This window comes from Mycobacterium sp. NGS63, assembly GCF_059812295.1.
In genome coordinates this window covers 1-107328 of record NZ_JCALCJ010000013.1, presented here as the reverse complement: position 1 = coordinate 107328, position 107328 = coordinate 1, and the positions used below count along the sequence as shown (strand labels likewise).

121 protein-coding genes and 2 pseudogenes (1 of these 123 only partly in view) are annotated in these 107328 nt (G+C 68.9%); 60 read left to right on the top strand and 63 right to left on the bottom strand.

Annotation, left to right across the window (positions count from 1 at the left end):
* On the top strand, positions 1 to 344 hold the 3' portion of the coding sequence (locus AC5Y4Z_RS25620) for an NAD-dependent epimerase/dehydratase family protein (RefSeq protein ID WP_499967831.1). The gene continues 640 nt to the left of window position 1, outside the view; 344 of the gene's 984 nt are visible here — the last part of the coding sequence; its start codon lies beyond the left edge, outside the window; its stop codon occupies positions 342 to 344.
* Here AC5Y4Z_RS25620 and AC5Y4Z_RS25615 read toward each other — a convergent pair.
* Genes AC5Y4Z_RS25615 through AC5Y4Z_RS25605 form a run of 3 tightly spaced genes read right to left on the bottom strand, consistent with a single transcriptional unit; the run spans position 333 to position 2793 of the window.
* Complete coding sequence (locus AC5Y4Z_RS25615; RefSeq protein WP_499967830.1) at positions 333 to 1415, bottom strand: NAD-dependent epimerase/dehydratase family protein; 1083 nt, start codon at positions 1413 to 1415, stop codon at positions 333 to 335. The genes AC5Y4Z_RS25620 and AC5Y4Z_RS25615 overlap by 12 nt on opposite strands.
* 3 nt (positions 1416 to 1418) lie before the next feature.
* The gene (locus AC5Y4Z_RS25610) at positions 1419 to 1934 is read right to left on the bottom strand and encodes a nuclear transport factor 2 family protein (protein WP_499967829.1); all 516 of its coding nucleotides are present in this window, start codon (positions 1932 to 1934) and stop codon (positions 1419 to 1421) included.
* A 49-nt stretch (positions 1935 to 1983) separates the two neighbouring features.
* Positions 1984 to 2793 (bottom strand): acyl-CoA thioesterase, encoded by an 810-nt coding sequence (locus AC5Y4Z_RS25605; RefSeq protein WP_499967828.1) that lies wholly within the window; start codon positions 2791 to 2793, stop codon positions 1984 to 1986.
* A gap of 185 nt (positions 2794 to 2978) precedes the next feature.
* On the opposite strand from AC5Y4Z_RS25605, the gene AC5Y4Z_RS25600 reads away from it, so the two are divergent.
* Entirely contained in the window at positions 2979 to 4226 is a 1248-nt protein-coding gene (locus AC5Y4Z_RS25600; RefSeq protein ID WP_499967827.1) for an acyl-CoA dehydrogenase family protein, read from the top strand.
* Positions 4223 to 5089, top strand: a complete 867-nt coding sequence (locus tag AC5Y4Z_RS25595; protein ID WP_499967826.1) for a hypothetical protein — start codon at positions 4223 to 4225, stop codon at positions 5087 to 5089. Before AC5Y4Z_RS25600 ends, AC5Y4Z_RS25595 begins: the two co-directional genes overlap by 4 nt.
* A gap of 56 nt (positions 5090 to 5145) precedes the next feature.
* On the opposite strand, the gene AC5Y4Z_RS25590 is transcribed toward AC5Y4Z_RS25595, so the two are convergent.
* Positions 5146 to 6009 carry a TIGR03619 family F420-dependent LLM class oxidoreductase gene (locus AC5Y4Z_RS25590; RefSeq protein WP_499967825.1) on the bottom strand — a complete coding sequence of 288 codons (864 nt, stop codon included), beginning with the start codon at positions 6007 to 6009 and terminating at the stop codon, positions 5146 to 5148.
* Complete coding sequence (locus AC5Y4Z_RS25585; protein ID WP_499967824.1) at positions 6006 to 7529, bottom strand: FAD-dependent oxidoreductase; 1524 nt, start codon at positions 7527 to 7529, stop codon at positions 6006 to 6008. Before AC5Y4Z_RS25585 ends, AC5Y4Z_RS25590 begins: the two co-directional genes overlap by 4 nt.
* 131 nt (positions 7530 to 7660) lie before the next feature.
* On the opposite strand from AC5Y4Z_RS25585, the gene AC5Y4Z_RS25580 reads away from it, so the two are divergent.
* Both AC5Y4Z_RS25580 and AC5Y4Z_RS25575 read left to right on the top strand, forming a co-directional pair.
* Positions 7661 to 8335, top strand: a complete 675-nt coding sequence (locus AC5Y4Z_RS25580; protein ID WP_499967823.1) for a TetR/AcrR family transcriptional regulator — start codon at positions 7661 to 7663, stop codon at positions 8333 to 8335.
* A 105-nt stretch (positions 8336 to 8440) separates the two neighbouring features.
* Positions 8441 to 9223, top strand: a complete 783-nt coding sequence (locus AC5Y4Z_RS25575) for an SDR family oxidoreductase (RefSeq protein WP_499967822.1) — start codon at positions 8441 to 8443, stop codon at positions 9221 to 9223.
* Between the two features lie 3 nt (positions 9224 to 9226).
* Here the strand turns inward: AC5Y4Z_RS25575 and AC5Y4Z_RS25570 are convergent, their stop codons facing one another.
* From AC5Y4Z_RS25570 to AC5Y4Z_RS25555, 4 genes are all read right to left on the bottom strand, one after another.
* Positions 9227 to 12142: an MMPL/RND family transporter gene (locus AC5Y4Z_RS25570; protein WP_499967821.1), complete on the bottom strand. Its 2916-nt coding sequence runs from the start codon at positions 12140 to 12142 to the stop codon at positions 9227 to 9229.
* Entirely contained in the window at positions 12139 to 12573 is a 435-nt protein-coding gene (locus AC5Y4Z_RS25565; RefSeq protein ID WP_499967820.1) for an MmpS family transport accessory protein, read from the bottom strand. Before AC5Y4Z_RS25565 ends, AC5Y4Z_RS25570 begins: the two co-directional genes overlap by 4 nt.
* A gap of 225 nt (positions 12574 to 12798) precedes the next feature.
* Entirely contained in the window at positions 12799 to 13422 is a 624-nt protein-coding gene (locus tag AC5Y4Z_RS25560; protein WP_499967819.1) for a TetR/AcrR family transcriptional regulator, read from the bottom strand.
* 58 nt (positions 13423 to 13480) lie between these two features.
* Positions 13481 to 14407 (bottom strand): alpha/beta hydrolase, encoded by a 927-nt coding sequence (locus AC5Y4Z_RS25555; RefSeq protein ID WP_499967818.1) that lies wholly within the window; start codon positions 14405 to 14407, stop codon positions 13481 to 13483.
* A 133-nt stretch (positions 14408 to 14540) separates the two neighbouring features.
* Between AC5Y4Z_RS25555 and AC5Y4Z_RS25550 the strand changes: the two genes are divergently transcribed.
* The 4 genes from AC5Y4Z_RS25550 (at position 14541) to AC5Y4Z_RS25535 (ending at position 18255) form a co-directional block, all read left to right on the top strand.
* On the top strand, positions 14541 to 15254 hold the full coding sequence (locus AC5Y4Z_RS25550; protein ID WP_499967817.1) for a 2OG-Fe(II) oxygenase: 714 nt from the start codon (positions 14541 to 14543) through the stop codon (positions 15252 to 15254).
* Positions 15255 to 15277: 23 nt separating this feature from the next.
* The gene (locus tag AC5Y4Z_RS25545) at positions 15278 to 15961 is read left to right on the top strand and encodes a nitroreductase family protein (RefSeq protein WP_499967816.1); all 684 of its coding nucleotides are present in this window, start codon (positions 15278 to 15280) and stop codon (positions 15959 to 15961) included.
* A 38-nt stretch (positions 15962 to 15999) separates the two neighbouring features.
* On the top strand, positions 16000 to 16578 hold the full coding sequence (locus AC5Y4Z_RS25540; protein ID WP_499967815.1) for a carboxymuconolactone decarboxylase family protein: 579 nt from the start codon (positions 16000 to 16002) through the stop codon (positions 16576 to 16578).
* A gap of 486 nt (positions 16579 to 17064) precedes the next feature.
* Entirely contained in the window at positions 17065 to 18255 is a 1191-nt protein-coding gene (locus AC5Y4Z_RS25535) for a PE family protein (RefSeq protein WP_499967814.1), read from the top strand.
* Positions 18256 to 18320: 65 nt separating this feature from the next.
* On the opposite strand, the gene AC5Y4Z_RS25530 is transcribed toward AC5Y4Z_RS25535, so the two are convergent.
* The gene (locus AC5Y4Z_RS25530; RefSeq protein WP_499967813.1) at positions 18321 to 19253 is read right to left on the bottom strand and encodes an alpha/beta fold hydrolase; all 933 of its coding nucleotides are present in this window, start codon (positions 19251 to 19253) and stop codon (positions 18321 to 18323) included.
* Between the two features lie 384 nt (positions 19254 to 19637).
* On the opposite strand from AC5Y4Z_RS25530, the pseudogene AC5Y4Z_RS25525 reads away from it, so the two are divergent.
* The 4 genes and pseudogenes from AC5Y4Z_RS25525 to AC5Y4Z_RS25510 all read left to right on the top strand — a co-directional run.
* Positions 19638 to 19777, top strand: a pseudogene (locus AC5Y4Z_RS25525) (ribbon-helix-helix protein, CopG family); the annotation flags it as partial.
* Between the two features lie 142 nt (positions 19778 to 19919).
* Positions 19920 to 20828, top strand: coding sequence for an alpha/beta fold hydrolase (locus AC5Y4Z_RS25520; protein WP_499967812.1), 909 nt, complete (start codon positions 19920 to 19922; stop codon positions 20826 to 20828).
* 654 nt (positions 20829 to 21482) lie between these two features.
* Complete coding sequence (locus AC5Y4Z_RS25515) at positions 21483 to 21731, top strand: ribbon-helix-helix protein, CopG family (RefSeq protein ID WP_499967811.1); 249 nt, start codon at positions 21483 to 21485, stop codon at positions 21729 to 21731.
* Complete coding sequence (locus AC5Y4Z_RS25510) at positions 21725 to 22069, top strand: type II toxin-antitoxin system PemK/MazF family toxin (protein ID WP_499967810.1); 345 nt, start codon at positions 21725 to 21727, stop codon at positions 22067 to 22069. Before AC5Y4Z_RS25515 ends, AC5Y4Z_RS25510 begins: the two co-directional genes overlap by 7 nt.
* Positions 22070 to 22822: 753 nt before the next feature.
* Here the strand turns inward: AC5Y4Z_RS25510 and AC5Y4Z_RS25505 are convergent.
* The 4 genes from AC5Y4Z_RS25505 to AC5Y4Z_RS25490 form a co-directional block, all read right to left on the bottom strand.
* A complete protein-coding gene (locus tag AC5Y4Z_RS25505; protein WP_499967809.1) occupies positions 22823 to 23158 on the bottom strand; it encodes a type II toxin-antitoxin system PemK/MazF family toxin in 336 nt (111 codons plus the stop codon).
* Entirely contained in the window at positions 23155 to 23388 is a 234-nt protein-coding gene (locus AC5Y4Z_RS25500) for a hypothetical protein (protein ID WP_499967808.1), read from the bottom strand. Before AC5Y4Z_RS25500 ends, AC5Y4Z_RS25505 begins: the two co-directional genes overlap by 4 nt.
* 159 nt (positions 23389 to 23547) lie before the next feature.
* A complete protein-coding gene (locus AC5Y4Z_RS25495) occupies positions 23548 to 23859 on the bottom strand; it encodes a type II toxin-antitoxin system PemK/MazF family toxin (RefSeq protein WP_499967807.1) in 312 nt (103 codons plus the stop codon).
* A complete protein-coding gene (locus AC5Y4Z_RS25490; RefSeq protein WP_499967806.1) occupies positions 23849 to 24082 on the bottom strand; it encodes a hypothetical protein in 234 nt (77 codons plus the stop codon). The genes AC5Y4Z_RS25495 and AC5Y4Z_RS25490 overlap by 11 nt, the downstream gene beginning before the upstream one ends.
* A 146-nt stretch (positions 24083 to 24228) precedes the next feature.
* Here AC5Y4Z_RS25490 and AC5Y4Z_RS25485 point away from each other — a divergent pair, with 146 nt between their 5' ends.
* Together AC5Y4Z_RS25485 and AC5Y4Z_RS25480 are read left to right on the top strand one after the other, a co-directional pair.
* A complete protein-coding gene (locus tag AC5Y4Z_RS25485; protein WP_499967844.1) occupies positions 24229 to 24963 on the top strand; it encodes a FadR/GntR family transcriptional regulator in 735 nt (244 codons plus the stop codon).
* Positions 24960 to 25616, top strand: a complete 657-nt coding sequence (locus AC5Y4Z_RS25480) for a sterol desaturase family protein (protein ID WP_499967805.1) — start codon at positions 24960 to 24962, stop codon at positions 25614 to 25616. The genes AC5Y4Z_RS25485 and AC5Y4Z_RS25480 overlap by 4 nt, the downstream gene beginning before the upstream one ends.
* 29 nt (positions 25617 to 25645) lie before the next feature.
* Here AC5Y4Z_RS25480 and AC5Y4Z_RS25475 read toward each other — a convergent pair whose 3' ends face one another.
* Positions 25646 to 26248 (bottom strand): LGFP repeat-containing protein, encoded by a 603-nt coding sequence (locus AC5Y4Z_RS25475; protein ID WP_499967804.1) that lies wholly within the window; start codon positions 26246 to 26248, stop codon positions 25646 to 25648.
* A 219-nt stretch (positions 26249 to 26467) separates the two neighbouring features.
* On the opposite strand from AC5Y4Z_RS25475, the gene AC5Y4Z_RS25470 reads away from it, so the two are divergent.
* Complete coding sequence (locus tag AC5Y4Z_RS25470; RefSeq protein ID WP_499967803.1) at positions 26468 to 26926, top strand: DUF1942 domain-containing protein; 459 nt, start codon at positions 26468 to 26470, stop codon at positions 26924 to 26926.
* A 94-nt stretch (positions 26927 to 27020) separates the two neighbouring features.
* On the opposite strand, the gene AC5Y4Z_RS25465 is transcribed toward AC5Y4Z_RS25470, so the two are convergent.
* Both AC5Y4Z_RS25465 and AC5Y4Z_RS25460 read right to left on the bottom strand, forming a co-directional pair.
* Entirely contained in the window at positions 27021 to 27470 is a 450-nt protein-coding gene (locus tag AC5Y4Z_RS25465) for a VOC family protein (protein ID WP_499967802.1), read from the bottom strand.
* Positions 27471 to 27499: 29 nt separating this feature from the next.
* Entirely contained in the window at positions 27500 to 27928 is a 429-nt protein-coding gene (locus AC5Y4Z_RS25460) for a cellulose-binding domain-containing protein (protein ID WP_499967801.1), read from the bottom strand.
* 155 nt (positions 27929 to 28083) lie between these two features.
* Between AC5Y4Z_RS25460 and AC5Y4Z_RS25455 the strand changes: the two genes are divergently transcribed.
* Positions 28084 to 28626, top strand: coding sequence for an FKBP-type peptidyl-prolyl cis-trans isomerase (locus AC5Y4Z_RS25455; RefSeq protein WP_499967800.1), 543 nt, complete (start codon positions 28084 to 28086; stop codon positions 28624 to 28626).
* On the opposite strand, the gene AC5Y4Z_RS25450 is transcribed toward AC5Y4Z_RS25455, so the two are convergent.
* Both AC5Y4Z_RS25450 and AC5Y4Z_RS25445 read right to left on the bottom strand, forming a co-directional pair.
* Positions 28610 to 29245, bottom strand: coding sequence for an ATPase (locus tag AC5Y4Z_RS25450; RefSeq protein ID WP_499967799.1), 636 nt, complete (start codon positions 29243 to 29245; stop codon positions 28610 to 28612). The genes AC5Y4Z_RS25455 and AC5Y4Z_RS25450 overlap by 17 nt on opposite strands.
* A 19-nt stretch (positions 29246 to 29264) precedes the next feature.
* The gene (locus AC5Y4Z_RS25445; RefSeq protein WP_499967798.1) at positions 29265 to 29618 is read right to left on the bottom strand and encodes a type II toxin-antitoxin system Phd/YefM family antitoxin; all 354 of its coding nucleotides are present in this window, start codon (positions 29616 to 29618) and stop codon (positions 29265 to 29267) included.
* Here AC5Y4Z_RS25445 and AC5Y4Z_RS25440 point away from each other — a divergent pair.
* From AC5Y4Z_RS25440 to ureG, 10 genes and pseudogenes are all read left to right on the top strand, one after another.
* Positions 29517 to 29885, top strand: coding sequence for a type II toxin-antitoxin system PemK/MazF family toxin (locus AC5Y4Z_RS25440; RefSeq protein WP_499967843.1), 369 nt, complete (start codon positions 29517 to 29519; stop codon positions 29883 to 29885). The genes AC5Y4Z_RS25445 and AC5Y4Z_RS25440 overlap by 102 nt on opposite strands.
* A gap of 48 nt (positions 29886 to 29933) precedes the next feature.
* Positions 29934 to 30185, top strand: a pseudogene (locus tag AC5Y4Z_RS25435) (type II toxin-antitoxin system antitoxin MazE5); the annotation flags it as partial.
* Positions 30182 to 30511 (top strand): type II toxin-antitoxin system PemK/MazF family toxin, encoded by a 330-nt coding sequence (locus AC5Y4Z_RS25430; protein ID WP_499967797.1) that lies wholly within the window; start codon positions 30182 to 30184, stop codon positions 30509 to 30511. The pseudogene AC5Y4Z_RS25435 and the gene AC5Y4Z_RS25430, both read left to right, overlap by 4 nt.
* Positions 30512 to 30549: 38 nt before the next feature.
* Positions 30550 to 31038 carry a hypothetical protein gene (locus AC5Y4Z_RS25425; RefSeq protein ID WP_499967796.1) on the top strand — a complete coding sequence of 163 codons (489 nt, stop codon included), beginning with the start codon at positions 30550 to 30552 and terminating at the stop codon, positions 31036 to 31038.
* A gap of 108 nt (positions 31039 to 31146) precedes the next feature.
* Positions 31147 to 31449, top strand: a complete 303-nt coding sequence (locus AC5Y4Z_RS25420; RefSeq protein WP_499967795.1) for an urease subunit gamma — start codon at positions 31147 to 31149, stop codon at positions 31447 to 31449.
* Positions 31450 to 31482: 33 nt separating this feature from the next.
* Positions 31483 to 32076: an urease subunit beta gene (ureB, locus tag AC5Y4Z_RS25415; RefSeq protein ID WP_499967794.1), complete on the top strand. Its 594-nt coding sequence runs from the start codon at positions 31483 to 31485 to the stop codon at positions 32074 to 32076.
* Positions 32069 to 33778, top strand: a complete 1710-nt coding sequence (locus AC5Y4Z_RS25410) for an urease subunit alpha (RefSeq protein ID WP_499967793.1) — start codon at positions 32069 to 32071, stop codon at positions 33776 to 33778. The genes ureB and AC5Y4Z_RS25410 overlap by 8 nt, the downstream gene beginning before the upstream one ends.
* A 1-nt stretch (position 33779) precedes the next feature.
* Positions 33780 to 34454: an urease accessory protein UreF gene (locus AC5Y4Z_RS25405; protein ID WP_499967792.1), complete on the top strand. Its 675-nt coding sequence runs from the start codon at positions 33780 to 33782 to the stop codon at positions 34452 to 34454.
* A complete protein-coding gene (locus AC5Y4Z_RS25400) occupies positions 34444 to 35313 on the top strand; it encodes an urease accessory protein UreD (RefSeq protein ID WP_499967791.1) in 870 nt (289 codons plus the stop codon). Before AC5Y4Z_RS25405 ends, AC5Y4Z_RS25400 begins: the two co-directional genes overlap by 11 nt.
* Positions 35306 to 35986: an urease accessory protein UreG gene (ureG, locus tag AC5Y4Z_RS25395; protein ID WP_499967790.1), complete on the top strand. Its 681-nt coding sequence runs from the start codon at positions 35306 to 35308 to the stop codon at positions 35984 to 35986. The genes AC5Y4Z_RS25400 and ureG overlap by 8 nt, the downstream gene beginning before the upstream one ends.
* On the opposite strand, the gene AC5Y4Z_RS25390 is transcribed toward ureG, so the two are convergent.
* Positions 35983 to 38571, bottom strand: a complete 2589-nt coding sequence (locus AC5Y4Z_RS25390; RefSeq protein WP_499967789.1) for an ATP-binding protein — start codon at positions 38569 to 38571, stop codon at positions 35983 to 35985. The genes ureG and AC5Y4Z_RS25390 overlap by 4 nt on opposite strands.
* A gap of 239 nt (positions 38572 to 38810) precedes the next feature.
* On the opposite strand from AC5Y4Z_RS25390, the gene AC5Y4Z_RS25385 reads away from it, so the two are divergent.
* Positions 38811 to 39410 carry a class I SAM-dependent methyltransferase gene (locus tag AC5Y4Z_RS25385; RefSeq protein WP_499967788.1) on the top strand — a complete coding sequence of 200 codons (600 nt, stop codon included), beginning with the start codon at positions 38811 to 38813 and terminating at the stop codon, positions 39408 to 39410.
* Positions 39411 to 39426: 16 nt separating this feature from the next.
* On the opposite strand, the gene AC5Y4Z_RS25380 is transcribed toward AC5Y4Z_RS25385, so the two are convergent.
* Together AC5Y4Z_RS25380 and AC5Y4Z_RS25375 are read right to left on the bottom strand one after the other, a co-directional pair.
* Positions 39427 to 39744, bottom strand: coding sequence for a hypothetical protein (locus tag AC5Y4Z_RS25380; RefSeq protein ID WP_499967787.1), 318 nt, complete (start codon positions 39742 to 39744; stop codon positions 39427 to 39429).
* A gap of 156 nt (positions 39745 to 39900) precedes the next feature.
* Positions 39901 to 40083 (bottom strand): type II toxin-antitoxin system Phd/YefM family antitoxin, encoded by a 183-nt coding sequence (locus AC5Y4Z_RS25375; protein WP_499967786.1) that lies wholly within the window; start codon positions 40081 to 40083, stop codon positions 39901 to 39903.
* A 94-nt stretch (positions 40084 to 40177) separates the two neighbouring features.
* Here AC5Y4Z_RS25375 and AC5Y4Z_RS25370 point away from each other — a divergent pair, with 94 nt between their 5' ends.
* Together AC5Y4Z_RS25370 and AC5Y4Z_RS25365 are read left to right on the top strand one after the other, a co-directional pair.
* A complete protein-coding gene (locus tag AC5Y4Z_RS25370; protein WP_499967785.1) occupies positions 40178 to 40876 on the top strand; it encodes a DUF899 domain-containing protein in 699 nt (232 codons plus the stop codon).
* Complete coding sequence (locus AC5Y4Z_RS25365; RefSeq protein ID WP_499967784.1) at positions 40873 to 41343, top strand: SRPBCC family protein; 471 nt, start codon at positions 40873 to 40875, stop codon at positions 41341 to 41343. The genes AC5Y4Z_RS25370 and AC5Y4Z_RS25365 overlap by 4 nt, the downstream gene beginning before the upstream one ends.
* A gap of 100 nt (positions 41344 to 41443) precedes the next feature.
* Here the strand turns inward: AC5Y4Z_RS25365 and AC5Y4Z_RS25360 are convergent, their stop codons facing one another.
* The 3 genes from AC5Y4Z_RS25360 to AC5Y4Z_RS25350 all read right to left on the bottom strand — a co-directional run bounded on the left by AC5Y4Z_RS25360 (position 41444) and on the right by AC5Y4Z_RS25350 (position 44761).
* A complete protein-coding gene (locus AC5Y4Z_RS25360; RefSeq protein ID WP_499967783.1) occupies positions 41444 to 42730 on the bottom strand; it encodes an FAD-dependent oxidoreductase in 1287 nt (428 codons plus the stop codon).
* Positions 42731 to 42831: 101 nt separating this feature from the next.
* On the bottom strand, positions 42832 to 43272 hold the full coding sequence (locus AC5Y4Z_RS25355; protein ID WP_499967782.1) for a limonene-1,2-epoxide hydrolase family protein: 441 nt from the start codon (positions 43270 to 43272) through the stop codon (positions 42832 to 42834).
* Positions 43273 to 43525: 253 nt separating this feature from the next.
* Positions 43526 to 44761, bottom strand: coding sequence for an osmoprotectant NAGGN system M42 family peptidase (locus AC5Y4Z_RS25350; protein ID WP_499967842.1), 1236 nt, complete (start codon positions 44759 to 44761; stop codon positions 43526 to 43528).
* Between the two features lie 127 nt (positions 44762 to 44888).
* Between AC5Y4Z_RS25350 and AC5Y4Z_RS25345 the strand changes: the two genes are divergently transcribed.
* Complete coding sequence (locus AC5Y4Z_RS25345) at positions 44889 to 45476, top strand: cyclic nucleotide-binding domain-containing protein (RefSeq protein ID WP_499967781.1); 588 nt, start codon at positions 44889 to 44891, stop codon at positions 45474 to 45476.
* Here AC5Y4Z_RS25345 and AC5Y4Z_RS25340 read toward each other — a convergent pair.
* Positions 45473 to 46348 carry an HpcH/HpaI aldolase/citrate lyase family protein gene (locus AC5Y4Z_RS25340; protein ID WP_499967780.1) on the bottom strand — a complete coding sequence of 292 codons (876 nt, stop codon included), beginning with the start codon at positions 46346 to 46348 and terminating at the stop codon, positions 45473 to 45475. The genes AC5Y4Z_RS25345 and AC5Y4Z_RS25340 overlap by 4 nt on opposite strands.
* A gap of 137 nt (positions 46349 to 46485) precedes the next feature.
* Here AC5Y4Z_RS25340 and AC5Y4Z_RS25335 point away from each other — a divergent pair, with 137 nt between their 5' ends.
* Positions 46486 to 47697: an esterase/lipase family protein gene (locus tag AC5Y4Z_RS25335; protein ID WP_499967779.1), complete on the top strand. Its 1212-nt coding sequence runs from the start codon at positions 46486 to 46488 to the stop codon at positions 47695 to 47697.
* Here AC5Y4Z_RS25335 and zwf read toward each other — a convergent pair.
* Positions 47694 to 49193: a glucose-6-phosphate dehydrogenase gene (gene zwf, locus AC5Y4Z_RS25330; protein WP_499967777.1), complete on the bottom strand. Its 1500-nt coding sequence runs from the start codon at positions 49191 to 49193 to the stop codon at positions 47694 to 47696. The two genes, AC5Y4Z_RS25335 and zwf, sit on opposite strands and share 4 nt — an antisense overlap.
* Before the next feature lie 63 nt (positions 49194 to 49256).
* Between zwf and AC5Y4Z_RS25325 the strand changes: the two genes are divergently transcribed.
* On the top strand, positions 49257 to 49427 hold the full coding sequence (locus tag AC5Y4Z_RS25325) for a hypothetical protein (RefSeq protein WP_499967775.1): 171 nt from the start codon (positions 49257 to 49259) through the stop codon (positions 49425 to 49427).
* On the opposite strand, the gene AC5Y4Z_RS25320 is transcribed toward AC5Y4Z_RS25325, so the two are convergent.
* On the bottom strand, positions 49424 to 50890 hold the full coding sequence (locus AC5Y4Z_RS25320) for an FAD-dependent monooxygenase (RefSeq protein ID WP_499967773.1): 1467 nt from the start codon (positions 50888 to 50890) through the stop codon (positions 49424 to 49426). The two genes, AC5Y4Z_RS25325 and AC5Y4Z_RS25320, sit on opposite strands and share 4 nt — an antisense overlap.
* A gap of 283 nt (positions 50891 to 51173) precedes the next feature.
* On the opposite strand from AC5Y4Z_RS25320, the gene AC5Y4Z_RS25315 reads away from it, so the two are divergent.
* On the top strand, positions 51174 to 52139 hold the full coding sequence (locus AC5Y4Z_RS25315) for a GGDEF domain-containing protein (protein ID WP_499967841.1): 966 nt from the start codon (positions 51174 to 51176) through the stop codon (positions 52137 to 52139).
* A 2-nt stretch (positions 52140 to 52141) separates the two neighbouring features.
* On the opposite strand, the gene AC5Y4Z_RS25310 is transcribed toward AC5Y4Z_RS25315, so the two are convergent.
* The 7 genes from AC5Y4Z_RS25310 to AC5Y4Z_RS25280 form a co-directional block, all read right to left on the bottom strand.
* A complete protein-coding gene (locus AC5Y4Z_RS25310; protein WP_499967840.1) occupies positions 52142 to 52963 on the bottom strand; it encodes a lytic transglycosylase domain-containing protein in 822 nt (273 codons plus the stop codon).
* 85 nt (positions 52964 to 53048) lie between these two features.
* Complete coding sequence (locus AC5Y4Z_RS25305) at positions 53049 to 54629, bottom strand: PecA family PE domain-processing aspartic protease (RefSeq protein ID WP_499967771.1); 1581 nt, start codon at positions 54627 to 54629, stop codon at positions 53049 to 53051.
* A gap of 132 nt (positions 54630 to 54761) precedes the next feature.
* Complete coding sequence (locus AC5Y4Z_RS25300) at positions 54762 to 55901, bottom strand: PPE family protein (RefSeq protein WP_499967769.1); 1140 nt, start codon at positions 55899 to 55901, stop codon at positions 54762 to 54764.
* 26 nt (positions 55902 to 55927) lie between these two features.
* Entirely contained in the window at positions 55928 to 56713 is a 786-nt protein-coding gene (locus AC5Y4Z_RS25295) for a PPE family protein, SVP subgroup (protein ID WP_499967767.1), read from the bottom strand.
* Positions 56714 to 56910: 197 nt separating this feature from the next.
* On the bottom strand, positions 56911 to 57549 hold the full coding sequence (locus AC5Y4Z_RS25290) for a hypothetical protein (RefSeq protein WP_499967839.1): 639 nt from the start codon (positions 57547 to 57549) through the stop codon (positions 56911 to 56913).
* A 46-nt stretch (positions 57550 to 57595) separates the two neighbouring features.
* A complete protein-coding gene (locus AC5Y4Z_RS25285; protein ID WP_499967764.1) occupies positions 57596 to 57769 on the bottom strand; it encodes a PPE domain-containing protein in 174 nt (57 codons plus the stop codon).
* Between the two features lie 94 nt (positions 57770 to 57863).
* Positions 57864 to 59441: a PecA family PE domain-processing aspartic protease gene (locus AC5Y4Z_RS25280; RefSeq protein WP_499967762.1), complete on the bottom strand. Its 1578-nt coding sequence runs from the start codon at positions 59439 to 59441 to the stop codon at positions 57864 to 57866.
* Positions 59442 to 59572: 131 nt separating this feature from the next.
* Between AC5Y4Z_RS25280 and AC5Y4Z_RS25275 the strand changes: the two genes are divergently transcribed.
* From AC5Y4Z_RS25275 to AC5Y4Z_RS25255, 5 genes are all read left to right on the top strand, one after another.
* Positions 59573 to 60232 (top strand): cutinase family protein, encoded by a 660-nt coding sequence (locus AC5Y4Z_RS25275; protein WP_499967760.1) that lies wholly within the window; start codon positions 59573 to 59575, stop codon positions 60230 to 60232.
* A 6-nt stretch (positions 60233 to 60238) separates the two neighbouring features.
* Complete coding sequence (locus AC5Y4Z_RS25270) at positions 60239 to 60889, top strand: DUF1345 domain-containing protein (protein ID WP_499967758.1); 651 nt, start codon at positions 60239 to 60241, stop codon at positions 60887 to 60889.
* 21 nt (positions 60890 to 60910) lie between these two features.
* Positions 60911 to 61459 (top strand): thioredoxin family protein, encoded by a 549-nt coding sequence (locus AC5Y4Z_RS25265; protein ID WP_499967755.1) that lies wholly within the window; start codon positions 60911 to 60913, stop codon positions 61457 to 61459.
* Between the two features lie 67 nt (positions 61460 to 61526).
* A complete protein-coding gene (locus AC5Y4Z_RS25260) occupies positions 61527 to 61997 on the top strand; it encodes an SRPBCC family protein (RefSeq protein WP_499967753.1) in 471 nt (156 codons plus the stop codon).
* 16 nt (positions 61998 to 62013) lie between these two features.
* Positions 62014 to 63201, top strand: a complete 1188-nt coding sequence (locus tag AC5Y4Z_RS25255) for a zinc-dependent alcohol dehydrogenase (RefSeq protein ID WP_499967751.1) — start codon at positions 62014 to 62016, stop codon at positions 63199 to 63201.
* Here AC5Y4Z_RS25255 and AC5Y4Z_RS25250 read toward each other — a convergent pair.
* The 4 genes from AC5Y4Z_RS25250 to AC5Y4Z_RS25235 form a co-directional block, all read right to left on the bottom strand.
* The gene (locus AC5Y4Z_RS25250; protein ID WP_499967749.1) at positions 63198 to 64010 is read right to left on the bottom strand and encodes an MOSC domain-containing protein; all 813 of its coding nucleotides are present in this window, start codon (positions 64008 to 64010) and stop codon (positions 63198 to 63200) included. The two genes, AC5Y4Z_RS25255 and AC5Y4Z_RS25250, sit on opposite strands and share 4 nt — an antisense overlap.
* 43 nt (positions 64011 to 64053) lie before the next feature.
* Positions 64054 to 64377, bottom strand: a complete 324-nt coding sequence (locus AC5Y4Z_RS25245) for a DUF732 domain-containing protein (protein ID WP_499967747.1) — start codon at positions 64375 to 64377, stop codon at positions 64054 to 64056.
* Between the two features lie 118 nt (positions 64378 to 64495).
* Positions 64496 to 65101, bottom strand: coding sequence for a C39 family peptidase (locus AC5Y4Z_RS25240; RefSeq protein WP_499967745.1), 606 nt, complete (start codon positions 65099 to 65101; stop codon positions 64496 to 64498).
* Positions 65102 to 65258: 157 nt separating this feature from the next.
* Positions 65259 to 66611: a PPE family protein, SVP subgroup gene (locus AC5Y4Z_RS25235; protein ID WP_499967743.1), complete on the bottom strand. Its 1353-nt coding sequence runs from the start codon at positions 66609 to 66611 to the stop codon at positions 65259 to 65261.
* A gap of 237 nt (positions 66612 to 66848) precedes the next feature.
* Between AC5Y4Z_RS25235 and AC5Y4Z_RS25230 the strand changes: the two genes are divergently transcribed.
* Positions 66849 to 67856: a class I SAM-dependent methyltransferase gene (locus tag AC5Y4Z_RS25230; RefSeq protein WP_499967838.1), complete on the top strand. Its 1008-nt coding sequence runs from the start codon at positions 66849 to 66851 to the stop codon at positions 67854 to 67856.
* A gap of 78 nt (positions 67857 to 67934) precedes the next feature.
* Here AC5Y4Z_RS25230 and AC5Y4Z_RS25225 read toward each other — a convergent pair whose 3' ends face one another.
* On the bottom strand, positions 67935 to 69440 hold the full coding sequence (locus AC5Y4Z_RS25225) for an FAD-dependent oxidoreductase (RefSeq protein ID WP_499967741.1): 1506 nt from the start codon (positions 69438 to 69440) through the stop codon (positions 67935 to 67937).
* Positions 69441 to 69489: 49 nt separating this feature from the next.
* Complete coding sequence (locus AC5Y4Z_RS25220) at positions 69490 to 70200, bottom strand: hypothetical protein (RefSeq protein ID WP_499967740.1); 711 nt, start codon at positions 70198 to 70200, stop codon at positions 69490 to 69492.
* A 47-nt stretch (positions 70201 to 70247) separates the two neighbouring features.
* On the opposite strand from AC5Y4Z_RS25220, the gene AC5Y4Z_RS25215 reads away from it, so the two are divergent.
* The 3 genes from AC5Y4Z_RS25215 to katG are packed head-to-tail and all read left to right on the top strand — an operon-like array spanning position 70248 to position 74259.
* Positions 70248 to 71474 (top strand): L,D-transpeptidase, encoded by a 1227-nt coding sequence (locus AC5Y4Z_RS25215; RefSeq protein WP_499967737.1) that lies wholly within the window; start codon positions 70248 to 70250, stop codon positions 71472 to 71474.
* 54 nt (positions 71475 to 71528) lie between these two features.
* Positions 71529 to 71969 carry a Fur family transcriptional regulator gene (locus AC5Y4Z_RS25210; protein ID WP_499967736.1) on the top strand — a complete coding sequence of 147 codons (441 nt, stop codon included), beginning with the start codon at positions 71529 to 71531 and terminating at the stop codon, positions 71967 to 71969.
* Between the two features lie 49 nt (positions 71970 to 72018).
* Positions 72019 to 74259, top strand: coding sequence for a catalase/peroxidase HPI (katG, locus tag AC5Y4Z_RS25205; protein WP_499967734.1), 2241 nt, complete (start codon positions 72019 to 72021; stop codon positions 74257 to 74259).
* Positions 74260 to 74399: 140 nt separating this feature from the next.
* Here the strand turns inward: katG and AC5Y4Z_RS25200 are convergent, their stop codons facing one another.
* From AC5Y4Z_RS25200 to AC5Y4Z_RS25190, 3 genes are read right to left on the bottom strand one after another with little or no spacing between them, the layout of a single operon-like run.
* Positions 74400 to 75158 carry a DUF1906 domain-containing protein gene (locus AC5Y4Z_RS25200; protein WP_499967732.1) on the bottom strand — a complete coding sequence of 253 codons (759 nt, stop codon included), beginning with the start codon at positions 75156 to 75158 and terminating at the stop codon, positions 74400 to 74402.
* 39 nt (positions 75159 to 75197) lie between these two features.
* Positions 75198 to 76322, bottom strand: a complete 1125-nt coding sequence (locus AC5Y4Z_RS25195) for an ABC transporter substrate-binding protein (RefSeq protein WP_499967731.1) — start codon at positions 76320 to 76322, stop codon at positions 75198 to 75200.
* 5 nt (positions 76323 to 76327) lie between these two features.
* Positions 76328 to 77320, bottom strand: coding sequence for a hypothetical protein (locus AC5Y4Z_RS25190; RefSeq protein ID WP_499967729.1), 993 nt, complete (start codon positions 77318 to 77320; stop codon positions 76328 to 76330).
* Positions 77321 to 77428: 108 nt separating this feature from the next.
* Here AC5Y4Z_RS25190 and AC5Y4Z_RS25185 point away from each other — a divergent pair, with 108 nt between their 5' ends.
* The 4 genes from AC5Y4Z_RS25185 to mmpH all read left to right on the top strand — a co-directional run bounded on the left by AC5Y4Z_RS25185 (position 77429) and on the right by mmpH (position 81257).
* Positions 77429 to 78049, top strand: a complete 621-nt coding sequence (locus AC5Y4Z_RS25185; protein ID WP_499967727.1) for a TetR/AcrR family transcriptional regulator — start codon at positions 77429 to 77431, stop codon at positions 78047 to 78049.
* Positions 78050 to 78218: 169 nt separating this feature from the next.
* Positions 78219 to 79448, top strand: coding sequence for an MMP alpha-(1->4)-mannosyltransferase (gene manT / locus AC5Y4Z_RS25180; protein ID WP_499967725.1), 1230 nt, complete (start codon positions 78219 to 78221; stop codon positions 79446 to 79448).
* Positions 79442 to 80200 carry a class I SAM-dependent methyltransferase gene (locus tag AC5Y4Z_RS25175; RefSeq protein WP_499967723.1) on the top strand — a complete coding sequence of 253 codons (759 nt, stop codon included), beginning with the start codon at positions 79442 to 79444 and terminating at the stop codon, positions 80198 to 80200. The genes manT and AC5Y4Z_RS25175 overlap by 7 nt, the downstream gene beginning before the upstream one ends.
* On the top strand, positions 80187 to 81257 hold the full coding sequence (gene mmpH / locus AC5Y4Z_RS25170; protein ID WP_499967721.1) for an MMP endo-(1,4)-3-O-methyl-alpha-D-mannosidase: 1071 nt from the start codon (positions 80187 to 80189) through the stop codon (positions 81255 to 81257). The genes AC5Y4Z_RS25175 and mmpH overlap by 14 nt, the downstream gene beginning before the upstream one ends.
* On the opposite strand, the gene AC5Y4Z_RS25165 is transcribed toward mmpH, so the two are convergent.
* A complete protein-coding gene (locus tag AC5Y4Z_RS25165; RefSeq protein ID WP_499967720.1) occupies positions 81244 to 81891 on the bottom strand; it encodes a class I SAM-dependent methyltransferase in 648 nt (215 codons plus the stop codon). The two genes, mmpH and AC5Y4Z_RS25165, sit on opposite strands and share 14 nt — an antisense overlap.
* A 75-nt stretch (positions 81892 to 81966) precedes the next feature.
* On the opposite strand from AC5Y4Z_RS25165, the gene AC5Y4Z_RS25160 reads away from it, so the two are divergent.
* Positions 81967 to 82626 (top strand): cutinase family protein, encoded by a 660-nt coding sequence (locus tag AC5Y4Z_RS25160; protein WP_499967718.1) that lies wholly within the window; start codon positions 81967 to 81969, stop codon positions 82624 to 82626.
* 68 nt (positions 82627 to 82694) lie between these two features.
* Here AC5Y4Z_RS25160 and AC5Y4Z_RS25155 read toward each other — a convergent pair whose 3' ends face one another.
* Positions 82695 to 82883: a hypothetical protein gene (locus AC5Y4Z_RS25155; protein WP_499967716.1), complete on the bottom strand. Its 189-nt coding sequence runs from the start codon at positions 82881 to 82883 to the stop codon at positions 82695 to 82697.
* 223 nt (positions 82884 to 83106) lie between these two features.
* On the opposite strand from AC5Y4Z_RS25155, the gene AC5Y4Z_RS25150 reads away from it, so the two are divergent.
* On the top strand, positions 83107 to 83925 hold the full coding sequence (locus AC5Y4Z_RS25150) for a glycoside hydrolase family 16 protein (protein WP_499967714.1): 819 nt from the start codon (positions 83107 to 83109) through the stop codon (positions 83923 to 83925).
* On the opposite strand, the gene AC5Y4Z_RS25145 is transcribed toward AC5Y4Z_RS25150, so the two are convergent.
* Together AC5Y4Z_RS25145 and AC5Y4Z_RS25140 are read right to left on the bottom strand one after the other, a co-directional pair.
* Positions 83926 to 84771, bottom strand: coding sequence for a class I SAM-dependent methyltransferase (locus AC5Y4Z_RS25145; protein ID WP_499967713.1), 846 nt, complete (start codon positions 84769 to 84771; stop codon positions 83926 to 83928). It lies immediately after the preceding gene.
* A gap of 18 nt (positions 84772 to 84789) precedes the next feature.
* The gene (locus tag AC5Y4Z_RS25140) at positions 84790 to 85467 is read right to left on the bottom strand and encodes a hypothetical protein (RefSeq protein WP_499967710.1); all 678 of its coding nucleotides are present in this window, start codon (positions 85465 to 85467) and stop codon (positions 84790 to 84792) included.
* Between the two features lie 48 nt (positions 85468 to 85515).
* Here AC5Y4Z_RS25140 and AC5Y4Z_RS25135 point away from each other — a divergent pair, with 48 nt between their 5' ends.
* Positions 85516 to 86535, top strand: a complete 1020-nt coding sequence (locus AC5Y4Z_RS25135) for an NADP-dependent oxidoreductase (RefSeq protein WP_499967709.1) — start codon at positions 85516 to 85518, stop codon at positions 86533 to 86535.
* A gap of 3 nt (positions 86536 to 86538) precedes the next feature.
* Positions 86539 to 87969, top strand: coding sequence for an amino acid permease (locus tag AC5Y4Z_RS25130; RefSeq protein ID WP_499967837.1), 1431 nt, complete (start codon positions 86539 to 86541; stop codon positions 87967 to 87969).
* Here AC5Y4Z_RS25130 and AC5Y4Z_RS25125 read toward each other — a convergent pair.
* Complete coding sequence (locus AC5Y4Z_RS25125; RefSeq protein WP_499967707.1) at positions 87939 to 88295, bottom strand: limonene-1,2-epoxide hydrolase family protein; 357 nt, start codon at positions 88293 to 88295, stop codon at positions 87939 to 87941. The two genes, AC5Y4Z_RS25130 and AC5Y4Z_RS25125, sit on opposite strands and share 31 nt — an antisense overlap.
* Before the next feature lie 121 nt (positions 88296 to 88416).
* Here AC5Y4Z_RS25125 and AC5Y4Z_RS25120 point away from each other — a divergent pair, with 121 nt between their 5' ends.
* Positions 88417 to 88671, top strand: coding sequence for a hypothetical protein (locus AC5Y4Z_RS25120; protein ID WP_499967704.1), 255 nt, complete (start codon positions 88417 to 88419; stop codon positions 88669 to 88671).
* A 132-nt stretch (positions 88672 to 88803) separates the two neighbouring features.
* Here AC5Y4Z_RS25120 and AC5Y4Z_RS25115 read toward each other — a convergent pair whose 3' ends face one another.
* Together AC5Y4Z_RS25115 and AC5Y4Z_RS25110 are read right to left on the bottom strand one after the other, a co-directional pair.
* A complete protein-coding gene (locus AC5Y4Z_RS25115) occupies positions 88804 to 89703 on the bottom strand; it encodes an NAD-dependent epimerase/dehydratase family protein (RefSeq protein WP_499967703.1) in 900 nt (299 codons plus the stop codon).
* A 17-nt stretch (positions 89704 to 89720) separates the two neighbouring features.
* Complete coding sequence (locus tag AC5Y4Z_RS25110) at positions 89721 to 90905, bottom strand: acyl-CoA dehydrogenase family protein (RefSeq protein ID WP_499967702.1); 1185 nt, start codon at positions 90903 to 90905, stop codon at positions 89721 to 89723.
* Positions 90906 to 90954: 49 nt separating this feature from the next.
* On the opposite strand from AC5Y4Z_RS25110, the gene AC5Y4Z_RS25105 reads away from it, so the two are divergent.
* Together AC5Y4Z_RS25105 and AC5Y4Z_RS25100 are read left to right on the top strand one after the other, a co-directional pair.
* Positions 90955 to 91332: an NYN domain-containing protein gene (locus AC5Y4Z_RS25105; protein ID WP_499967700.1), complete on the top strand. Its 378-nt coding sequence runs from the start codon at positions 90955 to 90957 to the stop codon at positions 91330 to 91332.
* Positions 91332 to 92261: an NAD(P)H-dependent flavin oxidoreductase gene (locus tag AC5Y4Z_RS25100; RefSeq protein ID WP_499967698.1), complete on the top strand. Its 930-nt coding sequence runs from the start codon at positions 91332 to 91334 to the stop codon at positions 92259 to 92261. Before AC5Y4Z_RS25105 ends, AC5Y4Z_RS25100 begins: the two co-directional genes overlap by 1 nt.
* Before the next feature lie 6 nt (positions 92262 to 92267).
* Here the strand turns inward: AC5Y4Z_RS25100 and tpx are convergent, their stop codons facing one another.
* On the bottom strand, positions 92268 to 92762 hold the full coding sequence (tpx, locus tag AC5Y4Z_RS25095) for a thiol peroxidase (RefSeq protein ID WP_499967696.1): 495 nt from the start codon (positions 92760 to 92762) through the stop codon (positions 92268 to 92270).
* A 110-nt stretch (positions 92763 to 92872) separates the two neighbouring features.
* On the opposite strand from tpx, the gene AC5Y4Z_RS25090 reads away from it, so the two are divergent.
* A complete protein-coding gene (locus tag AC5Y4Z_RS25090) occupies positions 92873 to 93823 on the top strand; it encodes a GlxA family transcriptional regulator (protein ID WP_499967695.1) in 951 nt (316 codons plus the stop codon).
* 19 nt (positions 93824 to 93842) lie between these two features.
* Complete coding sequence (locus AC5Y4Z_RS25085) at positions 93843 to 94589, top strand: DJ-1/PfpI family protein (protein WP_499967693.1); 747 nt, start codon at positions 93843 to 93845, stop codon at positions 94587 to 94589.
* 73 nt (positions 94590 to 94662) lie between these two features.
* On the opposite strand, the gene AC5Y4Z_RS25080 is transcribed toward AC5Y4Z_RS25085, so the two are convergent.
* Positions 94663 to 95139 carry a nuclear transport factor 2 family protein gene (locus AC5Y4Z_RS25080; protein ID WP_499967691.1) on the bottom strand — a complete coding sequence of 159 codons (477 nt, stop codon included), beginning with the start codon at positions 95137 to 95139 and terminating at the stop codon, positions 94663 to 94665.
* 50 nt (positions 95140 to 95189) lie between these two features.
* Between AC5Y4Z_RS25080 and AC5Y4Z_RS25075 the strand changes: the two genes are divergently transcribed.
* Entirely contained in the window at positions 95190 to 95618 is a 429-nt protein-coding gene (locus AC5Y4Z_RS25075) for a DUF805 domain-containing protein (protein ID WP_499967689.1), read from the top strand.
* 36 nt (positions 95619 to 95654) lie between these two features.
* Positions 95655 to 96422 (top strand): SDR family oxidoreductase, encoded by a 768-nt coding sequence (locus AC5Y4Z_RS25070; protein WP_499967687.1) that lies wholly within the window; start codon positions 95655 to 95657, stop codon positions 96420 to 96422.
* Here the strand turns inward: AC5Y4Z_RS25070 and AC5Y4Z_RS25065 are convergent.
* From AC5Y4Z_RS25065 to AC5Y4Z_RS25035, 7 genes are read right to left on the bottom strand one after another with little or no spacing between them, the layout of a single operon-like run.
* Positions 96394 to 97125, bottom strand: a complete 732-nt coding sequence (locus AC5Y4Z_RS25065; protein WP_499967686.1) for a YqjF family protein — start codon at positions 97123 to 97125, stop codon at positions 96394 to 96396. The two genes, AC5Y4Z_RS25070 and AC5Y4Z_RS25065, sit on opposite strands and share 29 nt — an antisense overlap.
* Positions 97126 to 97129: 4 nt before the next feature.
* On the bottom strand, positions 97130 to 97786 hold the full coding sequence (locus AC5Y4Z_RS25060) for a hypothetical protein (RefSeq protein ID WP_499967684.1): 657 nt from the start codon (positions 97784 to 97786) through the stop codon (positions 97130 to 97132).
* A gap of 21 nt (positions 97787 to 97807) precedes the next feature.
* Complete coding sequence (locus AC5Y4Z_RS25055; RefSeq protein WP_499967682.1) at positions 97808 to 99646, bottom strand: fatty acyl-AMP ligase; 1839 nt, start codon at positions 99644 to 99646, stop codon at positions 97808 to 97810.
* Between the two features lie 37 nt (positions 99647 to 99683).
* On the bottom strand, positions 99684 to 100226 hold the full coding sequence (locus AC5Y4Z_RS25050; RefSeq protein ID WP_499967681.1) for a TIGR03086 family metal-binding protein: 543 nt from the start codon (positions 100224 to 100226) through the stop codon (positions 99684 to 99686).
* Positions 100219 to 101202 (bottom strand): RNA polymerase subunit sigma-70, encoded by a 984-nt coding sequence (locus tag AC5Y4Z_RS25045; protein ID WP_499967680.1) that lies wholly within the window; start codon positions 101200 to 101202, stop codon positions 100219 to 100221. The genes AC5Y4Z_RS25050 and AC5Y4Z_RS25045 overlap by 8 nt, the downstream gene beginning before the upstream one ends.
* Positions 101203 to 101214: 12 nt before the next feature.
* Positions 101215 to 101976, bottom strand: coding sequence for a DUF899 domain-containing protein (locus tag AC5Y4Z_RS25040; protein WP_499967679.1), 762 nt, complete (start codon positions 101974 to 101976; stop codon positions 101215 to 101217).
* A gap of 36 nt (positions 101977 to 102012) precedes the next feature.
* Complete coding sequence (locus tag AC5Y4Z_RS25035) at positions 102013 to 102759, bottom strand: SDR family NAD(P)-dependent oxidoreductase (RefSeq protein ID WP_499967677.1); 747 nt, start codon at positions 102757 to 102759, stop codon at positions 102013 to 102015.
* Positions 102760 to 102872: 113 nt separating this feature from the next.
* Here AC5Y4Z_RS25035 and AC5Y4Z_RS25030 point away from each other — a divergent pair, with 113 nt between their 5' ends.
* Positions 102873 to 103331, top strand: a complete 459-nt coding sequence (locus tag AC5Y4Z_RS25030) for an SRPBCC family protein (RefSeq protein WP_499967676.1) — start codon at positions 102873 to 102875, stop codon at positions 103329 to 103331.
* Positions 103332 to 103405: 74 nt separating this feature from the next.
* Here the strand turns inward: AC5Y4Z_RS25030 and AC5Y4Z_RS25025 are convergent, their stop codons facing one another.
* The 3 genes from AC5Y4Z_RS25025 to AC5Y4Z_RS25015 all read right to left on the bottom strand — a co-directional run bounded on the left by AC5Y4Z_RS25025 (position 103406) and on the right by AC5Y4Z_RS25015 (position 105449).
* Complete coding sequence (locus AC5Y4Z_RS25025) at positions 103406 to 103672, bottom strand: hypothetical protein (protein WP_499967674.1); 267 nt, start codon at positions 103670 to 103672, stop codon at positions 103406 to 103408.
* Between the two features lie 63 nt (positions 103673 to 103735).
* Positions 103736 to 104899, bottom strand: a complete 1164-nt coding sequence (locus AC5Y4Z_RS25020) for an LLM class flavin-dependent oxidoreductase (RefSeq protein WP_499967673.1) — start codon at positions 104897 to 104899, stop codon at positions 103736 to 103738.
* A gap of 154 nt (positions 104900 to 105053) precedes the next feature.
* Positions 105054 to 105449 (bottom strand): hypothetical protein, encoded by a 396-nt coding sequence (locus AC5Y4Z_RS25015; RefSeq protein ID WP_499967672.1) that lies wholly within the window; start codon positions 105447 to 105449, stop codon positions 105054 to 105056.
* A gap of 397 nt (positions 105450 to 105846) precedes the next feature.
* Between AC5Y4Z_RS25015 and AC5Y4Z_RS25010 the strand changes: the two genes are divergently transcribed.
* Positions 105847 to 107328: PPE domain-containing protein (locus AC5Y4Z_RS25010; RefSeq protein ID WP_499967670.1), on the top strand; the 1482-nt coding region annotated here is incomplete at its 3' end.

The following is a 107328-nucleotide window of genomic DNA, read 5'->3' as shown; positions in this document are numbered from 1 at the left end:
CAATGCTTTTGGCGGCCGAACACGGACGCAACGGCGAACGCTACATCATCTCCGACAAGTACCTGAGCATCCGGGAGCTGCACCGCATCGCGGCGTCCGCCGTGGGCCGGCGGCCACCGCGCATACCCGTCCCGATGCCGGTGCTGCGCGCCGGCGCGCGTGTCAACGACCTGGCGGCGCGGCTGCTGCGCCGCGACCTTCCGTTTGCCTACGTCGGGATGCGCATGGCGGAGCTGATGTCGCCGCTCGACCACTCCAAGGCCGAACGCGAACTCGGCTGGAAACCCGAACCCGTCGAAGACTCGATCCGCAAGGCCGCGATCTTCTTTGCTTCACGAGGCTAGCGCGCCCGGGCCGTACTTCTTCTCGATCAGCGCCCACGGATCGGCGTACGGGCCGCGCCCCTCGGCCCTGCGCTGCAGCTTGAGCACCGCGCGCAGCAGCGGCCGCAAGATCGGGCCGAGCGCGCGCAACACGACGCGCAGGCGACGCTGAGAGGCGGCGACCCAGGCCACCGTCTCGGGCCAGTTGTGCTCCTGAAAGTCAAGCAGCGCTTGGGCTTCGGTGGTGTCGAACCAGCCTGTGAAACTCCAGCCGCGGTCGTCGTCGGGGTCGCCGGGCAGGCTGGCCGAGGGGCCGAGGCGGCCCAGCCCCAGGGCGGCCATCACGTCGTCCTCCAGGTCGCGCTGCAACTTGACGTACGACTCGTTGCCGCCGATGAGCAACACCTTGCCGGCGATCGCGGCCCCGCGGTCGACGCCGTTGGCGAACGCCAGCGCCACGTCGCGCGCGTCGACGGCGTGGATGCGGTTGTCGCGCGGCATCGACTGCACCAGCACCAGGTAGTCGCCATCGAAATTCGTCTGCCCATCCGGGGAGATCACGCCACCCAACCGGAACAGCGCGTGCCGCAGTCCGCTGGCGCGGACGGCCGCCTCGGCCAGCACCTTGTCCTCGCCGTACTGGTCGATCGGCTGCACCGGCGTGTCCGGGGTGATGAGCTCGGGATGCCGGTAGGGGTTGACCGACCCGTAGACCGCGGCGCTGGATGCCATCAGGAACAGCGGGGGATCGTCCAGCGTCGCGGCGGCCGCCAGCAGGTTCTCGGTGCCGCCCACGTTGACCCGCCGCGCCAGCCCGGGATTGCGATACGACGGCGGAGAAACGATGGCCGCCAGGTGAACGATCGCCTCGGGACGGTGGGCAGCGACCAGGTCGCGCACCGCCGCGGCGTCCGTCAGGTCGGCGTAGGCCACCACCAATTTGCCTGGGCCCTCGGACAATTCGACGGCGGCGGCCGCGGTCTTGTCGGTCCGTAGGTCCGTGGCGACGACGGTGTGGTCCCGGTCGAGCAGGATCTGCGTGCAGCGCCTGCCGACCTGTCCGAACGCGCCGGTCACCAAGACGGTGCCCACGCCTCAGCTCCCCAGCATCCGGTTGGCGAGCTTGGCGGCCACCCGCCGGATGCGCGGCGAAATGTAGACCGAGAACACCGGGGTGACGATGTCCTCGCGCAGCCGAGTCAGCTTGGAGCTCTTGATAAGCCATTGCCCGTCGACGTTCTGGTAGGTCTCGTGGTAGTGGCCGTAGCCGACGAGGGTCACGCCGGGCCCGAAGCGCACGACGTCTTGCAGCGCCCACACCCCGCGCGCCGTCGTCGGCGACGTCAGCTCGATCTCGGGCGCGTGCACCTGGTGCGCCGTCGCCTGCGCGGGCCGTCCGATGCCCTTGCGGGTGAACGCCACGAAGTCGTCGGCGCCGACGATCAGCTTGCCGCCGGCCTCGGAGGTGTCGCTGACGAAGTCGTCGGTGAAGATGGCCCGCCACGCCGCCCAGTCCTTGCTGTCGAGGTATCGGCAGTAGCGGGCCTTGAGCTGCTTGATGGCCTCGATCGCCAGCAGCGTGGCGTTGTCGTGTGCGGTCTGCTCGGTCATGGGGCCCCGATTCCGGCAGCGTGACAGTTCACGCCGAAACTGTAACCCTTCAGGCTTTGAAGTAGACGATCTGGTGCGAGGTGGCCAGCAGGGCGCCGTCGCGGCTCCACAGCCGCGCGCTCTGGTCGAAGTAGCCGCCGGAGAAGCGGTGGGCGTGGGCGGTCGCCAGGACGAAGTCGGCGCCCACCCGGTCGAGCTCCTGCCGGCCGGCGAGGAAATAGGTGGTCAGCGAGATCGTGCCGGCGGGCAGCACGGCGCCGCGGCGCAGGAAAACCCGCGGGTAGAAGACGTCACACAGGGCGGCCAGCGCCGGATAGTCGAGGGGCCGTCGCGCCCTGTCGCGCACCCACAACGTGGTCGTCGACGACGGGCTCGGTTGTCCGTCCACGACGGGGATCGGGCCGTCGACGAACCGCATGTCGTACAACCGTGCCCAGGTGACGACGTCGCCCATGGCGCCGGGTGCGATCGGCTCGGGCGGTGGTGCCTGCGGCGGGCGCGCCTCGGTGTCGGCCCAGCTGTCCCGCACGGTCGCGAACACCGCCGTCGCGGTGGCCTTGACCTGTCCGTCCTGGTCGAGCTCGACGCTCCAGTGCTGGTTGGTGCGGTTGGTGCGCACGGCCCGAAGGGACAGGTCGAAGGCGCCGTCGGCGACGGGCGCGGCGTAGTTGAGCGTCAGCGCCAGCGGCTCGCCGGCGCGGTCGGGATGGGTCTCGATGGCGCGCACGATGGCGGCCGCGGTGATGCCGCCGAACGGGCCCACCATGTTGGCCCACTCCGGGTGCGTCGCGCCGCGCCGGACGTCCGCGCCGACCTCGTCGAGGTGCACGGCGTCGTCGAAGGGGTGATTACCGGTCATGCGAATCCCCGGCAGACTACTGGGCCGAGCGGCCCATGTCGCGCGGACCCCCGGGGCGCCCCTCGCGACCCTGACCGGCCTGTATAGTCACGAAGCGGTGCTGTACAGTCGCCCAGCACAAGCGCAACTCTCGAACAGCACGGGAGGCCATCGGCGATGACCCGCAGGCGAATTCGATGCCGCCAATGAGCGGCGAGACCGTGGCGGAGTTCCGCAGCCGGGCCCGGGCCTGGCTGGCCGAGAACCTGCCCCGCCTGGACTCCGACGACGCGATGGTCCTCGAGCGCGACGAACTGACGTCCTGGCACCGCGCCCGCGAGCTGCAGAAAAGGTTGTACGACGGGGGATTCGCCGGGATCTGCTTTCCCCGCGAGTACGGCGGGCTCGGGCTGGGCTACGAATACAAGAAGGCGTTCGACGCCGAGGCCCTGGCTTACGAGACGCCGCTGCTGCTCAACGTCCCGTCGTTCGCCATTTGCTGCGCGACGATCCTCGACATGGGCAGCGAGGAGCAGAAACGCACCCACATCGCGGCGGCGCTGCGCGGCGACGAAGTGCTTGTGCAGCTGCTGTCCGAACCCAGCGGCGGGTCGGACCTCGCGGGCGTCATCACCCGCGCCGACCGCCGGGACGGGCGATGGATCCTCAACGGCGCCAAGACCTGGAGCACCTGGGCGTTCGCCGCCGACTACGGCCTGTGCCTGGCCCGAACCGACTGGGACGCACCCAAACACGAAGGCCTGACGATGTTTCTGGTGCCGCTGCACCACCCCGGGGTGACGATCAGCCGCATCCAGCAGGTCAACGGCTCGGTTGAGTTCTGCGAGGAGTTCTTCGACGACGTCGATTTGGGCGACGACGCCGTCGTGGGGGAGCCGGGCAAGGGCTGGGAGGTCGCGTCGCGCCAGCTCTACCACGAGCGCCGCACCATGGGCGACGGCTCGGAATACACGAGCGGGCCCGGAATCGCTGAGGCCGAAGATGTTTCGGTCGACCTGATGGCGTTGGTCGAGCGCACCGGGCAGGGCGGTAACGAACGCGTCCGGGAGATGGTCGGCCGCGCCCTGGTCCACCGGGCGGTGCACGGGCAGCTCAGCGAGCACGTCTTCCACGCCGTCCTCGCCGGAACCCTGCCGCCAGCCGCGGGGTCGATCATCAGGCTCGACATGGCCGAGGTGCATAACGTCGAAAACGACACCGCCCACGCCATTGCGGGTACGGCGGCCGTCGTCGAGGACGAGGCGGAACTGCTCAACATCGGCACGCGGTACCTGGGCCGCCAGATCGCCAGCATCGGCGGCGGCACCACCGAGATGGCGCGCAACGTGATCGGCGAGCGGGTGCTGAACTTTCCGCGTGAGTACGCCGCCGACCGCGGCGTGCCGTTCAACCAGGTGCGCCGGGGCAAACCCCCAGGAGGAGACCAGAAGTGAGCGATCAACTCCGCGACATTCGCGAGCTGGCCGACGACACCGACGCCTACCGCGAGGAGTTGTACCGGCGCTGGACGGGCCTGCTGAGCTACCGCTACATCGGGCGCAACCATGCGTCGATGAACCTCGGCGAGACCGACGACACGGTCACCATCCGCCGCGACATGCGCAACGAGGCGGGCGGGTTGATGGTGGCGCCGCTGGCCATCTCGTCGCCCGAGGGCTGCCAGACGGACATGGTCGCGGTCCCCAACCCGGTCATCGCGTCGGTCCAGATCGTCGACCCCGGCTACGACGTCACCAGGATCGAGATCGTCGGCTCGGGCATCGTGCACCAGGGCCGGACGATGGGCTACGGGCGGTGCAAGATCGTGGACGCCGACAATCCCGACCGGGTGATCGCCTTCAACGAGGGCCAGGGGGCGGTCATCGGCGTGCCGCCGGAAGGCCTTGGCAGGATGGACGTTTCGGGTACCGAGCTGGTGATCGAGGACTCGCCCGACCTGCCGCCGCTGTGGCAGGCCTTCGGCGCCCGCAAGCGCGACGATGGCCACTGGACGCTGCCCGAGCTCAGCACCGAGCTCGCGTCACCGGATGCCGCGTTGCACATCGGGCCCCAACACGTCGTCCTCGAGACCGCGGCGATCGACCTGGCCGCCGACCTCGCCGGCACCAGAAAGGTGCAGGTCGTCAGCTGGCACGTCATGTTCATGTCGCGCGGCAAGGTGGGCCCGTTCCGCGTGGAGGGCACTGCGCACCCGGGCGCGCCCGGACGCGTCGGCGTGCGGATGCTGCTGCATGACGAGGGCAACGCGGACAAGGCGGTCACCTCCGCCGCTGCGATCTTCGACATCGTCGACTGACCATCCACCGTCTCCGCGAGGTCAATCTCTGCTTCATCAACCCCTGTTTTAGCCAATTAGCGGTTGTCGAGCCCTATGTCGGTGCGGAACCGTTCCATGCCGCGGATCTTCTCGGCGGTGCTCGCGTCCGGGCCCGAGTAGAACATCCATGGCATGGTCAGGATGTGGGTGATGCCGCCCACTTCGGCCTGCGCGTAGTGGTCCGGGGTGAATGCATCGTTGAGCGGGGCCAGGACAGTGAAGTCGTCCATGGTCTTTCCGGCCTCGGCGCGAAGTTCACGCAGGCGCGCGGCAATGCTGAGCGCCTCGGCGGTTGTCATCAGGTCGCCGATCCATCCGTCGTAGGCGGCGGCGCGGCGCAGCGCGCGTTCACTGAGGCCGCCGATCAGGACGGGGATGTGTGGCGCCGGCGGGCTCATCTCCAGTTTCGGTGCCTGGTAGAACTCGCCATCGAACTCGGTCCAGCCGGGTTCCCAGAGGCGGCGCATGAGCTCGATCATCTCCTCGGAGCGTTTCCCGCGGAATGCGAATTGCGCCCCGACTAGGTCGAATTCGTCGCGGCACCAGCCGACGCCGAGGCCCAGCTCGACTCGGCCCTGGGACAGGTACGCGGCGGTGCCGATGCATTTGGCTGCCGAGTAGGGATCGCGCAGCGCGGCTACGTAGACGGTTGTGACGAACCGCAGTCGGGCGGTGAGCTGGGCGAGGCTGCCGATGAGCACCCACGGATCGGCCCAGTCGGTAAACGGGTCCCAGCGCCGCTCACCGCTGTCGGTGTAGGGATACGGGGTCGTCAGTTCGGCGAAGTTCACGACGTGATCGGGGATCCCGAGGCCGTCGTACCCGAGTTCGTCGGCGGCTCGGGCGATCTCCAGGATCTCGCGGGTGTCGAGGAATCCGGTGCTGATGTAGAACTTCATCGAGTAACCGTCGCTGCGTTGCGTCCGGCGATGCGTCCGAAGGCCAGAGCGTCGCCCAGTCCCATGCCGCCCGAGCAGCACCACGAATACGTGGAGCTCACGTCGCCGGCGCAATACAGCCCCGGGATCGGCTCTCCGGAAGGGTCTAGGGCACGGGCGAACTCATCCTTGCGGATGCCGCCCATGGTGGTGATGAGCAATTGCGCCCACTCGTATCCGTAAAAGGGGGGACGCGCGATGGAGAACATGGTGGCTGCTGGGCGCCCGAAAGTCGGATCATCACAGCCGCTTTCGGCCAAGACGTTGTAGTGCTCGATTTCGCGCTCCAGACCGTCGGCGTCGACGCCAAGTTTTTCGGCCAGTTCGCGAATCGAGTCGGCACGGACGATCCAGCCGCGCTCGACTTCAGCGCTGTTGTCCAAACTCCACTCGTAGCCTTCGATCTGGCGTATCCAGTCCACCGCAAAGAACTGCCGGGGGAGGACGAGCGGTCCGGCCAACCGGCCATCCTCGTCGAAGACGGTCCACATCGGCACGCCGGGATGGAAATCGAAAATACCTCGCTGAACGGACTTTCCGTGCCGGTTAGGTACGGATTCGTCGACGAAGCGTCGGCCGTCAGCGCCTACGTTGATGAACCGCGATCCGCGGGGCAGCGCATCCTGCCCAGTGCGATATGGCGGCATCGCGATACCGGGCATCCCCATGTAGTTGTAGGGATGCGCGAGGTCGGCACCTACGCGTTGGGCCATCCTTATGCCGTCGCCGGTGCAGGCGGGGTTGCCCCACGGCGTCGCGTTCGGCAGACGCAGATAGTTGCGGGCCATCTCCCGGTTCGCCGCAAATCCGCCGGTCGCCAGCACCACGCCCCGGCGGGCGCCGATCACGTGTTCCCCGTCGTCGTCCGAAACCACCACTCCGATGATCCCGCGGCCAGGCTCGTCAACCAGGCGCGAAACCTGAGTGTCGTAGCGGACCTCGATGCCGCTGTCATCCAAGCAGGCCTTCAGCAGCAGCCACAGGCGGGAGAACCCCATGGAGCCGCCGATGACGTGGTAGTCCGACCCGCAGTCGTGGCCCTCCACCTCGTCGTACTCGTCCTCGGGCGGGTTCTTGACGCCCTGAAGCCGCAGCGTGTCACCCCATGAAATTTGCGCGAAATCCGTGCCATCGCCCTCATACGGATCACCGGCATCGCGCGGCACTCGGCCACGCAGATGCTCGGCGAGCCCGCGCAGCCATCCGGTGTTCAGCGAGGTTTCCTGCGCCCACGCCGCTGCGACACCATCGGGAACGCCGTATTCCCAGGACATGGCGTGCAGGTGGCGCTTCGCCAGCTCGACATCGTTCGGGCTGAACCAGACCTGTCCGGAGACCCGAGAGTTGCCGCCGGCATATTGCGGCGGGGTCTTTTCGAGCACCACCACGTGTGCGCCGGCGGCATGGGCGCTCAGGGCAGCGGCGATGCCGGCGCCGCCCATGCCGACGACCACCACGTCGGTCGTCTGCTGTTGCGTCATCGTCCGCCCTTCAACACGCACGCCCCACCGCTTCTCAATAGCGTTGTCGACGAGAACTTCTCACGGCATTGCCGGGAATTATCATAGAGGGTTCTCAAAACCACGCAAGTGGTCCGTTTACTATTAGCCGCATGCCCACGACTTCACCGACCTCGGCCGAGGGGCGCCGGCCTAACCAACGCGGCGAGGCGACCCGCACGCGTGTGCTGGACGTCGCCCTCGAGCTGCTGTCCAGTGGCCGGCCGGAGGCGGTCAGCGTGAACCTGGTGGCGCGAGAGGCCGGTGTGACGTGGGGGACCGTGCAATATCAGTTCGGCGATGCGGACGGCTTGTGGGCGGCCACGCTTGGCCACATCGTCGCCACCGCCGGGCCGGTCGTTTGGGCAAAGCCCAGCGTCACCAACTCGATTGCCCAACGTGTCCAAGAGCTCATCGAACTGGCTTGGGCTGCATTGGATTCGGCCTACTTCGTCGCGCGAACCACCCTACAATCAAACCTCGCCCGAACTCGCGCCGAACTCAAGCGCGAGTTTCCCCAAACCGCAAAGGCATTGGACGCCGTCGACGAAACCTGGGTCCGACAGTTCGCGGTATTCCTCGAAGACCTGCCCGTCGCGCCCGCTGATCTCCGCAGGGTGTGCGCCTTCCTGCCCGCCGCATTGCGCGGCATGCACGGCGAGCAGACATTCGGTGCGCGCCTCGATGTGGACGATGCTCTGACGGGATTGCGGGAAGCGGTCGCCGCGTACTTGACGGCGCCAAGTCATACCGCGCAAAGTGCCAAGAGCGCCGCCCGGCGGCGCTGAATGCGTTCCACCACGACATCGGGACCCTGCATTCTGTTGGCTATGGCCATACACAGCCTCTAGTACGTATGGTGCATAGACGATTCACACGACAGGAGATACACAGTGGCAGAACGGTTGGCGGGAAAGGTCGCGCTCGTCAGCGGCGGCGCGCGGGGGATGGGCGCCTCGCACGTGAGGACGCTGGTGGCCGAGGGGGCCAAGGTGGTGTTCGGCGACATCCTCGACGACGAGGGCAAGGCGGTCGCGGCCGAACTCGGTGATGCCGTGCGCTACCTGCATCTGGACGTCACCAAGCCGGAGGACTGGCAAGCCGCGGTGGAGACCGCCGTCAGCCAGTTCGGCGGCGTCGACGTGCTGGTGAACAACGCCGGTATCCTCAACATCGGCACCGTCGAGGACTACGAACTGTCCGAGTGGCACAGGATTTTCGACATCAACGTGACCGGCGTGTTCCTCGGCATCCGCGCGGTGGTGAAGCCCATGAAGGAGGCGGGCCGCGGGTCGATCATCAACATCTCCTCCATCGAGGGGATGGCCGGCACCATCGCCTCCCACGGTTACACCGCAAGCAAGTTCGCCGTCCGCGGCCTGACGAAATCGGTGGCGCTGGAACTGGGGCCGAGCGGGATCCGGGTGAACTCGATCCACCCCGGGCTCATCAAGACGCCGATGACCGAGTGGGTTCCCGACGACATCTTCCAGACGGCGCTGGGCCGCCCCGCCGACCCGCGGGAGGTGTCCAACCTCGTCGTGTACCTGGCCAGCGATGAGTCGAGCTATTCGACGGGCTCGGAGTTCGTCGTGGACGGCGGCACCACCGCCGGCCTGGGGCACAAGGACTTCTCGGCGGTCGACGCCAGCCAGCAGCCGGAGTGGGTCACCTAAGCCCTACTGCACCTTCGCGGGTCCGGCGTCGACAAGCTGCTCGCGATGCTTGGCCGGAGTGGGCCACGGCGACGGCTTCGGGCGTTGCCGCACCCGTTGCGGCCACCAGAACCACTTGCCCAGCAGCGCGGCGATCGACGGCGTCATCAGCGACCGCACGATCAGCGTGTCGAACAACAGCCCCAGCCCGATGGTCGTGCCCACCTGGCCGATGACCGTCAACTCGCTGACCGCCATCGTCATCATCGTGAACGCGAACACCAGGCCCGCCGACGTCACCACCGAGCCGGTGCCGCCCATCGAGCGGATGATCCCGGTGTTCAGCCCGGCGTGGATCTCCTCCTTGAACCGCGCCACCAGCAGCAGGTTGTAGTCGGCGCCGACGGCCAGCAGGATGATCACCGACATCGCCAGCACCATCCAGTGCAGTTCGATCCCGATCAGGTGCTGCCAGATCAGCACCGAAAGCCCGAACGACGCGCCCAGCGACAGCAGCACGGTGCCCACGATCACCGCCGAGGCCACGACGCCCCGGGTGATCAGCAGCATGATGATGAAAATCAGGCACAGCGACGCGATTCCGGCGATCAGCAGGTCGTAGGTGTTGCCGTCGCTGAGGTCCTTGTAGATCGACGCGGTGCCCGCCAGGTAGATCTTCGAGCCCTCCAGCGGCGTGCCCTTGAGCGCCTCGTAGGCGGCCTTCTTGATGGCGCCGATGTGCGAAATGCCTTCCTGCGACATCGGATCGCCGTCATGGCTGATGATGAAGCGCACCGCGTGGCCGTCGGGGGAGATGAAGTTCTTCATGCCCTTCTTGAACTCGGCATTGTTGAACGTCTCCGGCGGCAGGTAGAACGAGTCGTCGTTCTTGGACGCGTCGAACGCCTTGCCCATCGCGTTGGAGTTCTTCTGCGCCTCGTTCTGCTGATCCTGCAGACCCTTCTGGGTCGAATACATCGTCAGCATCGTGGTTTTCATGGCCTTCATGTTCTCGATCATCGACGGCATCAGCGCCACCATCTGGGGCATCAGCGTGTCGAGGTGATCCATGACCGGCAACAGGGTTTGGATGTCGTCGGTCATGGTGTCGATGCCGTCGAGGGCGTCGAAGACCGACCGCAGGGAAAAACACACCGGGATGTCGTAGCAGTGCTTCTCCCAGTAGAAGTAGCTGCGGATGGGCCGGAAGAAGTCCTCGAAATCCGCCATGTGCTGGCGTAATTCGTTGATATCCATGGTCATGTCGTGCATCTTCTTGACCATCACGTGCATGTCGTTGGACATCTGCACGGTGATGCTCGACATCTTCTCCATGCTGTCGATCGTCGTCTGCATCATGTCGGCCTGCTTGAGCATGTCGGCCATCTGGTCTTCTTGGTACTTCTGATTCATCTGCTGGGTGACGCCCTGCATGCTGATCTGGAACGGGATCGAGGTGTGCTCGATCGGCGTGCCCTGCGGCCGGGTGATCGCCTGCACGCGGCCGATTCCCGGCACCCGGAAGACCGTCTTGGCGATCTTGTCGATCACCAAAAAGTCCGCGGAGTTGCGCAGGTCGTGGTCGCTTTCGATCATCAGCACTTCGGGATTCATCCGCGCCTGCGAGAAGTGCCGGTCCGCGGCGGCGTAACCCTCGTTCGCGGGCAGGTCGTCGGGCAGGTAGTTGCGGTCGTTGTAGTTGGTGCGGTATCCCGGCAGGGTCAGCAGGCCGACGAGCGCCACCCCGATCGTCACGACCAGAATCGGGCCGGGCCACCGCACGACGAGGGCGCCGACCTTGCGCCAGCCCCGAATCCGTTGGGCCCGCTTGGGTTCCAGGGTATTGCGGAAGCGCGTCGCCAGCGAGATGACTGCGGGGCCCAGGGTCAGGGCCGCCGCCACGACGACCACCATGCCGATGGCCAGCGGGATGCCCAGCGTCTGGAAGTAGGGCAGGTTGGTGAAGTGCAGGCAGAAGGTGGCGCCGGCGATGGTCAAGCCCGACCCGAGCACGACGTGGGCGGTGCCCTTGTACATCGTGTAGTACGCGTCTTCTCGGGACTCGCCGACCGCGCGGGCTTCCTGATATCGGCCGATCAAAAAGATCGCGTAGTCGGTGGCGGCCGCGATCCCCAACGTGACCAACAAGTTTGTCGCGAACGTCGAGAGCCCGATGAGCTTGAAATAGCCCAGGAACGCGACGGTTCCGCGCGCCGCCGACAGCTCGAGCACCACCATCACCAGCGTGAGCAGGACCGTGACGATCGAGCGATAGACCAACAGCAGCATCGCGATGATCACCGTGAACGTGGTCGCCGTGATGAGCTGCATGCTTCGGTCGCCGGCCTCGTGCTGATCCGCCGACAGCGCCGCGGGGCCGGTGACATACGCCTTGACCCCGTTGGGCGGGGGCAGGCTCTTGACGATCTTCTGTACCGATTCCACCGATTCGTTGGCCAAGGCCTCGCCCTGGTTACCGGCGAGGTACACCTGGACATACGCGGCCTTGCCGTCGTCGCTCTGCGCGCCCGCGCCGGTCAGCGGATCGCTCCACATGTCCTGAACGTGCTCAACGTGTTTGGTGTCGGCGTCGAGCTTCTTGACGATCTCGTCGTAGTACGTGTGCGCATCCGCACCCAGCGGGTTCTGGCCCTCCAGGACGATCATCACCGAGCTGTTGGACTTGTACTCGTTGAACACCGCACCCATGCGCTTGGTCGCGACCACCGACTGCGCGTCGTCGGGGGCCATCGACACCGAGCGCATCTTGCCGACCTCCTCCAACTGGGGGACGACGACGTTGAGCACCGCGATGATCGCGATCCAGGCCAGGATGATCGGCACGGCGAATGTGCGGATGAGCCGGGGGATCTTGTCCCGTACGGGTTCGTTGACGACGGGGATGGTGTCGGTGCGGGCGTCGTTGAACGTTGTGCTCATGCGGACTTCACCATGCAAAAGGTCAGCGCGTGCACGCCGTGGGTGAGGTTCTCGGCCTTGACTTCGTCATCGATGGTGATGCGGCAGCCCAGGGAGTTGCCGTCGCTTTGTGCCGAGAGGTTCGGGAACACCGACGGCGCGGTGGTGGACAGCACCAGCGTCCACGGCAGCGGGGTGCCGTCGACCCGCTTCGGGTCGGCGGACAGATCAAGGTAGTTCACGTTGGCGTGGGTCGCCGAGCCGAAGACTTCGTATTTGACGACCTTGGGCTTGAACGGCTTGGCGTCGTCCAATCGCGGGCTGGTCATGATCCCGGTGTCGTGAGCGCCGAAGAACGACTTGACCCGAGCGACGGCGAACCCGCCGACGAGGACCACCGCCACGATCAACAGCGGCAGCCAGGCGTTGCGCACCACCTTCGATAGCTGCACCTGCGAGGGTCCTTTCTCATCACTCGGCGTCACTGTTCCGGGCGAGCTCGTCTAGCGCTGGCCGCAATCAGCTTGCGGCACAGTGGACTTCGCCGATCATCGCGATCCGCGAGTGTTCGATCATTGGGCGCTGGGATGCCTGCCCCGCATCGCCTGACCCCCTGCTTAGCCCACCAAAGCATAGTACATTGCCTGCACAATTTGCAGACAGTGCAAAAAAGTGATCTAGCTAACTGTCACCGGCGTTTCGAAAATGCTGTTGACCAGCGCGGCGGCCCGCTCGACGTAGGGCATCGGCGTGTCGTCGGCGTTCTCCGGCGCGTCGTTGGCCCAGCGCTCGAGGCCCGAGCGCACGGCCGTCAACGCCAGCGCGGCGATCAGGGCGGGGATGTCGTCGTCCGCGCGCATCGCCTGCCGGCGCGCGACGATGTCGATGAGCTGGGTCTGGAATCGCTCCAGCTCGGCGAGGAACGCGGCCAGGACGGCGGGACTGGTCTTGGCCAGTTCCAGCATGCCGGCGGCCTGTTCCCGCCGCGGGGGCAGGTCGCGCAGGTGATGGGCCGCCAGCGTGATGAGCTCGGCCAGCACCACGCGGTAGGAGGCGGGCCCGGCGGCGACGAATTCCTCGGCCAGCTCGGGGGGCAGGTCGGAGGGGCCATAGGCGATCGCGGATTCCTTGGTGGGGAAGTAGTTGAAGAACGTGCGCGTCGAAATGCCGGCGTTGATGCAGATCTCTTCGATGGTGACCTTGTCGAAACCGCGGTCGGTCGCCAGGCGCACGGCGGCGTCGCGGATATCCGCGCTCGTCTGGCGGCGGCGCCGCTCGCGAAGTCCCATCTCGTTGCCCATGGCACCAATAGTTGCACAAACCGCAAACTTTGCAGTCACCTTGCGCCAGCGCACACGTTCACGGGCGTCTGGGCGAGAGGGCGTCGCGCAGGTGATCGCACTGGCTGGCGAAGAACTTCACCGAAATGGGAGCTTTCTCGGCGATCTGATCGAACCCATGAAAGGCGCCCGGTGCCACCTCCTCGTGCACGGGCACGCCCGCCGCGCGCAACCGTCGCGCGTAGTCGACGCACTCCTGATAGAACAGGTCGAGCGTCCCGACCCCGATCCACGCCGGCGGCAGGCCGGCCAGGTTCTCCCGTCGCGCCGGCGCGGCCTCCCGCGGATCCGCGCCGTTGAGGTACCACCGCCAGGCCAGCCGATTGTCGTTGGCGGTCCACACGATCCGTTTGTCGCCCCCGCCGGCGCCGGTGCGGTCGTCGAGCATCGGATACACCAGCATCTGATAGGCGAGCGGGATTTCGCCGCGATCGTGGGCGCGCTGGGCCACCGCCGCCGCGAAATGTCCACCGGCGCTGGCGCCGCCGACCGCGACGCGATCGGCGTCGACCCACGGTTGTTGCGCCAGCCACCGCAGCGCCGCATAGCAGTCCTCGACCGGGATCGGGTAGGGATGCTCGGGCGCCAGCCGGTGTTCGACCGCGGCCACCGTAACCCCCGTCAGGTGCGACAGCTTCTTCAGAAACTTGTCGTCCTGGGCGGCGTGGCCCATGATCGTGCCGCCGCCGTGGATCCACAACATCGCGGGCGCCAGCTCGGGCAGGCTGGCCGGGCGGTGGAGGCGGACCGTGACGTGCTCGTTGACCCGGGCGACCGGGACGTGGCGCAACCGGCCCGCGTTGCCCATGAGGTTCATCAGCGCCCGCTGCACACGGTAGCCGCGATTCAGCGCGTATCCGCGCGGCACGAATCGGGCCGCCTTGCGCAGGCTGGGATGCATCGCGTGCCGCGACGTGAAGGCATTCTCGGCGTATGCGTTTGCCATCGCGTGCTCTCCCATGACCGACCCCCGATGACCATACCTCAGGTTCTGCCCGCGAGAGTGCAACTACCGACACCCGCGCTCGAGAAGCACGTCGCCAGTTGCACTTTCGCGGCCGGACGGGGAGGGTGAATCCATGGCGTCGAAGTGGGAGCGGCGGGTGGACGACGCGGACTGGGGCGCCGTCACCGTCGCGATGAACGACGTGGGCGGCGCGCTGCTTCCGCGGCTGCTCGCCCCCGAGGAGTGCGCGGCGCTGTTCGATCTCTACGGCGACGACGACTTGTTCCGCGCCACCGTCGACATGGGCCGCCACCGCTACGGGCAAGGCGAATACCGCTACTTCAACCGCCCCTACCCTCATCCGATCGGGGAGCTGAAACAGGCGCTCTACCCCAGGCTCTTGCCGATCGCCCGCGACTGGTGGACCAAGCTGCGCCGCGAGCCGCCCTGGCCCGACAGCCTCGACGAGTGGCTGGACGTCTGCCACCGCGCCGGCCAGACCAAGCCCACCGCGTTGTTGCTCAGATACGGGCCGGGGGACTGGAACGCCCTGCACCGAGACCTGTACGGGGAATTGGTCTTTCCACTCCAGGTCGTCATCAACCTGCACGAGCCGGGCGTGGCGCACACCGGCGGCGAATTCCTGCTCGTCGAGCAGCGGCCGCGCGCCCAGTCGCGTGGCACCGCCACCACGCTGCCACAGGGGCACGGCTACATCTTCACCACCAGGGAGCGGCCGGTGCGCTCGACGCGGGGATGGTCGGCCGCCCCGGTGCGCCACGGGGTTTCGGTGGTCCGCTCTGGTGAGCGCTGCACCCTCGGCCTGATTTTTCATGACGCAGCTTGACCGCCTGCGGCACGATGGTGCCCATGGAGCTTTACGACGTCATGCGATCCACGCCCGCGGTGCGCGAATTCACCGGCGACCCACTGCCCGACGACGTGCTCGCGCGGATTCTCGGCCACGCCCGCTTCGCGCCCTCGGGCGGCAACCGGCAGGGCGTGCGCGTCATCGTGGTGCGCGACAAGGAGACCCGGGCGTCGCTGGCCGATCTCGGGCTGCCCGCCGCCCGCCGGTACACCGCGCAGCTCGCCCACGGGGAGTCGCCGTGGAATCCGTTGCGGCCGTGCGGTGTCGACGCGCCGACGATCGACACGACTGAGCCTGCCGCGCAGATGTGGGCTTCGGTCCGGGAGGCGCCGGTGGTGTTGGTGGTCTGCCTGGACCTCGGTGTCGTCGCGGCCACCGATCAGGACCTCGACCGGGTCGGCGTGATACCCGGGGCCTCGGTGTACCCGTTCGTGTGGAACGTCTTGCTGGCCGCGCGCAACGAGGGGTTTGGCGGGGTGCTCACCACGATGGCCGTGGCCGAGGAGCCACGCGTCAAGGAATTGCTCGGCGTGCCCGACCCGTATGCGGTCGCCGCGGTCGTGCCGTTGGGCAGGCCGGTGCGTCAGGTGACGAAATTGCGACGACGCCCGGTCCCCGAATTCGTCTCCTGCGAGCGCTTCGACGGCGCACCCTTCGGCGGGACGGCCGACACAGGGGAGTAGCGTGCGGCCGGGGCTGTTCGGTGAACGGAGACGACGCAGTGACACGAATCGAGCCTTCGGATGCCTTTGCCGCGGTGCCCATCCAGGATCTCGGTCAGGGCGATCGGATCAACCTCGGCGTCGCCGCCATCATGGGACGCCTTCCCGCGGTCGCCGGGGCGCTGGGCTCGCTGACCGCGGCGCTGCGTGACAACGGAACGTTGCCGCCCCGGTTGCTCGAACTGGTGCGACTGCGCATCGCGTTTTTCAACCAGTGCCGAAGTTGCATCGCGGTGCGCTATCAAAGCGCCGTCGACGACGGACTGGATGAGGACGCCGTGTGTTCGCTGGAACGGCCCGCCGAAGCCGAAAACCTCTCGGCCGCCGAGCGATCCGCGCTCCGCTTCGCCGAGCTGTTCGCCACCAACCACCTGGCCATCGACGACACGGTGTACGACGAGCTGCGCGAGCACTTCAGCGAGGACCAGCTTGTCGAACTCGGCGTCCACTGCGCGGTCGCGCTGGGCGTCGGGCGGCTCTCGGCGACCTGGAATGTGATCGACGATCTCCCCGACGCGGCGGGGCCAGCCGAACGCCCGGCGCCGTGGAACTCCGCCTCGGTGATCGCGACGGGGTGAGGGCGGCCGGCTACCTTCTGGGCGCCCCGCCGAGATTGCTGGTTTTAAAGTTTCGCACTGCGCCGGGTTAAAGGCGCCATTTCGCCGGAGGCCCAGTCGGGCGCATTGCAGCTACCGTCGGCGTTTCCTATTTGCCCTGGTTATTAACGGCTTTGCTAGTTTGCCCGCAATTCCATGGCAAATTAGACCAGCAAAGATAGCGATTCAGATCGACCGCAGTGGAAACAGTTAGCTGAGTGTAGCTAAGGAACGTATGGGCTCGTCTGTGGGAGTGATTTCGCAGGTCATAGAGGTAGAACCATTATTCCACATACGTCTTGTGCCGGAACTTACTCTTAGGTAATGTCCGGCTCGGCGAATGACTTCGGGTGTTGTCGCCATAACCAGCAAAGGAGATGTCGTGGACCTGGCCTTTGGCACCGGTAATACAAGCGCGTCCCTTGGGCGCGCCGTGGCCCAGCCGAATTCTGATTCGGTGCGGGGGGCATGATGTCGCTTCTGGTCGCAGCCCCGGAGGTTTTGACGACGGCGGCATCGGATTTGGCAAATTTGGGAAACTCGATCGAAACCGCCGTCGCGGCGGCGGCGGGCCCGACGACTCAGGTGCTGGCCCCGGCCGCCGACGAGGTGTCGGCGCAGATCGCAGGCCTGTTCGGCGCGCACGGTCAGCTGTATCAGTCGCTGAGCGCCCGGGCGGCGGCGTTCCATGACCAGTTCGTGAAAGCAATGGGCGCAGCGGCGTTTTCGTACACGGCCGCCGAGGCGGCGAATGTGGCGCCGTTGCAGGCCGTCGAGCAGGCCGTGCAGGGAGCGGTGAGCGCTCCCGCGCAGACCTTATTGGGGTCCGTCAGCTCCGGCTTCGCCAACGCGACGGGCGGCGTCGCCGCCGCCACCGGCCTGAACCTGGCGAGCCTCCCCGGGCCCCTTGGCCAGTGGGGCGCCGTGTTTGCGGGAGCCGTGGGCAACCTCCAGCAGATCAACTCCGAGATTCAGGCCGACCCGCTGCCGGTACTAGCGCAGGTGGTGCACAACCAGATCGGCTTCGCGAACCAGGCGGGTAGCGACCTGCAACAGATTTGGACCGGCGTGCAACCGTTCGTGCAGCAGCAGTTGCCGCAGGACCTGCAAACGCTGTTCAGCAGCATTCTGGCCGGAAACATCAGCGCTCCGGTGAACAACTTCGAGTCCGATCTGCTGCTCGGCTTGTTGCCGACCCTCAATCCGGTTCATGACCTTTTCACGATTCCCGGCCTGATGTCGCAGAACTACACCAACGTCCTGTCCAACGACCTGCCCAACATCGGGCTGGAAATGCTGCTGTCGCCGCTGGGGCCGGCATTCGGTTCGACGCAGGCGGTCGCCGACACCGTGCAGGCCGCCCACGACGCCTGGTACGCCGGGCAACCGCTGGCGGCGTTCACCGACCTGCTGAACGTGCCCGCCGCCGGCACCGGCGCGTTCCTCAACGGGTATCAGACGCAGTACGACATCGGTTTCTCCGGCCTCCTCTCCCCGGCCAACAGTCCTTTCGGCTCAGGGCTTCTCGACAACATGCTCGTGCAGTTCCCGCAGCAGATCGCGACGACGCTGGCAAACGGTGGGCCAACCGCGACCTGGTCGGAGAACTTCAGCGACTTGTCGTCGATCATCTCGAACGGCCTCGGCTCGCTGTTCTAGCACGCGAACCTTGGGCGCCTCAGCGGGGGCGTGGAGACGAGAGAAACGTCACCGTGACGAAATGGTCAACCCGCGGTGTCGGGAAGCGCTGCTGCCGGCGACCGCGCGAGGGCGAACTCGACGCCCGCGCGCACGGCCTCGGGATGGCGCAAGATGCGGTAGTGCGCGAGCCGCCCAAGGCCGTGTGTAGCGGTCAACGTCGCACCCGGCCACGTGGACGCCAACTTCTCGCTCATCGCAAAAGGGCTGTCGGGGTCGTCGGGGTCGTGCACGATCAGTAGCGGCGGCGGATCGTCGATGCACGACGCCAGATGCGTTAGGTCTGAGTGCAGCAAGGGGAACCCGAGTCGACGGTCGAGTCGGCGGTGCAGGGCATCGCGGATGCGCGGGCCGAAGCCGTGGCGCCGCGCGAACCAGTCGAGGTATAGCGAGAACCCGCCCATCGGTGCCAGAAAGATCAGCCGCTCGGCGGATGCTCCCCAGGACAGTGCCAGCGCGGTCGCCTTGGCGCCGAGGGAGTGAGCGACGATCGCCCGCGCCGGCCCGTGAGCGTCCACCATGGCCTGGACCGCGCGCCCGCATTCGGCGATCGTCGTGCGTCCGGGAGCGAGCTCGCCGCGCTCGGATTCCTCGTGGCTGGGCAGGTCGAACGCGATAACGCGGTGCCCGGCCGCGACAAGGGGCTTGATGAAGACGCCGAGGTGTGCGCGGCATCCGCCCCAGCCGTGCACCAGATACACCAACGGCCCCTCGCCCCAGGTCTCGCCGACAACCCGGTGGCCTGACCACCGCGCTTCCACGCGCTCGCCCGCACCCACACCGGGCGGCATGCGAGTCGATCTGGGGTCGGGCGGCGTGCACCACAGCTCGATCGCCCAGCAGGCACCCAGCTCCGGCGCGTAGCGCTCCAAAACCTCGAAGGCTTTGCGTACGTCGGGTGAGACCGGCGGCTCCAAGCCCGATCCTTCACCCGCGACCACCGCATCGAGATCGTTCATGGATGCAGTTCCCTCCCTGCCGGCGTTGCGCATCGAGAACGGTCCGTTGGCCGGCTTGCGTCTCACGGCGCGCTTCGCGAATTCGCATAGAGTATGCGGCGCCGCGGCCAAGCCTCACTGGGCCCCGTCGTAGGCGATCATCAGCAAAATATCTCGCTGAGGCGCCCCTCGACCTATGAGCAATGCGACGCGCCCACATAAGCCGCCGCGGTTCTTTCGTCACTGTGACGGAAATAAGTGGAAATCCTTTGCGGGGCAGTGTGTTTGATCGTCTGAGGTCACGGGGAGTCGGTGCGGATTCCATCTGGTGACGCGATACTTGTGTCGTACCGGCGAACGATCCGGTGTGGGCGACGGCGGGGGATAGGCTGCACCAGTTAAGGTCTCGGCATGAGTCGATCGGAATTCTTCACGCGCGCTGTATCGACAGCGGTCTCGAGCGCCTCCACGGTGACGACGAGGCGAAGGCCGCGGCGGTGGCCACGGGGTACCGCGTGTTGCCCGCCGTGGATGACGAGTGGTGATCAGCCTCGGAATTCGCAGGCTGGAGTGGTAACAACCCGCGCCGCGGCGCCCTGACCGATCGATCGAATCGGCAGCGCCGTCTGTCTGGAACGCCGTAATATCGGCCACGACTTGCCCGCTGGCAGCAAACCGGAGGACGCTATGGCGGCGGTTTCCGCTTTTCGGTCCGATGCGGCACGCGCCGCGTACCTCGAGCTCTACGACGCAGCGTTGGCGACGAGCACTGTCCCGGTCACGGAATTGGACGTTGAGACGTCGTTCGGACGTACCCACGTGCTTACCGCGGGCGATCCGGCAAAGCCTGCGCTTGTGGCGCTCCATGGAATGGAGATCAGCTCGACGATGTGGGTACCGCTCTTGCCGGCCCTCGCAGCTAATCACCGCGTGACGATGATCGACGCAATCGACGAGGCTGGTAAGAGCATTGCAACTAAGCCACCGACTAACAGCGCCGAGTTGGTGGCTTGGCTCGACGAGACGTTACGTGCGGTTGATATTCAGCGATCGGCACTCGTCGGCGCCTCCCGCGGCGCTTGGATAGGGACCAACTACGCGACCGCTTTTCCCGAGTGCGTAGAGCGGTTGGCTCTCGTGTGCCCGGTAGGGATCGCAAGAGGGCTGAGTGCGAGTTTTCTGATTCGTGGGCTGACAGCCATGGGGGTTCGGCCCACGGAAGAGCGCACATGGTCATTCCTTGACGCGATGGTCATGCCGGCGAACCGTAGGTCCCTTCGCCAGGAGCCGTGGCGATCGGTCATGCAGCAATTTGTCGGTGGCACCGTCGGCTTCAAGGCTGCACTCAGCAGGCCGCTGATGAAGCCGTGGCCGATGCGCCCGGATTGCGATCTTCGACCCCTCGCTTCAGCTCAGATTCCGGTGCTGGCGATCATGGGCCGGGACGACTCATGTCACAACGGGCCGAAGGCGGCAGCCCGCTTCCGACAGAAACTGCCCGAGGCGCAGATCGAGCTGATCGACGACGCGAACCATATGATTTTGTCCGACCAACCGGAGATGGTGGAGAAGCTGCTTACCGGTTTTCTGCGGTGAGGGCAGCTAATCATACTGCGACACAACGCACCTCGTAGTATCGCGGTTCGTTGGCCAGCCCGCTTAGAGGGGCAACGGGGAAAGCAATTCGTCACTGTGACGTATTGCAAACCATCCGGCTTTGGCGGAGCTGTTTGTTTCGCCAGCGTTCTCGGGGAGTGGCTCCCGCAGGAAGCCCCCGGGCGTTAGGGCGATCCCCGGATTGCCACGTGCGCCAGCTCTGATGCGAGCAAGCGAGCTCGCGGCGTGGGTTCCGAGGCCCTGGGCAGGCGGTGACGGAGGACGGCGAATAGCCCTGCGCCACAGGCGATTCCGTCACAGTGATGAATTGCTCCAGGCCGGGTCCTGGGGAGAACGGCGGATCGGCGGAGGTCGAAGCGCCGCGCCGCCGGCCAGCCGAATCCGGGGCAATCCGAGCAAGCCGGCGGCCGCCGCGATGCCCGGGTGATGCGTACGCCAATCGGCAGCGGAGCGCTGGGGCGTGGCTTCAAGTCCGCCGGACCCCGGGCCGCCGTCAATCATCTGCAATCGGCTACTGCGGCACAATCCAACTCGCAGTAAGCCAACTGGTAACGGCGCGTGCTCGACAGGTGCGAGTTGCCAGCGGGGCCCTGCGGCGAGTGGCGTCAGGTTATACCGGGTTATACTTCCATCATGAAGACAGCCATATCTCTTCCGGACGAAACGTTCGATCGTGTCGCTCAGCGCGCGAGCGACCTGGGCATGAGTCGATCCGAGTTCTTTACTCGAGCCGCGCAGCGCTATCTGGACGACCTGGACGCACAATCGCTGACTGGACAGATCGATAGTGCACTAGGGCATCTGCATGGCAACGACGAAGCGCAGGCTGCCGCGGTGGCGGTGGGCCACCGCGTGCTCGACGCCGTGGACGATGAGTGGTGATCAGCCGCGCTGATATCTATTGGGCCGATCTAGGAACGCCGACCGGCAGCCGCCCCGCCAAGCGCCGTCCAGTGTTAGTCGTCCAATCTGATCCGTACAACGCCAGTCGTCTGGCCACGGTGCTCGCCGCGGTAATCACTTCTAACACGGCACTGGCAACGATGCCTGGTAACGTGTTTTTGCCCGCGGCCGTAACGGGGCTCCCGCGTGAGTCGGTTGTCAACGTCACGGCGCTTGTCACGCTTAATAAGGCTGACCTGACCGACCGAGTCGGAGATGTCCCGCCGAGCCTGATGCGGGAGATCGACCGGGGGCTTCGTCGCGTGCTCGGCCTCTAGTGACCAAAGCGGACAGTCATCGGCTCTTAAATCTGTTGTTACACAAAGTAGCTCGCATCGGTTATCTGGTAACGCCTTCCATGCGGTGGGGCTGCAAGCAGAACTAACAGCGGCCCCCGTCATTATCCCAATAGTCTTGCGCTGCACCAATATTCGTCACAGTGACGTTTTAGCGGCGATGGGGCGGAGTCGGGGAAGTGCGGCCCGTGGGGATGGCGTGGGTTAGGTAACGGCCTGCTTGCACTGCCCATTCGATCGGTAAAGCTTGACCTACTCGAGGCGCGGCGCCGCTAAGCCGCGCGGACTGACGGGCGGGGTCGGGATCCGTTCGGGTAACACCGGGAAAAGTGCCAGCGGCCCATCGCAATTCGTCACCGTGACAAATCGATGGCGATGTCGCCCCCTAGGTGGGTGGGGCGAACTAGCGGCCCCGATTGCGTGCGGCGCCTCGTCCAGTCGACACGTCGCTCTCAGTGTCAGTTCCCCGGGGCGGCGCGACGGACGCCCGGTTGGGCCCGACGGGATGTACGCCGGTGGAGCAAAAGGGTCGGCTCATCATTACTGTCGCCGAGAGTGGCATGAGCTCGGCATCAGTCACTTACCGATAAGCGACATTATGTCAATCCAACTACCGCATATTGCAACCCATGAATCAATCGCTCCCCACCGTGTCAACGGCGGCCGAAAATTGACCCCTTTTCGACGGTTGAAAATTGACCGGGTGTCCACGTCTCGCAGCACCGCGACCGCGCGTCACAGATCAAGGACAAAGCGGAGCGCTTGGTCGATGGCCCGCATCTGATCTGGGCCGATCATGCTCTGGCGAGACGACAGACGCTCGACCGAGACAACTCGCAGTTGGTCGCAGCGGGCGTACGAGATGTGGTCCAGCCCGCTGGCCTCGGGCTCCAATTCGACATGGCTTCGCAGTCCGTAACCAGTGGTCGTGATCGGGACGACGACCACCAGGCCACCAGGGCCGTTATTGAGGAGGTCGACCGACACCACGACCGCCGGGCGACGAAAAGCCGGCTCGTGTCCGACAGGCTGGCCGAGATCGACGTAGTAGACCTCTCCTCGCCAGATCAAGCCAGCGCGTCCCACTCCCGACGCTCAGCCAGGTAGCGCTCCCACAGTTCAGGGTTACTGCGCAGGCGCTGGTAATCCCCGTTGAGGCCCCGCAGGAATTCCTGCCGTTCCAAGGCGTCGATCGCTGCGTGCACGACGTCGACGACGGCGGTTTGGCGCGCCTTCGCCAGAGATTGCAGCCGCTCGGAATCCGGCCGGCGGACCCGGACCGTGGTGGTTTCTGCTGCCATGCACCCAGTGTAGACGAATTGTAGACATACGGTTGATCATCGACGAGGAGCTATTGCGACGCTGGCCGGGCTAGATCCCCCGTGCATCCGGACAGGCGGCATCAGCTGTCGGCCGCCGCTCCTCCCGTCGATTTCGATTGGCTCCGGCGACTGACGATGCTAGAGATCCAACACGATGCGCAGCGCCGCACCAACGCTCCGCATCTCATCCATGCTGAGAAAACCGACGCTCTTGCCGAGGCGACTTGGGTCGATGGCCGCAGTCTGCTCGGCGAGCACGCGCGTGAGGCGGCCACCGATCTCGACCTCAGGCCGAAAGCTTGCCGCCCGTGCGGATGTGGACGTCGGTGCTACCAGCCAGGTCGATAGCGGTAGCTCATCGGATTGGACCACGACGGCGTATCGGGATCCAGATTGTTCGTGGCCGCGACTCCCCCGTGGACTGGGTAATCGAAAAACCTCACCACGCACGCAGCGTCTCCATGTCGCGAAGTACCTGTGTTGCTTCGGCTCTGTCGGCTTCGTCGGCAGCGAGCTCCTCTGCTTCTGCCCGAATTGCCGCAGCGGCTTTGCGGCGCGCGGCATCAATGAGAGCCTTCCGAACAGCGGCCGACACTGGCGTCCCGTCTCGCGTCAAGACGGCGAGCGCCCGAGATGCATCCTCATCGGGTCGGAACGTAATCGTGTCAGCCATAGAGCAAATGTACTACGAGATGTAAGACAGCGGGGCCGACCGCTCGGCGCCACATCGCGCCCACCAAACCCCAGGTAGCCTCACGATCTGCCGGCGAGAGGTCTGACCACTTGACCTCAGGCCACTTTCCCGGCATGTTTGGTGACATGCCTCTGCGGCCGGTGACTCGACGATCGATGCCTGAAGATGTCTTCGAACAGATCATGTCCGATGTGCTCAGCGGTGAAATGGCACCCGGAGAGGTGTTGCCCAACGAGCGCAAACTCGCAGAAGTGCTGGGCGTGTCCCGGCCGACGGTCCGCGAGGCGCTGAAGCGTCTCACCGCCGCCGGACTGGTCGAGGTTCGGCATGGGGAAGCGACCACCGTGCGCGACTATCGCCGTCATGCAAGCCTGGACCTGCTGCCCCGCTTGTTGCTCCGTGGTGGCGACCGGGGTGACGAACTGGACTTGGCGGTGGTGCGCAGCATTTTGGAAACCCGGCTGCACAACGGGCCCAAAGTCGCCGAGCTGGCTGCGGAACGCAGCGGGCCGCAGGCGGCCGGCTTGCTCGCGGGCGCCGTCGACGCACTGGCCGCCGAGGACGATCCGGTGGAGCGACAGCGCGCCGCGTTGATGTTTTGGGACCACGTCGTCGACGCCGCCAATTCCATCGCCTTCCGTCTGATGTTCAACAGCCTGCGTGCCACGTACGAACCCGCGCTCCCGGCCCTTGCCACCGTGATGGCCGCCGAGGTCGGTCGTCCGGAGCTGTACCGGCAGGTGGCCGACGCGATTGCCGCCGGCGATCCGGCGAATGCCAAACGCGCCGCCACCGAACTACTCGAGCCGGCCACCCACGGCCTACTCACCGCCCTGTCTGGTTTGGATGAGCGGCGATGACAACTCAGGTACGCGGCAGCGTCACCCTGTTCGACGCGGGCCGGGAGTTTTGGCGCCACCCCTCCCCTTGGGGCATTTCACTGACGCTTGTCGGGGCCTTCGCGGCCCGAATCGCCGTCAGCGACTGGCAATTCACCGATGTCGTGCTGCCGGCACTCATGGTTGTCGCGTTTCCCGGTTTCGAGTGGATCATCCATGTCGCCATCCTGCACTGGCGGCCGCGCAGCATCGGTCGCTTCGTCGTGGATCCGTTGCTGGCCCGCAAACATCGCGAGCATCACCGTGACCCGCGGAAGACCGAGCTCATCTTCATGCCGTGGCAGTCGACGCTCTGGGTCATCCCGGCTGCCGTCGCCATAGCGTTGGTGGTATTCCCTCGACTCGGTCTCGGGTTGACCTACCTGGTTGTGCTGACCGCCCTTGGCCTTGCCTACGAATGGACGCATTTTCTCATCCATTCCGACTACAAAGCGAAAACCACTGTGTACCGGTCGATTTGGCGTAATCACCGACGGCACCATTTCAAAAACGAACACTACTGGTTCACCGTGACCACCACCGGAACTGCCGACCGGCTGCTAGGCACGTACCCGGACCAGTCGACGGTGCCGACCTCTCCGACGGCCAAGAATCTGCACAGTGCCGTGCGCTGAATCGTGTCATCAAACCGCGGGATTCGACGCTAAAGCCCGGATGGTACAGCCTTGCCGTTTACCGTCACGTCGACCTGGCCGGTCTTCGGGTTGTAGGCGATCCTGCCGTGCTCGAAGTTGGACACCAGCAGATCGCCGACGGAGTTCTGGTCGCTGATGGGTAGGCCCAGTGGACCCGCCGAACCGTTAGTGCCGGTGATTGCCGGCGTGCCGTCCGGGTCGCGTGGGACGTTCCAGGCCTCCCGGATCTTGCCCAGGGTGATATAGGCGGGCGTGCCGGCCGCGTCGTTCTTCGCGGTGATCACCCCGCCCTGAAACTGCTGGAATACCACCCCGCTCTCCCGCTTTCCCGCGTTGCGGTCACCGGTCAGCGGCTTGCCGAGAGCCGTCTTCTGATCCGCGGTTGCCGACGAGTACTTGACAGCGATCGGCCCGGTCAGAGTCACTTCGACGTCGCTCTCCCCGTTGAGCTTCACCTCGGTGGGCCGCGCCGGGGATATAGACGTGGAGGTGGCGCCCGCCTGAGGCGATGCCGACGCGTCGACGCTCTTGCCAGTGCTGCAGCCCCCAGTGATCAGCGCGACGGCGGCGAGGCCCGCGAGTGCCGCGTGGCGGTATGCGATCGTTCTCATCGGCTTTTCTCTCGTACCTTCCAGTCGTGTCGCGGTCGTCGTAGCTCCGAACGAACTTACGCCGCGGCCATAGACGGCGAGCCGGCCACCGCGGGCTCGGCGGGCCCCACGGTCGCCAAGCGCGCTGGCAAAAGATCAGGTTTGAAATTCCGAGCTTTGGATACCTGTGAATTCAGCTGCCACTCTTCGACAGCCGGCACCTCATGAAGGGAGCCCGACGTGGCGTTCTCACACATTGCATCAAAAACAACGGCAGTTACGGCTGTGTTGGCGGGGGTCGGACTCCTCGCGCCCGCACCGGCATTCGCTGGTCCGCAAGTGCTGCAATTCGGCCAGATGGCAGAGATTTCCAGTATGGGTGGCACCATCGACTACACGGTGAACAACTTGCAGCCCAGCGGCCACAACGACGGCGTGTGGTACTCCGACGTCATCGCCAAAGGCGTGAGCGGCAATGCAACACCGAACATTGCCGACTTCAACGCTCGGGCCGTCAACAGCTCGACGTTCGCGGTGATGAAGGGCAACCAGACCGACGGCCTTCCCGAGGGTCCACTCCCCCTAGGAACCCCTGTTACGGGTCGCATTTACTTCGACGTTCGCAGCGGCACGAACCCCGACAGTGTCGTCTACCGGGACGCCGGAGGCACGGACAAGGTGGTCTGGAAAGGCCCCTGACGGGATGACAGTCTTTCGACGGAGACCATCCGTCGAGCCCGTTGCCCGCTGAATTAGGTCGGGTTTTGCATCGCAGCGAATTGCGAAGCAGGACTTAGTGGTTCGTCGCGTCGTTCAGAGACCGGTCGATATCGTCCGAATAGCCGCCCATGAATTCAATCGGCACGCCTCCGACAGTGCAGAAGAATAGCTCGTAGCCGGGCACTCCGATATCGATCGTCCTCGTATCGCATGCCGACGCGTCGGCACGCTCGCGTGCCCCGCGCGGATCGTCGGAAAGAAACGACAACCCCGCAAGGCCTTCGGGTACGGCTTCTCGCAGTGACGCGGGTACATCGAGCACCTCGATGAGGCCGCAGTCGCCGGAACCGAGCATGGTCACCTGCGTCCCGCTCGAGGGCGGCCACCCCAAGGTCGATTCCAGTAGGTTGCCCGGCACATGGAATTGCTGCTGGATCGTCATTCCGACGACGTCGGTGATGAACGAGACGAAGTCGTCGGCGGAATGGCTGCACATGACGACGTGGTGGAGCTGACTCGACATCGCGGTCCTTCTTACGTGCGCAGTCGCCTTTAGCCGCAAGCAAATTGCCGGTTGAGCACACAATTCGCCGGCGGCGAGTAGGTCCCGCTCAGCACGCCCCTGAAACCACCCGTGGCTGAACCGCCAGGTGCGATGCTGCGATTCCAATTCGCGGGGGTGACAACGAAGTGCGTGCCCGATTGGGTAACGGTGCTATTCCATGCGTGCGAGACGGACTGTCCCGACGGCATGTCGAATTCGAGCCGCCAGTCGTTCAGCGGCGCCATGCTCGAGTTGGTGACGGCGAAGCGGGCGATGAAGCCGGTCTGCCACGTGTGTTCCACCGACAGCGTCGCCGCGGCCGCGGCCGCATGAGCTACGGGCGTGGCGGTGAGTCCGAGGACGGCAACCATCAATGCCGACGCGGCAACGTGAAGCGCTGTGCGCCAGCGCTTCACGTAATTATCCAGTCGGGGCATAGCAGCCAACACTAGATTCGAACAGGCGATATCGGCCCGCGCATCGCGGGTAAGCTGCAGTACCTTTGCTCAACTGAAACCGTCACGAAACCTTTAGCCTCGGCCCACCCGACGAGATAGGTACCTGTAGCGTGACGGCCGTGAAATTCTCCCGGATGAGTTCCTCCGTCGCGCTCGCGGCCTGCGCCGCAGCAACCGTTCTGACGCTCGCTGGAACGGGCACCGCAACCGCGGCGGGTTCCTGCCCCACGGCGGCGCCGCAGAATGGCGGCACCCCCGACTGGACGCTGGCCGGGAGCACCGGCAGCGTCGCGGTCACCGGACCCACCGACACGACAGCGCCGCGCGTGAGCGTGACGTCGCCGTTTGCCGTGGCCCAGACCCAGGTGCACACGCTGCGCGCCGGCGATGGACCGGTGGTCTCGCCCATCGCCCGGGTTTCCGTCTGCTATATGGGCGTCAACGGACGCGACGGGTCCGTCTTCGACAGCAGCTACGAACGGGGCGCCCCGGTCGACTTCCCGCTCACGGGCGTCGTGCCGGGCTTCCAGAAGGCCATCGCGGGACAAAAGGTCGGGTCCGCCGTGGCCGTCGCGATGGTCCCCGCCGACGGCTACCCCGAGGGTCAGCCCAGCGCAGGAATCCGGCCCGGCGACACGCTCGTCTTCGCGATCAAGATCCTCAGCGCCTCGGGCTGAGCTCCAGCGCGGCCGCGACGATGGGCTTGGCCCACGCCGGCGTACCGGTCAAATCCGACGGCGCGACGATGCGACCGCGCTCCGTGTGTAACACCAAGACCGGCTTCGGTGCCTGCCCGGCCGTGGGGTCGGCGGCCGCGGAGTTGTCGTAGACCCACAGTTCGGTGAGCACCGGTAGCAATGTCACGAGATTGATCAGGCTGTGGCGGCAGCGACGGCGGATGTCGGCTTCGGGAATGTCGTGCCCCCCGGCGCGGACCCGCTGTCGCACCCGTTCGACGTGGGCGTCGGCGCTGTCGAGCCCCACGTAGAAAACGCGGACCTCGATGCCGCGCTTGGCCGCCTCGGCCAGCAGTGCCGGCATCGTGTTGCCGCCGAGTGTGGTCTCGAAGGTGAAATCGAGGCCGTCATCGATCGCCCGTTGCAGCAGCCTTCGGCCCTGTTCCCACGCCGCCGCGTTGGCCTCGCTCTGTCCCAGTCCGGGGTTGGCGGCCATGATTTCGCGCGCGGCCTCGTCGGGGTTGTAGTACTCACCGCCCTTGGCGCGGATCGTCGCGCCGACGATGCTGCTCTTGCCGGCGCCGTTGACGCCCGCCAATACGTGTATCTGTGCCGGCATCGTTGGCTTGCTGCGTGGATCACCGCCGCCCGGTGCGCGCCGCCTTCACCGCGGCGGCGCCCAGTTCCTCCGGTGTGGCGTCGAACGCCGCGGCCACGCCGGCTTTGGCTTCGGGTGTCTGCATGGTGGCCAACAGCTCGTCGAAGCGCGCACTGAGATCGTCGAGCGCGGGCGCGGTCGATGCGGTCAGCGCCTCGAATTCCGAATACGACAGCAGCACCGCCCTGGGGGTGTCGTGCTTGGTGATCACCACCGCCCCGCTGACTGCGGCCTGGTCGAAGACCTTGCCGAACTCGTTTTTGAAGCGGCTCGCGGTCACGGTGGGTACATCGACCAGCTTGCCGTCGCGGTCGCGGAACAAGACGGTGGACATCGCGCTCCCCTCCTTCGGTCGCACTCCGCTAAGTCTAGCTGTTTCGCCTATTTAGTACGAATTAGACATTTTAGCAACACCGACACGGTCTATCCCTTCCAGGTGCTGCTGTCGGCGGCGGACGGCGGTCTCGCCGTCGACTCGAAAGCGCAGGCCGAGCAGGTCAGATCCGTTGCGACCCAACGGCTCTTGCGCCGAATGGGCCAGATCTCCCCCGCCGAGCTCACGGCGCTGGAAGACGCGCTCAGGCTTCACTTGGCGCTGTAGCCCGGGCGGCCCGGGGCCTGCCGGCTGCCGGCCCACATGCGTTCGACATGGCATAATCGTGGCATGAATCGCATACGCTTGAGTACCACCGTGGACGCGGAGTTGCTCAATAGCGCGCGCAGCACCCGAGTGGGGTTGACTGACGCGGCCCTCATCGATGAGGCGCTGACGGCGCTATTGGCTCGCCACCGCGCCGCGGAGGTGGACGCGAGCTATGCCGGCTATGACAAGCACCCCCCTGACGAGACGGACGCCTGGGGCGACCTGGCATCGTGGCGCCGCGCGGCCGGCGCCTCATGAGTGCGCTGCCGGCGCGCGGTGAACTGTGGTGGTGCGAACTGCCCGGAATCGGCCGCCGTCCAGTGGTTGTCATGTCGCGTGATGCGGCCATCCCTCGGCTCCGGCGCACGCTCGTCGCACCCTGTACCACCACGATCCGCGGGTTGGCGAGTGAAGTGATTCTCGAACCCGACACCGACCCGGTCCCCCGCCGTTCCGCGGTCAACCTCGATTCCGTGGAAAGCGTCCCGGTCGCCGTCCTGGTCAGTCGCCTTGGTCGGCTCGCCGACGATCGGATGCGTGACGTCTGCGCGGCCCTCGAGGTGGCGGTGGACTGTTCCCGCTGATCTGCCCGACCCGCCGAACTCAGGGAAAGCGAACGAGGATGAAGCAGCTCTACGAGCGCGCCAGCACGACGACCACAACCGATCGCCTCGACGCGACGCTGCGGGATGCCATCAGCGCCCACGCGACGGCGAACCAGCTGGGTGACGTATTGGCAGACGCCCGTACGGTCTGCGTGACGCGCAGCGTGCGGCTGTACCGCAATGGGCTGCTCGCCAAACTGACCGGCTCCGGCGACCCAGATCGCGAGCATTCTTCGGTGGCGCTGCTGACCCCCCGCTACCTCGTCATCGCCATAGCCGGCGAAAAGCGCGGAATTCACGTCCGCTCGGCACGCCTCGACGAGATATCGCTCAACCCCGGCATCGTTCTGCAGGCCGACTCCGGAATCAGCGTCGTCGCGCACTGGTCCGGCGCGATCGCGAACCAGGCGGTGGCCGGGTTCTATCTCGGCCTCGGAAGCGACGAGGCGGGGCGCGCGTTCTTGAGCAGCTTCCGCGACGCCGTCGCGAGCGCGAAGGCACGCTGAGCCCGCGCCGCTGCCGAGGCGAGCGCGTTTGCCCCGCGAATCGGCGGGTAACCAGCAGCGTCGTCACGTTTCCCGGTCGCAGCAGCGGCGCCGACAAAGGCGGTCCGGATGTTTCTCACGCTCAAAGAGCAGGAATGCCTCCTCATCCACACCGCGGCCGAGGTGGCGCTGAAACGACGCGAGCGCGGCCTGCAACTCAACCTCCCCGAAGCGACGGCGGTGCTGACGCAGTTCGTGCTCGAAGGCGCGCGGGACGGGCAATCCAAGGCGGACGTGCAGGACGCCGCCCGCGGGGTCCTCAAACGCGAGGACGTGATGGACGGCGTCCCGGAGATGCTGCAGCAACTACACGTCGAGGCGACGTTTCCGGACGGCACCAAGTTGGTCAGCGTTCCCCAGCCGATTCACTGACCGCGCAACGGATTCGACACGGGAGTTCATTTCATGAGCCGGCTCACCGACAAGATCAAAGACACCGTGACGAATCGGATGCAGCGGGCGCAGAACGCATCTCGGGTCTTGGGGGCGACCAGCCGCGCGTTTGCCTCCGGCCAGCGGGCGCTGCAGCGCAACCCGAGCCTGGAGAAGGTGGTCGGCGCGGTGCAGCGGCGCACGCCCCCGCTGAGCCGGAAACTTCTCGGCTCCGGAAAGTCGGTGCCGTTGGGGGCGGGCAAGGGCGCCGCGACCGCGATGGTGCAGCCCGGCGCGGACTCGAGCATGAAGCCGTCGGCGCCCGGTGCGATCCTCTTCGGCGACGATCCCGTCCAGGTCAACGTGGGACGTGAAGTCACGACGGTGAAGGTGGTCAACACCGCAGACCGGCCGATCTCGGTGGGGTCGCACTTCCACTTCGCCGAGGCGAACCCGGCATTGCAGTTCGACCGCAAGGCCGCCTGGGGTAAACGACAGAACATCATCTCGAGCGGGATGACGCGGTTCGATCCGGGCGTGACGCAGGAAATCGAGCTGATCCCCTTCGGCGGCCGCCGCATCGCGGCCGGGTTCCGCGGCGAATGCAAAGGCCCGCTCGATGGCTGAGATTCAGCGGCAGCTGTACGTGATGATGCTGGGCCCCACCCAGGGCGATCGGCTCCGGCTGGCCGACACCGACCTGTTCATCGAGATCGAGGACGACCGCTGCGCAGGCGGCGACGAGGTGGTCTTCGGTGGCGGGAAATCGGGCCGGGAATCACAGGGGCAATCGCACACGCCGCGCTCCCAGGGCACGCCCGATCTCGTCGTCACCAACGTGGTGATCCTCGACCATTGGGGAATCATCAAGGCGGACGTCGGAATTCGCGACGGACGGTTCGTCGCCATCGGCAAGAGCGGAAATCCCGACATCATGGACGGCGTCCACCCCGAGCTGGTGATCGGTCCGTCCACCGAGATCATGAACGGCACCGGCCTGATCATGACGCCCGGCGCGATCGACACCCACGTGCACTTCGTCAGCCCGGACATGTGCGAAGTCGCGTTGCAAGCCGGCATCACCACGCTGGTGGGTGGCGGCACCGGGCCGACCGACGGCTCCAAGGCCACGCTGGCCACCCCCGGGGCGTGGTGGCTGGCCCGCATGTTCGAAGGGTTCGACCCGTGGCCCGTCAACGTGGCGTTCCTGGGACGCGGCACCACGGTCTCCGAGGAAGCGCTCTGGGAGCAACTCCGCGCGGGGGCAGCGGGATTCAAGGTCCACGAGGACTGGGGCGCCTCGCCCGCCGTCATCGACGCCGCGCTGCGGGTCGCCGACCAGGCCGGTGTGCAGGTCGCCATCCACAGCGACACCCTCAACGAGGCCGGCTTCGTCGAGGACCTGATGCGCACGGTCGACGGCCGAAGCTTTCACAGCTACCACACCGAAGGGGCCGGCGGCGGCCACGCGCCCGACATCATCCGCATCGCGGGCGAGCCCAACGTGTTGCCTTCGTCGACCACCCCGACCCGCCCGTTCACCGTCAACACCGTCGACGAGCAGTTGGACATGGTGCTCGTGGCCCACCAACTCAACCCGAAGATTCCCGCGGAGTTGCAGTTCGCCGAGAGCCGCGTGCGCGCGGGCACGATTGCGGCAGAAGACATTTTGCAGGACATCGGCGCGATCTCGGCGATGTCCTCCGATGCCCAGGCCATGGGCCGGCTCGACGAGACGGTGCGGCGCACCTGGCAGACCGCGCACGCGATGAAGCAGCTGCGCGGCCCGCTCAGCCCGAACGAACGCGCGGACAACGAGCGTGCCCGCCGCTACGTCGCGAAGTACACCATCTGCCCGGCGGTGATCCACGGCCTGGACGACGAAATCGGCTCCATCGCACCGGGAAAGCTGGCGGACTTCGTGCTGTGGGCCCCGGCCACGTTCGCGGTGCGACCCACCGTGGTGTTCAAGGGCGGCATGGCGGCGCTGGCGCTGCTGGGCGACCCCAGCGCGTCGGTGCCCACTCCCCAGCCGGTGTTGCCCCGGCTGGGCTACAACGCCCACACCAGGGCCGCGCAAGCCACCAGCGTCGCGTTCGTGGCGCCGGCCGCGCTCGACGACGGACTGGCCGACCGCCTCGACGTCGGGCGCAAACTCGTCGCGGTCAAAGACATGCGCGAGCGGCGCAAGGCCGACCTGCCCCTCAACGACGCGCTGCCGAGCATCGAAGTCAACCCCGACACCTTCGAGGTGCGCATCGACGGCCAACCGGCCAACCATGCGCCGCTGACCGACCTGCCGCTGACCCAGCGCTACTTCCTGTACTGAGATGCCCCCGATTTCCGCCCCGCTGTTGCTGCTCACCGACGGGCGCCTACCGACGGGCGGCTACGCCCATTCGGGCGGCATCGAAGCCACGGTGCAAGCCGGAAGGGTCTGCGACCCAACGAGTCTCGAGGCCTTCCTGCGGGGCCGGGCCGCGACGTCGGGCGCCGTCTCGGCGGCGTTCGTGGCCGCGGCCTGCGCGGCCGCCACTTCCGGTGACATTGCACGGCTGGCCGCGCTCGACCCCGAACTGGACGCCCGAATGCCCTCGCCGGCGTTGCGGACGATCTCGCGTGCCCTCGGGCGCCAGCTGCAGCGGGCGATGCGTGCCATCCGGCCGCATCCCCGGCTCGATCATCTCGGCAGGCGGCCGCACCACCCGATCGCCCTTGGCGTGGTGGCGTCGGTGTTCGACATCGATGCCAAGCAGGCGGCGCTGGCCGCACTCTACGAGGCCGTGGCCGGGCCGGCGGCCGCCGCGGTCAGGCTGGTCAGCCTCGATCCGCTTGACGTCCACGCCGTGCTGGCGCGGCTGATGCCGCAGCTGGACGCCCTGGCCGAAGAGGCCGGCCGCCACGCCGATGCACCGGTCGACGAATTGCCCGCCCATGCCGCTCCCCTGCTCGACATCGCCGCCGAACATCACGCCCGACGGGAGGGACGGTTGTTTGCCTCCTGAAATCCGCGAAACGGACCCCGGCGCGATGCATGCGCATGCCTCGCTGGCCACGGCCGCCACGTCGGGCCCCGGCGGCCGAATCACCAGCCAGGTCACCACATTGCGCTCGATGGCCCCACTCGTGCTGCGACTCACGGAGGCCAAGGAACCCGCGCCCTGGGCCGACCAGCTCACGGCACCCGCGCGGGTGAGCGTCGCGGCCGGCGCCGCGGGGCCGGTGGGCGGCGACCACATCACCTTCGACATCGACGTCGGGCCGGGGAGCGCCCTGGTCCTGACCGACATCTCCCCCACCGTGCTGCTTCCCGGGCCGCGCGGGTGCCCGTCACGCGCCACGACACGGGTGCGCCTGCACGACGGGGCCACCCTGGTGTGGTTGCCGGAACCGATCATCGCCTCGGCAAACTGCAACCACGTCAACGACATTCGGGTCACGCTCGCCGCCAGCGCCCGGCTGCTGATGCGCGACGAGCTGATCCTCGGTCGCCACGGGGAACAGCCCGGCACCATCCACCAGCGCATCGACGTCCGCCGCGACGGCCTGCCCCTCTACCGGCAAGACCTCGGAGTCGGGCAACAAGCGTGCGGCTGGAACAGCGCGGCCGTCACCGCCGGCCACCGGGCCATCGGATCCATGCTCGTCGTCGACCCCGCGCGGGCGTGGCCGGGCCACGGCTCTCTTCCCACCGACACCGCCGCGGTGTTGCCGCTGGCCGGTCCGGCGGCGCTGATCACCGCCCTCGCCGACGACAACCTCGACCTGCGCAAGGCCCTGAACGCGGGCCTGGCCGAACTCGGCGCTCCGTGGGGCGCCGAATCCCCCAGCGTTTCAACGAGAGAGGAGTGCTGCCGTGCCTGAGGTCTCGTCCCGTGCCCTGCGTCTCGGAGTGGCCGGGCCGGTGGGAACCGGCAAGAGCTCATTGATCGCCACCTTGTGCCGCAACCTGTCCGGCCAGTACCGCTTCGGGGTCGTCACCAACGACATCTACACCGACGAGGACGCCCGCTTCCTGCGCGGCCAGGGCATCCTGCCGGGCGAGCGGATCCGCGCGGTCGAGACGGGCGCCTGCCCGCACACCGCGATCCGGGACGACATCACCATGAATCTGCTCGCGATCGAAGATCTCGAGCACGACTTCGCGCCCCTCGACATCGTGTTGATCGAAAGCGGTGGCGACAACCTGACCGCAACCTTTTCCTCCGGGCTCGTCGACGCCCAAATCTTCGTCCTCGACGTCGCCGGCGGCGGTGACGTCGCCCGCAAGGGCGGCCCGGGCATCGCCCGCGCGGACCTGTTGGTGATCAACAAGATTGACCTCGCGCCCTACGTCGAGGTCGACGTGGACCAGATGCTCGCCGATGCGCGCACCGCCCGAAGCGGCTCCCCTGTTCTGCCCGTCTCACGCAAGCAGCAGCAGACGGTCGACGAGTTGTGCGGCTGGGTCCGCCGCCTCCACGCGACGCACGCCGCCGGCACCCACACGCCCGTCGACCCCGGACCGATGGCGCCGCACTCGCATGCGGCCGGCTAGCGCCGGCGCAGCCGCGCCGCCTGGGTGCGGTTGGCGACGCCGAGTTTGGCCAGGATCGAGCTGACATGGTGGCCAACCGTTTTGGGGCTGATGGACAGGCTCGTGGCGATTTCGGCGTCGCTGCGGCCGTCGGCGATGAGGTCGAGCACCTCACGTTCGCGGGGAGTCAACCCGTTCGGGTCGGCGCGGACGTCGGCCATCCGGCGGCGGCGCGTCGGCCCCCGCAGCCCCTCCAGCCGCTGCTGGGCCCGGCGTGCGGCCGCCCGCGCGCCCAGGCGGCGGAACACCGCCAGCGCCGATTCCACCGCCGGCATGTCGCCGCCGAGTTGGGCGATGGCCGCCTCGTAGGGACAGCCGCGGCGCGACCACGCCTCGGCCGCACCCTGCCAGTCGCCGCCGACCTCCAGGTGGAAGGGCGTGACCGGGTCGTCGGCACCGGCGGGTGCGTCGGCGCCCCCGGTCAGGCGGACCCACCGGCGCAGCTGCCAGAGCAGCCAGGGATCGCCGTCGGGGCCGATGGCGGCCAGTCCGCGCTGCGCGTGGGTGCGTGCGGCGTCGTCATCGCCGGCCAGCCAGGCGGATTCGGCGCGCGCGGCCCAGACCGGGAAGAGCCGCTCATGGTCGGACGCGGGCGCGACCTCGTCGAGCAGCGAGGCGGCGGGCCGTTCGGAGCGGCGGGCGCGGACGAGTGCCAACGCCAGCCGGGCCGGCAGCTGGTTGACCGCCACCACCGCGGGACGGGTGAGTAGCTCCTCGGCCGCCGACAGCGTCCGGTCCCAGTCTCCGCGGTGCAGGCCGACGAGCACGTCGGCGCCCAGGACGAGCGCCTCGTACTGGAACATGTTGCGGTCCCGGCAGTATGGCGCGGATTCCGCGATGTAGCGCTCGGCTCGATCCAGGTCGAAGTGCTGCGCGGCGAACACGGACAGGTTGGTCGCGAGCAGGGCAGCGTCTTCGCCGCGGCCCTCGTTGGCCATCGCGGCGCGCCACGCGGCCTCGAGCTCCTCCCACCCGGTGTCGCTGCGCAGCACCCGGGTCAGGGCGGCGAACCCCCTCGCCCGGTTGACGACGGCGTCGTCGCCGAGTTGGGTGCCCACCGTAATCGCTTGCGCGGCATAGTCGGCCGCGGCCGGGTCGAAACCCCACGCACTCACCTCGGCCATGTTCACCAGGGCCCACGCCAGCTGCGGGCACGCGCCGGCGTCGCGCACCACCTGCAGTGCGGCCCTGGCCGTGTCGGCGGACTTGCCGGTTTGTCCTATCCCCCACAACTCATGTGACAACCAACGCAAATCGTCGCTTTCGCCCAGCGTGTCGCCCAAGGCGCGGCGCAGCGTGATCGCTTCGCGCCAGGACGACACCGCCGCCTCACCGACACCGCAGCAATACGCCGCGTACGCGTGGCCCTCGAGCCAGATCACCTTCTGATCGTCGCGGGCGTTGTCGGCGTGGCGGAGCGTGAGCGCATACAGGTCGAGGGCCTGGCCATGCGCCCCCAACCGCGCGGCCCGTTCGGCGGCGGCGGCACCGTAGCGCAAAGCCGCCTTGCCATCGCCGGCCTCGTCGGCGTGAAAAGCCAGTGCGGACAACGTATCCGGGTCGACGGGAGGTTCGGTGAGACCGGCCAGGGCGCGAGTGTGCAGGGCTTTGCGCTGATGTTTGGGGATCTGTTCGAGCGTCGCGCGCCGCGCCAGCTCGTGCCGAAACCCGATCGTGTCACCGTCGGTGACCAACATGCCGCTGTCGAGGCATTCCGCCAGACCCTCGCGGGCCGCCGGGCATACTTTGCGCACCAGCGCCGGGTCCGCGTGCGGGCCGCAGACCGCGGCGGCCTGCGCGGTCTCGCACGCGTCCGGCGACAGCCGCGCCAGCCGTCCCCACACCGCCTCGGAAACGCTGCGCGGCAAGCTTTTTGACAGCGCGTCGAACCCGCTGGCCAGCACCTCGGTGACAAAGAACGGGTTGCCCCCGGTCAGCTGGTGCAGCCGGTCGGAGTTGACGCCGCTGCCCGCGGCCAGCGCCGCCACGGCTTCGCGGCTGAGCGGTTGCAGACCGATGCGGCTGACCCCCGCACAGGTCGCCACGTCGCCCAGGGCGACGGCCAGCGGGTGCTCCCGGTCGAACTGGTCGTCGCGATAGGACACCACCAACAACAGCGGCAGCGAGGAGACGCGGCGCGCCAGAAAGCGCAACAGATCCAGGGTCGCCCCGTCGGCCCAATGGGCGTCCTCGATCACCCACACCCAGTGGTGCCCGTCGCGCAGGACGGTCAGCAGTCGTCTATACAGCGTTCCGGTGTCGCCCGATTCGATCGCCGCGCCGAGCGCGTCGGCCGCCGTGGGACCGACGCCGGCCAGCGCGTCGAGCAGCGGGCCCAACGGGCGCGGTGCCACCAGCGGGTCGCACCAGCCGCGCAGCACGCGGAACCCGTCATCGAGGCCGGAGGTGAACCGGCTGATCACCGCGGTCTTGCCGACCCCCGCCTCGCCCCGCAGCAACGCGAGCCGGCCGGCGCCGCGCCGGGCCGCGCCCGCGAGCGTGCCGAGCTCGGCCAGCACCGCCTCGCGCTCGAGCAAGCGCTCCACCAGCAGCCGCCTCGTCTTGACCAGTCATGACTGGTGCCGTCACAACGCGGTGCACAGGTAGAGCCGTAGCAACCGCACATCAGGGACATGATGCGGCCCTAACTGTAATCGGGGCGGCGGCTTTTTGTGTGTCACCCGACTGTGAATCGTGCGACGCGTTCGCGGCGTGTCGCGTCGTGTATTTCACTCTCGGCGTGCGGTTTCCGCGGGGCATTCGGCGCGGTGCGACAATGGCTGGCATGACCGAGCAGAGCATCTGGATGCAAAAGGTCGCCGCGGATCCCGGGCATTCGCACTGGTACGTCGAACGCTTTCGTTCCATGGCGCGCGCCGGTGAGGACCTCGCCGGCGAGGCTCGCCTGGTGGACGCGATGGCGCCCCGCGGTGCCCGCATCCTCGACGCCGGCTGCGGCCCCGGCCGGCTGGGCGGGCATCTTGCTTCGGCCGGCCACCACGTCGTCGGCGTCGACGTGGACCCGGTGCTCATCGAGGCGGCCGAGCACGACCATCCCGGGCCGCGCTGGCTGGTCGGCGACCTCGCGGAGCTCGACCTGCCCGCGCGCGGCATCCCCGAGCCGTTCGACATCATCATGTCGGCCGGCAACGTCATGACGTTTCTCGCCCACAGCACCCGCGTGCGGGTGCTGACCCGGCTGCGCGCCCACCTCGCCGACGCCGGCCGGGCGGTGATCGGCTTCGGCGCCGGCCGTGACTACGAGTTCGGCGAGTTTCTCGACGACGTCGCCGAAGCCGGGTTCACCCCGGATCTGTTGTTATCCACCTGGGATCTGCGGCCGTTCACCGAGGACTCCGACTTCCTCGTCGCCGTCCTTCGTTGAGTCGGTACGACGCCGGTCAGCCGCCCGGCACCAGCGGCGGACGGCACACGTTGGCGCCCGGGTCCCACCACCAGCCGTTGTCGCACGCCAGCGGTTGCGGCCCGACTCCCAGCGGCCGGCAGACGTTGGCCGTCGGGTCCCACCACTGACCCGGGTCGCACGCCAGCGGTTGGGGCCCGACACCGAGCGGCCGGCAGACCTTGCCCGTCGGGTCCCACCACTCGCCGTCGCCGCAGTCGGCCGAGCTGACCGCCGGCATCGCGATCGTCACCGCCGCAATCGCGGTGAACGCCAGCACGACGACGGCAAAAACGTGGCGAACGAACGTCCTCACTGTGGGCCTCCCCTCGTGTTGTACGCATCATCGAACCGAGCCGGGGCAGGCAGGTCAAGACCCTTCGCCGGCGGTGCCCAGCATCCCTTTCGTTGCTGCCGCGTCACCGTGATGGATAGATCAGGTTGTCGATATCGCGGCGCAACTCGTCGGGATTCACCCGCGGCAAATGTTTGCGCCGTCGAACGAGCTCGGCCGGACCAACGCTGGGACGCGGAAGCGGCGCAGTTCTGCGACGGGGGCGCCGTCGCGGGTGACGATGATGCGTTCGCCGCGCTCGACGCGCCGCAATACGTCTCCCCCGCTGTTGCGCAAGTCGCCCACGGTCACGGAAGCCATAACTCGAATTGTCGCACCGGTGAGACCGATGAATTCCGGGCGCGCGGGCGGTCATACCTTCTGGAACGGACAAACCGAGCGAAAGGTGAGTGCCATGGCCTTGGACAAACAAGCACTGCCGCCCGTCGTCGATCACCAGACCTGGCGCGCCGCCCTCCACGAACTGCGCAAGCGCGAGAAGGCCGCCACCCACGAGCTGGATGCCATCGCCGCCCAGCGGCGGCGCCTGCCGATGGTGGAGCTGCCCGACTACACGCTGGTCGGCGCCGACGGGCCCGTCCGCCTGGCCGACGTGTTCGGCGGCCGCTCGCAGCTGATCGTCTACCACCACATGTGGTCGGACGGCGCGGAGTGGCAGTGCGGCGGGTGCACGGGCTTCACGTCGCAGTTCACCCGGCTGGAGTTCCTCGACAATTACGACGCCCGCTTCGTCGTCGTCACCAACGGGCCGATCGACGAGGCGCTCGCCTACAAGGAGAAGGTCGGCAATCGGATGGAGTGGTACTCGTCGTCGGGGAGCTCGTTCGGTGCCGACGTGGACGCACCGCCCGGCGGCGGCTTCGGCGTCAACGTGTTCCTGCGCGACGGCGACACCGTGTACCGCACGTGGCATACCAACGGGCGCGGCACCGAGCAGCTCAGCCATTCGTTCGGGCTGATCGACATCCTGCCCCGGGGCCGGCAGGAGGAATGGCTGGACTCGCCCGACGGCTGGCCGTCGCGGCCGACCTACTCGGGCTGGCTCGACTCCCCCGACATCGCGGCCGCCTACGGATCGAAGGAGAACGCATGACCGCCGAACGCTACGTCGCCACCCGCACCATCACCGCCGGTGCCGACGAGATCTTCGCCGTCCTCGCCGACCCGTCGCGCCATCAGAACACCGAGCCCACCGACTGGGTCCGCGACGCGGTGGACACCGCACCGATCACGGGCGCCGGGCAGATCTTCGCGATGAACATGTACCTGACCCAGGCCGGCGGCGACTACGTCACCTACAACCTGGTCAACGCCTTCGACCAGGATCGCGCGATCGGGTGGATGCCGGGCGTGCTCGACGACGCCGGCAATCACAGCCCCGGCGGCTGGTCCTGGCGCTACGACCTCGTCCCGAATGGCGACCGCACCGACGTCACCCTCACCTACGACTGGAGCGCCACGCCGCAGGACTTTCGCGACCGGGTCGGCGGGATGCCCACCTTCCCGGAGGGCTATCTGGCCGAATCGCTTGCGGCCCTAGAGCGATCCGTCACGGGCTAGGGGCCCGTCGCGGCCGGGCGGCGGCTGTGTCGAGCCTGCGCGCAGATCGCGGTTCGTCCACAAATGCACGCGCTGAGCGCAGTCTCGACGGCTAAGGCCGTCATTTCGCAACGAACCTGGAACGGCGCGCGTTCGCCCTGCCGGCGCTGACGACCTCCCTGAGCGTGGCGATCGCGCGGTCCGGCCTGTCGCGCAGCGCGCGCGCCGCGGACCGGGCGACCCTGCGGTTGGTGAACAGCTGCGACGGGCGGATCATGTGGTTGAGCACGCCGAACAGCATCTGGGTGGCCTTGGGATCGGCCGCGAGGTCCTTCATCAAGCGCGTATTGAACGGCGTCGCCGCGCCGGAAGCGCCGAAATTCGCTGCGAACCAATGCATTTCGTAGGCATCGTCGTCGCGCCAGTGCCACCAGCGCCGCATGGCCTCGTCGGGGCCGGCGTCGCCCAATCCCTCCTCGATGGCACGGGCCAGCGAATCGGCCTGGCGGAACGCGTCGCTGATGCCCTGGCCCGGCGCCGGATCCTTAAAGTGCCCGGCGTCGCCGGCCAGGACCCAGCCCGGGCCGGCGGCCTCCCGGAAGTACCCGTGCCAGTTCGTCAGCACCCGGATGGGGCCGACGCGTCGCCCGTCCCCGATCACCTCGGCCAGCTCGGGCCAGGACCGCAGGCCCGCGGAGAAGTTGGCGTCGCGATTGGCATGGAACTCGGCCTGTTTCGCCATGTCGATGGCGATGGCGGCCATGTAGAGCTCACCGTCGGTCGGCCCGGCGAGAAAGCCCAAGTCTCCCCGGCGGCCCAGCCGCGCGTGGCCCTCGCGATCGTGCACGTGCTCGAAATAGCCCCAGGCGAACATCTTTCCGGGCGTCGCGACGTGATACTCCCGCGCACCGACCAGGGTGGCGACCGTCGAATGGCGGCCGTCCGCGCCGACCACCAACCGACCCTCGATGCGGCCGGCGGCCGTGTCCACCCCGGTGACGCGACCGTCCTCGGAGATCAGGCCCGTGACCCGCAAACCGGTGCGGACGTCGGCGCCCGCCGCGGCCGCCGCGTCGACGAGCAACGCGTCCAGCGTCACCCGCCGAACGCACAGGCTCGGCTGGATCGCGTCCGCGGGATCGACGGTCGCTTCGATGCGGACGGCGTCGTCGATCACCAGCGTCATGCGATTGAGCGGAACCGCGCCCGCGGCCAAGACCGCGTCGCGCACGCCAAGCCGGTCCAGCAGCTGCACCCCGGACGGCTGGATGATGTGCGTCGACGGCGTCTCCGACGGGAACTGCGCCCGATCGACGAGGCACACGCTCATGCCCCGGCGCGCGAGCGTCGCCGCCAGCGGCGAGCCGGCGCACCGCGCGCCGACGATCACCACATCGAATGGCTTCATACCGCGCCTGCGATCGCCCGACGAGCCATGACAGGCGACGCTACACGATGAGTAAGAAGATAGTAAGAGCCTTCTTAGGAATCGTTTAGATATTGGATGCCTTACGCGGTGAGCGCGTCGAACATGTGCGCCGGGTCGATGCCGAGCTGCTTGGCGACGTGGCTGGTGTCCCAATATTCGCGCCAGTGGGTGATCGCGCCGTCGCGCACCTCGAAGATGGCCGTGACGTAAAACGTGACCGCGACGCCGTTCATGGCATTGACGTCGACCCGCTCGACCACCACCGTGCCCCCGCTCGAGACGATCGTGCGGATCTCGCTCCCGTCGATCATTCCGGTCGAAAGGCTGTTGTGCTTTTCCAGCTCGGCGCGCGCCGCGTCGCGCCCGACGACCACCGGCGACAGCGGGACGTGCAGCTGCCAGGCAAAGTCCTCGGCCATCAGCGCGGTCATGGCCTCGACGTCCATGTGTTCGCCGTAGGCGGCGTGAAGGAAGTCGAGCACCAGCTGTTCGGTGTCATTGGTCGCCACGGCCTGGGGCATGTCGGTTCCTTTGCTTGTTATTGGAAACGCATTTGAATAAATAAACTGGTTGATTTAATCCTCGGCCGTCACGCTATCCGTTCGGGCGGGTGGCGTAAAGACCGTCGGTTGGATATTGAGTGTGAAACAACGGCTTTGGCGGTGAAGCCAGGGCGGCGGAATCGCCGAAACCCCGCCCTGCGCTCACGGCCAAAGCCGTGAGTTCACACTCAGCGCCCGCGAAACAGGGCTTAGCGAAAGCGTCAGCGCCGCTTCAGGATTGCGGGCCCGCCGACGGCGGCCAGTGCGTGCCCGGAGACGCCTCTCCGGGGCTTTCGTGTTCGCCGCGCGCCAGCGGCACCCACTGCTCGGTCGGCGCGGGCTGCTTCGACGACGGGAAGTCGCGCAGCTTGCCCGACGGCTTGGCGTCCCATTGGGCGAACGTCAGCGGCGTCAACAGCCAGGCGTGCAGCAGGCAGTACGCCGCCTCCAGGGAGGCGATGTGGGTGCGCTCCCAACCGTGGCTGCCGTCGACCCCGAAGCCGACCAGCGCGGCCCGGGTTTCGGCGCCCGCCTCGATCGCGGCGGCGGCGTCGGAGCGGTAGTAGCGGAACACGTCGCGCGCGAACGGGATGGCCCGCTCCTCGGCCAGCCGGCACAGCTTGCGGGTCAGGTGGTAGTCGAAGGGGCCGTGCATGTCGGCCATCGGGATGGTCACGCCGTCCTCGATGGAGTGCTGGCCGGGCGCGCACACCGCGTTGTCCACCGAGATCAACTCCGCGACGTCGGCGGGCAGGCCGTGGCTGGCGCCGTGGCCGACCTCCTCGGTGATCGTGACCATGATCATCGTGCGGTGCGGCAGCACCACCTTGTTCTCCGTGAGGCTCTTGGCCAGCGCGAGCGCGATCGCGACCCCGGCCTTCCCGTCGAGGTGTCGCGAGACGATGAAGCCGTCGGCAGTGAGCTCCGGGCTGGCGATCAACGCCACGAAGTCACCGACGTTCAGGCCGAGACGGACCAGGTCCTCGCGCGAGGACACCTTGCGGTCCAGGCGGACCTCGACGTGCTCCCAGTCGGTGGGCTGGGTGTCGATCTCGTCGCCGAACCGGTGCCCGCTGGCCTTGAGCGGCAACACCGTGCCGGTGATGAACTCGTCAGGGTCGTCGCTGAAGATCCGCACCCGCGCGCCGGTGGCGAACCGCGCCGAGAACGTGCCCACCGGGATCAGCTCCAGGCGGCCGTTGTCCTTGAGGGTGCGCACCATGCAGCCGATGGTGTCCGCGTGCACGGCCAGCGCCCGGTCGGTGGTCGGCGACTCCCCCGGCAGCTCGGCGGTCAGCGCCCCGCGGCGGGTCAGGGTGAACGGCACGCCAAAGTCGTCGAAGATGTCGCCGATCAACTGCATCACCGCGTCGGTGCGTCCCGCCGGGCTGGGGGTCTGCAGCAGCGCGAGCAGCGTATCGATCATCCACACGCGGTCGGCCTCAGCCATGGCCGCGGTCTGGCGCACGGTGTCTCCCTTCACGGTCGTGGAGGATTCGCGTTCAACCTACCCCCTTCGAAATTCCTCCGTTTGCCGCGGCAAATGGGGTTACGCTCCTCGTGACCCGGGTCACACCGCGCGATAGGAGCCCGCCATGAAGGTGGATGCGGATGGACATGAGGAGCAAGACCTGCGCCGGCTGCGGGAGCTCACCACCTTCAACAAGTTCTCCGACGGTGAGCTGCAGCGGCTCGTGGGGGCGGCCCATCGCATCGCCAGATCCAAGCCCTGGCCGCTGATCCAGGAGCAGACGCCGTCGGACTCCTGTTACATCCTGCTGAGCGGGGAGGTCGGGGTGTACGTCGGCCAGGACCGCGTCGCCCTGCTGGGGCCGGGCGAGGTGATCGGCGAATCCGCCCTTCGCCGTGGGAAATTGCGCTCGGCGACGGTGACGACCACCGGGCCGTCCGAGGTGCTGCGCATCGAGCGCGACGACCTGGCCCGCTTGCTCGACGAGATTCCCGCGCTGCGCGACACCATGGAGGCCACCGCCGCGAAGCACGTGCCCGCATCGCCGCCGGAACGGCCGGCCAAGCCGAAACCCACCCACAGCCGGGTGGACGCCTTGGTGCCGACGGAGTTGGCCGAGCGATTCGAGCGCGCCGCCGAGGCCGCCGGGGTGCGCGTCGACGCCGCGCTCGCGGACGCGCTCACCGGGTGGATCGACCGCAACGGCGGCTAGGAGCCCATCTCCGCGATGAGGTCGGCGAGCGCGAGGATCCGCTGGGCATCGCGCACGTGCAGGCTCTCGATCATCCGGCCGTCGACCGTGATGACGCTCGTGCCCGCTTCTTGGGCCTCCTCGTAGGCCGCGACGATCTTGCGGGCGTCGGCGAGTTCGTCGTCCGAGGGACCGAACAGGTCGTTGGCGGGCGCGATCTGGGACGGGTGGATCAGCGTCTTGCCGTCGAACCCCATCTCGCGGCCCTGCCGGGCCTCGGCCCGGAAGCCATCTTCGTCGGTGATGTCGTTGAACACGCCGTCCAGGACGACCTTGCCGGCTGCCCGCGCCCCCAGCACGGCCAGCGACAACGCCGTCAGCGCCGGCGCGCGCCCGGGCACGTGCAGCCCGTGCAGCTCGTTGACCAGATCGTTGGTGCCGACCACCAGCCCGGCCAGCCGTTCGCTTCCCGTGGCGACCTCCTCGGCCCGCAGGAAGGCCCGGGGCGTTTCGATCATCACCCACAGCTGCATCTTGTTCGGCGCGCCGAGTCGGTCGAGTGCCGCGGCCAGCTTTTGCACCTGCTCGCCCGTCTCGACCTTGGGCACGAGCACCCCGTCGGCCGCCGATGCGGCGACGGCGGCCAGGTCGTCGTCGTGCCAGTCGGTGTCCAGGCCGTTGACGCGCACCACGACCTCGCGGGGCCGGTAGCTTTTCGACGCGATTGCGTCGCACACCCGCGCCCTCGAGTCGGGTTTGGCGTCAGGGCCGACGGCGTCCTCGAGGTCGAAGATCAACAGGTCCGCCGGCAGCGTCTTGCCCTTCTCCAGCGCCCGTTGCTTGTTGCCGGGGAGGTAAAGGGCGGATCGGCGGGGGCGCAGGGTGGGTGCCACCGGATGAGCCTACGGCCGACGCCGAACGTGCGGCTGGCCGCACATTCGACGCCGAACGTGCGGCTGGCCGCGCGCTCGAGGTTGGTACATCGCCGGCCCGAGTGGGAACCCTGGGTCGAAGCAGGGAGGAGGCGCTCATGCAGCGACAGGAAATCCGATCACTGGCCGACCTCGCGGGTGAGGGCACCCGCGTGCTCACCACCCTGGTGCGCGACACGCACAGCGGCATCGCGCGCCGGGTGTTCGACGCCGTGGGCCCGGTCGCCAAACCCGTGGAGGTCGTCCACAACACGACGGCCGCGGCGACCTACTACGCCGTCGACCGCGCGCTGCGCGGGGCGTTGCGCGGCGCCGGTGCGCTGGCCGCCGAAACCCGCGGGGACGACGACGGCGACAGCGTCGAGGCCAATCCCACGGTCGCGGGCGTCATCGCCGCGCTCAACGGCATCTACGGCGACGAACTCACTGAACGCCGCAACGGCTTCGCGCTGACGATGCAGGTGCGCCGCCACGGCAGGGCGGTGGCACTGGACGCCGACGCGATCGCGGCGGCCTTTCCGCAAGCCACCGGCCGGGTCGTGGTGTTCGTGCACGGCTGGTGCATGACCGAAAGGTCGTGGTGGCGGCCGCCGCGCGACGGCGACAGCGTGGGCCCCTACGGCGCGCGCCTGCACGACGACCTCGGGTTCACCCCGGTCTACCTGCGCTACAACACGGGCCTACACATCTCCGACAACGGCAAGTCCCTGGCCGGGCTGATCGAGGCGTTGCAGGGGCTGTGGCCGGTCCCCGTCGAGGAGATCGCGCTGATCGGTCATTCGATGGGCGGCCTGGTGGCGCGCAGCGCCTGCCACTACGGCGTCGAACACCGGCACGGCTGGCCCGACGCCGTTCGGCACGTCGTCTGCCTGGGCTCCCCGCATCTGGGCGCCGACCTGGAGAAGGGCGTCAACGCCGCATCCTGGGCGCTGGCCCGGCTGCCCGAAACCGAAGGCCTGGCTTGGTTTCTCAACGCGCGCAGCTCCGGCACCAAGGACCTGCGCTACGGCGCGCTGCTCGACGAGGACTGGAGCGAATGCGACCCCGACGAGTTCCTGCGCGACCGCTGCCACGAGGTGCCGTTCCTGCCCGGCGCCGTCTACCACTTCGTTGCCACCACCGCGGGACCGCGCGCGGTCGGCGGCATCCTCGGCGACCGCCTGGTGCGCTCGGCGAGCGCGTCCGGGGTGGGCAAGTCCCGGCGGGTGCCGTTCGAGCCCGACCACGGGCTGACGCTGACCGGCCTGCACCACTTCGATCTGCTCAACCACGCCGCCATCTACGACAGGCTGCGCGCCTGGCTGAGCTAGCCTTTGGCCTCGCGCCATTCCCGTTCGAAGGGCAACCGCCACGCATTGGGCGCGATCAGTTGGTGAATGGCGTTCGGGCCCCAGGTGCCGGGCTGGTACATCTTCGCCGGCGGCGGGTCGTTGAGCAGATCCTCGGAGCGCTCCCACAGCGACTCGATGCCCTCGGCGGTGTTGAACAGCGTGTGATCGCCGCGCATCGCGTCCAGGATGAGCCGCTCGTAGGCCTCCAGCACGTCGACGACGGTGTCGATCTCCGTCGAGGAAAACTGCATGGACAGCTTGTCCAGCTTCATGCCGGGCCCCGGCCGCTTGCCGTAGAAGGACAGCGACACCTTCGAATTGTCGGCGAGGTCGAACGTGAGGTGGTCGGGGCCCTGGGTCCCCACCCCCGACCCGGGCGGGAACATCGTGCGCGGCGCCTCCTTGAAGGCGATCGACACGATGCGGATGCCCTCGGCCATCTTCTTGCCGGTGCGCAGGTAGATCGGCACGCCAGCCCAGCGCCAGTTGTCGATGCCAACCTTCAGCGCGATGAACGTCTCGGTATCGGAATCCCTTGCAACCCCGTCCTCTTCGCGATAGCCGTTGTACTGGCCGCGCACCACGTTCGACGGGTCGACCGGCAGCATCGACCGGAAGACCTTGTTCTTCTCCTCGCTGATGGCGCGCGGCTCCAGCGCGGTGGGCGGCTCCATCACCACGAACGCCATCACCTGGAACAGGTGGGTGACGACCATGTCCTTGTACGCGCCGGTGCTCTCGTAGAAGTTGGCCCGCTGGTCCAGGCCGAGGGCCTCGGGGATGTCGATCTGGATGTGGTCGATGAAGTTGCGGTTCCAGATCGGCTCGAACAGCCCGTTGGCGAAGCGGAACGCCAGGATGTTCTGGGCCGCCTCCTTGCCCAGGAAGTGGTCGATGCGAAAGATCTGGGATTCCTCGAACGTCTCGTGCAGGAAGTCGTTGAGCGACACCGCGCTGTCCAGGTCGGTGCCGAACGGCTTTTCCATCACCACCCGGGAGCGTTCGACGAGTTTCGCGTCGCGCAACATGGTGATCACGTCGCGGGCCGCCTTGGGGGGCACCGACAGGTAGTGCAGGCGGCGCACGTCGGGGCCCAGGTTGCTCTCGGCCTCGGCGACGGCCTCGGCCAGCGCCTCGGGCCCGGCGCCCTGCGGCACGTAGCAGATGTTCTTGGCGAAGTCGGCCCACTGCTCGGGGGTGAGCTTGTGCGCGCCGAACGAGTCGAGCGCCTCCTTGGCGCGCTCGCGGAATTCGTCGTTGCTGAAGTCCTCGAGCGAGGTGGCGACGATCTGGATGTCGGGCGCCAGGTCGGACTGGTTCAGGTAGGCCAGGCCGGGTAGCAGCTTGCGTTTGGCCAGGTCGCCGGTCGCGCCGAACAGGACGATGACGTGGGGATCCAGGGGGACGGAGTCGTGGCGGTGCGGGCGCGCGCCCGGCGCCGGGTAGGAGATCGTTTGCGGTTTCTTGGTGGCCACTCTCTCGATACTTCCACCGCCGGCGCGTGTGTGCAGCCCCCTGTTGCGGGGTATGGAATAGCGGTGACAGATCCCGACCGAGACCCCGTCAGCCATACCGAGGAGCTGGAGAACATCGTCGACCGGCTCGGCGAGAAGGTCGCCAACGAGCGCGAAGCCGAGGACGTTCCCGGCAAACCCAGCGAACGGGAAAACACCGCGACGCGCGGCTCGGAGGAGGAGCCGCCGGACTAGCCGGGTGGCCCGAACCAGGTGGTGAGCGCGTCGGCGGGCCCGGCGTCGGAGCCGTCGCCCACCCAGGCGACGTGCCCGTCGGGGCGGATCAGCACCGCGGCCGGGGCGGGCACCGCGCCGAGGGCCGGAAGTTCCCATGCGCCAGAGCATTTCGCGTCGACGGACCTGACCCGGCCCGCCCAGGGCCCGATGTCCAGGGGCGCGCCGAGGTTGAGCAGCACGGGGCGGGCGCCGTGTAGCAGGGTGAACAGCCGGGTCGGGCCGCGCGCGGTGTCGAGTTTCAGGTCGGGCATGCGGCGCCCGAGCAGCGGGTGCCCGTCGCCGAGGTCGTAGCGGATGTCCAGGCCGGACATCATCGCGCCGAACCGCCGCCGGGGCTCGTCCATGCCGAGCAGCTCGGACACGCACTCGCGCAACGCTTTTAGCCGGTCGTCGGGGCGCAGCAGCGCCATCTGCGCCATGGTGTTGCGCAGCACCCGCGCGCCGATCGGGTGCCGCTCGGCGTGGTAGGTGTCCAGCAGGCTTTCCGGCGCCGTTCCGCGCACCACCTGGGCCAGCTTCCAGCCGAGGTTCACCGCGTCCTGCACGCCGGTGTTGAGGCCCTGCCCGCCCACCGGGTGATGCACGTGGGCGGCGTCGCCGGCGAGCAGGACGCGCCCTTTGCGATACGTCGCGGCCTGCCGCGACGCGTCGGTGAACCTGGAAACCCAAGCGGGACTGTGGATTCCGTAGTCCGTCCCGTACACCGCGACCAGGGCCCCGCTCAGCTCGGCCAGCGTGGGCTCGCCGGCGGACCGCACCTGGCGCTCGGTCACCATCACCCGCACCGGTCCCCCGTCGCCCACCGCGCTGAGCGAATGGACGCCGAGGGCGTCGTGGCGGATGCCCCATTGCGGGGTTTGTCCGGGTGCGACGGCGATCTCGGCCTCGGCGAGCAGGTAGCTCATGGTCGGATCCCACCCGGGGAAGTCGATGCCGGCGGCCTTGCGGACGGCGCTGCGTCCCCCGTCGCACCCGACGACGTACCGCGCCCGCACGAACCGTCCGTCGGCCAGCTCGACGCCGACGCCGGTGTCGTCCTGGGCGACGCCGGTCACCTCGCGTTCGCGGTAGATCGGCACGCCCAGCTCGTCGACCCAGCCGGCCAGGATGCGCTCGATGTGGACCTGCCACAGCGCGAGGCCATAGGGGTGCGGGGTGGGAAAGTCGCTGATGTCCAACCGGATCTGGGAAAACCCGGCGACCTGCGCCACCTCGCCTTGGGCGAGGAAGCGGTCGGCGATGCCGCGCTGATCGAGCACCTCGAGGGTGCGCGCGTGCAACCCGCCGGCCCGCGCGCCGATCAGCTCCTGGTCGGCGCGCCGCTCGACGACCGCGACGTCGGCCCCCGCCAACGCCAGCTCGCCGGCCAGCATCAGCCCCGTAGGCCCGGCCCCGGCGATCACCACCGCGTGCTCGGCCATCGGTTTCACCCTCATCCCGCAACTCCCCCGTTCGCGCCGGTTCCGGTCCCGGCCAGCGATTTTGCGGCATGACCCCGGTCTTGCCGCAAGCCCCCGGGTGCGTAATATGGTGAAGTGGGACGGACAAAATCCGTCCCGTTCCTTTGCAATCCGCCAACATCCGGCGCGCCCGTCGACGCCATCCACTACGGTTCAGGCAAATCGCGACGTGTGACCGGAGAGTGACGGGATGGGTCTTCGTATCGCGGGCCCCGGGGCCCGCGGGGCCGCTCGCCGCCCACGATTGCGGCTGCGCGCCGACTCGGGAAGCGGCTTCTACGGCAAACATCAGGTCCGCCTGCTGCGGATCTACCTGGGCGCCACCACATTCCTGTACACCTACGGCGTCGTGTTCACCCTGATCCCGATCCGCCACGGGCTGGCCAAGGGGAACACGGCCGGAGGAATCGTCGCGATCGCCCTGGGCTGCGCGGCGCTGGTGTGGCTGGCCGTGCGTCCCGACAAGCCGGGGCCGGCCACCGCCGCGGCGATCGCGGCGACGCCGATCGTGATGGCCTTCCATGTGGCGATCACCGCCGAGTTCGCCTGCCTGATCGCGCCGATGTTCCTCGCGATGTATTTGCGTGCCTTCTACTCGGCGCGCCGCGGCACGCTGCTGGTCGGCGTCCTCACCGTGGCATCCGTTGCCGCGCTTGCGGTTGCGCCCCTGCCCAAGCTGTACATCGACTACCTCATCTTCGTGATCGCGATCGTCGGGGCCGCCGAGTCGTTCGGGCTGGTGACGCGAAGCCTCGTCGCGGCGGCGTGCACCGATCCGCTCACCGGGCTGCTCAACCGGGCCGGCTGGGAAATCGCCACCGCCGACCTGCTGGCGCGGTCGCGTTCGGCGGCGGCGACGGTGACCGTCATCGCGCTCGACATCGACAACTTCAAGCGGATCAACGACACCGACGGCCACGTCGCCGGGGACGAGCACCTGATCGCCCGCGCGGGCGTGTGGCGAAAACTGGCCCCCGCCAACGCCGTTCTGGCCCGGCTCGGCGGCGACGAATTCGCGGTGTGCATCGCCGAGCGCGCGGGCGGGGCGCCGGGCGCGGCCGAGCGGTTCGTCGCGACCGTGCGGCTACAGACCCCGGGCACCAGCGTGGGCATGGCGGCGGCGGGCGGTGAAGGCGCCGACATCGCCGCGCTGTATGCGGCCGCCGACGCCGATCTCTACGCCGCCAAGCACAACAGAACTCGGGCGTAGCGCTACTGCGGGTGGGCGGCCACGTACTCCGAGACCGGGATCGGTGACGTCGCGGCGTAGCCGATGGGCAGCAGCACGTCGCCGGCGGTCGTGTGGCAGTAGACGTCCCACCGGTAAAACGCGGCGAACGTGGCGGGATCGGCGGCGATCAGCGCCGCGTAGTCGTCGACCGCGCGCACGTATTCGTTCGCGTGGTTGTAGCGGTAGATGGCTTGATCGTGGTCGCCGGCAAAGCCATTGGCGGCCAGGTAGCGGCCCGCGGCCATGATGCTGTCGTGCGGCGAGTCGATGTCGCCGCCCTGTCCGTAGCCGGCGAACGTCGCGGGCAGGAACTGCATGGGCCCCTGCGCGCCAGCGGTACTCACGCCATGGATGCTGCCCAGGCGGGTTTCGACGAGGTTGATCGCGGCCAGGTAGTTCCAGCCGACCCCGGATTCGGCCTCGGCCTGGTGGTAGTACCCGAGCAGCTGGTCGGCGGGGGCCGGCGGCTCGATGCGCCACGCGGGCAACGTGTCTCGCGTGGGCGTCATCGCGGTGAGCTGCCGGCGGGCGTCGACGTTGCGGTCGTAGACGTCGATCAGCGACGGCGGGATGCGCGGCCGCGTGGTCGCGTCCCAGTCGGGGTGGCGGCCGATCGCGCGATAGGCCGCCTGCTGGCGATGCGCCGCGGCCTCCAGCCCCGCCTCCCCCGTCGACGGGTCGCGCAGCGCGTGCTCGTCGGCGACGAGGTCGTCGGCCAGCTGCGCGGGGTCGGAGGCCAGGCGGGGCTGCGCGCCGTCGGGGGCGCTGGAACACACGGGCGCGAACACGATCGCCGCCAGCACAAGCGGGGTGGCACATGACGCGGCAACGCGGTAACGGCGCACACGTCAACGGTAGCGATACCGGCGGGCTATGCGAAGGGGCGGCTCAGGCGGCGTAGAAGGTCGTGGTGTTGGCGCCGTAGTCGAGGTAGATCGGGTGCTCGAGGAACGGCAGCGCCCCGGTGTTCATGATGTACGGCGACGGCGTCGGCGAATACGTCAGGCCGTAGGTGTAGGAGTACAGCAGCTGGCCGTTGGGCGCCCAGACGTACACCGCCGTCCCGGGTTGCACGTTCAGGCCCGGCGGGATGGTGCCCGATACGCCGCCGGAATCGACGACCGAGTTGACCGAGTACTGGGGGCCCAAGAATCCCAGCGGCCCGGTGCTGATCTCCAGGGTGGTGATCGGCGATCCGTTGAGCGTGGCGATCGGCGACAGGTTCGCCGGTGCCGGACCGAACTGCAGATAGGGGTTGGCCGCGGTTTCGTTGATCAGCAGGCCCTGGTTGTAGGGCGCCGGCAACGCCTGATTCGGGATGCTGGGGCCCGGGCCGCCCGCGTTCGGGCCCACGCCCAGCACGCCCGTCACGCCGTCCGGGGCGAAATACGACTCCCACGTAAAACCGTGCGACAGGGCGGACTGCAGCGACGTGGGCCAGGCGAAGAGCTCGACGTCCACCGGGGTGCGCGCGGTGACGAGCCCGTTGCCGAAGTTCACCGGCGCATTGAACGTGGCGTAGAGGTAGTTCAATCCCCCGCTGTAGCCGCTGACACCGAATCCGGTGGGCAGGCCGAGGTTGAACAGCCCGAAGATCCCCCCGACGTCGCCCAGCGGAACGACGAGACCGGTGGATCCGGTGTCCACCAGGACGGGAACCGTCGGTCCGCTGCCGACGGCGACGCCGACCACCGGCTCGGCGCCGCCGACCATGGTGATCGGGACGGTCCCGGGCTGGCCGGTGGTGGCGGTGACGGCCGGGGCGACGGCGCCGATCAGCGGGCGGCCGAACAACAGCTCGGACGGTTCGTTCACCACGTTCACGACGGCCTGCTGGACCTCGGCGAGCAGGCCCGCGGCCGGGTTGGCGCCGGCCGCCGGGCGCAACGAGCTCAGCACCGCGCCCACGGGACTCGCGGCGACCGCGCCGGACACCTGGGCCGGCGCGCCCTGCAGCGCGGCCGACCAGGACGACAGTTGTGCCGCCGCCTGCGCAACGCCGCCGTGGTAGCCGACCATGGCGGCGACGTCGGTGGCCCACATCTGCTCGTACTCGGATTCCGCGGCGGCGATCGCGGGTGCGTTCTGCCCGAACAGATTCGAGACCACCAGCTGCACCAGCTGATTGCGGTTGACGGCCACCAGGGCGGGATGCACCGTCGCGGCGATCGCGGATTCGAAAGCGCCCGCGATGGTTTGGGCTTGCGTGGCCGCGGATTGGGCCTGTGCGGCGGCCGTTCCGAGCACCCCGCTGTATTGCGCCGCCGTCGAGAGCATGGTCGCCGACGCCGGTCCCTGCCAGCCCTGGGCGGCCAGCCCGGAGGTGACCGACGAAAACGATTGCGCCGCAATACTCAACTCGTTGGCCAGGCCGTCCCACGCCGCCGCGGCCGCCAGCATCGGTTGCGAGCCCGCGCCGGCGTACATCAGCATCGAATTGATCTCCGGCGGCAACACCAAGAAACTCATCCCCGAGTGCCCTTCCCCTCCACGTCAAACGAGGACGCTCACCTTTTGCCACTCTATGGGCGGAACGGGTCGCGGATCTGAAAATGCGCCTTCCCGCGAGCGGCGTTGTGCCGTCGCATGTTTGCGTGGTTGTCAGACGAACACCTGGGTGGGCATCACCTTGGGCTGCACGCCGTAGCGCGGTCCCATTGTGTAGGCCGTCCGTCCGGCGGTGGCGACCGCGGGCATCCCGGCCGGCAGGGGTGTCACCGCCGTTTCCTCCGCCGGCGCGGTCCAGCCCGCCAGTGTGGTGGCACCGGCCTCGGCCGGCGCGGCCGTGGACCAGCCCGCGGGCACCGACAACTTGCCGAGCGACGACGCCGTGCCCATCCCCGCCAGCACCGGCGCCCCGCCGAAACCCGCCGGCGCCACCGACGCGCCCGCGCTTGCCAGGGCTCCCACCGATCCCGCTCCGGCGATGGGAGCCGTTGCGGCAGCGGCGTTTTGGATCAGGATCTGCCGGGCGATGCCGGCGAACATGTTCCACGACACCACGTCGGCGGCCGATTGCCCGACGTTGATCACCAGGTTGTTGTTGAAGATCTCGTCCAGGGCGCCGAACGGCGACGTCACCTGCGCGGGCGTGGCGAGGGCCTGCACCGCGTTGGGCACGTTGGACACCACCCCGCTCAGTCCGGCGGTCTGCGCGCTGCTTGCGGCGGCGTGCGACACCGCCGCGGCTTGTGCGCCCAGCCCGCCGGGATTCGTCGCCGGCGCCGGCGGCATCAACGGCTCGAGCGTCCCGGCGCTGGCCGAGGAGGCGGCGTAGCCATACATGGCGGCCGCGTCCTGGGCCCACATTTCGCCGTAGTGCGCCTCGGTGGCCGCGATCGCCGGCGTGTTCTGGCCGAGAATGTTGGTCGCGACGAGCGCGGCCAGCTGCGCCCGGTTGGCCGCGACGACCGGCGGGGGCACGGTCATCGCGAAGGCCGCCTGGTACGCCGCGGCCGACGCCATGGCCTGGGTGGCCGCGTGCTGAAGCTGCCCCGCGGTGGTGTGCATCCACGCCACGTAGGGCGTGGCCGCGGTGACCATGGCCGCCGACGACGGACCGATCCATTCGTCGTCGGCCAGCTGGGCGATCGCCGACTGGCTCCCGGCGGCGGTCGTGCTCAACTCGTCGGCGAGGTTGTTCCACGCCGCCGCGGCGGCCATCATCGGCCCCGCCCCGGGGCCGGTGTACATGCGCAGGGAGTTGATCTCCGGGGGAAGTGCGCCGAAATCAAAGGTCATGTCCGTAGCTCCTAGTTCGTGACTGGTTAGGTGACTGTGGGCTTGGGCATCACGGTCGGCTTGGCGCCGTAGCGCGGCGCGCCCAGCCCGAGCCCGCCGCGCTGGGCCGAGGCCACCGCCGGCACGCCGGCCGGCAGCGCCGTCACCCGCGTGGCCTCGGGCGCCGGGGCGGTCCAGCCGGCGCCCGTTAACGTCGCGGGCGTGGGACCGGCCGATCCGGCGCCGCCCGCGGCCCAACTCGGCGGCACCGACAACCCGCCGACGGCCGGCGCCCTGCCCGACGCCGCAAGTATCGGCGCCGCAGCGAAACCCGTTGGGCCGCTTGGGGTTGGCGCGACCGCGGCGGCGGTCAGGCCCGCCGCGCCGGGGGCGGCCTCCGGGGGCGTTTCGGGCGGCGGAATCTGGACCAGGTCGGACGCGGCGGCGCCGAAGTTCTGCCCCCAGCCGAGGGGGGTGCCGATGGTGGCGCCGCTGTTGGTGTTCAAGCCGGACAGAATTCCGGGCAACGCCTGGGCGCCGGTGGTGGCTTGGTTGGCGGACTCGGTCGCCCCGTACGAACCGGCGTTGGTCCCGAGGGTGTTGACGAGCATCTGGTGGACCGCGCTGGCCTGGGCGCTGACGCCCTGGTACCAGGTGCCGTATGCGGAGAAAAGCGTGGCCTGCAGCGCCGACACCGGGTCGGCGGCCGCGGGGGCCACGCTCGTGGTGGGGGCGGCGGCCGCCGCGTTCTGGGCGGCCATCGACGAGCCGAGGGCTTGCAGCGCGGCGGCCGCGGCCGCCAGCGCCTCGGGCCGTGTGGTCAGAAACGACATGGACTTCTCCTCCCGGAGGACGAGCCGGCGCGGGGTCGGCGACTGTGGATTTGTCCTGGCTAAGTACCCGAATAGCCGCCGATTGATACGCTCGTGCGCTCTACGCGGTGCGTCGACGGGGCTCGCGCCGAAACGCGCTCGGAGACAGAGCTATTGGAGAGTTAGGGCTGGGATAGCGAGTAGGGCAAGGCGCTCGATTAGGTGCCGTAGAAGGTCGTCGTCCCGATCCGGCCGGGGTTGTAGTCGACGTACACCGGGTGGAGCAGGAAGGGCAATGCCCCGGTGTTCATGGTGCCCGTCGATCGCACGGGGAAGTAGTCCCCTTGGTAGGTGTACGAGTACAGCGGCGTCGTGTGGTTGTTCGGTGCGTAGACGTCGACTGTCTGGCCCGGTTGCACGTTGAAACGCGACGGTGCCTTGGTGGTGGGCGTGGGGGTTCCGCCGTTGACCGCGACATCCAGGATGGTGATCGGCGACCCGGTGAGCGAGGCGATCGGCACCGCGGAGCCGACGGTGGCGGGCGCGGGACCGAACTCCAAGTAGGGGTAGGGATTTGGGTTGAAGTTGGGATTCGTCGTGACTTCGTTGATGAGCACGCCCTGGGACAGCGTGCCCGGCAACGCCTGGGTCGGGACGGTGGTGCCCGGGCCGCCCGCGTTCGGACCGAGGCCCAGGACGCCGACCGCCCCGTCGGGCGCGAAGAACTGGGTGAAGCTCCACGGTCCGCCGAGCCGGGTTGGCCACGAAATCAGCGGCACGTTGTAGGTGGTCGACGTGGTGACCACGCCGTTGCCGAAGTTCACCGGCCCGTTGAACGCCGCGTAGATGTAGTTCAGGTCGCCGCCTCGGTCAGGTAGCTCGCGTAGCGGGCCGCGGTCTGCATCATCGCGGCCTGACGCCGGCCCCTGCCAGGCCTGGCCGCCCAGACTGCGCCGCCGTGGCCAGCTCGGAGCCCAGCCGGTCCCACGAGGCCGCGACGGCCAGCATGGGCGCCGAGCCCGGCCCGGAGTACAGCAAGGACGAGAGGATCTCCGGCGGCGACGCCAGAAAACTCATCCCCGGCCTGTCCTTCCGCTCCGCCCCACGTGGCGCAGGCAGACTCTAGGAAGTCGCGGACGGAAATCCGAGATTTTGTCGAACCTCAGATCAGTTACTGATAAATGGTTGCTTGCCCCGTGCCGTAGTCGATGTACACCGGGTGTTCGGCGAATAGGAGGTTTCCGGTGTTCATCAGCCCGCTCGTGATGGGCGTCGGGAAGTAGTCGCCGTTATACGTGAACGAGTACAGCGGATGCGTGTGGTCGGTGGGCGCGTAGACGTTAATCGTTTGTCCGGGTTGCGCGTTCAGGCCCGATGGGAAGGTGCCCTGCACGCCACCGGAGTCGACGATCGAGGGGACGCTGATGGGGGCGCCGCCATTGACCGAGACATCCAGGTTGGTAATCGGCATCGCAGGAAGCGTGGCGAGTTGGGGCCCTACGCCTGACGGCGGTCCGAACTGCAAATACGGATTCGGGGCAGTCTGGTTGATGAGCAGGCCCTGGTTGTACGGCCCCGGCAACGCCTGCAGCGGGATGCTCGGGCCCGGGCCGGTGGCGTTCGGCCCCACGCCCAGGACGCCGGCGGCGCCGTCCGAGGCAAAGAACGACTGGAACGTGAACCCGTTGTTCATCAGGGTGCTCAGGTTCGTCGGGAACGCGAAGAGCTCGACGTTGACCGGGGTGTTCGCGGTGACCAGCCCGCCCCCGAAATTCACCGGCGCGTTGTAGGTGGCGTAGACGTAGTCCAACCCGCCGCTGTAGCCGCTGATGCCCAGGCCGAGGGGCAAGCCGAGCCGCAGCAGCCCCGTCAGCCCGCCGACATCGGTGAAGGGGATGACGAGGCCCGCGGACCCCGTGTCGACCAGCAGGGGCACCGGAGATCCGGTGCCGACGGAGGCGTTCACCAACGGCTCGCTGCCGCCGTAGACCGACAGCGGAGCGGTTGCCGTCGTGCCGTTGATCGACCCGCCGAGGGCCACCGGCGCTCGGGTGGGGATCAGCGGAAAGCCGAACAGGATCTCGGTGGGCGCGTTGATGACGTTGATGGCGTAGTGCTCGACGGTGCCCAGTAACCCCGTCAGCGGATCGCCGGCGGCCGCGGTGACGGGGCTCAGCGCCGCGCTCACCGGGTTGGCGGTGACCGCGGCGGCCGCCGCGCCGGGCAGGCCCTGCAGCGCCTCCGACCACGTCGACAGCTGCGCCGCGGCCGCGGAGGCGCCGCCGTGGTAGCCGATCATCGCGGCCACATCGGCGGCCCACATCTGCTCGTAGGTCGATTCCGCCGCGGCGATCGCGGGCGCGTTCTGCCCGAACAGGTTCGAGACGATCAGCTGCACGAACTCGTTGCGGTTGGCGGCCACCAACGCGGGATGCACGGTGGCGGCGACGGTGGATTCGTACGCGCTGGCCACCGCCTGGGCCTGGGCGGCCGCCGTCTGTGCGCGAGTGGCGGCCGCGGACAACACCTGCGTGTACTGTGCCGCCGCCGAGAGCATGGCCGTCGACGCCGCGCCCTGCCAGGCCTCGGCGGCCAATCCCGAGGTGACCGAGGAAAACCCCTGCGCCGCGGTCCCCAACTCGGTGGCCAGCCCGTCCCAGGACGCCGCGGCGGCCAGCATCGGAGCCGAGCCCGGCCCCGAATACAGCAGCGACGAGATGATCTCTGGTGGCGACGTCAGAAAGCTCATCCCCCGCGTGTCCTTCCCTCAGCCCCAAGATCGGTACGCCTGACTCTAGGAAAATCCGGCCCAAATATCTCGGGATTCACCGACGACGGGCTGCCGCCAGGCCGTCGCCGCCGGTGTGTCAGCATTTGGCAATGAGTGCACGCAGCCTTGCCCGCATCGTTGGTATCTCGGCCGTGACGGCGTGGGCGGGGCTGAGCGCGCCCGTGATCAGCCCCGCTGCGGCCGATCCCTGCGCCGACGTCGCCGTCGTCTACGCGCGCGGCACCCACCAGGAGCCGGGCCTCGCCGACGTCGGCCAGGCCTTCGTCGACTCCCTCACCGCGCAGGCCGGCGGCCGGTCCGTCGACGCATACGCGGTGAACTACCCGGCCAACGACGACTACCACAACAGCGCCACGGCCGGCTCCAACGACGCGGCCGCGCACATCCAGGACGTCGTCGCCAGCTGCCCGAAGTCGAAGATCGTGCTTGGCGGGTACTCGCAGGGCTCGACCGTGATCGACCTAGCCAGCCAGACGCTCGCGGCCCCGGTGGCCGACCACGTCGCCGCCGTCGCGCTGTTCGGCGAGCCCTCCAGCGGGTTCTCCACCATGCTGTGGGGCGGCCAGCCACTGCCGACGATCAGCCCGCTGCTCGCCGGCAAGACCATCAGCCTGTGCGCCCCCGACGACCCGATCTGTTCCTCCGGCGGCAACATCATGGCCCACGTCTCCTACATCCAGTCCGGGATGGTGAACCAGGCCGCCACGTTCGCGGTCAACCATCTCGGCCCGGCCTCGCCCAACACCTAGAGCCGGGTGCGATCCCTCGTTGCGCTGACCCGCGACACCGTCGCGGTGCGGATCCTGATCGCCGTCGTGCTCGGCGTCGCCGTCGCCCTCGCGGTGGGCAACGCGGTCGGCTGGCGGTTCGCGCTGGTCGGCTGGATCGCCACCGCCGGGCTGTATGTGGTGTGGACGCGGCTGCTGCTGGGCGGCATGGACGCCGAGGAGACCCGCGCATACGTCACCCGCGAGGACCCCACCCGGTGGGTCGCCGACTCGGTCATCGTGTGGGCCAGCGTCGCCAGCCTGGCCGGGGTCGGCTACGTGGTGGCCGCGGGCTCGCGCACCGGCACCGAGGCCCTGGCCGCGGCCCTGGTCGGCATCGCGACCGTCGTGGCGTCCTGGTTCGCCGTGCACACGCTGTTCACCGTGCACTACGCGCGGCTCTACTACTCGGACGAACCGGGCGGGATCAACTTCCACGACCCCGAGCCGCCCCGGTTCCGCGACTTCGCCTACGTGGCGTTCACCGTCGGCATGACCTTCCAGGTGTCCGACACCGAGATCGGGCTGACGTCGATCCGGGCGACGGTGTTGCGCCACGCGATGCTGTCCTATCTGCTCGGCGCGGTCGTCCTGGCTGTCACCGTCAACCTCATCGCGGGGCTGGGATCCAAGCTGTGACACCGAGTTAGGCTGGCGGGCATGGCCATCGAGTCCACCATGCTCGCCCTCGGCACCCCCGCCCCGTCGTTCTCGCTGCCCGAGCCGGCCACCGGCAACGTGGTCAGCCTCGACGACCTCACCGGTCCCGCGCTCGTCGTCACCTTCATCTGCAACCACTGCCCCTACGTCAAGCACGTCGCCGCCGGCCTGGCCGCGCTGGGCCGCGACCTCGCGGCCAAGGGCGTCGCGATGGTCGGCATCTCGAGCAACGACGTCGTCACCTACCCGCAGGACGGGCCCGACCAGATGGTCGCCGAGGCCCGGGCCCACGGCTGGACGTTCCCCTACCTCTACGACGAGACCCAGGACGTCGCGCGCGCCTACTCCGCGGCCTGCACGCCCGACACGTTCGTCTTCGACGGCGAGCGCCGCCTGGTCTACCGCGGCCAGCTCGACGACTCCCGCCCGAAAAACGACCAACCGGTTACGGGCGCCGACGTCCGGGCGGCCGTCGACGCCGTACTCGCCGGGCGGCCGGTCGACCCCGACCAGCGGCCGTCGATCGGCTGCGGCATCAAGTGGCGCTGAGCCCGGCGACCTAAGCCTTTTCCCGCTTCCCGTTTGGCCGCCACGAGCGCGGGTATCGCAACGCCCCATGAGCTACCTGGGCGTGGTGAAGAAGATCCTCGACGTGCTGCCGCGCAAGGCCGCCGGGCAGACCGTCACCATCGCCTGCCCGGCCGAGCGGATCGAGCAGTTCTGGCGCGACCCCAAGCAGTTGTCGGTGGTCCTGGGCGACATCGCCGAGGTCGAGACCGCCGGCGCGGACGGCTATCGCTGGCGCCTGACCGGCGAGCCCGGCGTGGTGTGGGAGTCGACGCTCGTCCGGGAGCCCGACGGGGTTCGCTTCGCCGGGCGCGACGGCGGCAACGAGATCGCGGTCGGCTGGCGACCCGCCCCGCGCGGACTGGGCACCGAGGTCACGCTGCGGGCCGCGACGCCGGCGCCGGGGCTGTTGACCGGCGCGGCGGCGTTCACGTTCCTCTACCGGCTGCGCGCGCTGCTGCAGACCGGCGAGGTGCCGACCATCCGGTCCAACCCCAGCGCGCGGGCGTCCGCGCGGTAAGCGAAAGGCGCCAGCGATGCGGGCACTGTGCTGGAACGGCGTCAACGACCTCTCGGTGGAGACGGTCGACGAGCCGAAGATCCTCAACCCCCACGACGCGATCGTCGAAGTCCGGCTCACCACCACCTGCGGGTCGGACCTGCACTTCATCGACGGCTACCTGCCCGGGATGCGCGCCGGCGACGTCTTCGGCCACGAATTCATGGGCGAGGTGGTGGAGACCGCCCCCGAGGTGCGCGACATCAAAGTCGGCGACCGGGTGGTGGTGCCGTCGTTCATCGCCTGCAACCGGTGCTGGTATTGCGAGCACGAACTCTACTCGTGTTGCGACACAACCAATCCCAACGCCGAACTGCAGCAGCCGCTGCTCGGCTACCCCTCGGGCGGAATCTACGGCTACACGCACCCCTTCGGCGGCTACGCCGGCTCGCACGCCGAATACGTCCGGGTGCCCTTCGCCGACGCGAACTGCTTCGCGATCCCCGGCGGCGTCACCGACGAGCAGGCGCTGTTCCTGTCCGACGCGGTGCCCACGGGATTCATGGGCGCCGACTTCTGCGACATCTCCGGCGGCGACACCGTCGCCGTGTGGGGCGCCGGCGGCGTCGGGCTGATGGCCGCCCGCAGCGCCCTGCTGCTGGGGGCCGAGCGCGCCGTCGTCGTCGACCGCATCCCCGAGCGGCTGGCGTTGGCGCGCAACGCGTTCGGGTTGGAGACCATCGACTACACCGCGGTGGACAGCGTGCACGAGACGCTGCGCGAGATGACCGGCGGACGCGGCCCGGACGCCTGCATCGACGCCGTCGGCATGGAGGGTCACGGCACCGGGCTGCAGCAGCTCTACGACAAGGCCAAGCAGCTGCTGCGCCTCGAGACCGACCGCGCCAACGCGCTGCGCCAGGCGATCCTGGCCTGCCGCAAGGGCGGGGTGGTGTCGGTGCTCGGCGTCTACGGGCTGACCGACAAGTTCCCGACGGGCGTGCTGACCAACAAGGGCCTGACCCTGAAAACCGCGCAGCAGCACGGCCAGCGCTACATCACGCGCCTGTTCGACTACGTCGAGCAGGGCGACCTGGATCCCGCCAAGCTGATCACCCACGATCTTCCGCTGGAGGACGGGGTACGCGCCTACGACCTGTTCAAGAACAAGAAGGACAACTGCGTCCGCGTGGCGATGCGGCCGGGCGCAAAGCGGGCCGACTAGGGATCGATGGTGACCGGGTCGCCGACGCGGATGACGCCCGCAGCCAGCACCGCCAGGTACACCCCCGCGCACGGCTGCGGCCCGTGACCGCCTGTGTCCCAACGGTTTTCGGCTGCGGGCGTGCGAAGCGCCTGCGGCGCCCGCGGCAGCGGGCCGTGCTCGAGCGTGGGCACCACGCACCGCGACGTGCCCGTCAGCACGCGTAGCCGCACCTCCCCCACGGCGATTTCGCTTCCCACCCAGTCGCTTTCGCCGTACGGCGGGTGGTCCGGCGGCGTCGCGATCACCAGGTTCGGCCGGTAGCGCAGCGCCTCGACGCCGATGTGTTCGAGCGTGGCCGTGGTGATCGCGTGCAACGGGGCCTCGTCGTGAAACGAGTCGCCGGGAGTCGCCTGGGCGATCTTGAGGATCCGGCCGGCCACCTCGGCGTCGGGGGCGTCCAGCCCGAATTCGAGCAGCTTCTCGGGGTCCGGGCGTTCCAGCGTCGCGCCGTCGGGACGCTGCCGGACCAGCTGGACCGGCCGGCCCACGAGCCGCGAGAGCGCGTCGTCCACGCCGGGGTCGTCGGCGCTGACGTTGGTCCCGTCGGGCAGCTCGATGCGCACCGGCCCGCCGCCGGCGTGGGCCGTGCACTTCAGCAGCCCGCGCCACAGCCGCGCCTGCTTGGCGCTGGCGACGTGCCCGGTGTCGGTGTCCAGCAGCGCCAGGCGCCGGTCCCCCTCGGCGCCGCCCTCGTCCACGAACAGGCTGTCCACGGCCTCGCCGAGCATCGACTTCACCGGGTAGCGGCGCAGACTTTCCACCCGCATCACGAGATCAGTATGCGTCGGTATGCAATCCCCCCCGGCGCGATCAGCCCGGGCAGTACACGGACTCCGCCGCGCTCACCATGCCGGTGACGTCGGCGAACGAGTAGCCCTTCGAGCTCAGGGTGGAGTGGATGTCCGAGGCGATCGCGTCGGGCGTCTTGCCGGCCATGCGGTCGGCGCAGATCTGGTGGCCGATCGAAACCATGTCGGGCTCCGCGCCCGTGGCCCACGTGAAGCCGAGGTTGTGCAGCTTTGCGATGTAGGCGTCGTCGGTGCTGTCGGCCATGGCGATCGCGGTGCCGGTCGTCAGGGCAGCGCCGACCACCACCGGGATGGTCAGTTTGGTCAGCCAGCGAGGTGCATACATTTTTTCTGCCCTTCTTTTCTTTCGGCGTCTGGGGTGCCGTCAGTATATGGGCGCCCGCGCGAGGAAAATATGAAAAACTTAGAAATTCGCGGCCGCCGATTCGGGCGTCAAAAATGGGTCAGCCGGTAACGACGATGGAGTCCTCGCCGGTGTGCCACGCATTGGTGAAGGTGGCCATCGGAACCTGCTCGTCGGGGTGGTCGACGCCGGGGTCGTTGAGATGCACGATCTCCCTGTTGGTGTCGATTCCGGTCACGACGAGGAAGTGGTCGGCCTTGGTGCGCTGGTCGCTGGTTCCCCAGATGACCGCCGAGTTGACCCACGCGATGACCTTGCGCCCGCTGCCGAGGTACTGCTCCAGGGCGGGCAGCCCGGTCTGCTCGGGGTGCTTGTCGTAGGTCATCACCGACTTGATGCCGTAGTGGTCGAGAAGCACGACCTCGTCTGCCATTTCGACGCCACCGTCGCTGGGCGCGTAGATCGGCCCGGGGTTGGTCCCCGACGGGGTGTGCTCGGCCAGCGCGATCATCTGCTTCTCGGTCGGCAGCTTGCCGGTGAGCTCCCCGACCACGTCGGCCACGGCCATCAGGCCGCAGTTGTCCTCCAGCGATTGCTCCTGCCAATACGCGGCGGCGGCCGCCGGGTCGCCGTACATGCCGCCGGCCGCCGTCGCGACCGGGCTCAACGCGACGGCCGGCGCCACGCCGAGGCACGCGGCCGCCATAAGCCGGAAACTGAACATGTTGACTCGCGAAGATCGGTCCGGAATTTCGGCAAACGGTAGCACTTTCGGCGCACGAGTTTGGCGCAAACGCACGCGGGAATGCGGGCGCCTATTAGCGGATGGCAACTATTGCCCTGACGGATAATTTGTCAGGGGCTCAATGTGCCAATAGGCGCTTTTTCTGCGCGGTGAATTCCTCTTCGGTGAGGACCCCGGCATCGCGCAGCGACGCCAGCTCGCGCAGCTCGGCGGCGATGCTCGTCAGCGGGCCGCCGGCCGGCGCCTCCGGGGCCGCGTTCTCGCCGGGGGCTTTCTTGCCGGTCGTGGGTGCCCCGATCCGCTCCCGGCGGCCCGGCGCGCCGCCGCCACCACCCCCGGTGCCGGCCATCGCCCGCCCGGCCATGCCCGCCAGCGCCATCTGGCTGAACAGGCTCCCGGCGGAGCCCGCGGAGGCTTCGGCGGCGGCGGCGCTGGCCGCCGGCAGCGCGACGGCCAGCGGCCGGATCATCGTCGTCTCGGCGGTCCAGGTCGGTGGAACCGACAGCGCCCCAATGGCTCTCGCCTCGCCCAGGCCTGCCGTCGCCACCGATCCGCCCGCCGGGTTCGTGATGACCGGGAACGGCGACGGGGGCTGCGGCCCGACCCCCGGATACGGCTGCACGCCCGCCCATCCGCTGACGATGTCGTCGGTGTGGAAACCGGTCAGGGCGCCGACCACGTCGTAGGGAAGCGCCACCACGCTGGTGGCAAGCCCCGCCGAGCTCAGCTCCGGGTCGACGAAGATTCCGCTCAGGCTGCCCAGCAGGTTGATCAGGTCCAACAGGTCGAACGGCGTCGCCTGGGCCGGGGTTTCCGCGAGGCTGGTCAGGGTGCTGGGCACCGCGGACATCGCCTGCGGGACGCTCGACACCGTGCTTTGCGCGTTGCCCGCCGAGGTGCCGGTGGCCTGCGCCACCGCGGCGGCCTGGGTGGCGGGCCCGCTCGAGTTCGTGTTTTGCGGCGGCGGCGAGAACGGCGTGAGCGCCGTCGCCACCGCCGCGGCGCCGGCGTAGGCGTACATCGCGGCGGCGTCCTGGGCCCACATCTCGGCGTACTGCGCCTCGGTGGCCGCGATCGCCGGGGTGTTCTGCCCGAAGATGTTCGTCGCGACCAGGGCCATCAGCTGGGTGCGGTTGGCCGCGATCACCGGGGGCGGCACCGTCGCCGCGAACGCCGTGTCGTAGGCCGCCGCGGCGGCTTTGGCCTGGTTGGCGGTCTGTTCGGCCTGCGTGGCGGAGATCCTCGTCCACGCCACGTAGGGGGCGGCCGCGGCGGCCATCAACCCCGCCGCCGGCCCGAGCCAGGGTCCGGCCGTCAGCGCCGCGAGCTCCGATTGATACGAGCTCGCCGCCGCGTGCAGCGACGCGGCCAGCCCGTCCCAGGCCGTCGCGGCGGCCAGCATGGGTCCCGATCCCGGACCCAGGTACATGCGCGCGGAGTTGATCTCCGGCGGCAAGGCTGCGAAGTCCATGTCGTTTCCTCCGATCGGGTAAAGCACCGCCGGGGCGTGGCGGCTTCGGTGACGACGTACTGGACGGCACAGTCAGGACCGAGCCGGCAAACTATCGCACTCCCCCTAGTAGTACATGCCCGGCGGGTAACGATAGCTAATTCTGCGGCCAACTTGGTCCTCGGCGGCCGCGCGGCCGCCGATCGAGTGGTGTAGAAGAGTCTGGTGGGCGAGCCACCCGAATCGTTCGATCGTTCGATGCTGCGCGACGCGATGGCCAGCCGGTTGTACCGCCGATCGGTGGGCGAGGGCAAAATCACGCTGCCGGCCGTTCCCGGCCTGATCGACGAGTACGTGCGGCTGTGCGGCAACCTGTGCGCCACCTTCGGCGTGGTGTACACGCCCGAACAGTCGGCTCAACTCAAGCGGGTGCTGGAAGCCGAGCTGGCGAAGGCGTACAAGGCCTCCCAGCGCTCGGAGATCGTCATCACGTTCCAGGTGCCCTTCGGGACCGGCCTGAACTACCGCGTCAACGCCGAATGGCGCACCGTCGAGGCCGATTACGACAACTGGGTGGCCACCCGGCCCGCGCCGCTGTTCGGCACCGAGCCGGACGCGCGGGTGCTGGCGCTGGCGTCGGAGGCGGCGGACCCCGCAGCGTGCCGGGTGCTGGACGTCGGCGCGGGAACCGGGCGCAACGCGCTGGCCCTGGCCCGTCGCGGGCACCCGGTGGACGCCGTCGAGATGGCGCCGAAGTTCGCCGACGTCATGCGCGCCGAGGCGGAAAACGCGACGCTGGGCGTGCGCGTCATCCAAAGCGACGTCTTCACCGCCATGGAGGACGTGCACGCGGAGTACCAGCTGATGGTGCTCTCCGAAGTGGTGCCCGACTTCCGGACCACCCGCGAGCTGCGCGGCCTGTTCGAGCTCGCCGCCGAATGCCTGGCCCCCGGCGGGCGCCTGGTGTTCAACGCCTTCCTGCCGCGGCCCGGCTACGCCCCCGACGACGCCGCGCGCGAGCTCGGGCAGCAGTGCAACACGATGATCTTCACCCGCGACGAGGTGACCGAAGCCGCCGCGGGGCTGCCGCTGGAGTTGGTCGCCGACGACTCGGCCTACGAATACGAGAAGGCCCACCTGCCGGCGGGCGCCTGGCCCCCGACGGGCTGGTTCGAGGGCTGGGCCAGCGGCCTCGACGTGTTCGACGTGACGCGCGAGGAGTCCCCGATCGAGTTGCGTTGGCTGGTCTACGAGAAGCCGCGCTGATCCCCGCTCGCCGAGCGTGAAACTGTGGCGATTTTTCGGCCGATTTTTCGCCCTGACATCACGCTCGGCGCGAAGGCTTTAGGCCGTCAGGTCGCGGGTGGCCGGGCCCTCCAGCAGCGTGCCGTCCGGGGCGAAGCGCGACCCGTGCAGCGGGCACTCCCACGCCTGGTCGGCGTCGTTCCAGTTGACGATTCCACCCAGGTGCGGGCACACCGGCGAGACGACATGTTCGGTGCCGTCGACGCGGCAGCGGGCTTCGAGGTGCCACGGGGGCCCGCTCACCACGCCGCCCTCGCCGTTGACGGGGCTGCGCCGGCCGGTTCGCGTAGCGGGGGTGATCCAGCCCTTGGTCAGGTTGAAGCCGACCTCGAGGTTGGCCTGCATCGCGGTCATCAGGCCGGTCAGCTCGTGCGGGCTCCAGCTGGCGAACGCTTTCGACCAGTCCATCCGCCCGCCCAGGATGCGGCTCGACAGCAGCAGCGCCGCCGCCACCCCGTTGGTCATGCCCCACTTGTTGAAACCCGTTGCGACGAAGATGGTTTCGTTGTTCGGCAGGATCGGGCCGACGTACGGCAGATGGTCGATGGGCGTGTAGTCCTGCGCCGACCAGAAGTGGGTCTCCACCGCGCCGGGATAGTGCATCCGCGCCCACGACGAAAGCTCCTCCAGCGATTGCGACGGGCTCTTCTTGCGGCCCACCGTGTGGCCGGCCCCACCGACGATCAACAGCTCGCCGCCGGCGACGGGCGCGTAGCGCACCGAACGCGTCGGCGAGTCGGTGGAGATCATCATCGGCCGCGTGATGGTGCCGGAGACTTTGAAGGCCAGGCAGTACGACCGGCTCGGCTTGACCCGCGCGAAATACCCGCCGCGGTCCAGGATCGGGATCCCGGTGGCCAGCACCAGCTGTCGGCCGGTCAGCTCGACATCGTGCTGGTCGGCGTCGTTGACGTGCACGCGCACCCCGTCGCCGCGTCGCGACACCTTGCGCACCCGGGTGTGCTCGACCAGGCGCCCGCCGCGGTCGAGCAGCTCGGTGGCCAGCGAATCCAAGAACGGCATGGGATCGAACTGCGCCTGCTCTGGCAGGCACACCCCGCCGTGGTACGGAAACGGCACGTCGGCGTCGTCGTCCCACACGGCGGGCAGGCCGACCGCCTGGCAGGCCTTCAATTCCGCGCGCGCCGACAAGACGCCCTTGGCGGACTGGGCGTAGGTGTAGGCGTCCTCGCGCTGCACCGCGATGCCGTGGGACTCGCAGTGCTGCAGGATCCACTCCTGGCCCTCGCGGTTGCCGTCGACATAGGCGCGCGCCAGGTCCTTGCCGTGCCGCGGCAGGACCTTCGAGAGCTGGCTGCCCTGCAGCAGGCTGATCTTGGCGGTGGTGTTGCCGGTGGCACAGGCGCCGACGGTGCGCGCCTCGAGCAGCAACACGTCCTTGCCGGCGCGGGCCAGCAGCACGGCGGTGGTCAGCCCGGTGATTCCCGCGCCCACGACGATGACGTCGGCCGAACGCGGCCCGTCATCAAGCCGGCTTGCGGTCCAAGGCTGTTCGGCTCGGTCGGCCAACCATAAAGAAGTCACGGCGGTAGCTGATACCCCCGCCGCGCCGACGGAAACCTCGCCGTCGCCCTCACGCCCGTTTGAGCTGCGCCTTCGCCTCTTTGACCGCGTCCGCGGCCGCACGCCCGGCCCGCTTGGCCTCGTCGTAGCGGGCCTCGGCCGCCCGGTACTCGCGCTCGGCCTCGCGCAGGGCGGCGCCGGCCTCGGCTCCGGCCCGTTCGGCGTCGGCGAGCGCGGCTTCCAGCCTCTCCCGGCGCCGCTGCGCGGCCTTGTCGCGCGCGGGCTGCCGTGCCTTCGCCTTTGGTCGCCCTTTCGCCGGGGCCGCTTCGCCGAAGCCGAAGCCCGACCAGCGCTCGGGTTTGGTCAGCCGACCCAGCCGCGTGGCGACGTCGGGGTCGGCGATCGCGGCCTGCAGCGTGCCCGTCACGTCCTCGCGCACCGACGCCGACGGCCTGATGTCGGCCGCGTCGAACGCGGCCCGGGTGAGGTCGTTGATGAGCCGGTGTTGCTCGGCGGACAACTCGCGAATGCGCTCGCCGTCCATGTCGGCGTGCGCGGCGCGCAGCCGGTCACCCAGGTCGGCCAGGCGCTTCGCGGAGTCCTTGCGCTGCAGGGCGAGCCGGTTGACCACCCAGGCCGCCGTCGTGGGCTTGCGCGCCGCGGCGATCCGTTTGGCGGCCGCATCGTCGCCGCGCTTCTTCGCGGCCGCGGCCAATTCGGTGCGGCGCGCGGTGAACGCGTCCGGCGCCGCCGCGTACAGGCTGTCGAGTTCGTCGGCCATGACCTCAATGATGTACTTGTTTCCGGGCGCGCGCCGCGGGCTATTCGATGCCCAACATGACAATCAGTCGGCCGCGCCGGGCCCTGTCGGCGGTGTTCGTCACCCTCAGCCTCGTGGCCGGCGCGTGCCACCACAACCCGGCCGCGGCCCCGAAACCGCCTGAAGCGGCGCGGATAACCGTCACCCCGGGCCCGGATGCGCGCGACGTCGACCCGGTCGCGCCGGTCATGGTGAAGGCCGACGCGGGCACGCTGACCGGCGTCCGCATGGTCAACGAGGCCGGCAAAACCATCGACGGCGTCATGACGCCCGACAACACCGTCTGGAAGCCGACCGTCCCCCTGGGCTACGGGCGCACCTACACCCTGACGGTCACCGGTCGCGGGCCCAATGGCGTTGCGGCCACGCAAGTTTCGTCGTTCTCGACCTTGCAGCCGTCCAACCAGACCAAGGTGTCGTTCACCACCACGGCCGAGGCCCCGCTGCGCGACGGCGGCACCTACGGGGTCGGCACGGTGGTCGTGGCCCACTTCGACGAGCAGATCCCCGACCGGGCCGCCGCCGAGCGGGGGCTGCACGTGACCACCAACCCGCCGGTGCAGGGGTCGTGGTTCTGGGTCGACGGCCAAAACGCCCACTGGCGCCCCGAGCGCTACTACACCCCGCAAACGACCGTCACCGCCGAGGCCAAGATCTACGGGATCGCCCTGGGGGACGGACTTTTCGGCCAGGACGACAGCCGGGTGTCGTTTCGCATCGGCGACGCGCACGTCTCGATCGCCGACGACGCCACCCATCAGGTCAGCGTGTTCGACAACGGAAAACTGGTCCGCACCATGCCCACGTCCATGGGCATGGGCGGCACCGAAGACGTCGGCGGGCGCAAGATCTCGCTGTGGACACCGCCGGGCATCTACACGGTGCTCGACAAGGGCAACCCCGTGGTGATGGACTCCTCGACGTTCGGGCTGCCGAAGAACTCGCGCCTGGGTTACCGCGAGACCATCAACTGGGCCACCAAGATCAGCAGCGACGGAATCTATCTGCACGAGCTCGACGCGACGGTCTGGGCGCAGGGCCACCAGGACACCTCGCACGGGTGTCTGAACCTCAACGCCGACAACGCAAAATGGTTCTACGACTTCTCGGTGCCGGGCGACGTCGTCGAGGTCCGCAACAGCGGCGGACCGCCGTTGACGGTGGCCCAGAACGGCGACTGGACGCTGAGCTGGGACCAGTGGCGCCAGGGCAGCGCGCTGAAGCCGGCCTCCTGACACACCCTCAGGAAAGTCTTGACTGATTCCAAATAACGGAGTCATATTGGCAGGGTGTCCTCATCGGCGAGTTACGCGGACCGGCTGCGGATGGCCGACCTGCGCGTGACCCGTCCCCGGGTCGCCGTCCTCGAGGCCGTGCACGCCCACCCCCACGCCGACACCGAGACGATCTTCACCGCGGTGCGCGAAGGGCTGCCCGACGTATCCCGCCAGGCCGTCTACGACGTGCTGGGCGCGCTGACCGCCGTCGGGCTGGTCCGGCGCATCCAGCCGCTGGGCCTGGTGGCCCGCTACGAGTCCCGGGTCGGCGACAACCATCACCATGTGGTGTGCCGCACCTGTGGGGTCATCGCCGACGTCGACTGCGCGGTCGGCGAGGCGCCGTGTCTGACGCCGTCGGACGACAACGACGTTCTGGATGGCTTCGTCCTCGACGAGGCCGAGGTCATCTATTGGGGCATGTGCCCCGACTGCTCTACCGCTGAGTCCTGATCACTTCCCGTGATCGCAGCCCGCATCACCACCACCGGAAAGGAACGCTGTGTCATCCGATACCTCTCAAAGCCGTCCACCCCACGAGGGCTCCAAGACGGCTAGCACCAGCGAGAGCGAAAACCCGGCCATCCCGTCGCCCAAGCCGAAGGCCCACGCTCCCCTGACCAACCGGGACTGGTGGCCCAACCAGGTCGACGTCTCGACGCTGCACCCGCACTCGCCCCAGTCCAACCCGCTCGGCGACGACTTCGACTACGCCGCGGAGTTCGCCAAGCTCGACGTCGACGCGCTCAAGGCCGACCTGGTCTCGCTGATGACCACCTCGCAGGACTGGTGGCCCGCCGACTACGGCCACTACGGCGGGTTCTTCATCCGGATGAGCTGGCACGCCGCGGGCACCTACCGCATCCACGACGGCCGCGGCGGCGGCGGGCAGGGCCTGCAGCGTTTCGCGCCGCTCAACAGCTGGCCGGACAACGCGAGCCTGGACAAGGCCCGCCGGCTGCTGTGGCCGATCAAGAAGAAGTACGGCAACAAGCTGTCGTGGGCGGACCTGATCGTCCTGGCCGGCAACGTGGCCCTGGAATCCATGGGCTTCAAGACGTTTGGCTTCGCGTTCGGGCGTGAGGACGTCTGGGAGCCCGAGGAGATCCTCTTCGGTGAAGAGGACGAATGGTTGGGCACCGACAAGCGCTACTCCGGCGAGCGCGACCTGGCGCAGCCCTACGGCGCCACGACCATGGGCCTGATCTACGTGAATCCCGAAGGGCCCGAGGGCAAGCCCGACCCGATCGCCGCGGCGATCGACATCCGCGAGACGTTCGGCCGGATGGCGATGAACGACGAGGAGACCGCCGCGCTGATCGTCGGTGGGCACAGCTTCGGCAAGACCCACGGCGCCGGCGACGCCGACCTGGTGGGTCCCGAGCCGGAGGCCGCCCCGATCGAGCAGCAGGGCCTCGGCTGGAAGAGCTCGTATGCCAGCGGGTCGGGCAAGGACGCCATCACCAGCGGCCTGGAGGTCGTCTGGACGCCCACCCCGACCAAGTGGGACAACAGCTTCCTCGAGACGCTGTACGGCTACGAGTGGGAGCTGACCAAGAGCCCCGCCGGGGCCTGGCAGTTCACGGCCAAGGACGGCGCCGGGGCGGGCACCATCCCCGACCCGTTCGGCGGGCCGGGGCGGGCCCCGACGATGCTGGTCACCGACATCTCGTTGCGGGAGTCCCCGATCTACCGGGACATCACCCGACGCTGGCTGGACCACCCCGAGGAGCTGGCCGACGCGTTCGCCAAGGCGTGGTACAAGCTGCTGCACCGTGACATGGGGCCGATCACCCGGTACCTCGGGCCGTGGGTGGCCGAGCCGCAGCTGTGGCAGGACCCCGTCCCCGCCGTCGACCACGAGCTGGTCGACGACAAGGACGTCGCGGCGCTGAAGAAGAAGGTGCTCGGCTCCGGGCTGTCGGTGCCGCAGCTGGTCAAGACGGCGTGGTCGGCGGCCTCGAGCTACCGCAACACCGACAAGCGCGGTGGCGCGAACGGCGGGCGGCTGCGCCTCGAGCCGCAGCGCAACTGGGAGGTCAACGAGCCGTCCGAGCTGGACAAGGTGCTGCCGGTCCTGGAGAAGATCCAGCAGGACTTCAACGGCTCGGCGTCGGGCGGCAAGAAGATCTCGCTGGCCGACGTGATCGTGCTGGCCGGGTCCGCGGCCGTGGAGAAGGCGGCCAAGGACGCCGGCTACGAGATCTCGGTGCACTTCGCGCCGGGCCGGACCGACGCCACGCAGGAGAACACCGACGTGGAGTCGTTCGCGGTGCTCGAGCCGCGGGCCGACGGGTTCCGCAACTACGTGCGGGCCGGCGAGAAGGCGCCGCTGGAGCAGCTGCTGATCGAGCGGGCGTACCTGCTCGGTGTGACGGCGCCGGAGTTGACGGTGCTCGTCGGCGGCCTGCGTGCCCTCGGCGCCAACCACGGCGGCAGCAAGCACGGCGTGTTCACCGACAAGCCGGGCACGCTGACCAACGACTTCTTCGTCAACCTGCTCGACATGGGCACCGAATGGAAGGCGTCGGAGTCCGCGGAGAACGTCTACGAAGGGTTCGACCGCTCCTCGGGTCAGCGCAAGTGGACGGCCACCGCCAACGACCTGGTGTTCGGGTCCAACTCGGTGCTGCGCGCGCTGGTCGAGGTCTACGCCCAGGACGACAACGGCGGCAAGTTCGTCGAGGACTTCGTCGCGGCCTGGGTCAAGGTCATGAACAACGACCGCTTCGACCTGAAGTAATTCGCGGTAGTCAGGCGGCGCCCCGCGGGCTTTTGGCTCGCGGGGCGTCGTCGTTCGCGCGTTGTTTCGTCATCGAGCGTGGGACCTATGTACTGGCTCGGGGCGGTTTTCGTACGTAAGGCCCACGGTCGACGCGAGGCTCAGCGAGCGAGATCCCACTGCCCGTAGTCGGGCGCGAGGACGTCGTCGATGTCCACGTTGATCCCGCCGAGCAGCGGGCTCGGGTTCGACGGGCTGTTGACGACGGCCTGGTAGAGCACCGCCGCGGGTTCGCGCTGCCCGTTAGACCACGATCGCGTCTGCCACGCCCAGCGGTGCCCCGGCGAGCTCGAGTTTCCGACGACGTTGTCGCGGACCGCCCACCCACACGCCTTGGCGTGCCCGTAGATGCCGGTGCGGGGCACGCCCAGCACCGAGTTGATCCCCCGAAACCATTGCACCGCAACGCCATTCCAGGTGTCGACGTCGATGTTGTCGTCGATGCTGAAGAAGATCGGCGCCGAATCCGGCCCGCCGGCCGCGCTGTGCAGCCGCATCGCGGTATGGGCGTCGGCCACGCCGCCGTCGAACCCGCGGGTGCAGTCCGACGGGTCGGGCCAGCCCGGCTTGCCGTACTGGAAGTTGCTGACGATCTGCAGGCCTGCCGCGCGCAGCGAGTCGGCGTACGCGCGGGTGATGGGCTTCGCCTCGAAGTTCGCGCCCGGCCGCGACTCCGACACGTAGTTCACCACGCCCGTGTAGCCCGCGCCTTTGATCTCCTCCGGCGCGATCCTCTTCTCGGCGAAGTCGATCAGCCTGATGTCGGCGGCCGCCGCTTTCGGCCCGTTAGCCATCGCGGCCCCCAGGCCGAGGACGGCGGGCGCATATCTGAAGACCTCGCGCCTGGAGAGTCCGCGCATCGCGCGATGGTAACAAAACCCGCCGCGCTCACCGGCCCGTCAGTGCGCCGCAGTGGTATCGACCAGGCCCTCCACGGTCGCGTGCATGACGGTGCCGCTGGCGTCCGGCAGCACCCGCCGGGCCACCAGGAACTCGCTGCCCATCCAGCCGCGGCGGATGAACTTGCCGAAGCCGATGCGCGTTCCGGGCGCGCCCGTGGCGGCCGGCATCATCTTGATCTTCTCCAGCGCGTCCTTGACGCCGGCGCCGGTCAGCGGCCGCGCGGTGGCCAGGGCGGTCATCATCACGCGCCCGACATCGCAGCAGTAGAGCGGAAAGTAGTACTCCGGGCGGCGCCCGTGCCGCGCCTCGAAGCGGTCGAGGAAAGCCTGGCCGACCGCGTTTCGTTCGTCGTACTGATCCAGCCCGACCCAACCGGCCAACTGCTCGCGCCACCACTGGCTGAGCGCCGCGAACTCGAACGCGGTGGTCGTGTATCGCGGTGGCACCCAGCCGATTTCGGCCAGCGCGTCGTTCATGCCGGGAATCCCCAGCCCGAACCCGACGTGCAGGATGGCGTCGGGTTTCTGAAATGCCAGCTCCGCCATGGCCTTTCGCTTGTCGGCCTGTACCTGCGGGATCGCCACCTCGGCGGTGACCTGCAGCCCCGCGGTCTTGCACGCGACCCGCGCCGTGCGCAGGTACTCGTCACCGATCAGCGACGATTCGAACGCGATCCCGACGGTCTTGCGGCCGTCCAGCCTCGCGACGGTCGCCATGATGATGGGCTCCTCTTCCATCGAGCCCGCGGCCAACCCGAACGACCATTCGCCGAGGATGTTCTCCGAGGCGCCCATCGTGATGATCGGCACCTGGGCGAGGTCTTCGACGTAGCGGCGCAGCGCGACGGCGTTCTCCGACACCCACGGGCCGAAGATCACCTGCACGTCGTGCTCGACCAGCCCGAAGAACGCGTCGCGCACCGCCCGGAAGGACCCGTTGGGCAGGCCCTGCACCGCGCGCACGACGAACTCGACGGGCCGCTCGATGACGCCGCGCTCCACGTAGTCGTCGGCGACCAATTGCAAAGCGGGAAGGATGTTCTCGTCGTAGCCGCCCTCTCCGTTCGATGCGTCGACGTAGTCGAACAGCAGCCCGATGCGGGCGGGCTCGATGGTGCTCATAGCGATCAGCGCCCGCGGGCCAGCGCGAAGCGCTGCATCATCAGGTCCAGCAGCTCGGCGGTCAGCATGCCCCCGGCGTACTCCACCCAGCACCAGCTCCGGGCCGGCTCCTTGCCCGACGAACCGCCCGTCAGGCGCCCGAAGAAATGCAACGGGCTGCCGCTGGTGTCGAACCCGAACGAATACGAATCGGCGCCGATCGACGCGTCCAGCGTGACCAGCTTGCCATCGCCGTCGAAGCCCGGCATCGCGACGATGTCGTCGTGCACGGTGGTGACGCAGTCCTTGATCTGGTAGCCGGGCCCGAACGCGACGTCGTCGCGGCCCTGCCAAAAGCTGCCGCCGCCCAGGGTTTCGTCGGTGTACTCGTGCAGCCAGGACACCCACATGCCCTGCAGGTGGCGCGCGATCGGCAGTTCGGTGTAGGCCATCCCCGGCGGCCCGTAGGCGAAATCCTGATGCGCATAGCCCGACACCTGCACGCCGGCGACCTCCCCGGTCGCATACATCAGCTCGTGGCGGTAGTAGACCTCGTGCTCGACGCCGTCCTGGGCCGGCACGTGGGTGACGACGACGTCGCTGACCGGGCGGCCGCGGATCTGCCAGCGTTCGCTCGCGTCGTACCAGTGCAAGCCGTCCGCGTCGCGTTCGAGGCGGCCGCTGGAATAGACGGTCTGCAGACGATCGCCGGCGTCGACGTATTCCATGGGCTCGAACCAGTCGATCGAGGAGTACTCGTCGAACAGGTGGGGCGCGTCGGGATCGAGGCCCCTGCGCAGCGCCCGGAACCCGCAGATCGGCGAGGCCACGTGCGTCATCCCGACCAGGAAGTCGTCGGTTCCGCGCAGCCCCCAGTAGTCCTGACCCGACGCGTCCGAGACGACCGCCCCCAGCCAGATGCCGGCCAGACCCACGCCCTCGCGCGGCGCCCACCCGCGCCGGTAGTGATCCAGCGACGGCACCTCGCGGGTCACCTCGAAGTCAACTCGTTGCGGCACCCGATCAACATATCCTGTGGATGTTGATTAGGCACCTGATTCAGCGCCAGCCCAAGTCATCGGCCGGAAAGATCAACCTGTCGAATGCATGTTGGTACCATCTGCTGCGTGGCCAGGCGAGGTGGGACCGACGAAGACCGTCGCGCTCGCGGTGACCGGACGCGGCGCGACCTGATCGCCGCCGGGCGTGCGCTGTTCGTCGACCCGGGATTCTTCAAGGCGACCATCGGCGACCTGGTGTCGCGGTCCGGCGTGGGCACCCGTGGTGCGTTCTACCACCACTTCGAGAACAAGGCGGAGCTGTTCCACGCGGTGTTCCAGGAGGTGGAACGGGACCTGATGCTGCGGTCGCTGGCCCAACCTCCGCCCGGTCGGAGCGCGTGGGAGCGCCTGGTGAGCGGGTTGCGCGGGTTCCTCGACGCGGCGGCCGAACCCGAGGTGCAGCGGATCATCCTCGTCGACGGTCCGGTGATCCTGGGCTGGCAGACGCTGCGGGCCATTCAGGAGGCCGGCAGCATGGCGGCGATCGAGGTGCTCGTGCACCGCGCGATCGCCGAGGGCTCGATCGAGCCGCAGCCGGTGCGCGAGTTCACCCACATGCTGGTGGCCGCGCTGGAAGAGGCGGCGCTGCTGGTTGCCCACTCCCCGGATCCCGACGCGACGCGCGTGTCGTCGGCCGAAGTGCTGGACCGGGTGCTGCGCGCGCTGACCACGAGCCTCAGCGCCTGATCAGCGACGACCGGTGCCCGATCGGCGCCCGCGCGTTGCGTCATTTAGGTGGGCGAACTATAGTCTGGACACATGTCCAGTTTGCTGTCACGGGGTTCGGGAGTCCGTTGATCGCGATGGATCAGGGGGCGGCCGTCCGCGCTCTTTCGTCGGCGGATAAGAGTTAAGTATGCGAATTGCCCTGCTGTCCTACCGTAGTAAGACCCATTGCGGCGGACAGGGCGTCTACGTGCGCCATCTCAGCCACGGTCTGGTGGAACTCGGTCACGACGTCGAGGTGTTTTCCGGCCAGCCCTATCCGGAGCTGCTCGACCCTCGAGTGCGGCTGACGAAGGTGCCGAGCCTCGACCTCTACCGCGAGCCCGACCCGTTCCGGGTGCCGCGCCCGAGCGAGATCCGTGACTCGATCGACCTGCTGGAACTGCTGACCGTGTGGACCGCAGGGTTTCCAGAACCGCGCACGTTCACCATGCGCGTGGCCCGGCTGCTGGCCGAGCGGCCCGGCGACTTCGACGTCGTGCACGACAATCAGAGCCTGGGAACCGGGCTGCTCGCGATCGCCGGCGCGGGGCTGCCGGTGGTGGCGACCGTGCACCACCCCATCACCCGCGACCGGGTGCTCGATGTCGCCGCCGCGCGGTGGTGGCGAAAGCCGTTGGTGCACAGGTGGTATGGCTTCTCCAAGATGCAGGAGGAGGTCGCGCGCCGCATTCCCGACCTGCTGACGGTCTCGTCCTCGTCGGCGGCCGACATCGTCGCCGACTTCGGTGTCTTGCCGGATCAGCTGCACGTGGTGCCGCTGGGGGTGAACACCGAGCTGTTCCAGCCGGGCCCGCGCGCGCGGCACCCCGGCCGGATCATCGCGATCGCCAGCGCCGACACCCCGCTCAAGGGGGTGCGCACCCTGCTGCAGGCCGTGGCCCGGCTGCGCACGCGCCGAGACGTCGAGCTGCGCCTGGTGGCCAAGGTCGAACCCAACGGTCCCACCCACAAACTCATCGCCGAGCTGGGCATCTCCGACATCGTCCACATCACCAGCGGCCTGTCGGATGCCGAGCTGGCCGCGTTGTTCGCCTCGGCCGAGGTCGCCTGCATTCCCTCGCTCTACGAAGGGTTTTCGCTGCCCGCGGTGGAGGCCATGGCCAGCGGCACCCCGATCGTGGCCAGCCGGGTCGGCGCCCTGCCCGAGGTGGTGGGCACCGGCGGCGCCTGCGCCCAGCTGGTGCCGCCCGCCGACGTCGACGCGCTCACCGGCGCGCTCGGGGAGCTGCTCGACTCCCCGGAAAAGCGCCGCACCATGGGCAAGGCCGGCCGCGAGCGCGCGGTCACCGTGTTCAGCTGGGAGGCCGTGGCCGCGCAGACGGTGGGCGTCTACGAGCGGGCGATCGCGCGATGCTGACCGTGGATTTCGACCGGCTCGGCATCGGGCCGGCCACCAAGGTCATCGACGTCGGCTGCGGGGCGGGCCGGCACGCCTTCGAGGCCTACCGGCGCGGCGCCGACGTCGTCGCCTTCGACCGCGACGCGGACGAATTGCGTTCCGTCGACACCATTTTGCGCGCGATGGCCGAGACCGGGGAGGCGCCCGCCTCGGCGTCGGCGAAGGTGGTCCTCGGTGACGCGCTGAAGTTGCCCTACGCCGACGAGACGTTCGACTGCGTCATCGCATCGGAAATTCTCGAGCACATCCCCCACGACGACGCCGCCATCGCCGAACTGGTGCGCGTCCTCAAGGTCGGCGGCACGCTGGCGGTCAGCGTCCCGCGCTGGCTGCCCGAACGGGTGTGCTGGCTGCTGTCCGACGAATACCACGCTAACGAGGGCGGCCACGTGCGCATCTACCGGGCCAGCGAGCTGCGGGACAAAATCGCCGGCGCCGCAATGCGATTGACGCACACCCATCACGCGCACGCGCTGCACGCTCCGTTCTGGTGGCTGAAATGCGCCGTGGGCGTGGACAATCCCGATCATCCGGCGGTGGCCGCCTACCACAAGCTCCTGGTGTGGGACCTGATGCGCCGCCCCAAGGTGACGCAGCTGGCGGAGTCGCTGCTCAACCCCCTGGTGGGCAAGAGCGTCGCGATGTATTTCACCAAGCTCTGCGCCACGGAAAGCGAAGCGGCCCCGGGGTATTCCGTTGCATCGGTTTAGCCCGCCGGCCGTGCCGGGTGTCCTCACCCCGGGCCAATGCCGCCAGACCGCGCTGTCGATAGCCGCCGAACAGGAACCCTCGGGCGCCATCCCCTGGTTCGCCGGCGGCCACACCGATCCCTGGGATCACATCGAATGCGCGATGGCGCTCACCGCGGCCGGGCTGCTGGAGCCGGCGCGGGCGGCGTTCGACTGGAGCCGCCGCACGCAGCGGCCCGACGGGTCCTGGGCCATCCAGACCCGTGCGGGCATCGTCGAGGACGCCAACAGCGACAGCAACTTCTGCGCCTACATCGCCACCGGCGTGTGGCATCACGTGCTGGTCACCGGCGACAAGTCGTTCGCCGCCCAGATGTGGCCGGTGGTGCATGAGGCCATCGACTTCGTCATCGACCTGCAGTTCGGCTACGGCGAGATCGCCTGGGCGCGAAGCGAAGCCGGGCCCCAGCAGGAAGCGCTGCTGACCGGGTGCGCCAGCGTGTTCCACAGCATCCGCTGCGCGCTTGCGCTGGCCGCGCTCGTCGGGGACCCGCAGCCGGAGTGGGAACTGGCGCTCGGGCGCCTGGGCCACGCGATCGCCGCGCATCCCGAGGCGTTCACCGAGAAGGACCGCTATTCGATGGACTGGTACTACCCCATCCTCGGCGGCGCGCTCCGCGGCCCCGACGCCGCGGCGCGGATCAAGCAGCGCTGGGACGACTTCGTGGTCGACGGCCTCGGCATCCGCTGCGTCGGCGACCGGCCGTGGGTGACCGGCGCCGAGACATGTGAACTGGTGATGGCGCTCGACGCCATCGGCCACCGCTCGGCCGCGCACCGGCAGTTCGCCGCGATGCAGCACCTGCGCGAGGAGGACGGATCCTATTGGACCGGCCTGGTATTCGCCGACGGGAAGCGCTGGCCCGAGGAGCGCACCACCTGGACCGGGGCGGCGATGATCCTGGCCGCCGACGCGCTGTCGGACACCACCGCGGCCGCCGGGATCTTCCGCGGCGACGCGCTGCCCATGGGCCTGCAGACCGACTTCGACTGCGAATGCGTGGCTACGGGCCGCTGATCCGTTCCAGCACCCGCAGCGACCCGGTCGCCGAAACCTCCCGGAACTGACCGGAATCCAGGGCGCGGCAATAGATGTGGTAGGGCGGCCGGCCGCCGTCCTTGGGATCCGGGAACACGTCGTGGATGAGCAGCGCCCCGCCGACGACGACCCACTTCGCCCATCCGTCGTAGTCCTGATTCGCGGCGTCCTCGCTGTGACCGCCGTCGATGAACAGGAACCGCAGCGGCGTCCGCCAGCCCCGGGCCACCACCGGCGAGCGGCCCACGACGGCGACGACGTGGTCGTCGAGCCCGGCGGCGTCGAGCGTGCGGCGAAAGGACGGCAACGTGTCGAACAGGCCGGTGACCTCGTCGACCAGCGAGGCGTCGTGGTACTCCCAGCCGGCCTGGTGCTCCTCGGAGCCGTGGTGATGGTCGACGGTGTAGAGCACGCTGCCGGTCTGCTGTGCCGCCGCGCCCAGCAACAGGGTGGATTTGCCGCAGTAGGTGCCGATCTCGACGCCGACGCCGCCGCCGAGGTAGCGCAGCGCGGCGTCGTACACCGCGCGGCCCTCGTCGGGCGGCATGAAGCCCTGCACCCGCTCGGCCATCGCGAACAGGCGCTCGGGCGAGTGGGCGTCGGCGCGGTTCATGAGCCGAACCTATCAGGCGCGCATGCCCATTCACGCCGCCGAGCGGCGCGGGCGCGATCCCTCTAACATCGTGCTGTGCGCGTATTGCCTCTCCTCGTCACGGCCGGGCTGTCGGTCGCCGCTGCGGTGCTTCCCCTCGGACCACCCGCGGCCACGCCGCACGCCGCCGCCGCCAGCTGTTCACCGGTGCACGTCGTGTTCGCCCGCGGCCGCAAGGAATCACCCGGCCCGGGCGTCCTGGGTAACGCGTTCATCAGCGCCCTCCGATCCAGGGTGTCGAGGAGCGTCAGCACGTATGCCGTGCAGTACCCCGCCGACACCGAGGTCGCCCAGGGCGCCAACGACATGAGCCACCACATCCAGGACGTGGTCAACAGCTGCCCCGACACCCGGCTGGTGCTGGGCGGCTACTCGCTGGGCGCGGCGGTCACCGACGTGGTGCTCGCGGCGCCCATCTCCGCCTTCGGTTTCGACAGTCCGCTGCCGCCGGGCACCGACGAGCACGTCGCCGCGGTCGCGCTGTTCGGCAACGGCAGCGCATGGGCGGGCCCGATCACGAGGTTCAGCCCGATCTACAACGACCGGACCATCGAGCTGTGCCACGGCGCCGATCCCGTCTGCAACCCGGCCGACCCGAACACCTGGAAGGAGAACTGGCCCCAGCACCTCGCCAGCGCGTACATCGACGCGGGCATGGCCAACCAGGCCGCCGACTTCGTCGCGGGCAAGCTCTAACGCAGGCATTGCGGAAAAACGCGCCGAAGTCGCAACGGCGTCACAGCCGGCGAAGGCGGCCGAATTATTCAGGCCGAAGTATCGCCGCTCGAGTACACCGTGAAATTGCGGACGACGTCACCGGCCGCGTATTTGCGGGCCAGGTAGGACGGATGACGGCGCATCGCCGCGCGGCGCTCGCGTTCCCGCCGCCGGGCCGCGACCCATGCCGGATGCGACCTGAGGTTAATGACCTTCGCCTCCGACGCATTCGCCATGATTCTTGCTCCTCCCGATCAACCGCAATAACCACCGGGGCGGTTATGGGTTCGTGATCCAGAATGCCCCGCCAATGCTGTGACCAAACCCTGCGCCGAGATGAGAATTAGCCATGAATATTCGGCGTCATTCCCGCAAACCTCGGTGCTGCGGACTCTAGCGAGGGGCACCGACATCGAGGGTTTCGCGCCGGGGCGCCACCGCTGCTATGGTGCGTTGCTTATGCCGGAGATGGACCGCCGCCGCATGATGTTCACGGCCGGGATCGGGGCGCTGGCAGTCGCGCTGCCCGTCCCCAGGGCCCGCGCCCACCCGTCCCTGCCCGCGGCACCCAGCGGCCAGGCCGGGAACTACATCTTCCACGACGAATTCGACGGCCCGGCCGGCTCGGCCCCCGATGCGTCGAAATGGGCGGTGGCCAAGGCCCGCGAGACGATCAAAGACCCGACCTACTGGGAGCGGCCGGAAAACATCGGGCAATACCGCGACGACCGCCGCAACGTGTTCGTCGACGGCAACTCCAACCTGGTGCTGCGCGCGGCCAAGGACGGCCCCACGTACTACAGCGGCAAGGTGCAAAGCCTGTGGCGCGGCGGCGTCGGCCACACCTGGGAAGCCCGGATCAAGCTCAATTGCCTCACCCCCGGCGCCTGGCCCGCCTATTGGCTGGGCAACGACGATCAGGGCGAAATCGACGTCCTCGAGTGGTACGGCAACGGCAACTGGCCCTCGGCCACCACAGTGCACGCCAAGGCGAACGGCGGGGAATGGAAGACCCACAACATCGCCGTCGACGGCGGCTGGCACACCTGGCGATGCCAGTGGGACGAGGCCGGGATCCGCTTCTGGAAGGACTATTCCGACGGCGCGCAGCCGTACTTCGACGTGCCGGCCAGCTCCCTGCCCGACTGGCCGTTCAACGGGCCGGGCTACACGGTGTTTCCGGTGTTCAACCTCGCCGTCGCCGGCTCGGGCGGCGGCGACCCGGGGTCCGGGACCTATCCCGCGGACATGCTGATCGACTGGATCCGCGTCTGGTAATCACCGGGTGAGCAGGGCGGTCGCGCTCCACACCCGGCGGCCCGGGCGGCGCGGGTCGGGCGGCCGCAGCAGCGTCAGCGGGCGCATGTACAGCGGCAGCCGATGCAGCCGGCGGGCGGCCAGATACAGCGGTTGCACGTCCACGGTGCGCCAGCCGAGGTCCTCGAAAAACGCCAACCCGTTCTCGGGCGCGAACTTGAACGGCGCGTTGGCCAGCATGCCGGCCATCTTCTTGTTCATCATCTTCCGCAGGCCCGGACCGGCGAAGTCGAGCATCCACCACGTCACCTCCGGGCGCTGGAACGCCGCCGAGAGCGAGGCCATGTCGCTGTTGTCCAGGTACATCGACAGGCCCTCGGTCAGCACCAGCGCCTTGGACGCGCCGCGCAGGGCGTCGTCGAGGAAGGCGCCGCGGGCCTGCGGGTCGGCGAGGTCGACGGCCGTGCGGGTCAGCCGGCACCGCGGCGCCTGGTCCGCCAGCAGCCGCGTCTTTTCCTCCAGCAACTTCGGCAGGTCCGCCTCCACCCAGGTGAAATCGGGCGGCAGGTCGAGCCGGTAGGGCCGGGTGTCCAGCCCGGCGGCCAGGTTCAGCACCCGGTCGCAGCCGTCGGCGATCGCGTCGGCGATGGCGTCGTCGATGATCTTGGTGCGCGCGACGAGCCACCAGCCGTTGCGGGTCGACCGCGGGACCCGGGCGACGATGGCGCGGCCGTGCTCGCCGGCCAGCAGCCCGGCGAGCGGGTCCTGGAACAGGGCGTCGGGTCGCGCCGACTCGGTTGCCCGGTGCAGGGCCGTCCATCGGGCCGTGTCGGATACGTGGGTGATCGTGTGCGCGGGGCTTGACATACCTGCGTTATAGCAGCCCTATTGGCCGGCCTTGCCGCCGGCGAGCCACACCGCGGTCACCGCGCGGGTCTGCGGCGGCGGGAAGACGGCGCCCGGTTCGCCCAGCCGGCCGACCTTGACCGTCCACACCGGCGACGAGCGGTCGATGCAGGTCCCGGGGCCCGAGTCGGGTTGCCACAGCACCGCGGGGTTCGCGCCGGGGGGATTGCCGCATCCGTAGACGCCGACGTACCCGTCCGCGCGCCCGCCCCACGCGCCGCCGTTGCGGAACAGGCACTGGGTGCCGTCGTCGAGCGTCAGCGCGAACGGGTCCGGGACGGCGTTCGCGTGCACGGGCGGCAGCGAGCCGTCGTAGGTGACCCGGTGCAGGCTCATCGTCCACGGATTGTCCACGCACAGCAGCGATCCCGGCGTCGACGGCCAGCAGGCGTTGGCGCCGGCCGCGGTCGGCGAGCAGTAGTAGACGTCGTCGGCCACCGCCGACGGCGACGCCGTGGAGCAGTCGCTGGCCCGGCCGACGTTGCCCGGTCCCGTCGCCTCGTGGTAGCCGTTGATCGGTTGGCCGGCGGGACCGACGGCCATCACCGTGATCACCTGGGTGGGCGGCGGATCCGCGCCCGCCGGTGCGGGCAGGGCGACGACCGCCGCCGTCGTTGCGGCGATGGGCAGCAGGGCAACCCGCGACATCACGTTCACCGCCTCATCTTCCTGTCCGGCCGCCCCCGGGTCCAGTACGGTGCGCTTATGTCCGAGCGAAACCGCCGCTTCCTGCTCAGCAAACGCCCCACCGGGCGCATCGGCCCCGACACCTTCCAGCTGAGCGAGGGCGCCGTGCCCGACATCGGCGACGGCGAGGCGCTGGTGCGCATCGACTGGATCTCGGTCGACCCCACCAACCGCACGTGGATCAACGACACCCCGACATACCTGCCGCCGGTGGCCATCGGCGAGGTCATGCGCGCCGGCGGGCTGGGCGAGGTGGTCGCGTCGAAGAATCCGCGGTATGCCGTCGGGCAGGCAGTGCAGGGCCTGCTCGGCTGGCAGGAGTACGCGGTCGTCTCGGACGCGACGTTCGTGACACCGCTCGAAATCGCCGAGGGGGTTTCGCCGAGCGCCTACCTGGGTGCGCTGGGAACGACGGGGCTGACGGCGTGGATCGGTATCCGCGACATCGGCAAGCCCAAGCGGGGCGAGACGGTCGTCGTGTCGGCCGCGGCGGGCGCGGTCGGGTCGATCGCCGGGCAGCTCGCCAAGGCCGACGGCGCGCGCGTCGTCGGGATCGCCGGCGGACCCGAGAAGTGCGCCCTGCTCACCGAGCGGCTCGGGTTCGACGCGGCCGTCGATCACCGCGCCGACGACTGGGCCGCCCAGCTCGCCGCGGCGACCCCCGACGGCATCGACGTCGACTTCGAGAACGTCGGCGGCGACATCATGGACGCGGTCTTCGCGCGGGTGAATATCGGTGCGCGCGTTGCTCTTTGCGGCCTGATCTCCGGCTACAACGCGGCCGATCCGCCCCCGGGACCGCGCGCGTTCGGCAACCTGCTCATCCAGCGCGCGACCGTGCAGGGCTTCATCGTCCTCGACCACCTGGGGCGCGCGGCGGAGGCGGCCGGCGAGATCGCCGGCCTGATCGCCAACGGTCGGCTCACCCCGCTCGAGACGGTGGTCGAGGGCTTCGAGCAGCTGCCGGCGGCGATCAACATGCTGTTCGACGGCGCCAACGTCGGCAAGCTCGTGGTCAAGCTCCACGACGGGACGTAGACGATCGCGCAACCGCGCCCAGGACTGCAACGGCGCCTGGCGAACCGGCACATCCAGCTGATCGCGATCGGCGGCGCGATCGGCACCGGCCTGTTCATGGGTTCGGGCCGCACCATCGCCCACGCGGGCCCGGCGGTGGTGCTGATTTACGGAATCATCGGCTTCTTCGTGTTTTTCGTGCTGCGCGCGATGGGCGAGCTGCTGCTGTCGAACCTGAACTACAAGTCGTTCGTGGACTTCGCGGCCGACCTGCTGGGCCCGGCGGCCGGCTTCTTCGTCGGCTGGTCGTACTGGTTCGCGTGGATGGTCACCGGCATCGCCGAAATTGTGGCGATCGCCGGCTATGCGAAGTTCTGGTGGCCCGGCGCGCCGGCGTGGCTGGTGGCGCTCGCCACCGCCGGGCTGATCCTCGCGGTCAACCTCTTCGACGTCCGCAACTTCGGGGAGATCGAGTTCTGGTTCGCCCTGATCAAGGTGGCCGCGATCGGGTTCCTCATCGTCGTGGGCGCCGTTTTGGTGGCGACCAATTTCGTGTCACCACAAGGCCATCGGGCGACGATCGAGAACCTGTGGAACGACGGCGGATTCTTCGCCACGGGTTTCATGGGCGCGGTCGGCGGGTTTCAGATCGCGTTCTTCGCGTTCGTCGGTGTGGAGCTCGTCGGCGCCGCCGCGGCCGAGTCGGCCGACCCGTTTCGCACCCTCCCCCGCGCGATCAACGCCGTCCCGGTGCGCGTGGCGATCTTCTACGTCGGCGCGCTGCTGGCGATGCTCACCGTGGTGCCCTGGCGCCAGTTCCCCAGCGGCGAGTCGCCTTTCGTGACGATGTTCTCGCTGGCCGGTCTTGCCGGTGCGGCGTCGATCGTCAATTTCGTGGTGACCACCGCGGCCGCGTCGGCGGCCAACTCCGGGGCGTTCTCCACCGGCCGCATGCTTTTCGGGCTGGCCGACGAGGGCAGCGCCCCGGCGATTTTCGGCCGCCTGAACCGCGGCGGCGTGCCGGCGGCCGCCCTGTTCCTCACGGCGGCACTGCTTTTGACCTCCGTCCCGCTGATCTACCTCGGCGGTTCGGTGATCCGCGCGTTCACGCTCGTGACCACCATCGCCGCCCTGCTGTTCATGTTCGTGTGGGCGATGATCGTCGTCAGCTACCTCGTCTATCGGCGCCGGCACCCGCAGCGCCACGCCGAATCGGTCTACCCGATGCCCGCCGGGGTGGCGATGTGCTGGGCCGTCCTCGGCTTCTTCGCGTTCGTCCTGTGGACGCTGTGCACCCAGCGTGAGACCGCGATCGCCCTGGCCTGCTTTCCGCTGTGGTTCGTGGTCCTCGCGGCGGGGTGGTCGGTGGTGCGGCGGCGGCCCGGCCGCGCCGAGCGGTACCGCCGGTTCAAAGCCGAGATGGACTACGACGGGGCGTTGGGCACGTCGAAGTAGTCGCGCCAGGCGGTGATCTTGTCGCCGTCCACCTCGAAGGCCCCCATGACGCGTGCGTGGATCGGCCTGCCGTCGTAGACGAAGTGATCGAGGCGCTCGGTCAACACCACATTGCCCGCGACGGCGAGATTCAAGATCTCGATGTTGCCCTCCGCCGTGCGGTCGACGTATCCCTGGACGGCCTTGCGGATTTCGTCGTGGCCGGTGACGGCCCCGAGGGGCACGTTGTCCCAGACCGCGTCGTCGGCGAAGTGGCTGACGATCTCGTCGACGTTCAGGCGACTCCAGGAGTCGAGTTCGGCGCGGACGACCTCCTCAGGGCTCATGGCGCGACAGTAATGCACCGCGAAACGGCGCGCAGGTTATTGGGATCGGTAGCCGATTCCCCGCTTTGTACTTGGCGCAGTGACGACGCCATCCCGGCGGCGCCTCATGAAAGGAAATGACATGAAGCTTGTACCCACCAGCATCGAGGAGCAGATCAACCGCGTCGACCGCCAGCGCAGCCTGTACTTCGGGATCAGCGCCGGCCTGGTCGCGGCCTGGAGCGTGTTCCGCCTGATCTGGGTGCTGTACCTCGGCCTGACGTTCGGCTGGTTCTTCGGGGCGATGGTTTTCCAGGTGGTGCTCTGGGGGGCAATCGGTGCGGTCGCTGGGATCGCGGCCGTCGGGTTACTGACTCGCTACTCCAAGGGGTCTTGAACCTGACACGCTGTGCGCGCCGGGGAAGTCCCGAACCCAACCGGGGTTCGGGACTTTTCCGTTGGCCGCCGAGCGTCGAGTTGTTGCGTGCTCTTTCGTGCGATCGCCACAACAAGTCGACGCTCGGCGCAGCTAGGTGGCGAACTCCGGGTGAAACTTGGCGGCCATGCGGCGCAACCCGTCTCGCCAGTCGACCGTCGTGCCGCCGACGAGCTCGTGCATGCGCGTCACGTCGGTGGGGTTGCCGCGCAGCGCCTGCTCGCTCTCCTCGAACACCGGCTCCTTGCCGACGAGCGAACCCAGATAGCCGCACCAGTCCTGCAGGCTGACGGTCTGGTGGCCACACCAGTTGACCGTGGTCGCCGGGACCGTCGCCGCCTCGAGCAGCTTCGGGATGGTCGCGATGATGTCGTCCTCGTGGATCGGGTTGTAGCGCGCCGGGCCGCCGGGCGGGACCGGAATCGGGATGCCGGCCAGCATCATCTCCATGTGGTAGAACGGCCAGCCGCCGTTGTCGCCGTAGGGGACGTTGAGCCGGGCGATGATGGTGGGCAGGTCGAGGACGCGGGCCATCGACCGGGCGACGACCTCGCCGGCGATCTTGGAAATGGAATAGGTGGGAAACAGCGGCTTGTGGTTGTCGCCCAGCGCCGCCGACTCGGTCCGGACGTCGTCGCCGGGCGGGTCGTAGACGGCGCCGGACGAGCAGTGCAGGAAGGCCTTCGCGCCGCGGCAGTGCGCCATCAGCAGCCCGACCGACTCCGCGTTGGCGCCGAGGTCCTTGTCCCAGTGGCCGCTCTTGGCCACCGCCAAATTCAGCACGTAGTCGAAATCGGTTGGCACACCGGTGAAGTCCCCGGCCGCCAGGTTGACGGTCTGACACCGAATCCCCGCCTTTTCCAGGACGTCCCGCGCGGCGGGATCGGTGAAGCGGGCGATGCCCCACACCTCGTTGTCGGCCGCCAGCGCCAGGGCGATGGGGGTGGCGATTTGACCGGTCGGACCCGTGATGAGGATTTTGCAGCCGCGCATGCGCTGATCGTAGGCGTTCACAGGCCGGGCTGGTCCTCGATGATGCCCAACCAGATCTGCGCCACGTCGATGGCGACCTTCTCGCTGATGAACGCGTGCTGGGTGCCGGTGTAGATGTCGCGGAAGGCGCGCTCGAGGCGCGAGCCCTCGCGGATCGAGCTGGTGCCCGCGACCAGGTGCGCCCACTCGGCGCAGGCCCGGGCGGTGTCGGTGGCGTACACCGCGGCCACCCGCATGTCGGCGCGCAGGGCCGGGGTCAGGTCGTCGCCGGCGGCCACGGCGGCCTCGGCGGTGGTGAACGCGTCGAGCACCAGCAGGCGCGCGGCGCGCCAGGCCGCCCGGTGGTGGGCCAGCCCCTTCTGGAACGTCGGGCGGCTGGCCAGCGCGGCCATGTCGCTCATCCGGTACTTGGTCGCCGCCAACTCCTGGACGTCGTCGAGCATGCTCTTGGCCACGCCCAGTGCCCACGACGCGTGGCCCGCCGCGGTGACGGGCATCAGCCCCATCCGGGTGGCCGGCGACGACCCGCGGTGCGGCTCGCGGACGAACAGCTCGAACGTGCGGCCGTCGGGCACGAAAATATCTTGCGCGCTGTAGTCGTAGGAGCCGGTTCCCTTGAGCCCCTGCACGTACCAGCCGTCGTTGAAGCTGATCTGCTCGCGGGGCACCACCGCCACGCGCATCTCGGGGAATCCCTCGCTGATCCAGCGCATCTCGCCGTTGTCCATCGGGAAAAAGCCGGCCGCGACGTATTGCGAGTGCCCGATGCCGGAGCCGAAGTTCCACGACCCGCTCACCACGTAGCCGCCGTCCACCGCGGTGCCCTGCCCGTTGGGGAAGAACTGGCCGCCCATCGTGACGCGGTTGTCGTGGGCGGTGAACACCTCGGCGAAACCGTCGTCGGGCAGATACGCCGCCGCGGCGAACGACGACGGCAGATTGGCGATGCCGACCCAGCCGAACGACCCGTCCTGCCAAGCCATTTCGATCCAGGTCTCGATCATCTCGGCGAACGACGGCTCCACGCCGCCGGCCGGGGTCGGGTTGAACGCCGACATCAGGCCGCTGGCCCACATCTCGTCGACGATCGCCGGGGTGAGGGTGCGCGCCCGCTCGGACTCGGCGGCCTCGGCGCGCACCAGGTCGCGCATCCCGCGGGCCAGCGAGACCACCCGGTCTTCGGTGTCGGCTAACGACGTCATCGGCGTTCTCCTCGTCCAATTGGCGGTCCGATCACTCTACGGTGTGCTTGTGCGCTGGATCGTCGACGGCATGAACGTGATCGGGAGTCGCCCCGACGGTTGGTGGAAGGACCGCGGCCGCGCCATGCTGACGCTGGTGGACCGGCTCGACCGGTGGGCTGCGACGCGAGGAGAGCAAGTGACCGTGGTGTTCGAGCGGCCGCCGAAGGCCGCCATCGCCTCATCGGTGGTCGAGGTGGCGTACGCGCCCCGGGCGGCGGCCAACTCGGCCGACGACGAGATCGTCCGGCTGGTGCGCGCCGACGCCCGACCGTACGAGATCCGGGTCGTCACCTCGGACAAGGCGCTGGCCGCCCGCGTCGCCACCCTGGGCGCGTCCGTCGACCCGGCGGCCGGCTTCCGCGACCTGATCGACCCCCGCGGCTGATGGCCGGCAACCGCGTCTGCGCCCTAGCAGGGATCGACATCCCGATCATCCAGGCTCCCATGACCTACATCGCCGGCGCCCAGCTGGCCGCGGCGGTCTCGCGCGCCCGCGCGTTGGGCATCATCGAGACCACGTCCGAGCAAGGCCGGGCCGACCTGCGCCGGGTCCGCGAGCTCACCGACCGCCCGGTGGGCGCCAACATCGCGCTGCTGTTCAATCGCGATCCGGCCGTGATCGATCTCCTTGTCGCCAACGACATCGGGTTCGTGACCACCTCGGCCGGCGATCCGTCGCTGTTCACCGGCCGGCTGCGCGACGCGGGCATCACCGTGTTCCATGTGGTGGGCACGCTGGCCGCCGCCAAGAAGGCCGTCGACGCCGGCGTCGACGGGCTGGTGGTCGAGGGGGTCGAGGGCGGCGGGTTCAAGAATCGCTTCGGCGCCTCGACCATGGTGCTGCTGCCTCTGGTCGCCGCCCACGTCGACGTGCCCATCGTGGCGGCGGGCGGGATCTGTGACGCCCCGTCCATGGCCGCGGCCCTGGTCCTGGGCGCCGAGGGCGTGCAGATGGGCACCCGGCTGATGGCCTCGGCAGAGTCACCGGTGCACGGCAACCTCAAGCGCGCCGTCGTCGGCGCCGATGAGACCTCGACGGTGCTGCTGCCGCTCGACGGGAAACGGATGATGCGCGTGATCCGCACCCCGGCCGCCGAAAAGCTCGATCACACAGGGTCTTTCGAGGCGGGTGGCGCGGCGCTGCAGCGCGTGCAGCGGCTCTACTTCGACGGCGACATGGACGCCAGCGTCGCCAACACCGGCCAGGTGGCCGGGCGGATCGACGACCTCCCGCCGGCCGCCGACATCATCGAACGGATGTGGACCGGCTGCCGGCGGGTGCTGGCGGCCACGGCCGACCGCCTGGGCGATTAGGCCCGGTTAACCCACCGCCCCCAGCGCGGCGTCGTAGTTGGGCTCCTGCGCGATCTCGGGCACCAGCTCCGTGTACGCGACGTTGCCGTCGGCGCCGACCACGACCACGGCGCGCGCCAACAACCCGGCCATCGGGCCGTCGGTGATGGTGACGCCGTAGTCCTTGCCGAAGCTGTCGCGGAACGCCGAGCCCGTCTTGACGTTCTCGATGCCCTCCGCGCCGCAGAACCGCGCCTGGGCGAACGGCAGGTCGTTCGACACGCACAGCACCGACGCGCCGCTGGCGGCCGCGCGCTCGTTGAACGTCCGCACGCTCGTCGCGCACACCGGGGTGTCGATGGACGGAAAAATGTTCAGCACGACGGCCTTACCGCCGAACTGGTCGCTGCTGACCGCGCCCAGATCCGTGCCGACGAGACTAAAGGCCGGGGCCGCGGATCCGACGGCAGGAAGCTCGCCGACGGTGTTGATCGGGTTTCCACGCAAGGTTATCTGTGCCATGGCCACAGTCTGCCAAGGTCGATACGGGCGCCTCGGGTCAGGTCCTCGTGTCCTAATTGGTGGGGTACTAGGCGTAGACGCCATGGCCGGGTCTGGCCAACACTGAGTGCATGGCTCGCAAGGTGGTGATCGTCGGCTTTCCCGGCGTGCAGGCGCTCGACGTGGTCGGGCCCCACGACGTGTTCACCGGCGCCGCGCTGCTGACCGGCGGCGGCTACGACGTCGCCCTGGCGTCGGTCGACGGCCGGCCGGTGACCACCGCGACCGGGCTGGGCTTCGTGGCCGGGCCGCTGCCCGACCCGAGCGAGCGCCTCGACACCGTGGTGCTGCCCGGCGGCGGCGGTGTCGACGAGGCGCGATCCGATCCCGAGCTGATCGACTGGGTCAAACGGGTCGCCGGCAACGCCCGCCGCGTCGTCAGCGTCTGCACCGGCGCGTTTCTGGCCGCGGAGGCGGGGCTGCTCGACGGCCGGCGGGTGACCACGCACTGGGCCTACGCCGGGCGGCTGGCGCGCGAGTTCCCCGCCGTCGACGTCGATCCCGACCCGATCTTCGTGCGCAGTTCGGACACGGTGTGGACGGCCGCGGGCGTCACCGCGGGCATCGACCTCGCGCTGTCGCTGGTCGAGGACGACCACGGCACCGAGATCGCGCAGACGGTTGCGCGCTGGCTCGTGTTGTATCTGCGCCGCCCCGGCGGGCAGACCCAGTTCGCGGCGCCGGTGTGGATGCCGCGCGCCAAGCGCGCGCCCATCCGCCAGGTTCAGGAGGCCATCGAGGCCGAGCCGGGCGGGCGGCACAGCGTCGAGGACCTGGCGCGGCGCGCGGCGATGAGCCCGCGGCATTTCACGCGGGTGTTCACCGACGAGATCGGTGAGGCGCCCGGCCATTACGTCGAACGCATCCGCACCGAAGCCGCGCGCCGGCAGTTGGAGGAGACCGACGACACCGTCGTCGTGATCGCCGCGCGGTGCGGCTTCGGCACCGCGGAAACCATGCGGCGCAACTTCATTCGGCGCATGGGCATCTCCCCGGATCACTACCGCAAGGCATTCGCTTAGTTTGGAAAGGACATTTCAGATGACCCAGATCGCCATCGTGGCCTACCCCGGATTCACCGCGCTGGACATGATCGGCCCGTACGAGGTGCTGCGCAACCTGCCCGACGCCGAGGTGCGGTTCGTCTGGCACGAAACCGGGCCGATCACCGCCGACTCCGGGGTGCTGGTGATCGGCGCCACCCACTCGCTGGCCGAAACCCCTTCCCCCGACGTGGTTTTGGTGCCCGGCGGCCCGTCGACCCCGGTGCACGCACGCGACGAGGCGCTGCTGGAGTGGCTGCGCCGGGTGCACCGCAGCGCGAGCTGGACGACGTCGGTGTGTTCGGGTTCGGTGATCCTGGCCGCCGCCGGCCTGCTCGAGGGCCGGAGGGGGACGTCGCACTGGATAAGCCTCGCCGCGCTGAAGGCGTTCGGTGTCACCCCGGTCGCCGATGAGCGGATCGTGCGGTCGGGTGACGTCGTCACCAGCGCGGGCGTGTCCGCGGGCCTCGACCTCGCGCTGTGGCTGGCCGGACAGATCGCCGGCGAAAACCGCGCCAAGGCAATCCAGCTCGCGCTCGAATACGACCCGCAGCCGCCGTTCGACTCGGGCCACATGTCCAAGGCGTCGCCCGCCACCAAGGCCGCCGCCACCGCGCTGCTGTCCAGGGACGCCGTCAAGCCGGCCCACGTGACGGCCGCGGCCCTGCTGGCCTGGGATCAGGCGCTGGCGGCGGTCCGGTCACGCCGACGGGGGCGGCGCGTCAGCCCGGCGGTCGCGCGGTAACCCCAACGCCGAGTGTGAATTTCGCGACGCGACACGCCGGTGCAGCGACGCAGATTGCACATTCGGCGCGGCGTTATGCGTTGGGCTGCAGGATTTCGTTCGACGCCAGCTGCCCGCCGGCCTGCATCCAGGCGGCGACGACACCGGGCGCGTCCCGGTTGGGGTTGTAGATGTCTTCCTCGCTGGAGAACAGGCCGTCTCCGGCGTAGACGAGCCGGGTCCAGTTGGGGAACCAGAACGGCTCGCCGTTCGGGTCGCTCGGGTGGTCGAGCAGGTTCTTGATCATGACGACGACGGCATCGTTGTCGTCGTCGTAGGCGACCCAGTCGTTCGGAAATCGCATGTGCGGGAACGGTGCCATCACCGCGACGATCCAGTCGCGCACCGCCTCGCGGCCGTGGAAGACGCCGTAGTGGTGCTCGGTGTAGACGACGTCCTCGGTGAACAGGTCCGCGAACGGTCGCCAGTCACCCGAGGAGCTGCACCCCTCGACGACGGTCGTGTAGTTCGCGACGGCACGCTCGATTTCTGCCCTGCTGAATTTGCCCATAGCGGACAGACTAGAACGTGTTTCGGTAATCCCTCAGTCAAATTCACGCCGTGGTAGCATTTCGCTTCTCCTTGGAAGCGGGTGACGAGATGGGCTTCGGGCAAGCGATTTCGACCGGGTTCGCCAAATACTTCAATTTCAGCGATCGGGCCTGCCGGTCCGAATACTGGTACTGGACCCTTTTCACCACTCTGGTCACGGTCGTGGGAAACGCCGGCAACGTCATGCTGCACACCCGGGCGGTCAACCTCATTCTGTCGCTGCCCTTCATCATTCCGGGCTTCGCCATGACCGTTCGGCGCCTGCACGATACCGACCGCTCGGGCTGGTGGATTCTGATCGGCATCATCCCCTTCATCGGCGCCGTCATCCTCATCGTTTTTTTCGTCACCAAGGGCACCGACGGACCGAACCGGTTCGGACCGGATCCCTTGGCCGCGGAGCCATTTCCGAATCAGCAATTCGGCGCTCCGGCTTAGCGTTGCCGCGCGCACCGCGCTGAACGGAGCTGCCGAATGAACGTGCTCGACCTGTTCGACCTGCGCGGCAAGCGGGCCCTGGTCACCGGGGCGTCCAGCGGCATCGGCAAGGAAGTGGCGCGCGCCTACCTGCAAGCCGGCGCGAAAGTTGCCATCGCGGCACGACATTCCGACGTCTTGGCCGCCGTCGCCGCGGAGCTCGCCGAAGACGGCGGCACGGTGGTGCCCGTGCCCTGCGACGTGACGCGGCCCGACCAGGTCGACGACATGCTGGACCGCGTCACCGCGGAGCTCGGCGGCGTCGACATCGCGGTCTGCAACGCCGGCATCATCTCCGTCACCCCGATGCTGGACATGGAACCCGAAGAATTCCAGCGCATCCAGGACACCAACGTGACGGGCGTGTTCCTGACCGCCCGGGCCGCGGCGCGGGCGATGGTCCGCCAGGGACACGGCGGCGTCATCATCAACACCGCATCGATGTCCGGCCACATCATCAACATCCCGCAGCAGGTCGGCCACTACTGCGCCTCGAAGGCCGCGGTCATCCACCTGACCAAGGCCATGGCCGTCGAGTTCGCGCCGCACGACATCCGGGTCAACAGCGTCAGCCCCGGCTACATCCTGACCGAGCTCGTCGAGCCCTTGGCGGAGTACCACGCGCTGTGGGAGCCGAAGATTCCTATGGGCCGGCTGGGCCGGCCCGAGGAGCTCACCGGCCTGTACCTGTATCTGGCCAGCGGCGCGTCCAGCTACATGACCGGCTCCGACGTCGTCATCGACGGCGGCTACTCCTGCCCCTGATCGTGCGGGGGCGCCCGAACCGGGTGTGCACCCCGGGGGAAAACAACGCGCGCAGGGGCTTTCCCGCGGGTCGGACCGCGGCGGCGCCCACCAATTCATCGCTCAGCTCGACGATCTCGGCGGCGCGCAACGGCCACGGCCCGTGCTCGATCGGCACCCACCAGGTCCGCCCGGCCTGGCGGGTGTGTGCCACCCAGCGGGCGGTCAGCCAGTCCTCCAGCGGCGTCGGCTCGACGGCGCCGCCGACGGCGACCGTCACCCGGCTGCGCAGGCCGCGCCGGGGCCAGCGGCGCACGCTGTCGTAGGTGATGTGGTCGCCGCGCCGCGTCACCCGCATCCGCGACCATGCGTAGGGGACGCCGAGGCCGGCCCGGATGGCCGACACCGCGGCCAGGCGCGCCGCTTCGGCCGACCGGAAGACGATCCCGTGCCGCCCGTCGTCGTCGACGGTGTAGAGCCGGACGTTGGTCTCGGCGAAGGCGCCGGCGTACGGCAGCGCCACCGCGGTGCCGACCTTCGTGCCCGTCAGCACGAACGGGATCAGCCCCACATACGTCAACCCGTCGGCGAAGACGTCCGGACGGGTCCCCGGCGGGCACAAGCCCTCGACGGTCTCGGGCCGCACCGGCCAATGGATGAACGTCAGGTCGGCCCAGCGCTGCTCGAAGGCGACCCGGCCGGGAAGCGGTGGCGCGGCGGTCATTCGGTCATTCCTCCAGCTGACCCGAGATCCCCCGCTCGATGCTGGCCTGCGTGGTCGACGGCAACACGATGAGGCCGTCGAGCTCCTTGCGGGCCACATCGAAGGCCCGTTGGCGTTCCTGCGGCGTCGCGGCGGGGTCCGACGCCACCCGCAACAGGCTCTGGGCGCGCGCGATCCGCTGCTGGTCGGGTCGCGAGAAGTCGTTGCGGCGCCGGCGCGTCGCCTCGGCTTCAGCGACGTTGAACGCGGTCACGTACTCCTCGACCGCGGCCTGATACCGCGCCGCGGCCTCCCGGTCGTCGAGGAGCTCCTCGGCCTTGACCGGCCGCAGGAAGTCCGCCCGCAGCTTGGCCTTGTGGAAGCCGATCGTGAGCGGGTCGCGCATGTCGGTCATCAGCGGGAAGTCGAGGAGCTTGGCGACGTCGAGCTCATAGGAGAGCCACCGCGCGTCGGTGCGTTGGTGCTCGTCGATCACGCGTCGCAGCGAACGCCATTGGGCCGCTTGGCCATTGGCGCCGCGGTCGGCGGGTTCGGGCGCCGCTGGCGGTGGCTGCTCTTCGCGCCGCTGCTTGGCCGTGAAGGTCTTCACCGCCGCGACGGCCACGCCCGCCAGCGGCAGGATGACGATCAGCAGCTCCGCCAACCGGATGAGCAAACCCACACGGCCAGGATGCCACCAGAACTAGTGCGCGCCCAGCGTGCCGGCGAGGTATTCGGCGCGGCAGGCCAGGCGGGCCAGCTTGCCGCTGGTGGTGCGCGGGATGGCGCCGGCCGGCAGGAAAACCACGTCGGAGACCGGCACACCGTGCCGGCGCGACACCGCGTTCTCGATCGCATCGATCGCCGGCCCCGGATCCGCGCGACTGGTGCCGGCGGCGCGTTCGGCGACGATCACCAGCCGCTGGTCGCCGTCGCCCCCCGGCGCCGAGAACGCCGTCACGTAGCCGCGGCGCACCATCGGCGAGGCCTCCGCGGCGGTGGCCTCGATGTCGTGCGGGTAGTGGTTGCGGCCCGCGATGGTCACCAGATCCGCGATGCGGCCCGTCACGTAGAGCTCGCCGTCGAGGTACACGCCGAGGTCGCCGGTGCGCAGCCAGGGCCGCCCGAGCGTCGACCCCTCGGCGTGGCTGCCCCGCGCCAGCCGCGAGCCCAGCTCGGCGCCGAACGCCCGCCGGGTCTCCTCGGGCAGCCCCCAGTACCCGCGGCCCACGTTGTCGCCCTGCAGCCAGATCTCGCCGACGTCGCCGTCGGGCAGCTCCGATCCGGTGACGGGGTCGACGACGACCGCCCACAGGCTGCGGGCCACCCGACCGCAGGACACCTGCGCGACGGCGTTGGGCGCGCCCGCATGGGTGACCACCGCGTGGCCGGCGCTGAGCTGTTCGCGGTCGAGGTAGACGACGGACGCCTCGGCCGACGAGTCGATGGTCGCGATCAACAGGGTGGCCTCGGCGATGCCGTACGACGGCTTGAACGCGGTGCGCGGCAACCCATACGGCGCGAACGCCTTGTTGAACGTCGTGATCGCGTCGACGCTCACCGGTTCGGAACCGATGATCATCACCACGTTGCGCAGGTCGACGTCGTCACCGGGCCCGGGCAGGCCGCGCTGCGCGGTCCACTCGTAGGCGAAGTTCGGTGCGGCGGTCACCACCCGGCCCTGCCGCGACCCGGCGGACAGGGCCTGGATCCAGCGCAGCGGCCTGCGGACGAACGCGGTCGGCGACATCAGCGTGGAGTGCCCGCCGTACACCGCGGGAAAGCCGATCATCGACAGGCCCATGTCGTGGTAGAGCGGTAACCAGCTGACGCCGTGGGTGTTCCGGTCCAGCAGGTCGATCGAGAGGATCATCTGCACCAGGTTGGTGCCGACCGCCCGGTGGGTGATCTCCACGCCGACAGGCGGGCGCGTCGATCCCGACGTGTACTGCAAATGCGAGACGCGGTCGATATCCAGCTCGACCGGAACGAACCGCTCCCCCGCCGCGTCGGGAATCTCGTCGATCACGATCAGGTGCGGCCGCCGCAGCTCCGGCAGGCCGGCGAGGAACCCCTCGACGGCGCCCTTGGCGGCCGCCGTGGTGAGCACGGCCGCGGGCTGGGAGTCGCGCAGCGCGGTCTCCAGCCGCTCGGCGTGGCCCGGCAACTCCGGGGCGAACAACGGCACCGCGATGGTCCCGGCCTTTATCGCCGCGTAGAAGCCGGCGACGTAGTCGATGCCCTGGGGCGCCAGGATCGCCACCCGGTCCCCGTCACCGGCGAACTGCTGCACCTGCGCGCCGACGGCCTGCAGCCGGACCCCGAATTGGGCCCAGGTGACTTCGACGGCATGCCCCTCGGAGCGGGCGTAGTCCAGGTAGCGATACGCCACGGCGTCGCCGACGTTGGCGACGTTGCGCTCGATGAGGGAGATCAGCGTGGTGCCCGGCGGCAGCGCGATGCCGCCGTCGGCGTCCAGGCAGTCCTCTATCAGTAGCAAGCCTTTTGGAGCCGCGGCGTCGTGTCGGGGACCGCAATCCATACGCGCAGTCTAAGTGGCCCGCGGTGCCGCGACCCGCCTACCGTGCGTGCGGCCGACGGCCGAACAGGGCCAGGAGCTGGTCACTTGGCGTCGCGGCCGCCGGCGGCGGCAGCGGCTCGGCGAACACCCGGCCGGCCAGCCCGGCCGCGGCCAGCGGTGGTGAAACCCACAGCAGGGCCGACGCGACGTCCGGCGGGACGGGCCGATCGGTCCCGCTCGCCTGGGCGATGTCCCACGCGTGCAGCACCATCTCGAGCGCCCCGACGGAGACGACGACGCCGGACGGGAGGGAGTGGCCCCGGACCTCGCACCGGCGGCCCGGCGCCCCGGCGGCGAGCAGAAAGTCGACGGCGGCGGTCCGCACCGCGGCCACCGGATCGCCGCCGGGCCGCGCGCCGGGTGTGCGACCGGCGCCGCCGAGCACGTCGGTGACGTCGGCCAGCGAGGCGCGGACATGCCGCAGCAGGCGGCGCAGATCCCAGCCCGCGCAGGGCGTCGGCGCCGCCAGGTCGGCTCCACGAACCAGAAGCAGGCTGCCGAACAGGTACCGGGCGGCCTCGCCCAGGACGGCGTCAGGCACGGCCGGTGAGCGTCTCCGGCAGCCCGAACGTCGCCACCACCACCGGGTCGTTGAACGCGACGATGCGCGCGATGCGGCCACCGCTCAGCGACAACACGTCCAGTCCGTGGGCGTGCCACGAACCGTCCGGCGCGCGCTGGTACATCGCGAACGCCGGCGCGCCGTTGGCGCGGGTGGGCACCAGCCGCCACCGGTCCGGGGTGTGCAGCACGACCCGGGCCAGGAATCCGCACACCGCATCACGTCCGGTGAACCACGTTGGGATGGGCGGCATTTCGAGCTCGACGTCGGTGCGCAGCAGCCGCGCGAGTTCGTCGACGTCGGCGCGCTCGAAGGCCGACATGTAGCGGTCGAGCACGTCGCGGGTCTCGAGCTCGGCGGGCTCACCGAGCTCTTCCAGCCTCGGGGCGGCCTCGGCCAAACGCGCGCGGGCGCGTTGCAGGGCGCTGTTGACGGCCGCGGTGGACGTCTCCAGGATCTCGGCGACTTCGCCGGCCTGCCAACCCAGTACGTCGCGCAGGACCAGGACCGCGCGCTGCAGCGACGACAGATGCTGCAGGGCGGCCACGAACGCCAGGCGGACGCTGCTGCGCACCGACACGACCACGGCCGGGTCGTCGGTGGCGCCGTAGAGCAGGCTGTCCGGGGCGGGCCGCAGCCACGGGATGTCGGATTGTGCCGGGGCCAGCGCGGCCTCGGCGCTGCCGGCCGCGGCGCTCAGCCCGGAGGGCATCGGCCGCCGCCTGCGCGCCTGCACCGAGTTCAGGTAGGTGTTCGTCGCAATCTTGTAGAGCCACAACCGCACTGAGGAACGACCCTCGAACTTCGCGTAGGACTGCCACGCCCGCAGGTAGGTGTCCTGCACCAGGTCCTCGGACTCGTCGACGGAGCCCAGCATGCGATAGCAGTACGCCCGCAGCTCGGGCCGATACCGCTCGGCGACGTGCGCGAAGTCGTCACTGCTGGCGACCGGCATGGCCCCAGCCTTTCACGACTCGCGGCTGGGCGGTCGCGGATCGTTGGGGTCGCGCTCCCCCGCCTCGGGGTCGTCCCACCATTGCGCCGGCGCGGTGTCGGGTGCAAAGCCGTACGCGTCGTGCCAGTTCCACCACGCGTACGCGGGGGTCTGCGGGTAGCCCTCCGGGGAGTCCTCCCAATCCTCTTGGCGGCCAAGGGCGGTCATGTCCAGGTAGCTCCACGTGGTGCCCAGCGCCTCGTCGCCGCGGTTGTTGATGAAGTAGGTGCGGAAGATCCGGTCGCCGTCGCGGATGAACGCGTTGGTGCCGTGCCACTCGTCGACGCCGAAGTCGCGGTCGAAGTCGTCGGTGATCGTGAACCACGGCATCCGCCAGCCCATGCGGGCCTTGACCCGCGCGATGTCGGGCTGCGAGGCGCGGGAGGCGAACACCAGGGTGGTGTCGCGGGCGTTCAGGTGTGCCAGGTTGCCGATGTGGTCGGCGATCATCGAGCAGCCGCGGCAGGCGTGGTCGGGCCAGCCGTCCACCCCGGGTTCGAGGAACGCCCGGTAGACGATCAGCTGGCGCCGGCCGTGAAACAGGTCGAGCAGGCCGACCCCGCCGCCGGGCCCGTCGAAGCGGTACGGCTTGTCCACCGCCAGCCAGGGCATGCGCCGGCGGCGGGCGGCCAGGGCGTCGCGCGCCCGGACCACCTCCTTTTCCTCGATCAACAGCCGCTGGCGCGCGGCCTCCCATTCCCGGCCCGAGACGATCGGGGGCGTGTGCGTGGTCATGTTCACCCTTTCGGTTGTGGGGTAACGGTTTTCGGTTCAGGCGATCTGTTGCAGACCCGACGCGGTCAGCAGGTAGCCGGGCGCGGCGCCGGTCGCGTCGGACTTGATCAGTTCCACGACGGCCGCGCCGGCCGCCTCCGGGGTGAGCGGTTGGCCGAGCTGCTTGACGTAGTCCTCCTCGGACAGGCCGCCACGGGCCGCGTAGGCGCGCACGGCGGGCAGGCCGAGTTCGGTCAGCGGGGTGATCCGCGGCATCAGGGCGGTGAAGGTGATGCCCAACCCGGCGCGGTCCGCCTCCTCCTGGGCGTAGCCGGTGATGAAGCGCTGGGTGGCCTTGGCGCCGGCGTACCCGCCGCTGAGCGGTGACCCGGCCAGCGCGGCGCCGCTGCTGACCACCACCACCCTGCTGCCCGGCCGCAGCGGCTTGAGCAGGGCCTCGCGCAGCCAGTGGAAGGCGATGCGCACATCGGTGTTCCAGTTGACCGAGAACGACTCCCAGGTGTGGTGCTGCAGGGGCCGCAACAGCGGGCTCGCCCCGGCCACGAGAACCAGGACCTGCGGATCATGTTGGTCCACAAGGCCGCCCGGCACCGAGGGGTCGGCCGCGTCGGCGACGACGGCATGAACCCGGCCGGCGCCGCCCGCCGGCGCGGGAAACGTGGTGGCGCTGCGGGACACGGCGATCACCGCGGCACCGGCGTCGCACATGGCGGTCGCGATGCCCCTGCCCAGACCCCGGCTGGCGCCCACGACGAGTGCGGTCTTTCCGTCGAGGTTGTTCATCTTGTCCCCTTCACTGAAAAAGCCCCGCGCCGAGGGGCGAGGGGCTCGAGTTCGATTGACCTACATATAGAGACAAGTTTCGTCGCCGAAACTCATCGCGGTAGGGTACGCGAATGTCGGGTCGCAAGTTCACCTTCGAAATCAACCGCACCAGCAGCGCGGACGCGGCGACATTGTTCCGGCTGGTGGCCGACGGCGCCAACTGGTCGAAGTGGGCCAAGCCGATCGTCCTGCAGTCGAGTTGGGCGCGCCAGGGCGATCCCGCGCCCGGCGGGGTCGGGGCCGTCCGCAGGATCGGCGTGTGGCCGATGCTGGTGCAGGAGGAAACCACCGCGTACGAGCAGGACCGCCGCCACGCCTACAAGCTGGTCGGCCCGAGCCCGGCGAAGGACTACGTCGGCGAGGTGATCCTCACCCCGAACGCGGCCGGCGGCACCGACATCCGCTGGACCGGTGCGTTCGTCGAAGGCGTGCGCGGGACGGGCCCGGCGGTGCGCGCGGCGATGGGCGGGGCGGTCCGGTTCTTCGCGGGCCGGCTGGTGAAGGCGGCCGAGCGCGAGTCGATTGGTTGAGGCGCGTTGGCGCCCAAGGCTTTTCGGAGACGCGTAACGGCCGCGTCATGCGGCCGCCACGCTTGGAGACAAATCTAGGGGTTGTTGGCCTGCTGCTCGTCCAGCTGGGCCTGCTGCATGCCCTGTTCGAATTGCTGCTCGGCCTGCTCGTTTTGCTGCTCGGCCTGCTGCATGGACTGCTGCATCTGCTGCTGGGCCAGCTGTTGCTGAAGTTGGGCCTGATCGTCGCTGTCGTCGGCGGCCGCGGATCCCGACCCGAGCGCGACGATAGCGAATGCGGTGGCCGCGGCGAACGCGAGCCGCAGGAGGTGTGATCGCCGGTCGGCGGTAGGGGTGCTCATCCCTCAGGTATGCGCCCCGTCGCTAGCTGCAGGCTGAGAAGCGCCTGTCGGACGGATATGAAGCTATTTCGAACCGATCTCGTCCTGATACTTCTTAGTCATGTGCTCGACGGCCTGCAGCTGGCTCTGGGCGAGGCCCTCGCGCACCTGGCCGGCGCGCGCGGCGGCGTCCAGCGTCGGCTGCGCCTGGCCCTGGAAGTGCGGGATCACCTCGGCGGCGAACAGTTCGGCCGACCGTTTGGTGGCCGCCGGGTTGGCCCATTCGTGGCCCATCTGCAAAAAGCAGCCGAATCCGCCGGACTGATCCCACAGCCGCTGCACCTGGGCCCGCGCCCGCTCCGGCGTGCCGATGACCCCGGCCCCGTTCTCGTTGATGATGTCGATCATCTCGTCGAGTTGCTCACCGGGCATGGTCATCTGGGGGAAGGCGGCCACCTTCTGGAAGTAGTTGAACCACGACTCGATGCCGAATTTCACGTCGGCGCGGGCCTGCTCGTCGGTCTCGGCGATGTGCATCGGCCCGACCAGGCTCCAGTTCCTGCGGTCGACCTGCGTGCCGAAGGCCGCCGCGCGCTCTTCGACGATCCCCCAGTGATACGACAGCGCGTCGAAGCCCTCGACCGTCAGCGTCGCCCCGATGGAAAGCAGGCCGATGCCGTGCTTGCCCGCCAGCCGGGCGCCGGTCGGCGAGGCGACCGCGGCCACCGCCAGGGGGATCCCGCCCTCGGAGTACGGGGCGAGCTGCAACTTGGCGTCGAACAACTGATGCGTGGCGGTCTTGGCGCTCACCGTCTCCCCCGCCAGCAAGCGGACGACGATGTCGAGGTTGGTCTCCAACAGCTCGCGCGTGTCGGTGGGGTTGAGCCCGATCATCGACGAGTCCGTGGGCAGCGAGCCCGGGCCCATCCCGCCGATCACCCGGCCGTGGGTGAGGTGATCCAGCAGCATCAGCCGGTCGGCGACCCACAGTGGGTTGTGATACGCGAGCGAGATGACGCCGGTGCCGAACCGGATCCGCTTGGCGCGTTCGGCGGCGGCGGCGATGAAGACCTCCGGGGAACTGATGATCTCGCTGCCCGCGGAGTGATGCTCGCCCAACCACACTTCGTCGAAGCCGACGGCATCGAGATGTTCGATGAACTCGAGATCACGCTGCAGGGCGAGCGTGGGATTCGTACCCGCTCGGTGGAACGGGGCGATGAAATATCCAAACCTGAGCCTGGCCATGGGAGTCCCCTTGCAGTCGAGTTGCGGAGAACCATAACTCAACCCGCCGCGCCGTCAGGCCGGAAGGGAATAGTCCGGGCACCGCTCAGCCGGTGGGGCCCAGATGCACTCGGCCCCACCGGCTACGGAGCAAGCTCAATCGATACTCAGCGATTTAGGGGTAGCCGCCGCAGAGGTTGCCGACGCAACCACCGCCGCCGCCCGGTCCACCCCCGCCGCCACCGACGCCGGGGATGCTGCCGCCCCCTCCGCCGGGACCGCCGCCCCCGGTCGGGCCACCCGGGACGCCGCCACCGCCGCCACCGGGACCGCCGCCGCCCGTCGGGCCGCCGGGCACGCCGCCGCCCCCGCCACCGGGACCGCCACCGCCGGTCGGGCCGCCGGGAGCGGGCGACGGCGCGGGCGCCACGCTGGACGAAGGAGTGGTGGTGGTCGATGGAGTCGTGCTGCTGCTCGGTCCCTTATTGCCGCCGCCGCCGCACCCGACGGCTAACACGAGCATTGCCGCCCCGCCGAACAGCGCGACGGTATTCCTGGCTCCGGATCTCATTGCCAATCCCCACTTTCACTCGCACCCACTCTTGACGCGGACCACTTCTCCGTACCCCGGCTTGCGGCGCCGCAAACGGGCCGGCACGCGCTGGGTGCCGACGGAGCCCGGCCATTTCGGGAGCAAATATGCGTCCGCGTCATTTATGTAATGGTTGACATTGGCCACCTGAAGTCCGCGATATCGCGCGCCGTGTCAACAAATTGTACAAACGGGCATAGCGTTTATCAAGATCATATAACCGTAAGATAACGATCTGATAACTTGTGTCAGCTGCCACGACAAACGCGGCGTAGCTTGTACGCTACTAATGCACGAACTGGCCCGGCCGAAGCTCGGCCACTGCTATATCTTCGCGCGTTTTATTGGTCGCAGATTCCCGAGAAGGGTCGAGGAAATGAGCTTTTTAGTGCTGCCGCCGGAGATCAATGCGGCCAACCTGTTCACGGGTGCGGGATCGGCGCCGATGCTAGCGGCGGCGACGGCCTGGGATGGCCTGGCCGCCGAACTGGCCGCGGCGGGCGCCGCCTTCAACGGGATCACGTCCGACCTCGCGGGCGGACCGTGGCAAGGCGCGTCGTCGGCGGCGATGGTGGCCGCGGCCGCTCCGCACGTGGGCTGGCTCAGCGCGGTCGCGGGCGAGGCCGAGCAGGCGGCCACGCAGGTCCGCGCGGTGGTGAGTGGCTTCGAGTCGGCACAGGCGGCGATGGTGCAACCAATTCTCGTGGCGGCCAACCGTTCTCGGCTGATATCGCTGGTCATCTCGAATCTGTTCGGGCAGAATGCCCACGCGATCGCGGCCGCCGAGGGCGAATACGAGCAGATGTGGGCCCAGGCCGTGTCCACAATGTCCACCTACTACTCGGGGGCTTCGGCCGCCGTCACGGCGCTCACCCCGTTTTCCCGCCCGGCCGGCGCCGCCGCCGCGCCAGCGCCGACGAAGACGACCACGCTGAATGCCGGCCTCGCCAACGTCGGCGGCGGCAACGTGGGCAACGCGAACGTCGGCGCCGGCAACCTGGGCGGCGGGAACCTGGGCAACTCCAACGTCGGCTTCGGCAACTCCGGCAACTCCAACGTCGGCTTGTCAAACCTGGGCGCCAACAACGTCGGCTTCGGCAACGCGGGCGCCGGCAACGTCGGCTTCGGCAACGCGGGCAACACCAACGTGGGCATCGCCAACGCCGGCAACAACAACATCGGCATCGGGTTGACCGGCAACAACCAGATCGGCGTCGGCAACACCTACGTCGTCCTCGGCCCCAACGGCGTCAGCCAGTTCAGCATCGGCGGGCTGAACTCGGGCAGCGGCAACCTCGGCCTGTTCAACTCGGGAACCGGAAACGTGGGCTTCTTCAACTCCGGCACCGGAAACTTCGGCATCGGGAACTCGGGCAGCTACAACACCGGCATCGGCAACTCGGGGGTGGCGAACACGGGGCTCTTCCACGCGGGGTCGTTCAACACGGGCATGTTGGATGCCGGCCTGGCCAACACCGGCAACCTCAACGCCGGTAACTTCAACACCGGCAACTACAACCCCGGCACCTCCAACACCGGCAGCTTCAACACGGGCAGCGCCAACACCGGCTTCTTCAACACCGGCAACACCAACACGGGCGCCTTCAACATCGGCAACATGAACAACGGCCTCTTCAATGGCGGCCAAGCGAATACCGGCGTCGGTTACCAGGGCGTCGGACAGGGCAGCCTCCACATCGGCATCACCACGCCCGACCTCACGCTGCCGCCGCTCGACATACCCGGTATCTCCATCCCGGCCTTCAGCCTGCCGACGATCAGCCTCCCGCCGATCACGATTCCGCCGTTGACGTCGCCACCCGACGTGACGGTGGGCGCCTTCAGCCTGCCGCAGATC

Bases quoted from the DNA above. Each gene is read 5' to 3' on its own strand.
- AC5Y4Z_RS25560 (WP_499967819.1), bottom strand. From the start codon at position 13,422: ATGGGCAACGAGATGGGACTTCGCGAGCGGCGCCGCCGCCAGACGAGC.
- AC5Y4Z_RS25020 (WP_499967673.1), bottom strand. From the start codon at position 104,899: ATGGCCAGGCTCAGGTTTGGATATTTCATCGCCCCGTTCCACCGAGCG.
- AC5Y4Z_RS25100 (WP_499967698.1), top strand. From the start codon at position 91,332: ATGGCCGGCAACCGCGTCTGCGCCCTAGCAGGGATCGACATCCCGATC.
- AC5Y4Z_RS25145 (WP_499967713.1), bottom strand. From the start codon at position 84,771: ATGTCAAGCCCCGCGCACACGATCACCCACGTATCCGACACGGCCCGA.
- AC5Y4Z_RS25275 (WP_499967760.1), top strand. From the start codon at position 59,573: ATGAGTGCACGCAGCCTTGCCCGCATCGTTGGTATCTCGGCCGTGACG.
- AC5Y4Z_RS25600 (WP_499967827.1), top strand. From the start codon at position 2,979: ATGAGCGGCGAGACCGTGGCGGAGTTCCGCAGCCGGGCCCGGGCCTGG.
- AC5Y4Z_RS25065 (WP_499967686.1), bottom strand. From the start codon at position 97,125: ATGACCGCCGCGCCACCGCTTCCCGGCCGGGTCGCCTTCGAGCAGCGC.
- AC5Y4Z_RS25490 (WP_499967806.1), bottom strand. From the start codon at position 24,082: ATGGCTGACACGATTACGTTCCGACCCGATGAGGATGCATCTCGGGCG.
- AC5Y4Z_RS25120 (WP_499967704.1), top strand. From the start codon at position 88,417: ATGAAGCTTGTACCCACCAGCATCGAGGAGCAGATCAACCGCGTCGAC.
- AC5Y4Z_RS25070 (WP_499967687.1), top strand. From the start codon at position 95,655: ATGAACGTGCTCGACCTGTTCGACCTGCGCGGCAAGCGGGCCCTGGTC.
- AC5Y4Z_RS25535 (WP_499967814.1), top strand. From the start codon at position 17,065: ATGATGTCGCTTCTGGTCGCAGCCCCGGAGGTTTTGACGACGGCGGCA.
- AC5Y4Z_RS25240 (WP_499967745.1), bottom strand. From the start codon at position 65,101: ATGGCGGCCGCGTGCCTCGGCGTGGCGCCGGCCGTCGCGTTGAGCCCG.
- AC5Y4Z_RS25450 (WP_499967799.1), bottom strand. From the start codon at position 29,245: ATGCCGGCACAGATACACGTATTGGCGGGCGTCAACGGCGCCGGCAAG.
- AC5Y4Z_RS25375 (WP_499967786.1), bottom strand. From the start codon at position 40,083: ATGGCTTCCGTGACCGTGGGCGACTTGCGCAACAGCGGGGGAGACGTA.
- AC5Y4Z_RS25480 (WP_499967805.1), top strand. From the start codon at position 24,960: ATGACAACTCAGGTACGCGGCAGCGTCACCCTGTTCGACGCGGGCCGG.
- AC5Y4Z_RS25580 (WP_499967823.1), top strand. From the start codon at position 7,661: ATGCCCACGACTTCACCGACCTCGGCCGAGGGGCGCCGGCCTAACCAA.
- AC5Y4Z_RS25055 (WP_499967682.1), bottom strand. From the start codon at position 99,646: ATGGATTGCGGTCCCCGACACGACGCCGCGGCTCCAAAAGGCTTGCTA.
- AC5Y4Z_RS25345 (WP_499967781.1), top strand. From the start codon at position 44,889: ATGAAGGTGGATGCGGATGGACATGAGGAGCAAGACCTGCGCCGGCTG.
- AC5Y4Z_RS25355 (WP_499967782.1), bottom strand. From the start codon at position 43,272: ATGCCCCAGGCCGTGGCGACCAATGACACCGAACAGCTGGTGCTCGAC.
- AC5Y4Z_RS25155 (WP_499967716.1), bottom strand. From the start codon at position 82,883: ATGGCGAATGCGTCGGAGGCGAAGGTCATTAACCTCAGGTCGCATCCG.
- AC5Y4Z_RS25015 (WP_499967672.1), bottom strand. From the start codon at position 105,449: ATGAGATCCGGAGCCAGGAATACCGTCGCGCTGTTCGGCGGGGCGGCA.
- AC5Y4Z_RS25425 (WP_499967796.1), top strand. From the start codon at position 30,550: ATGAAGCAGCTCTACGAGCGCGCCAGCACGACGACCACAACCGATCGC.
- AC5Y4Z_RS25025 (WP_499967674.1), bottom strand. From the start codon at position 103,672: ATGAGCACCCCTACCGCCGACCGGCGATCACACCTCCTGCGGCTCGCG.
- AC5Y4Z_RS25370 (WP_499967785.1), top strand. From the start codon at position 40,178: ATGGCCTTGGACAAACAAGCACTGCCGCCCGTCGTCGATCACCAGACC.
- AC5Y4Z_RS25555 (WP_499967818.1), bottom strand. From the start codon at position 14,407: ATGGCAAACGCATACGCCGAGAATGCCTTCACGTCGCGGCACGCGATG.
- AC5Y4Z_RS25165 (WP_499967720.1), bottom strand. From the start codon at position 81,891: ATGAACCGCGCCGACGCCCACTCGCCCGAGCGCCTGTTCGCGATGGCC.
- AC5Y4Z_RS25360 (WP_499967783.1), bottom strand. From the start codon at position 42,730: ATGAAGCCATTCGATGTGGTGATCGTCGGCGCGCGGTGCGCCGGCTCG.
- AC5Y4Z_RS25110 (WP_499967702.1), bottom strand. From the start codon at position 90,905: ATGACGTCGTTAGCCGACACCGAAGACCGGGTGGTCTCGCTGGCCCGC.
- AC5Y4Z_RS25035 (WP_499967677.1), bottom strand. From the start codon at position 102,759: ATGAACAACCTCGACGGAAAGACCGCACTCGTCGTGGGCGCCAGCCGG.
- AC5Y4Z_RS25300 (WP_499967769.1), bottom strand. From the start codon at position 55,901: ATGACCTTTGATTTCGGCGCACTTCCCCCGGAGATCAACTCCCTGCGC.
- AC5Y4Z_RS25515 (WP_499967811.1), top strand. From the start codon at position 21,483: ATGAAGACAGCCATATCTCTTCCGGACGAAACGTTCGATCGTGTCGCT.
- AC5Y4Z_RS25230 (WP_499967838.1), top strand. From the start codon at position 66,849: ATGCTGCGCGACGCGATGGCCAGCCGGTTGTACCGCCGATCGGTGGGC.
- AC5Y4Z_RS25295 (WP_499967767.1), bottom strand. From the start codon at position 56,713: ATGTCGTTTCTGACCACACGGCCCGAGGCGCTGGCGGCCGCGGCCGCC.
- AC5Y4Z_RS25030 (WP_499967676.1), top strand. From the start codon at position 102,873: ATGTCGGGTCGCAAGTTCACCTTCGAAATCAACCGCACCAGCAGCGCG.
- AC5Y4Z_RS25115 (WP_499967703.1), bottom strand. From the start codon at position 89,703: ATGCGCGGCTGCAAAATCCTCATCACGGGTCCGACCGGTCAAATCGCC.
- AC5Y4Z_RS25405 (WP_499967792.1), top strand. From the start codon at position 33,780: ATGCCCCCGATTTCCGCCCCGCTGTTGCTGCTCACCGACGGGCGCCTA.
- AC5Y4Z_RS25040 (WP_499967679.1), bottom strand. From the start codon at position 101,976: ATGACCACGCACACGCCCCCGATCGTCTCGGGCCGGGAATGGGAGGCC.
- AC5Y4Z_RS25570 (WP_499967821.1), bottom strand. From the start codon at position 12,142: ATGAGCACAACGTTCAACGACGCCCGCACCGACACCATCCCCGTCGTC.
- AC5Y4Z_RS25500 (WP_499967808.1), bottom strand. From the start codon at position 23,388: ATGGCAGCAGAAACCACCACGGTCCGGGTCCGCCGGCCGGATTCCGAG.
- AC5Y4Z_RS25590 (WP_499967825.1), bottom strand. From the start codon at position 6,009: ATGAAGTTCTACATCAGCACCGGATTCCTCGACACCCGCGAGATCCTG.
- tpx (WP_499967696.1), bottom strand. From the start codon at position 92,762: ATGGCACAGATAACCTTGCGTGGAAACCCGATCAACACCGTCGGCGAG.
- AC5Y4Z_RS25135 (WP_499967709.1), top strand. From the start codon at position 85,516: ATGTCCGAGCGAAACCGCCGCTTCCTGCTCAGCAAACGCCCCACCGGG.
- AC5Y4Z_RS25610 (WP_499967829.1), bottom strand. From the start codon at position 1,934: ATGACCGAGCAGACCGCACACGACAACGCCACGCTGCTGGCGATCGAG.
- AC5Y4Z_RS25385 (WP_499967788.1), top strand. From the start codon at position 38,811: ATGACCGAGCAGAGCATCTGGATGCAAAAGGTCGCCGCGGATCCCGGG.
- AC5Y4Z_RS25320 (WP_499967773.1), bottom strand. From the start codon at position 50,890: ATGGCCGAGCACGCGGTGGTGATCGCCGGGGCCGGGCCTACGGGGCTG.
- AC5Y4Z_RS25080 (WP_499967691.1), bottom strand. From the start codon at position 95,139: ATGGGCAAATTCAGCAGGGCAGAAATCGAGCGTGCCGTCGCGAACTAC.
- AC5Y4Z_RS25175 (WP_499967723.1), top strand. From the start codon at position 79,442: ATGCTGACCGTGGATTTCGACCGGCTCGGCATCGGGCCGGCCACCAAG.
- AC5Y4Z_RS25465 (WP_499967802.1), bottom strand. From the start codon at position 27,470: ATGTCGAGTCAGCTCCACCACGTCGTCATGTGCAGCCATTCCGCCGAC.
- AC5Y4Z_RS25605 (WP_499967828.1), bottom strand. From the start codon at position 2,793: ATGACCGGTAATCACCCCTTCGACGACGCCGTGCACCTCGACGAGGTC.
- AC5Y4Z_RS25235 (WP_499967743.1), bottom strand. From the start codon at position 66,611: ATGGACTTCGCAGCCTTGCCGCCGGAGATCAACTCCGCGCGCATGTAC.
- AC5Y4Z_RS25420 (WP_499967795.1), top strand. From the start codon at position 31,147: ATGTTTCTCACGCTCAAAGAGCAGGAATGCCTCCTCATCCACACCGCG.
- AC5Y4Z_RS25215 (WP_499967737.1), top strand. From the start codon at position 70,248: ATGCCCAACATGACAATCAGTCGGCCGCGCCGGGCCCTGTCGGCGGTG.
- AC5Y4Z_RS25445 (WP_499967798.1), bottom strand. From the start codon at position 29,618: ATGTCCACCGTCTTGTTCCGCGACCGCGACGGCAAGCTGGTCGATGTA.
- AC5Y4Z_RS25545 (WP_499967816.1), top strand. From the start codon at position 15,278: ATGGAGCTTTACGACGTCATGCGATCCACGCCCGCGGTGCGCGAATTC.
- AC5Y4Z_RS25265 (WP_499967755.1), top strand. From the start codon at position 60,911: ATGGCCATCGAGTCCACCATGCTCGCCCTCGGCACCCCCGCCCCGTCG.
- ureB (WP_499967794.1), top strand. From the start codon at position 31,483: ATGAGCCGGCTCACCGACAAGATCAAAGACACCGTGACGAATCGGATG.
- AC5Y4Z_RS25305 (WP_499967771.1), bottom strand. From the start codon at position 54,629: ATGAGTTTCTTGGTGTTGCCGCCGGAGATCAATTCGATGCTGATGTAC.
- AC5Y4Z_RS25200 (WP_499967732.1), bottom strand. From the start codon at position 75,158: ATGCGCGGACTCTCCAGGCGCGAGGTCTTCAGATATGCGCCCGCCGTC.
- AC5Y4Z_RS25550 (WP_499967817.1), top strand. From the start codon at position 14,541: ATGGCGTCGAAGTGGGAGCGGCGGGTGGACGACGCGGACTGGGGCGCC.
- AC5Y4Z_RS25485 (WP_499967844.1), top strand. From the start codon at position 24,229: ATGCCTCTGCGGCCGGTGACTCGACGATCGATGCCTGAAGATGTCTTC.
- AC5Y4Z_RS25045 (WP_499967680.1), bottom strand. From the start codon at position 101,202: ATGCCGGTCGCCAGCAGTGACGACTTCGCGCACGTCGCCGAGCGGTAT.
- AC5Y4Z_RS25280 (WP_499967762.1), bottom strand. From the start codon at position 59,441: ATGAGCTTTCTGACGTCGCCACCAGAGATCATCTCGTCGCTGCTGTAT.
- AC5Y4Z_RS25520 (WP_499967812.1), top strand. From the start codon at position 19,920: ATGGCGGCGGTTTCCGCTTTTCGGTCCGATGCGGCACGCGCCGCGTAC.
- AC5Y4Z_RS25260 (WP_499967753.1), top strand. From the start codon at position 61,527: ATGAGCTACCTGGGCGTGGTGAAGAAGATCCTCGACGTGCTGCCGCGC.
- AC5Y4Z_RS25430 (WP_499967797.1), top strand. From the start codon at position 30,182: ATGAGTGCGCTGCCGGCGCGCGGTGAACTGTGGTGGTGCGAACTGCCC.
- AC5Y4Z_RS25585 (WP_499967824.1), bottom strand. From the start codon at position 7,529: ATGACGCAACAGCAGACGACCGACGTGGTGGTCGTCGGCATGGGCGGC.
- AC5Y4Z_RS25335 (WP_499967779.1), top strand. From the start codon at position 46,486: ATGCAGCGACAGGAAATCCGATCACTGGCCGACCTCGCGGGTGAGGGC.
- AC5Y4Z_RS25150 (WP_499967714.1), top strand. From the start codon at position 83,107: ATGCCGGAGATGGACCGCCGCCGCATGATGTTCACGGCCGGGATCGGG.
- AC5Y4Z_RS25475 (WP_499967804.1), bottom strand. From the start codon at position 26,248: ATGAGAACGATCGCATACCGCCACGCGGCACTCGCGGGCCTCGCCGCC.
- AC5Y4Z_RS25250 (WP_499967749.1), bottom strand. From the start codon at position 64,010: ATGCGGGTGGAAAGTCTGCGCCGCTACCCGGTGAAGTCGATGCTCGGC.
- AC5Y4Z_RS25365 (WP_499967784.1), top strand. From the start codon at position 40,873: ATGACCGCCGAACGCTACGTCGCCACCCGCACCATCACCGCCGGTGCC.
- AC5Y4Z_RS25460 (WP_499967801.1), bottom strand. From the start codon at position 27,928: ATGCCCCGACTGGATAATTACGTGAAGCGCTGGCGCACAGCGCTTCAC.
- AC5Y4Z_RS25125 (WP_499967707.1), bottom strand. From the start codon at position 88,295: ATGAGCCCTGAGGAGGTCGTCCGCGCCGAACTCGACTCCTGGAGTCGC.
- AC5Y4Z_RS25245 (WP_499967747.1), bottom strand. From the start codon at position 64,377: ATGTATGCACCTCGCTGGCTGACCAAACTGACCATCCCGGTGGTGGTC.
- AC5Y4Z_RS25455 (WP_499967800.1), top strand. From the start codon at position 28,084: ATGAGTTCCTCCGTCGCGCTCGCGGCCTGCGCCGCAGCAACCGTTCTG.
- AC5Y4Z_RS25285 (WP_499967764.1), bottom strand. From the start codon at position 57,769: ATGAGTTTTCTGGCGTCGCCGCCGGAGATCCTCTCGTCCTTGCTGTAC.
- AC5Y4Z_RS25195 (WP_499967731.1), bottom strand. From the start codon at position 76,322: ATGAGCACCATCGAGCCCGCCCGCATCGGGCTGCTGTTCGACTACGTC.
- AC5Y4Z_RS25220 (WP_499967740.1), bottom strand. From the start codon at position 70,200: ATGGCCGACGAACTCGACAGCCTGTACGCGGCGGCGCCGGACGCGTTC.
- manT (WP_499967725.1), top strand. From the start codon at position 78,219: ATGCGAATTGCCCTGCTGTCCTACCGTAGTAAGACCCATTGCGGCGGA.
- AC5Y4Z_RS25530 (WP_499967813.1), bottom strand. From the start codon at position 19,253: ATGAACGATCTCGATGCGGTGGTCGCGGGTGAAGGATCGGGCTTGGAG.
- AC5Y4Z_RS25085 (WP_499967693.1), top strand. From the start codon at position 93,843: ATGACCCAGATCGCCATCGTGGCCTACCCCGGATTCACCGCGCTGGAC.
- AC5Y4Z_RS25255 (WP_499967751.1), top strand. From the start codon at position 62,014: ATGCGGGCACTGTGCTGGAACGGCGTCAACGACCTCTCGGTGGAGACG.
- AC5Y4Z_RS25090 (WP_499967695.1), top strand. From the start codon at position 92,873: ATGGCTCGCAAGGTGGTGATCGTCGGCTTTCCCGGCGTGCAGGCGCTC.
- AC5Y4Z_RS25410 (WP_499967793.1), top strand. From the start codon at position 32,069: ATGGCTGAGATTCAGCGGCAGCTGTACGTGATGATGCTGGGCCCCACC.